The organism is Hahella ganghwensis DSM 17046 (assembly GCF_000376785.1).
In the GTDB taxonomy this organism is placed as follows: Bacteria; Pseudomonadota; Gammaproteobacteria; order Pseudomonadales; family Oleiphilaceae; genus Hahella; species Hahella ganghwensis.
The window spans coordinates 55,904-171,246 of record NZ_AQXX01000142.1 but is presented as its reverse complement, the minus strand read 5'-3'; the positions used below and the strand labels follow the sequence as shown (position 1 = coordinate 171,246).

Here is a 115,343-nt window from a genome sequence, read left to right as displayed (position 1 = left end):
ATTCGCCTGAACGATGACGAAGAGCCCTGGATCTCCGGCAAAGCGGAAGTCTATGCCGTGGTGTCCGGTGTGGATCCCAGTCGCGATGAGCCGGCGTTGGACATCGTCGATATGCCTTATCTGGATCACGACGGTAAAACCTATTACCCGAATCAGGTGATTCTCTATTGGGATCGTTATCGTTGGGGGGCTGCCAATATTATCCTGATGGAGCACGACGATAACACCAATTATCAACAACTTGCGCAAAAGTTGCTTTCCGCAGCTGCAGAAATCCTATCTGCACTGGGGCAGCCTGAAATCGGTGCGTTGGTGGCTCTGGGAAGTGGTATCGTGGCTGCCATGCCGGACCATTGGTTCAGTAATGATGATGACTATCTGGATTCGTTCTATACCCTGGAGAAAAGCGTCAATTACGCCAACTATATGGGGGCGGCCGGTAATGCCATGTCCTCAATGCGGCCGTATACGTTGAGTGATAGTCAGTAGCGAATAATGTCATTACGAATAAATCGCGAAGCCTTCGGGTACGCGATTTGAAAGGCCGGTTATCCGGCCTTTTTTTTGTATGAGAAGTGTCTCTTCTTTGACGGTTGAGCTTGCTATGATAGAAAGAGTACGTGTCTATGTGGGAAGTTTTCGCACGCCCCACTAGCCAGTCTGGCGCGCAGGATGAGAGGAGATTCAACACCATGAAGAAGCTCAAGAACGAAAAAGAGCTGGTAAAAAAGGCCATTGAAGAAGGTGTGAAATACGGTGAGAGTCGGGGGGTTGTCGAATTTGAGCCAACTGACTCTGCCAACGAAAAAATTGAGTATATCTATCGGCTGCTGGTGCACGATAAAGTAATACAGCCCTTGCCTGAGGATCAGGTCTCTCTGGTGACGATGAAGCACAAGTTGGCGATATGGGCGTCGAAAATGAAGTGAGGTGTGCTGTTGTTCTCCTGAAAATCTTTTGAAAAAAAGAGGGGTGGTACGTAGGTTGTGAAACACATCGTTCTGTTGGGTGATTCCATTTTTGATAATGCTTCCTATGTCGACGCAGGGGAGTCTGTTGCTGAGCGATTGACTGGCTTGGTGAGTCAGGTTGATCAAGTCACGCTTTTGGCTGTGGATGGTGGTGTGACGACGGATGTTTTCGGGCAGCTGAAGAAATTTCCGGCGGGCGCCACGCATGTTGTTGTCAGTTGTGGAGGGAATGACGCCTTAAGAGTCGCGGATATATTGAACAAGCCAGTATCGAGTATTGGTGAAGGGTTGGATGAATTGCGCAGGATACTTGATCAGTTTCGGTCTAACTATTGCGCAATGCTGAATGCCATTGTCAGACTCAATGCTCAGTTAACCGTTTGCACGATTTACAATCATGTCCCCGAAGTGACAGAAAGGGCCTTAACAGCTTTGGCGTTATTTAATGAGATTCTTCTGGAAGAAGCGGCTGCACTGAAATTACCGGTGATTGATCTGAGATTGGTTTGTCGTGATTTTGAAGATTACTCCTCTATTTCCCCAATCGAGCCCTCTGGGCAAGGTTCCATTAAGATTGCCAAAAAGATTCATCATGTATTGAGTGTCCATGATTTTCAGAGTGGAGAGTGTCGATTGTATGTTTAGTAAGTATGGGGAAAACAATGATCAACGCTGAGGATAACCCCGTCGAGTGGGCATTGTTGGCTTATGAGTTGGAGGAGGTGATTGAACACCTTCAGGATCTTTCGACTCAACTCTCTCAGGCTGGCAGCCTGTCTGAAGAAGAGTTTGTGGTTGAAATGGGGCACGTATACTCACATTTGAACCGCATATGGAATTCCCGGAATCATATCGGTGATATCTCTGATGAAAAGTGGAAAGCGTTTTCACAGTTTCCGAAAGATATTGATCCGGTTGGGTAGGTGGTCAGGGTGTCCGTGGTCCTGGGTAGTTTCGATATTATCTGACCTTGTGCTCTCATAATCTAATTCGCGGACAAAACCTAATCGCAAAAAGTTCATAAGCAGGTGGGATTTAAAGCTCCCTCCTGGATAGTGCAGTGATATCCACAGTGTCATTTATATTCCGCTCCACCCATTGTGGATTATCGCTGAAAGTCACCGATAGGCGATAGTTCTCTTCGTCCAGTTTTTCGTAGGTGATCAGTGTCTCCAATGCCTGGTCGGGAAGTAGCTCCGGCAGGGAGCCTGTTTGCCTGAAGTGATGAGAAACCTCTCCATCGGCTTCCAGTATCAGGTCGATAGAGGATTGGTGGATCGCCTGGTCGATTTTGCTGGCGGTGGTCTGATTCAGTTCCCATGCCAGAAACAGGCAAAGGAGCGAAACCAGTAGCATTACAATTCCCTTGTGACTTTTTCCTTCGGCAGGGAGGCTTTCTATTTCCTGTAGGCGTTTTTCCAGCGCATGATTGGCATGTTTGATGGAATTCTCTATTTCATTACCCAGATTAAGTTTGTCGTTCATTGTTTGTGTCCATGATTCTGGTGTCTGCAGCGCCCATAGGCGTGCCCGTTCCCGGGGTGGATGCATTCCGCGGGGTTGTTTACGCCACTGAAGGTTGGCGTTGTGGAACCGGTGCCCTGACTGGTTTGACTTGATCCGCTGCTGTCGGACTTGGTCGATGTGGATGAAGGTGGTGGTTGAAGTCCGCCTTGAGGCTGGGGGGGTAATGCTGATGCAGGTGGGAGAGTCGTTGAGCTTGTCTGTCCGCCAGTTGATCCTCCAGTGGCGCCTCCAGTCGAGCTTGGCGACACATTGGTGGGTTTTGGCTCTCCCCAGGCACTATTTTGCAATGAGACCATCATGCTGACTGATGTTCCCCACCAGCCCCAAATATGATGGGGGAGTATCTGACTCAGTAACGTCAGCTTCTCAGCCCCGTCTTTGTTCTGTGCGGAAAGCATCAGATACAGGCGTTTTTTTCCTCCTGTAAAGGGCTGGAAAGTCTTGTTGCTTGTGACGATCTGCATCGAGATATCCGGATAAAACATTGAATCCGAGATAAGGTATTTTTCGAGTTCAAGAGGCATGGCGCCGGGGCCCACCGGCTTGAAGTTAAGTGACACTCCATCTGCATAGAATGCTGTCGCGGCGGACGTTCTTAAGGCATCAATCCGGGTCACCAAATCAGTGAGTCGGCTTTTTTCCATGTATCGGTCGTAGCGTGGTATGGCCAGGGTCAAGAGAATGGCCAGAATGGTGATGGCGATCATCAGTTCAAGCAGGGTAAAGCCTTGGCTGGAATGCTTCGTAAGGTGTGCGCTCATATCAACTCCATTCCCTAGAATATTGAAGGCGGCGGATTCCACTATACTTCCCTGGAAGGCATAAATAGTTTAGTACATTGTTCAGGGAAGGGGCAGGCTGGTGTCAAATCAATCGTCGATGTCGTCAGAACAGGGTAATTTTAACGGTTTGCTGGGATTGATTTCTCAAGTGTATCCGGAAGTCGACAAGATCAGGAAGAGTCCTTGTCCATCGACGCTGGATGAGTTGTGGGCGTATCTCTGTAAAACATTGTCGGTGTCGGAAGCCGAGTTGGCCGAAGCGGTTGCGGGGGTTGTGCAAACTCAGTGTGTCACTAGACTCCAGCCAGCTAACCGAAACCTGCTGGAGCGATTTCCGTACAGGTTTGCCATGGGCGATTTTGTGTTGCCTCTGGATGAAACCGAAGACGGCGTGCTGGTCGCCTGTGCTGACCCTACGGATGAAGAGGCACGTAAGCGACTTGAATTCGCTTTCGGTAGTCATCTCACCATGGTTGTTGCCGCACCATCGAAGCTTCAAGAGGCAATTTCACTTGGTTATCAGGTCTCTTCAACCAAGGCAGCAGAATCTATTGGGCAATTGTTGCTGGATAAAAATGGTAATGTGGTTAGCGGAGTCTCTGTTGAGAGAAGGGAAATTCCGACATTGGCCAGAGAGCTTTTGCTTCGTGCAATTGAGATAAAAGCCTCTGATATCCATTTGCAGCCGTTGTCGGGAGGGGCGGCAGTCAGAATGAGAGTTGATGGCGTACTCAGACGCATTATTATTCTGCCTCATCTGGTGGCGCAGGAAATCATCCGATACTTTAAATCCAAATCTGGTATGGATCCCACCAACAACCTGATTGCTCAGGACGGCCAAATGTCCATTCAATTGGGTGATGATGCTTTTGATCTTCGGCTCTCGGTGTTACCCCTCAAGCATGGTCAGCGCCTGGTTATCAGAATGCTCAAGCAAACCAGCGTCTATGGGTTGTCTGGTTCAGGTATGGCGCTGGCTGATATTCAGAGCTTACGCAGGTTGTCGAATAATGTGTCAGGCGTAGTGCTGTTGACAGGTCCAACCGGTTCGGGGAAAACCACGACTCTCTACTCGATATTGTCGGAAATCAACAAAGAAGGAATCAGCATTATTACGGTTGAGAATCCGGTTGAGTATCAAATTCAGGGGGTTTCTCAGGTGGAGGTTAATGAGAAGTCTTTGTCGTTTGCCTCAGCTTTGCGTGCCATTCTCCGGCAGGATCCGGATGTGGTTTTGATTGGTGAAATCCGTGATGCGGAAACTGCACAGATTGCAATGCAGGCTTCGCTGACTGGTCATCTGGTTTTTTCCACACTGCATACGAATGATGCCATCTCTGCAGTTCCCAGATTGGTTGATCTCGGCGTTTCTCCACCTGTTGTTGCGGATGCGCTCGCAGCGGTGGTCTCGCAGAGGCTGGTAAGAAAATTATGTGAGCATTGCAGGCAAGCGGTGACAGAGCCACTGACGTTTGAGGAGACGCTTTTCAGGCAGGCAACTCATATAACCCCTCCTTATCGTGCCAATGGTTGCGAGCTTTGTAATTACTCTGGCTTTCGGGGCCGGGTGCCAGTTTTGGAAGTCCTGGAGCCAGATAGCGATATGGCGGCAGCTATTGCTGAAGGTGCGGTCAGCGTAGATCAGTTGGAGAGAGTGCAGAATACTACCAGGCTATCGCTGCCCAGTGCTGCGGCAAGGCGTATCGTGTCCGGTGAGACAACTGTGAGTGAAGCGGCCAGAGTTGTTGGGCGTAAGTTCTGGTCGTCGTGCGCCCGTGACTATGATGGTCAGATGCCCAGCGCAGGGCAGTTGAACTCCATTGGAGCTGAAGTATCCCATAGTAAGGCAGGTATATTGCTCGCTGGTCAGGCGTCGGCATTCTCCAGTCAATTCAGGCAGAGTTTGTCCTCTGCATGGTTTGATGTCTATATTGCCACAAATCCAGCGGAAGCGAAGGCTTGCCTGAAAGAGCACGACCATATTGTGGTCGTGTTACTTGATATTCCTGATGAGCAGGAGGATGACGCCATTCTGCAGTATGTTAGTGACTATCGGGTTCACATGGCTTGGTCTTTACTTCCCGCCCTTATGCTACTACCCGCCAATCGTCCTGGGATTGACGAAAAGCTGCGTGCTGCCGGGGCTACTTCAAAAAGTGTCTTCAAGCCAGTGTCGGAAGAAGATGTGATTAGTGTGATTACGACATTGATTTAGTATGATTCACGTCTTCTGCAGCTGAATAAATAGCTGTCTGCATAGACTCAAAGAAATGATTTATTTTTTAATTATTGTGGTTCTGGTGCTCTCTGCCGCGGTTGGTTTTTATTTAAAACCCTACAAACGAAAGGCAGAGGCACGCCAATGTTCCTATGGAAATGCGGAGGTTTACAAAGTACTGACTCAAGGGGATGGTTTTTCTGGCTTAAGAGACCTGATGAGCCGAAGCAAGTCGTTCGAAGACCGGTACTTTGTCAGTGTTAGTATTTCCCGGCTGTTTCCAATGAAGGCATTGGAAGACTGGGTGGATGCTGAGCCACAGTCTGCTGATGCTTTGTTGTGCTATGGGGCGCGCCTGCTCGAGTGGGCATGGGAGGCCAGAGGAGATGGGCGAGGACATGAAGTCTCTCGGAGTAGATGGGAAACGTTCTTCGAAAGGCTGGATAAAACCCGGGTTATATTGACCAGATGCGCTGAAGTATATCCAGAGGATCCTACACCCTGGGCTTATCTTATAAAGGTGTCCACCTGGTATTCAGATGAAATGGAGGTTCGCGAACACTATTTTGAGAAAGCGATAGCGAGGGATAAAAATAACTGGGCCGCTCACATGTATATGATACTTGCCTTGTCTAAAAAGTGGGGCGGGGATAATGTCAAAATGGTCGAGTTTGCTGAAAGTGTCGTTGAAGACGCAGAGGAAGGTTCTGAGTTACCTGTTATTCTCTTCAAAGCCTACTATGAGTACTGGAGATACTTTGAGCTTTTCGAAGAACAGCCAGAAGAAGCCGAGAAATTTATCCACTCAGAATACATATTATCCCATGCCGTCATGGCTTATGAGAAGTCTCTTGGATCAGAGAGGCATAAAGATTCTTCTTGTTCGGTACTTGCCCGGCATCATGCCGCTTATTGGTTTTGGTTGGTGGAAAACAAGGAGATTCTTAGAAAAGAACTGATGACCCTCGGTGACAATATTGAAGAAGTTCACTGGTATTGGAATGGTTACGGTGGCGACCTTGACGAAGCAAAAGCCTTTGCGCTGGGGGAGGCACCAAGTCTGTCAAAGAGCGACTTTTGATGCTGGTGTTTGTTCAACCGGTTTTCTGCTGCAATGGTGAGAAGCACCGGGTGATGTAATGTCTATTCTGAACAGGGCCGGATTTCTCCGGCCCTGTTTGTTTTTAAGGTGAAGCCGGCTCTACTGTAGCGTTACCGTAGCGCTGGCCTGTGGTGTGACGGGTGCTGAGCCATCATCATCTTCCACGGTTGCAGTCACCGTATTGGTGTGTGTCGCAGTGTCAACCAGTGCGTCGAAGGTGCAGGTATAACTGTCGCCTGCCTGCGTCGCCGGTTGTAGTACCTGTGGTACCGAGCAGGTGGTGGAGTAAACATCGCCCTGAATCATGGTAATGTCGCCGAACATGTCGTCCATCAAGCTGGAAACCGTCAGAGATTCCGCATCCGAGTCATTGGTGACTGTTACTTCATAAGTTACCAATGCCATGATGGCAGATTTGGTGATACTGGCCGCTGGCGGGGTGTTCTCGATATTGACCGTGGCATCGCTCATGGCAGACACAGGATCATTATCATCATCCACACCGGTGGCAGTGACCACGTTGGTGATTGACGTGTTGGCGTTACCACTGACTATCGTGGTGACTGAACAGGTATAGGTTCCCCCTGGCACAATCTCTTGCGGAACAGAGCAGTCACCCTGACCATTAAGATCACCCAGCTTGTCATCCGTTAATACATTGATGGTCACTGTATCAACCACTGAGGTGTTGGTGATGGTATAGGTATAGGTGACATTCCCACCTGGCTCGTAGACCTGAACAGGCAGAGCAGTTTTGGTCATGTTGATATCAGACGGGACATTCAGCACAATCACAGTGGCTGAATCGCTGGCGCTGACAGGATTTCCTTCATCATCGGTGCCGGAGGCGGTGACGGTATCAGTTTCCGAATCACCGGAATTCCCAGATACATTGGCTGTGAATTCACAGGAGTAGCTTTGTCCGGGAGCGATAGTGGCGCCAGACATGCAGGTTCCCTGACCATTAAGGTCGCCATGGATGTTATCTATCAGCGAGTTGATGGTGATGGGGTCGCTGCTGGCGGCACTGGTGTTGTTGATTGTGACCGAGAAAGTGACTTGGCCACCTGGTTCAGGCACCTGGGTTGGCGTTGCTGTTTTGATGAGCTCCAGGTTCGGCAGGGAGTCCAGGATGGTCACCGTGGCAGTGTCGCTACCGGACAGGTTGTAACCGTTAGTGTCAGTCCCTGTTGCAGTTACTGTATCTGTTTCAACGTCATTGGCGTTGCCGCTTAACGCAACTGTGAACTGGCAGGAATAGGTGTCTATGCCGCCTGGGTTGCGATCATCTGCCGGAATGGTCTGTGGTACCGCACAAGTGGTGCTCACAATACCGTCGTGACCGGCGAGAGTGATGTCGCCGTAAATATCGTCAGTCAATGTGTTGAGGTAGACAGAGTTGCTGGGATCAATACCAACATTGGTGACAGATACAGAGAAGGTGACGTTGCCGCCGGGTTCTGTCAGTTGAGTTGGGTTGGCGGTTTTGGATACCAATAGCTCAGCCGGCGGAACATCAATTGGCACATTGAAGCCGTCATCGCACTTACACTTGGATGGCGATCCTGGGAAGGCATCGGTAGGGGTCAGGCAAAGCTCGTTGGCCCCAGACTGACGCCAGCTTGTGCAGTAGGGAAGGTTCAGCTTGCCGTCTTCATCTGGGTCTGTACATACAGCCGTTAATGTGATCGTTGGGTGTAATGGGTTGTGGTCGGGTTTGTCAATGTCCCCGCAGGTGTCCTGTACGCCAGAAGGGCCAGAGGTTCCAGGAAACGGGTCGTTGGTACCATCCAGATCAAGCCAGGGAGGATCCGGCTGGTAGGGTAAAGTGGAGATGTTGCATGCGCCACTGATAGCGCCATCCTGCTGAGGGTCGCCGTCAGTGACAAAGTAGATGCCGATGTCATGACGTTCTTTTGCTGTGGTGACCAAGTCAAATGTTGCGGTGAATTCCACTGTGTCGCCTTGATAGGCGCAACCGTCATCAAGGATTTCCAATTGGTAAGTGCCGTCGGGATTGGTGGCGACTCCCGCTATCTGGATATCATTAGCGGAACACTGGACGCTGAAACCTGTGGTTTCCTCCATGCAGTTGGCGTCTACTTGGTCCTGGGCCAGAGTGGGGTGGGTGAAAAGTGTGGAGCTGGCAATTAAAAGCGCTCCGGTGAAAAACTTCCTTTTATGGGGTACTCCTGTTGATGCTCGTACTGAATCCATATCTAATTCCTTCTAAGCGTATGTTTACTACTCCTGACGAAGTCCGGATTCTCCTGTCGGACTTCCAGCAAAATTAAGGTTAGTTCACAAAATGGTAATGTTTTGGAAAGTTTTTAGTAGAAAAAACTGATCAACACTCATCTAAAAAGAACGGTTGTCACATTTGGTGCGGCTGGTGACCGATGGAACCGAAGTCGTTATGAGAAAACACTTGGATCGTCAGCTTTGTTAGATTGAATTGTTTGGATAAATCGTGCTGATGGGATAACTGAGGCGGTATGACAAATGGATGGATCGGAGGTGGTTGGTTCTGTCAGCTGCGATTATCCTGATGAAAATCTTTCTGGAGTCACTGGTATGTATGAGTGGAAGTATAAATCCTATAAAGAATTATCGGCCGAAGAGTTGTTTGAGATTCTGAAAGTCCGGCAGGAAGTTTTTATCGTGGAGCAAAATTGTGTTTACCCCGATATTGATGATCTGGATAAGGTCTCCGGCCATCTTTTCGCGACCCGTTGCGATGCTCAGAATGAGCATCGGATTCATGCCTATCTGCGCATTCTTTCTCCCGGATTCTCATATGATCAGGTGTCGTTCGGTCGGGTGCTGACATCGGCAGAGTCGAGAGGGAATGGCCTAGGCAAAACATTGATTGCAAAAACCTTGGAGATCCTGGCGGCGTTATACCCAGGGCTGCCGGTTAAAATTTCTGCCCAGCTCTACCTGGAAAAATTTTACTCTGGATTTGGTTTCCATGCGGTGTCTGAGCCCTATGACGAAGACGGTATTCCTCACATCGGTATGATAATGACACCTGGTCAAGTTTGACTATTGGCCCCGTTTGTTAAGGCGGTCTGTTTAATCGGAAAGAGAGCGTTTTTCCTTTTCGAAAAATTCTCGGCTGAACAGGCCCTAATCAGACAATACTTTGTTGCGTAATGACAAACATCGTCTACGTTTTCATATAGGCCCGGCTGTTCATCTTATCTCAAGGTGTCCTCAGGAAGCGTTGGATATGATCAGGAGGAACAGGGGATCACGGGCTGATAATAAGTTCCATAAGCGGCAGGAGGCGTCGCCTTGATCGCAGGTGGCACTCCCATAGCGAGGAGGATGCTATGCGCAAGGAAAATGTGAATCTCTGTTGTTCACCGACATCTGTTTTATTCAGTCTCTCTCTCATTATTACGGTGTTTTTGACCGGGTGTCGCACCAGTGATCAAACGGCAGCTTCCGGTGGCTCCGGTCACGACTCCGCTTCTTCTCCGCCTTCTGCCGGATTGCCTTTACCCAGTACCATGCCTCTCAGGGATTATGAATCTGTGCTTTATACCTGGCTGCTGGAGCAGCAGTATAAAGCGCTTGGCTGGAAGCGGGACAAGAGTGTTCGCGATACTGGTCCCTACGTTCGAAATGAGTATTTTGGTACGCATCCTGCCGTGCGAATTTTTTACTCGCCTGAAGTGATTACCTGGCTGGAGAATGGCCGTGAAGGCGACATTCCCGACGGAGCAATGATCATCAAGGAGATGTACCCCCCTCCTGCTGTTTTGTATCAGGAGCTCGAGAATGATCCCAAATATCAGGATGATCCGGCCGCTTATGAAGCGCTGTTAGGGCAGTTGGTGACGGATTGGACGGTGATGGTGAAAGATAGTGCCGGTTCGGCTGATGGCTGGTTCTGGGGTGGGCCAGGGGCCGCCAAGGAAGGGGAAAGTATTGAAGCCGCAGTCGAGCGGCAGCTGGATAATTATTCCCATGCCTTGTATTCAAGCTTTGGTGCGCCCTGCCTCAGGTGCCACGGTTCAGCGGAGAACGAACTGACCTTCAGCACTCTTCAGAACATTGAAGGTTATTATCCAGGTGACTACCCGCTCAGATTTTTTGTGGACAACTCCTGGCGCAATGCGAATCACATCAAAGACTATCCCTTGTCTTTATTAAAAGACGATACTTATGCGCAGACGCTGTTTGATATCCCTGAGCTACAACGCCCCTGGTCGGCAGAGAGTGAGTCTGGATACCAGTTCTTTCTTGATCATCACATGGGGGCGGCAGAGAAAGCCGCCAAGCCTATGAAGAACGAGGCGTTAGCGCACCCCAGCGTCAAATTTCTGAAGCAATTTCCGGAACTCGCCCGGACGGTCAACAACAAAGCCAGGGCTTTCCCTTCCCAGTGGTCTGACCATGTTGTACCTGGGCCCAATGGGGCAGAGGCGTTTATTACGTCCAGTAACTGTTTGGGGTGTCATGGTGGCTTGGGCGGATTGCCCTATGGCGTGACCATGTTCCTGCAGACCGGCCCTAAATACGGAGAGGGTTTTAACGTCTCCGAGTATGGTGAATGGCGTTGGTCGCCGATGGGGCTGGCCGGGAGAGACCCCATATTTCATGCCCAGCTGGAAAGTGAAATGAAATATATTGAGCGGGATGGTGCGGAGCAACCGACTCCTCTGCATGCCTCGGTGGCAGATACTCAGTCGGCGGTAAGGAATACCTGTCTCAGTTGTCATGGTGCGATGGGGCAGCGCCAGTTGGAAATTGATGCGGCAACAGATTCTTCGCTGAATCCAGACTTCAAGGTGGAGTATTTCTATCTGACGGAGAGGCTTTCGTCACAAGATCCGATACCACCGGATTATGCTTACCATAAGTATGGTGAATTGGGGCGCGAAGGCATTAGCTGCGCTGTGTGTCACCATATTGACAACCCCTCGGAAGAGGACGTCAAACAGTGGAATCCCAGTGAGCCGGGATGGCTGACTTCTGCCACGCCTAAAGAACTGGCGTATGGATTGTTCCATAATTCTACCGGCCGGTTTGTTCGTGGTCCGGATAATGAATATTTTGGGCCTTACGACGACGTATCAGAATTGCCGATGGAGCATGTTCTGGGAGCCAAACCGGTATTCAACGAATTTATCAAAGACTCTCAGATGTGTGGCACCTGTCATACCATCAACCTGCCGAATATCGGGAAAAAGGATCATCCTTATCCGGTGCTTGACAGTGCTGAAACCAATCCGGCGTTTGCTGATTATTCTCATTCCATCGAGCAGGCGACTTTCCTGGAATGGCAAAACAGCACCTTTGCCCAGGGTGAAGGCGCACCGGGTTCCGAGTTTGCCAGTTGCCAGGATTGTCATATGCCTTCTGGATTTAAGTCTCTGGACGGCAGTATCGACATTGATCAACTGGTCACCCAGATCGCTGCGATTCAGGATTCGAATTATCCTGCGGCGGAAGAAACGCTGCCTCTGTCGGATATTACGATTCCCCTGAGAGACGATTATAAACGCCATGAACATGTGGGATTGAATGTGTTTCTGTTGGAGATGTTTGATCAGTTTCCGGAAATTCTGGGGGTTTCCAAAACGGACTACATGACCTCTGCCGATAACGGCGTGGATCTGGCAATCGAAAATATGATCCGCCAGGCACAGGAGGACACTATTGATCTTCGGGTCAAAATGGAAGGTATCACCGATGGGCAATTGACTGCGAAAGTCACTGTGACCAACAAAACAGGGCACCGGTTACCGAGTGGTGTGGCGTTTCGCCGGGCGTTTCTGGAATTCCTGGTGCTTGAAGGCGACAAAGTTATCTGGGGCTCCGGAAGAACGAACTCGGTGGGGGTTATCGTGGATGAAAAAGGCGAGCCATTGAAAACCGAATTTCTGCCGAATGCGGAAACTTATCAGCCTCATTATCAAATAATTACCGGTCAGAATCAGGTGCAGATATACGAAGAGCTTAACCGGAATGCGAATAATGAGTTTACAACCAGCTTTGTTCATCGGGTGAACAGTCCCAAGGATAACCGGTTGTTGCCGAAAGGCTGGCGGGTTTCTTCCTTCTTCAGGCCGGAAGGTCAGGTGATGGAACAGTTTATGGCGGCGACAGATCCTCATGGTGTCGGGGATGACCCGGATTATATGGATCAGGGTCCGGATTTTCCGGGAAGTGACACGCTGGTGTACAAGGTTATGTTGCCGAAAGGAACTGACAGGGAAAACCTCAGGCTCAAGGTGAGTATGTTTTCCCAGTCAATACCGCCTTATTGGCTGAAGCAGCGTTTCACTGCAGCGCCTAACGGGGAAGCTACCAAGCGACTGTATTACATGGCCAGTCGGTTGAATCTGCAAGGAACGCCAATGGAAGACTGGAAGCTTAAGCTGCGGGAGGTGGAGGTATCTGTGCCCTGAAGCCAGATCTGAAACTTGAAGTGATGAAAGCCCCCGTCTGAACCCTTGTCCAGCATGTTAGGTTCAGGCGGGGCGTGGTACAGGCTGGGGCGACCGGGCTTCTGGTTGCTGAAAATCAGGGCCAGACTGTGCCCTCTGTGCAGTTTTCCACATAGACTTGGTCGATACGAGTATCGTTCGGTATAAATACTTGGTTTACTTCGGATTTGGCATAAGTCATATGCTGGCATTGCGCGCTTTGACCCGGGCCGACGACAAATTTGGCGCCAACTTTCAAAGTGCAGGAACTGAGTCGGTCCAGTGTGCTCCATGAGGGGCAGATACCGTTGTCTTCCCGGTATTTTGGCTTGGGGCCGTTGGGATGATCAAAGGACCACCAGCTTCCGATTTGCGTGTAACTTTTATCGCTGTTCCAGACCCGGTAAACAGTCATCGGTTGGGTCGCGACATAGACTTTTCCTTCGCATAATTTACCTTCGCCGCTTGTTCCCAGCGCCTTTTGCAGCAAGGCCGGGTCCATGACTTCTATTGCTCCTGAAGGTGGTGGTTGGATGTAGCCGACACAGGCGATGCCATCGATTCCCTGCGTCTCTGGTTTGTCGGCTGTTGGCAGGCTCTCGCAGCCACTGATTATCAGGGCCAGAAGAAAAATTACGCTGAAAATATTTTTGTTGTGCATCATGGGGCATCACATCCTTTTGCTTTGGCTTTATGAATGGCCGGAAATACCTGTCCGGCGTAAAGAATTTAGCTGTGGTCAGCCTTCTTATGCAATCTGTATTTTCGGTAAGGTGCAGGATAAATTTCCATAGAGGCATATAATATAAGTACTCAGTAACGTCGTTTTGGTGAGTCGTGAAATCAATCAGAGTTAAATTTATCGTCGCACTTTTGGCTGCATGTGTTCTGATGGCAGGGATCGTTGCCATACTGACCCCTATCATGATCGAGCATGAGTTTATTGAAAAAGCAGAAGAGGCTCATTACGGCAGATTCAGCCAGGCAATTGGGCGCTATATTGAGAGGCATGGCTCCTGGGGGACGGAACAGGATGCTATGCGTTATGTGCAGATCATGGAGCGTCAGAGGGAAATGATGCCGCAAAGGTTTCCGGGGCGGCAGCCTGGTTATTCTCCGAATATGCCGGGAAGTCTGGATGGAGGTCCTCCTCCGGAGGTTTTCGGGGTTCACGACACACAAACCTTTGAGTTTGTTTTGTTTGATCTTGAAGGAAATGTGCTTCACGGCGGGAAAGATTATCAGCCGGGTCAGAAAGTCAGTCCTGATATGTTTGATGACGCCGACCCCATCATCTATAAATCTTCCGTTGTGGCCTATGCATTGCCAAGTGGTGTTCCGCCATTAACGCCAACAGATGAAGCTCATTTGCATACTCTTCAGGAAACCTTGTTTTTCTCTACTCTCTGCGCTTTGCTGTTGATTATTCCTTTTGGTTTTTGGGAAGGGCACAAGCTGTCTGGTGCTCTGGATTATCTGATTAAAGCGGTCAATAAAATGGGGGCCGGGGAGCTGGAGCAGCAGGTGCCAATTAAATCTAAAGATGAAGTTGGGGTATTGGCAGCTGCCTTCAATTCCATGAACTCTCAGCTGGTTGAGGCCTACAAAAACCTTGAGGAGTCACGTGATATGGTGGCCCGGCAAGCGGATCAGTTGAGAGAGCTTAGTATTCGGGATGAGTTGACGGGTCTGTACAATCGTCGCTTTTTTAATGAAGAAGTGACAGTGTTGCACGCCAATGCCATGCGTTATGGTCATGCATTCAGCATTGTGTTGGGAGATATCGATTTCTTTAAGAAGATTAATGACAACTTCTCCCATGGAATTGGGGATGAAGTTCTGAAGCAGGTCGCTGAGATTCTGCAATCTTCTATCCGCAACAGCGATATTGTTGCTCGTTATGGCGGTGAGGAAATGGTGTTGGCCTTGCCGAGTACTTCGCCTCGGGCCGCTGTGGAAATGATGGAAAGAATCCGAAAAGCCATTGCTCAGTATCCCTGGCATAAAATCGCTGAAGGATTGAAGGTCACTATGAGTTTCGGTATTTGTGATGAGCTGGAAGGCGAGGATTATGAGCAGATGCTGGCGGTGGCAGACGAACAGTTGTACAAAGCCAAGCATGCTGGCCGCAACAGGGTGTGTAGTCTCAGTCACAAAGTGGCGGATTCCTGATTGGTTTTTGTGTGATTGTGCGATTGTCGGGGGTGGCCTCTGAGATTTTTCGAGGCTGGTATGGCCGCTTAATTTAAACCGTATTTTATGTCATCTTTGTCTGTAAAATAACCGACAATCACTTTATACTTTCCGACCTTAAATCCTACTACTAAAAAAACACAATTATAAAGATGCCAATTCGAGATCCCGGTGAGCGATTTTTTCGTAACACCGCGCTAGCCATGTTGTTGTTGGCGTTGTTTGCTTCAGGGTCTGCCACCATCATCCATCTCCTGGAGCCCGAGCCGATGTTGCTCGACCAGACATTGCCTCCGGTAATGACTCTGGTTTACAGCGTTTTGTTGCTGACACTGCGACTGCGTCCGAGCTGGATTATGTCTATTACACGAATCGCTTTGGGTGCCTCTATTGCAGCGCTCACTATTCCTACCTGGATATATGTGGTGGGGGCTTATGGTTCGCCAGGCCTGCGGTTGGTTGATACTTTCCCTCCAATTTCCATTGCATTGATCGTTGTTATTGTTTTGATCATGATATTTCTTCCTGCCAAACAGGCATTTGTGACTGCATCTGTGGCTTGGATAATCGTTGCCTTGCCTGTGTTGGGTTACCTTTTTGGGCACCCGGATGAACTCTGGAGCTCCCGTGGCAAGGATATGGTGATCAGTTTTGGGCCGGCATTTCTGGTGGTGTTAGTGCTGATTCCTTTCCACCGGGGGTTGCAGAATAAGGTGGAAAGGCTGCATGCAGATCATGAGCATATGCAGAGTGTGGCGGATCTTGATCCACTGACGAGACTCTATAACCGACGTGCTTGCGAAAGACATTTGCAACAGGCGCTGATTGAGGGCTGCCGAGTGGGTGTCGTTCTGTTTGATATCGATCATTTCAAAAAAATCAATGATACCTACGGGCATCCCGCAGGCGATGCGGTGTTGAAGGAAATTGCCGAACGCTTCAATCAGGCTATTCGTAAAGATGGATGCCTTTCCCGCTGGGGTGGCGAAGAATTTCTGATGATTTTGCGACGGGTGGACGAGAGCTCCCTGAAAGGAATAGGAGAGAGGTTGCGTCAGGTGATCAGTGAGGAACCGATCGACTGTGTTGGACGTGTTACAGCTTCTTTTGGTGTGACGATGGTCAGGCCGATGGATACCCTCTCCACGATTCTGGATCGGGTGGATCGGGGGCTTTATCAGGCGAAAGCCTCTGGTCGGGATTGTGTGATCTACATGTCTGCAGAGCATTGCCAACAGCAAGATGAATTGTCAGAAGTATAAAAAAAGAGAGGCGAAGGCCTCTCTTTTTAGTGCGGACAGGATTACTCCTGAGGTGGGATCTTCAGGTAAGGGCCTGGCAACAAACCGCGATGCTGATTGTCTATGGTGTTGAAATTGGCTCTGCGTGATAATCCGGGTGTTTTGTCTGAAACTGTGCTGGCAATCTGTTCCACCAAAGCGCCGATTAGTGCGACGGCCAAATCACCTCCGCCGTCGTTAGATGACTCCTCTGCATGAGCTCTGCCTTCCCAAAGAAGGTTGCCGGTGCGGGCATCTACCAGGCGCCAGCGTGATGAGACTACCGCTCTTGAGGAAATCACCTGATACTGTTGCCCCCAGTCTTCAATGGTGACGTAGAGGACGGCGTCAGGACCGATAATCTCTCTGATCTTCTCTAGCGGTACCTGATTCATTTCCACGGGGGTTGGCAGGCCGTTCTGCTTCATGAACTGATCAATGACCGCAACAGGGAAAACATAATAGCCCTTTTCCGCCAGAGGAGCCGAAATGGTGGATAGGAAGGTGTAGGGTGCGTTGACCTCGACCGTATTGTTGACCGGTGGGATAACCAGAATTGAACGCGGTTTGGCCTCCTTGAGGGCTGTGTAGTCATACGGCTGGATCGCACAGCCTGTCATGAAGGCAAACAGCACCGGAAGCAGATAGCCGGCAGACTTAAAACTCAGGCTTTTCATTGCGCGGCCTCCATACCTGCTCGTTCAAGCATGCCGTCAATAAAGGCGGTGGATTCGGGGTAGAGCTTTTTTTCCAGTTCGAATGCCTCGACAGCAAGGCTGGGGTTGCCTTCTTCGGCGTACATCATGCCCAAGTGAGCATACAGTCCTGGAGGGACTTGCATATCCTGACTTTGAGCCTGTTGGATGGTTCGGGTCAGCTTCTCAATCTGCACTGAGGGTACAGCCTCGCCAGGATTGTTATACATGTCATAAATCAGGGGTTCGTATTCTCCCCAATAGTACAGGGATTGTTGTGTCGCACAGCCGACAAGAAGCGAAAGCGCCATCAGGACGATGGCGCTTTTCAGGTTTCCAGGAGTCATTGACCGGAGGTTCCTTAATAGCAAAAGAATGAATCAGTTGGCGCTGATTTTTAGTGCGCCGGACTCCAGGTCGCTCACCATATTATTGACGACCTCGGTAATGGCGAAGTTCAAAACCTTGCCGTTGAGTGTGGCGTCGTAGCCTGCAGTACCGCCAAAACCAACGATTTCACGATTGCTGAGTGAGTATTCACCAGCCCCCTGGGTGGAGTAAATGATTTGAGAGTTGGTGACATCCACCACAGACAGAGAGACCTTGGCATAGGCGACCTGCTCTTTGCCGCGTCCAAGAATGCCGAACAGTTGACGGTCACCAACTTCTTTCCGGCCAAATTCTGTCACGCTGCCGGAAATGACATAACGGGCACCGGAAATTTTTTGCTCGACGCCTGCCAACTTCGCTTCTCTTTCCAGTTCCTGCATGTTCTCACGATCAACCAAATTAAATCGGTTGGTTTGTTGTAAGTGGGTTTTTAAAATGGTTTTGGCCTGATTGCCCAGGCGGTCATTGTTGGAAGAGAACAGGCCCTGCATATAGTTGGAGCGGTTCTGGAAGTTGCCCACCACCAGTGTCGTACGTTCGCCTGCATAGCTGGTACGGTAGGATTGAACCTTCTGTGGCTCAACGGCTCTGTGGCTTTCTGTGGCGCAAGCCGAAACCAGGGTGGCGAGTGCTATCACAGTGATAAATTGCAGTCCTTTCAACGGATTTCTTCCTCTGTCTGTAAAAGGTTAAATAAAAAGAATTAATCAATCATTTTTATATAAAAAACAGCTAGATGCTAGCACGATACTTTTCGCCACGACAAGCTGTCACAACGCACTGCTACAAACTGTCACGCACTCCTGTTAATGGGGTACATAGTGGGGTAAAAAGACCCTTCAGGTTTGTTGTGAAAGCAGGGAGTTCCCTGATTCAACGTCAAAAAAGTGAAGTCGGGAGGAATCAAAGTAGAATGTCACTTGATCTCCTTCGGAGGTATCAAATTCGGCGGGTGATTCGATGATCATCCGATCGTCGCCAAAGTCGGCTTCAATATGCACGCTGGCGCCGAGAAAGTCACAGGCGGTAACCCGCAATGGTAAAGGTAATGGTTCCCCGGAAGTGACTGAAGTGGCGTGGACGTGTATATCCGTGGGGCGGATGCCGACAATAATTTCCCCTTCCTCCTTTTTGGCGAGGTCGATTGACGTGGGCAGAGGGATATCTGTGTCTCCCAGTGTGATGACAGCCTGTCCGGATTGGTAGGACAGTTTGGCCCGAACCTGATTCATCGCCGGGCTGCCAATAAAGCTGGCTACAAATTTATTGGCAGGGTGTAGAAAAACATGCCTGGGAGAGCCAATCTGTTCGACCTTGCCGTCCCGTAAAATGATGACTTTGTCGGCCAGGGTCATGGCTTCGATTTGATCGTGGGTGACATAGAGCGTGGTTTTTCGAAATTGGCGGTGCAGTGCTTTGATCTGGGTACGCATCACACTACGCAGGGCCGCATCCAGGTTGGACAGGGGTTCGTCAAAGAGAAAAACTTCGGGATTACGCACCATGGCTCGTCCCATGGCCACCCGTTGTCGCTGGCCGCCCGAAAGTTCTTTGGGTTTGCGTGCCAAGTACTGATCCAGTTGCAGCATGATCGCGGCTTCCTGCACTTTTTGTGTGATCTCCGCCGGTTTATGACCCATGAGTTTTAGCCCGAAACCGATGTTGTCGTGCACTGTCATATGCGGGTAGAGGGCATAGGACTGGAATACCATGGCAATATCCCGTTTCTTGGGTTCCAGCTCATTCACGACTTTATCGCCGACACTGATAACACCGTCCGTCACTTCCTCCAGTCCCGCCAGCAGCCTCAGAATGGTGGATTTGCCGCAACCGGAGGGGCCCAGAAGGACAATAAACTCGCCATCCTGAATGTCGATGGAAAAATCCCTGATGACATTGACGTCACCGAAGCTTTTCGCAACGTCTTCAAATTTGACTGCGGCCATTTTAGTTTTTCCTGTAATATCAATTTCAATTAAGCGGCTTAAGGTCTGTTGTCGTTTCGGTAATTCCGAAAGGACATCTTGGGAAGACCCTGGAACTATATTTACCCGCTTTCATTGAAACACACCATGCCCTCGGCATAGGATTGTGAAATATCGACAAATGGATTGATGCAACTCAATGCGAGGGTTTCTGTCAGGCGGTACAAGGAAACCCTGGGATCAAGTAATGACAATAAGACTAACCTATCGCCATGGAATCAAACAGTCGTAAGCAAAATGTGGTACAGGAAACCTGTCGCCGATTCGGTAATGATGCCCGACGGATGATGGATATTCTGTGGGAGATTCAGGACACCCTGGGCTGCATTGATGGAGAGGCGATGGAATATGTCGCCGCTGAAACAGGCAGCTATCGAGTAGAAGTGGAAGGTGTCGTGACCTTCTATGCCTTTTTTGCCACTGAGCCTCAGGGGCAGTTTATTATCCGTCTGTGCGAAGACATTATCGATCGTCATGCTGGGATGGAAAGAGTTCGCGAGGCCTTCGAAAAAGCACTGGGAATCAAGACTGGACAAACTACATCGGATGGTCTGTTTTCCCTCCACCTGACCCCCTGTATCGGGATGTGTGATCAAGCTCCCGCCGCCCTGATTAATGATATGGTCGTTACCAGGCTGACTCCCTCCGGGGTTGCCAAAATTGTTCGTATCCTGAAGAAGACTCGTAATCTTGAAAGTCTCAAACCCTCAGCTAAAGACAGCCCTTTCAAACCTGGGGATGGTTATAACCAGCACCCGCTGATTGATTCACCTGTCGAAAACAATATTCGTCTGGCCGGTGAGGTCTTGTTAAGTGCTTATTCTGAAGAAGCAGGTTTGGCGAATGCGCTTCAGCATAAGCCTGAAGATGTCGTGCAGATGGTTCTGGATTCCGGTCTGAGGGGCAGGGGTGGTGCCGGCTTCAGTACTGGTAGAAAATGGCACTTGGCCGCGTCTACAGAGGCTGAAGAACGATATGTCATCTGCAATGCCGATGAGGGAGAGCCCGGCACTTTCAAGGATCGGGTACTGCTGACGGAAAAAGCGGATCTGCTGTTTGAAGGCATGACGATTGCGGCCCATGCTGTGGGCGCCCGGCACGGTATTCTCTATCTGCGGGGTGAGTATCGATATCTTCGGCCTTATCTGGAGCATTGTCTGGCTGAACGGCGCCGAAAAGGGTTGCTGGGCAGGAAAATTCGGAAAGCGGTTGGTGGTCAGCATGAGTGTGAGTTCGATATTCGGATTCAGCTGGGAGCCGGGGCCTATATTTGCGGTGAGGAGAGTTCCCTCATCAGTTCCTGCGAAGGACGTCGGGGAGAACCGAAAAACCGCCCGCCATTTCCGGTGCAATCAGGATATTTGGGATTTCCTACGGTTGTGAATAATGTGGAAACGTTCTGCAATATTCCGCGGATTCTTGAAAAAGGGGCCGACTGGTTCCGTGCCATTGGTACACCCGAGAGTTCCGGCACCAAGCTGCACAGCATTAGTGGTGATTGTCGCCGCCCCGGGATTTACGAGTTGCCCATGGGGTGCACGGTTCAGGAACTGTTGGACCTGGCTGGTGCGGTAGACCCGGCCTGTGTTCAGGTGGGGGGGGCCAGTGGCGATATGATCGGCCGCACGGAATTTGATCGTCGTCTATGTTTCGAAGACCTTCCTACCGCCGGCGCCTTCATGACCTTTACCCAAACCCGGAATATTCTGGAAATCGTGGACTACTACATGCACTTCTTCATTGAAGAAAGCTGTGGTTATTGCACACCTTGCCGGGTCGGGAATGTCTTTATGAAAAAGGGGTTGGAAAAAATTATCCGGGGTCAGGGTGAGCCCGGTGATCTTCAGTATCTACAGGATCTGGGGAAAACCATTATCGAGACCAGCCGCTGTGGTCTTGGGCATACATCACCCAAACCGATTCTTACCTCCATAAAGCATTTTCCATTGGTCTATGCCGCTTTGCTGAAGGAGCGGTCTGATGGGTTGCAGGCAGGCTTTGACATTCAACAGGCTCTGGATGAGTCACGCATTATCGCGAAACGCCGGTCACTTATTTACGACCCTGACTATGCCAATCCGGATAACGCTGACCAGTCATGAAAGCTGGCAGAAAGTCGGAGGTAATGGCGCAGGGAAGTGGGTGGAGTTGACCTGGATAGTGGTTCAGTTACAGGTAGGAGCCGAGAGAGCGGGTAGAGAATAACGATGCCAGACGAAGCACCGAACATCAGTCAGAAATATATCGAGTTTACGGTCGACGGAGAGGTTTACTCTGTTCGAAATGGACTGTCCATCATGGATGCCTGCGATATGGTGGGCATTTATGTTCCCCGGCTGTGCGATTCCGATGGTCTGGTTCCTCAGGGTAGTTGCCGGGTGTGCTCGGTCAAACAGAATGGTCGTACCGTGGCGGCCTGTACTCAGCCCCTGGAGAACGGGGCTGTCATTGAAAATGAGACCCTTGAGATCAAGAACTACAGACGTGACCTGGTGAGAATGCTGTTTCATGAGGGGAATCATTTGTGCCCCATTTGTGAAGCCAGCGGTCGCTGCGAATTGCAGGCAATGGCCTATCGATTGGGGATCAGTCAGGCGACCAAGTATCCCTATCTGCAACCGGTACGCCCGGTCGATGCGTCTCATCCTGATATTGCTCTGGACAATAATCGCTGCATTCTTTGTGGTCGTTGTATCAGAGCTTCCCGGGATGTGGACGGCAAGAATGTGTTCGAATATGTCGGCCGGGGAATTCATAAACGCATTGGCGTTAATGCTGACTGCCTGGCCAATACCGACGCCTCGATTGATGATTATGCCATGTCTCTGGATGTGTGCCCGGTCGGTTGCATCATTCGAAAAGGTGAAGGATTTTTTGCGCCGATTGGTGAGCGTCAGTTTGATTCGGCACCTATCGGGACGCAGGCCCAGAATCCTGACAGTCGGTTGATTCCTGTGAAGCAGTACGATCCCCAGGATGATACCTAAGGTGTCGGAAAAGATGGCACCGGATAAAGTAGAGCCGTTAGATAAGGTGGGCGGTAGATGAGGAAAAAGCGCATTGCCACAGCATCATTGGCCGGATGTTTCGGTTGTCATATGTCCCTGTTGGATATCGACGAGCGAATCATCGATCTGATGAAAGTGGCGGAGTTTGATCGTTCTCCGCTGAATGACTTTAAGAAGTTTACCCGCCGTTGCGATATTGGCCTGATCGAAGGCGGATGCTGTAACGAAGACAATGTCCATGTTCTCCGGGAGTTCCGGAAGAACTGTGATGTGCTGGTGGCGGTGGGGCAGTGTGCCATCATGGGCGGGCTGCCGGTGATGCGGAATGCCATCATGCATTCGGAGGATCCGCTGAGAGAGTGTCTTGATGAGGCTTACAAGGCCTCGCCAAAAGTGATGAATCCGGAAAACCAGATCCCCAATGATCCGGCGTTGCCGTTATTACTGGACAAGGTTTACACCCTGGTGGATGTGGTAAAGGTGGATTACCAGATTCCGGGGTGTCCTCCCTCCGGAGATGTATTGTGGACAGCTCTTTCGGCGCTTATCAAAGGTGAGCCGCCGGAGCTGGACTGGGCATTGATTAAATACGATTAAATACTGACTTATAGACATAACCAGGTTGGCAGGTTCATGGAAAGCCGTAAAGCGCGTATTGTAGAGATAGAGCCGGTTACTCGTGTGGAAGGGCATGGTAAGGTTACCGTGCACCTGGACGAACATAATAACGTCAGTGAAGCCCGGCTTCATATTGTTGAATTCCGTGGCTTCGAGCGGTTCATTCGCGGCCGTCTGCTGTGGGAAGTGCCGGTGATTGTCCAGCGGTTATGCGGGATATGTCCTGTCAGCCATCATATAGCAGCGGCCAAGGCCATGGACATGATCGTCGGCGTCGACCAACTGACCCCTACAGCGGAAAAAATGCGGCGCCTGATGCACTATGGGCAGATCATGCAGAGCAATGTCCTGCATTTTTTCCATCTGAGTTCGCCGGATCTGCTATTCGGATTTGATGCGGCCGCCAAAAAACGCAATATCTTCGAAGTTATCAAGCAGTTTCCCGATCTGGCGAAGCAGGGCGTGCTGATGCGCAAGTATGGCCAGGAAGTCATTCTTCATACGGCAGGCAAAAAAATTCACGGTACCGGAGCGATTCCCGGCGGTATCAATAAAAACCTGTCCCTCAAAGAACGGGATGCATTGCTGGTTGACGTGGATCTGATGATGTCGTGGGCACAGAACGCGGTTCAGGTGGCCAAGAACTATACCCTGGATCATCTTCCGCTGGTCGAGCAATTTGCTAATTTCAAGTCCAGTCATATGTCTCTGGTGAGAGAAGATGGGGCCTTGGATCTTTATCACGGCAATCTGCGGGCTGTGGATGCTGCGGGCAATATTATTTTTGATCAGATGGATTATCGGGATTTCAACGATTACCTGATGGAAGAAGTCCGGCCCTGGTCTTATATGAAGTTTCCTTTTATCAAAAGTCGGGGAAATGTGGATGGCTGGTACAGGGTGGGTCCCCTGGCCAGGATGAATACGGTCAGTTTCATCGATACGCCATTGGCCAATCAGGAGTTTGAAGCGTTTCGGCGCTTTGGGCAGGGTAAGCCGGTGAGTATGACGCTTGGATACCACTGGGCCAGGATGATTGAAGTGCTTCATTGTGTTGAAAAGATCAAAGAGCTTTTACACGACCCGGATCTTCAGGGAACGGATCTGCGCTTGAAAGGTGAGCGTCGTGAAGAAGGTATTGCCGTGATTGAAGCTCCCAGAGGCTCTCTGTTTCATCATTATAAGGTGGACGAAAATGATCAGGTGACATACTGCAATCTGATTGTCTCCACCACTCATAACAATACCGCCATGAACCGGGCGGTGACGGATGTCGCCAAAAAGTATCTTTCAGGTCAGAAAACCATCACGGAGAAAATGCTCAACCATATTGAGGTGGCGGTGCGGGCCTATGATCCTTGCCTGTCCTGTGCAACCCATGCTTTGGGGCAGATGCCACTGGTGGTGGAAGTGCTGGACGCGGAAGGCAAGATCGTGGACCGGGGAAGTCAGTTTGCAGAAATTGAGACGCCAGGTCTGACATGAGTTCATCAAGCGATAAGTCGGCTCAAAATGAGATGATCAGTCATGAGTCAAATGGCCAGACACAAAGAGTATTGGATGTGAACAGAGCAAAAACACTCATCATCGGTTATGGCAATCCCGGACGTCAGGATGATGGCCTGGGGCCGGAATTCGTTCGCCGGGTGGATACTGATTCGTGGTTGGATGTTGTCACCCAGGTGAACTATCAACTGACAGTTGAAGATGCTGTCGATATCGCGAATTTTGAGCGGGTAATCTTTGTTGATGCGGCCCTTGGTGCTGCGAGGAATGGGGTTGACGCCGGATCTGGATATTCCTTCTCGGCAGTGAGTTCTGCTGTTGCCCAGCCATTTGCCAGTCACAGTCTGACGCCGGAAGGGCTGATGGCATTGAGTCAAACGCTGTTCCAGGCGAGTGCGGTTGCCTATATTCTGGCCATTGATGGGTATGAGTTTGATCAGTTTGAGGAGAAGCTTTCCCCGGCAGCAGAGCGTAATCTGCACGAAGCCCTTTGTTATTGCCGGCATTGGCTGCAGGCTCACCCGTTGGAAGGTAGGGTTGAGCATGCATGAATTGTCCCTGGCAGAAAATATACGGGATCTGATTGTGGAGCGGGCTGCAACGGAGGGCTTTCGGAAAGTCGAGGCCGTCTGGCTGGAAGTGGGGGCGTTGTCCTGTGTGGAGCCGGATGCGATGACTTTCAGTTTCGCCGCTGTGATGGCGGATACGCCGGCACAGGATGCCAGATTGGAGATTATTTCCGTCCCGGGTGAGGGGCAGTGTCGACAGTGCCGTCATCGGTGGCAGGTGCGGGAGTTATATGATTGCTGCCCTGAATGTGGAAACTTTGGGATGGATGTTGTTCAAGGCAAAGATGTCAGGGTTAAATCTCTGGCGGTGATATGACAGCAATCGCCGGAAACATAACGTTTCCGGTAATCGGTTTGGAAGAGCTGGAGGCTGAAGGTCGAAAGCTCAAGTCAAGAGTCACTGATAGATAAGTGCAAACTGGGGAGGAGATGATGTGTACAACCTGTGGCTGCAATGGTGCAGTGTCTCATCAGCATGGCCACCATCCGCATGCCAGTCACGATCATGAAGATCAGGCCAGAATTCTGCAGGTAGAGCAGAATATTCTCAGTAAAAATGACCAATATGCCGCCACTAACCGGCAGATGCTGTCAGATCATAAAGTGGCGGCATTTAACTTGGTTTCCAGCCCCGGCTCCGGCAAGACCACACTTTTGGTGAAGACGATTCAGCGACTGAAAGACGCTGCCCGGATAGCGGTGATCGAAGGTGACCAGCAGACAGAACTGGACGCCCAGCGTATTCGCGAGACTGGCGTGTCTGCGCAACAGATTAATACCGGAAAAGGCTGTCACCTGGACGCTCATCAGGTCGGGCATGCCCTGGAACACTGGTCGCTGGATGAACTGGATATTATCTACATTGAGAATGTGGGGAATCTGGTCTGTCCTGCGGCGTTTGATCTGGGGGAGGCGGCCAGGGTGGTTGTGTTGTCAGTGACCGAGGGAGAAGACAAACCCCTGAAATATCCTGATATGTTCTACGCCTCGGACCTGATGCTCATCAACAAAATTGACTTGCTTCCTTATCTGGATTTCGATGTGGAAAAAAGTATCGAGTATGCAAGGCGCATCAATCCCGATATCCAAGTGTTACAGGTGTCCGCAAAAACCGGGCAGGGAATGGATGCCTGGATTCAGTGGTGTCGGCAGACAAAGGTTTCCCCGGCCAGGGCAACGGTCATACCGGGTGAATTCGTATGCAATACTGCCAGTTGATGGTGACGGGCCGGGTCCAGGGCGTTGGCTTTCGTCCTTTTGTGTATCAACTGGCTACGGAACTGGGGTTAACCGGTCAGGTACAGAATAATGATCAAGGAGTGTTGATTGACCTGCGGGGAGACTCGTCAGCACTGAAGCAGTTTCAGTCCCGGTTACGAACCGATATGCCGGCCGCGGCCAGTATAGACTCGATAGATGACTTGTCTGTGGGTGGTGCATCATCAAAAGAGCAGAGTTTTGAAGGATTCCGGATACTGAATTCGGAGGTTTCCCCAACTTACCGGTCAAATATCCTGTCATCGGCACAGATACCGGCTGATCTTCCGGTATGTCGGAAATGTCTGCAGGAACTATTTGATCCGACTGACAGGCGCTATCAATACCCGTTCATCAATTGTACCCAGTGCGGACCCCGTTACACGCTGATTCAATCACTGCCTTATGACCGCTCCAGAACCAGTATGAAAGGGTTCGAATTGTGCGATGCCTGCCATCATGAGTATCAGTCAGTGTCGTCCCGTAGGTTTCATGCACAGCCCAATGCCTGTGCGGATTGTGGGCCAACGCTTTCTTTGGTCGATAACCATGGTGTGCCGATGTCATTGGCCGCCTGTTCTGGTAGTGCCGGCAATGTCCTGAGCGAGATTGTCTCCCTGATCAATCAAGGCTACATATTGGCCATCAAAGGGCTGGGTGGTTTTCATCTGGTGTGCGATGCGCGTCAACCTGATGCCGTGAACAGGCTGCGGCAAAGAAAGCGGCGCCCTGACAAGCCTTTTGCTGTTATGGGGCTGAATACCGCGTCATTGGAGCAGGTCGTGAGAATGGATGCTCAGGTGGCCGAGTGCTTACAGACGGATGTTCGTCCGGTTGTCCTATCAGCTAAAACAGCTGTCTGTGATCTACAGCTTGAGCTGGTGGCACCGCAACTGGCCGATCTTGGGGTGATGCTGCCCTATACACCGTTACATTATCTCCTGTATCACGAGGCTGCCGGCCGGCCAGCAGGATTGGAGTGGCTGGATGCGCCTCATCCCTGGCTGTTGGTCATGACCAGTGCTAATCAATCAGGGGCTCCCCTGGTTCACACGAATGATCAGTGTGTTGAGCAACTGAGTGACATTGCTGACTATTTTGTGCTTCATGATCGGGATATTGTGACCCGCTGTGATGACTCTGTGGTTCAGGCAGGAGTAGCTCAGAAAGGAGTGGAACAGGCCTCGATAAGGCGGGCCAGAGGCTGGGTGCCACAGCCTGTCAGACTGCCTGAAGCTGGTCCATCTGTATTGGCTTGTGGTGGATATCTGAAAAACACCTTTTGCCTGACCCGGGGGAATCTGGCTTATCTTTCTCCGCATATTGGTGATCTTGATCACCCGGATACCTGTCAGTGGTTTCAGGAGGCGATCCGGCATATGTCAGAGTTAACCGGTGTAAAGCCTCAGGCAGTGGCCTGTGATGGGCATCCGGATTTTTTCAGCAGCCGGTTTGCCGAGCGTTATGCTGAAGAGCAGGGTGTTCCGTTGTTTCGGGTGTTGCACCATCACGCCCATCTGGCCGCCGTCATGGCAGAGCAGGGAGTGACAGGGGCGGTGTTGGGACTGACTCTGGACGGCGTAGGTTTGGGCGAAGATCGGCAGGTCTGGGGCGGTGAAATGTTCTATGGAGACTGCGCCCGGCTTGAACGAATAGGGCACTTTTCGGAGCTTTCATTACCTGGTGGTGATGTGGCGGCGAGGGACATCTGGCGTCTCGGGGCTGGTGTGTTATGGTCTATGGGGATGCGGGAGGTTGCCAGGAAAAAGTTTGGAAACCGGCCCATCTATTCTTCTGTGGAGGGTATGATGGAGAATTCCAGTTTCAGCCCTTTGACGTCCAGTGCCGGACGTTGGTTTGATGCGATTGCCGCAATTTTGGGGATTTGTGAGGATGTCTCCTTTGAAGGTCAGGCCCCCATGCTGCTGGAATCTGCCGCCGCGGGAATTCCCTGGCCAGAACCCCAAGGCTTGGTGGTCGTTGACTCTTCCGGCCTGCTGGACATTTACCCATTAATACGACACCTGGTGCAGTTTGCTGATTCCACGGAGGCGGCTGCGGTATTTCATGCAGAGCTGTCAGATGGATTGGTACGCTGGTGTGTAATGCAGGCGGAAATTTATCAGACCAGGAGAGTGGTGGCGGCCGGAGGATGTTTTATGAACCGACTGCTCAGAAAGGCGCTGCGGGATGGTCTGGCCCGGTATGGAATGACGTTATACCTGGCGGATAATGTGCCCTGCAATGATGGTGGTATCAGCCTGGGACAGGCATGGATAGCGCTTTCCAGATTGAATCAGGCAGAGTCGGGAATTCAGGAGTGAGTGCAGTATGTGTTTAGCAGTACCGGTCAGAGTTGAAGAATTAATCGGAGACGATCAGGCGGTCGTGGAGCTGGGCGGCGTGAAAAAGCATATTTCTGTTGCTCTGGTAGAGGATGTACAGGTCGGAGACTACGTGATCCTGCACGTGGGTTATGCCCTGAGTAAGCTCAGTGAAGAAGAAGCCCGGAAAACATTGGAGCTATTCAGGCAGATATAGCTGGTCGGGAAGAAGCAGCTATTCAGGAAGATAGAGCTAATCAGGCAACTTAAGGCGTCGCCGTTAAGTAGAGCTTCGCGGCCGGGGAGCTGAATATATCGAGCGCATAGCGTCGCTATGAGTAATAGGCGTGTGAAATGAAATATGTTGATGAGTTTCGTGATGGTAATGCCGCCAGAGTGTTGGCCGAACAGATCGGGGCAGAAGTTCGGCCTGATCGCCAGTATCGGTTGATGGAATTCTGCGGAGGGCATACCCACACTATCTTTCGGTGCGGCGTTCCGGATTTACTGCCTGACAATGTCCAGATGATGCATGGCCCCGGGTGCCCGGTCTGCGTGCTTCCCGTGAAGCGTATTGATGCGGCCGTTGAGCTGGCTTTGAAGCATCGGGTGATACTCTGCAGTTATGGCGATATGCTCAGGGTGCCGGGATCACAACGGATGAGTCTGCAGAAAGCCAAAGGTCAGGGAGCGGATGTCCGCATGTTGTATTCCCCCGCGGACGCTCTGGCAATCGCGCACCAGAATCCGGATCGACAGGTGGTGTTCTTCGCTATCGGCTTTGAGACCACTACGCCACCGACGGCTGTTATATTGCAGCAGGCCGATCAACAGGCGTTGAGGAATTTTTCCGTATTCTGCAATCATGTGCTGACCCCGCCTGCTATCAGAGGGATTCTGGAGCCAGCCAGGGAAAGCGGACGCTCTATCCTCGAAGGCCTGATCGGCCCAGGGCACGTGAGCCTGATCATTGGTTCGAATCCTTATCGGCAATTAGTTGATGATTATCATTTGCCCATTGTCGTTTCAGGCTTTGAACCGTTGGATTTACTGCAATCCATTCACAGGTTGATTGGTCTGGTCAATCAGGGGTGTTGCACGGTAGAAAACCAATATACACGCGCGGTTTCGGAGCAGGGTAACCTTCGCGCACAGGAATTAATGTCAGAATATTTTGAACTGAGAGAGAGCTTTGAATGGCGAGGCCTGGGCGAAATGCCTGCCAGTGCTCTCCGGATCAAAAAACGCTATGCCCATCTGGATGCAGAGAGTCGCTTTGATCTCACCGACAGTGCTGGGTTGGATAATAAAGCCTGCGAGTGTCCGGCTGTTCTTCGTGCCGCTCTGAAGCCGACGGACTGCAAATTATTTGGCAGGTCCTGTACGCCTGAAAACCCGATCGGTTCCTGTATGGTGTCTTCAGAAGGGGCCTGTGCCGCTTATTACACCTATCGAACAGGGGCGGCCGGATCAGTATAAGCAGACCCTTGTTAACTTTTTAGCTGGAGATCGGAACTATATGAAACCAGACCTGGCTCACGGTGTGATAGAAATGGCCCATGGTAGTGGTGGGAGAGCAATGGCGGAGCTCATCGATCAGCTGTTCCTAAAACATTTTGATAACCGCTGGCTGCAGCAGAAACAGGATCACGCCACTTTGCAGACTGAGGCTGGTCGGCTGGCGATGTCCACGGACAGTCATGTGGTGTCCCCACTGTTCTTTCCAGGCGGTGATATTGGGAGTCTGTCAATCTACGGCACGGTAAACGATGTTGCCATGTCCGGGGCTCAGCCGCTTTATCTATCAGCGGGCTTTGTGCTTGAAGAAGGCTTTCCGCTGGCGGACTTGAGTCGTATCGTGCAATCGATGGCTGCTGCAGCAAGAGAAGCAGGGGTTGTGGTGGTAACTGGTGATACCAAGGTGGTGGAAAAAGGAAAAGCGGACGGCGTTTATATCAACACGACAGGAATAGGTTTTATTCCGGAGACCTTGGAACTCAGTCCCACCCGGATCTGTCCGGGGGATAAAATCCTGATTAATGGGCCCATAGGCAATCATGGGGTGGCAATTCTGTCCCGGAGAGAGAATTTAGCCTTTGAGTCTGATATCCGCTCAGATCTTCAGCCTTTAAACCACTTGGTAGCAGCCATGACGGAAGCCGTTCCCGGTATCCATTTTCTGCGTGACCCTACCCGCGGGGGAGTGGCGGCAAGCCTGAATGAATTGGCGCATCAGGGCGGATTTGCCATGTCTCTGGAGGAGGCTGCGCTCAAAATAGATGATTCCGTCAGGGCTGTGGTCGAGTTGCTGGGGCTGGATCCTCTGTACATTGCCAATGAAGGAAAGTTACTGGCGTTCTGTGCGCCTGAAGATGCGGATAGATTGTTGCAAGTCATGCAGGCTCATCCTCAGGGTAGAAATACGACGGTTATTGGCGAAGTTCAGGTCGGCCAGGCGGGGGTGGTGAGCTTGAATACCCGATTTGGCGGAAAGCGTTTGGTGGATTGGCGGTATAGCGATCCTTTGCCTAGAATTTGTTGATCGAACCAGTATCGAAATATGACAATTTAAGAGTAACCGTTGTTTAGTTGACATATGACAAGAAGCGATAAGGATGTCTGGTTAAAAATCAAGCAAAGCAATCCTCAGGTAGTCGCAGTCGGGAACTGAAGATTTCCATGTTCCACTTTGAATAATAAAAATTGTCATAGTTAGAGGCGATACTATGGAGCACAGGTTGGATATCAGAAACCGAGTGAACTTTACCGTTAAACTGGGGGATGTTTCACAGACTCTCGGGACGTTTGAAGTCCTGGACATCAGTGAGGGGGGGATCGGACTCGAGGACCCCGAAGGCAAGTTGCCGATAGGCGACTTTGTTGAAGTGATTTTTCCGCACTCAATTTATGCGTATCTGGATGAAAATGCCGATACCAGTACGCTGATGCCCGATGATTGCTTCATGCAAGGGTTAGTGATACATACCACCAACGGCCGGGCCGGGTTGATGTGGGACAGCGGTGATGACTTTTGTCTAAGGTTGTTGCCGGAACTGATAGCTGCCTGATCAACACGTTTAGTTGCCAATCTGATCACCTTTAATCTGCGGTTCTGTCCGTCTCCGGGAAGGGCTGGTGACTGGTGATGGTCACCATTTCCGGGTAGGACCTGCATTAATTGCAGTCTGGTTTTCATTTTGGTGTCTCAGGATGACTTTGGACGAGATTGCCCGATGACTGTAAATCCCACTGAGCGGCTGGTCAGTCGCCTCACCAAGAAAACCCTTGCTCTGGTGCTGGCAGGAGGACGCGGAAGCCGGCTGAAAAATTTGACCGACTGGCGTGCCAAGCCTGCCGTACCTTTTGGCGGTAAGTACAGAATTATCGATTTTCCCCTGTCTAACTGTGTCAACTCGGGTATTCGTCGGGTTGGTGTTCTCACTCAGTACAAAGCCCACTCCCTTATTCGTCATGTGCAAAAAGGCTGGGGGTTTCTCAGGGGCGAGTTTGATGAGTTTGTCGAGTTGCTTCCTGCCCAGCAGCGCCTGGAAAGTAACTGGTATCTGGGGACTGCTAACGCGGTATATCAGAATATCGACATCATTCAGGGGCATTCTCCGGACTATGTTCTGATTCTGGCTCAGCACGTCAAAAACCGTGCTGATGTGACGGTCGGCTGTATTGAAGTCCCTCTGGAGCAGGCGCGAGCCTTTGGCGTCATGAGCATCAATGCAGATAAGCGGGTAGAGCGTTTTGTGGAAAAACCTGCCGATCCTGAAACGCTCCCGGATCAACCAGGTCTGGCGATGGCCAGTATGGGTATCTATGTGTTCAGCACCCGGTTTCTGTTGAGAATATTGAAGGAAGATGCCAATAACCGAGACACTGAGCATGATTTCGGTAAAGACATCATCCCTTCCCTGATTCATGAGCACCGGGTATTTGCCTATCCTTTTCGTGAAGCCATGGGTAAGCAGGCGTACTGGCGTGATGTCGGTACCGTGGATGCCTATTGGGCGACCAATCTTGAACTGATCGATGTGACGCCAGACTTGAATCTTTACGACAAGGAATGGCCGATCTGGACCTATCAGGAACAAACGCCTCCCGCCAAATTCATCTTCAGCGATAGTGGAAAGCGTGGCGTCGCGGCGGATTCTATGGTTGCCGGCGGCTGTATTATTTCTGGTGCTTATATCAAGCATTCGCTTTTATTCAGCAATGTTCGGGTGGAGGCGGACAGTCAGGTCGAGAACTCAGTCATTCTTCCCGAAGTGAGCATCGGGCGTTATTGTCGAATTCGGAATGCGGTCATCGATGAAAGAACGGTGGTGCCCGACGGTACTGTGATTGGGGAAAACCCTGAAGAAGACAGCAAGCGTTTTTATGTCAGTGATCAGGGCGTCGTATTGGTTACTCCTGAAATGCTGGGGCAAGAATTACATCATGCAAGATAAAAGACGATCCATCACCCATCTGATAGCTGATTTACCTGAACCTCTTGAGGGGTTGGTTGAACTGGCCGCAGATTTGCGCTGGACCTGGAGTCATGCCGGGGATGAGTTGTGGAAGGCGATGGACAGTAAAATCTGGGAAAAAACCCAGAATCCCTATGTGATACTTCAGAGTATTAGTCATCAGCGCCTTCAGGATCTGGCGCAGGAACAGGGGTTTACCCAAAAGCTTCAGGAAGTGTTGCGTGATCGCGAGCGTTACCTGGAACGGAAAGGCTGGTTCCCTGAGTATCTGCCTGAATCCAGTGTCAAGGGTGTTGCCTATTTCAGTATGGAGTTTGGTATCGGCGAAGCGCTGCCGCTTTATGCCGGCGGGCTTGGCATTCTTGCCGGTGATTATCTGAAGAGCGCCAGTGACCTGCAGGTGCCGGTTGTAGGGGTGGGGTTGTTATACCAGCAAGGGTATTTTCGGCAAATGCTGGATTCGGAAGGTTGGCAGCAGGAGTTTTATCCTTTGAGCGATCCTTCGACGCTTCCCGTTGAGCCGGTGTACAGGACTTCTGGTGAATGGTTGCAGGTATCCATCGAGCTCCCGGGGCGTTCACTATTACTGCGAATATGGCAGGCGCAAGTGGGTAAAGTGAGGCTTTACCTGCTGGACAGTAATCACCCGCTTAATTCGCCGGTTGATCGTGGTATTACCTCGCAGTTGTACGGGGGGAGTGAAGAGATACGCCTGCTGCAGGAGATTGTATTGGGGGTTGGCGGATGGAGAACCATCGACGCGCTGGGGCTTGAGATTAACCTGTGCCATATCAATGAGGGGCATGCAGCGTTTGTCGTGTTGGAGCGTGCACGGGCCTATATGAAAAAGCATAACGTTTCGGCAGAGCTTGCCTGGACGATTACTCGTGCCGGAAATGTTTTTACGACGCATACGCCTGTAGCTGCCGCTTTTGATCGATTTGATATTGGGCTGATTCGGGAGTATGGGCGACTGATCATACGCGATACCGGAATATCCATGGAAACGCTTCTGACTCTGGGGTGTTTAAAGGGGAGTGCTGAAGATGAGCCTTTCAATATGGCTTATCTGGCTATGCGCGGTTGTTTGTGGGTAAACGGAGTCAGTGCTTTGCATGGCCAGGTCAGCAGGCGATTGTTTTCTGCTCTGTACCCCCGCTGGCCGATTGATGAAATTCCAATAACCCATGTTACCAATGGTGTGCATGCTCCTTCCTGGGATTCTGTGTGGGCTGACACTCTATGGACGGAAGCGGCTGGCAAGGATCGTTGGCTGGGAGTTCAGGAATCACTCGGGGAATCTGTCAGCCTTATAGAGGATGCGGAGCTTTGGACCTTTCGTTGTCGGCAAAGATGCGATCTGGTGGGATATGCCCGGGAGCGTTTCGCGTACGAGTTATCTCGAAAGGGAGGGTCGGATGAAGAGCTGGAGCAGGCCAGATGTGTCCTGGATCCCAATGCTCTCACGCTGGGGTTTGCCCGGCGGTTTACCAACTATAAGCGCCCGAATCTTTTGCTGCGCCAGCCTGAGAGGCTGGCGCGTATTCTTAGATGTCGTAACAGGCCCGTTCAGATTGTTGTTGCAGGTAAAGCTCACCCCAGAGACTTAGAGGGCAAGAAAATGCTCCAGCAGTGGGCTGATTTTATGAAGCGAAGCGACATCAGGGGGCGAGCTGTTCTGTTGGAGGATTACGATATCTCTCTAGCCCAGGAAATGGTGCGTGGAGTGGATGTCTGGATCAATACCCCTCGGCGTCCCTGGGAAGCCTGCGGTACCAGTGGGATGAAGGTGTTGGTCAATGGTGGGCTGAATTTATCTGAAATCGATGGCTGGTGGGCGGAAGCCTATACCGATGATGTGGGGTGGGCAATCGGAGACGGGCGCGACGAGGATGTCGAACAGGAAGATGAACATGAAACAGAAATGCTCTTTAGCGTACTGGAAGAGCAGGTGATTCCGGACTTTTATACTCGAGAACGGGATGGCGTTCCGTCAAGGTGGGTGGCCAGAATGCGCAACAGTATGGCTCAGCTGGCTCCCCGATACAGTGCCAATCGCATGGTCAGAGAATACGTCGAAGAGATATATCAACCAGCCTCAGTAGCATTCGCACTGCGCGAGCAGGGGCAGTTTGGGCGCGAGATTGTTGCTTGGCAGCGGCAATTACACCGCTACTGGAGCGAGATTCACTTTGGCGAAATGGAAGTGATTGCTAAACAGGAGGGGTTTTCAGTTGAGGTTCAGGTGCATCTGGGCGAAATTTCTGCCGAATGTGTCATTGTGCAACTCTATGCTGACTCCTTTAATGGATACGCCATGACTTCCCTGGAACTGCAGCGTTGTGATCCATTGCCCGGAGAGGTTTATGGATACTGTTATCGGATTGGCGTCAACACTGAGAGGGCTAGTGAGGATTTCACCTTAAGGGTTGTGCCTCACTTTCCCTTGAACAGAGAAGAGGTCGAAAAAGCGTTTGCCGGAGAAAAGCTTGGTTGTCAGGAGGCTGCTTTGGATAGGGAGTTCACCCGTATTCTCTGGGGGCCGCAATGCCTGATATCAGAGCAATTATGAAAAATGATTGCTCTGTTCTCCGCAAAGTTGATTTCCGGCTCATCTGCTTCCTGGAGGGCTTCGGCATTTTTCGGAGCATCCGTAAATTGAGCGGAATCAAGAATATTTAGGAATCTGGGTCTATGATAATGGACAGTCTTTATGCAAAAGCGTAGAGCGTGATTGGAGCCTCTGAGACAGTAATCTGAGGAGTAGTTAGGTAGATATTTCAAGCAATGTTCTGTGCTAAATACCAAGCTGTGCCGAAAAAAATATAAGGAAGCGAGTGCCGCTATGTATCAGACCAATCTGGATATATCACTGGATCAATTGGAGAGTTATCTGCATCAGTTGGGGGAGAGGGTGGGAGTCGCTCTGTCTCCGGATAGTTTGCAGGCTGCTGTTTCTCTGGCCGAAGGGTTGGGTGACGGTGAAGAGGAAGATCTGATGTTTGAATTTGATGTCGAGGGCAAGAGAGTGCCCCTGATACTAAAGGCGTCAGTTTACCATCAGCAGGGGCCGCGATTTTGTCTGATGACCCCCTCCGAAAAGCTGTTTGAGCTAGTCCAGGAAGGCTGATGGCGGAGGTCCTGGTTCTGACTTTGAATCGGGGATGAATATGTTATGGTAGTAATGAAGCCTCCAGGGAATGGCAGGCATTGAATTTTTATCGGAGCCAAGGGAGGTTCATATGTTGAAGTGGGTGCTGTTGATTGCGATTATCGCTGTCGCTGCCGTATGGATTCGCAAAAGCAAGCTGCAGAATAAATATTCCGATCCTGATCACAAGGAAGTTGATCAGAACCGATTTTATGTCAAACCGCCGCATGAAGAAGATCGGATCCCTGACGATCATCAGAATGATCGATACTGATATCCTGACGGCTGATAGCGGCCAATTGAAATGAAATTCGCCGGGATGAGGTGACAGTTGTGTTCTCTCATGCCGGTGAGGCCGACAGGTTGTGGCTCAGATTGGGATCACTGATTTGGTCACTGCTACCCCGATAATGTACACAATGCAGCAATAAGCGCCGACCCCTGCCAGGGCTCGGGCCCTTTTGGTTTTTCCTCTCTTGAGTGACACCGTTCCAAGTACGATGTAGGCAATCAAGGCGATAATCTTGGCCGTCAGCCAGTGATTTGTCAGCGGGTATTGAGCCAGTAGCATGGACAGTCCTATGGCACTGACCAGCAATGTTGTGTCAATAATATGGGGAATGACTTTGGTCAGGCGGCCGTTCAGCAGTGCGTTATCAGTAATAGCGCAGCGAAAAGGATAGAATGGTCAGGCCTACGCATGTGAGATGGATGCTTTTCAAAACACTGTAAGACATATTCTGGAATTCCTTGCCTGCGAACGCGGATGGTCTAGGATACCAAGGTTAAGGCAAATGTGATGCCCTGGGCTCAAAAACAGATCGTGGGCAATGATATTCACTAAAAATACTCGAGAGAATTTCTCCATGAGCAAAAATATTCATATCGAGATCAGTCAGCGTGATTTTGATCTTGGAACAGAAGTCAAACGACTGGTTGGTGATGATAATGGTATTGGAGCTTCCTGCAGTTTTGTCGGATATGTCAGGGATTTCAGCGAGCGGCCTGAGGTTGTTGGTCTGGAGCTGGAGCATTATCCGGGGATGACCGAAAAGTCACTACAAAAAATTGCTGAAGAAGCCTGTGATCGATGGGAAATTGAAGGTATTACCGTTATCCACCGGATTGGACGAATGATGCTGGGAGAGCAGATTGTCCTGGTAGTGACAACCTCTGCCCATCGTGCTGAAGCCTTTGCGGCCTGTGAGTTTGTTATGGATTATCTTAAGGTTGATGCCCCTTTCTGGAAGAAGGAGTTGACCAATGATGGTGATCATTGGGTGGAGGCTCGTGATAAGGATTCGGAAAGGGCTGAAAAGTGGCAGATTGATCAATCACTTAACGGTTCCGATTAAACTTTCCGGGCGGGTATGCGTAGGCGAACCTGCTGGAGTGGTTGCCCCTGACGCTACCGTTAGGCTTTCAGAGGTCTTTCAGTTGTTCCAGTGTATTGATGTTGGTGAATATTTCAGGGCAGTCTGAAAAATCGACCAGTTCCGGATTGAGCAGATTCAGCCAGTTGCGAACATTTTTGCCGCCGTCATTCAGGTATTGTTTTAAAACCGGGTGCGCCTTTGGGCTCAGCAGACAATGAAGGTATTGCTGTCTTTCTCCATCCCAGGCAATTCGGGCAATACAGTCGGTTTGCCCTGGACACATTCGAAGCGCATATTCTCGGGTGAGTAGAGGAGTGTCGCAGGCTGATACTAAAAAGGTGGTTTCCGGAAAAAGGTGCCAGGCACTGTAAAGACCGGCTAACGGACCTTTCAGGGATGGGTTCACATCAGTAAAACAGTTTGGTGTGATCGCCTGATATTCGCGGAGGTTTCGGTTGCAACTGATCGCAATGGTGTCGCAGGTGGGCTGAAGTGCCTTGGCGATATGCTCGGCCAGGGGGATATCCTGCCACTGTAATAATCCCTTATCTTTACCTCCGGCTCGTGAACCTTCGCCGCCTGCCAGAATTAGGCCTATTAAATCAGACAAATTGTAATCTCAACGGTTGCATTAATTGGGAGACAGCTCAGCCTGCCTGAGGCTGTACGCGTTGGCCGATCTGCCCGAACAGGCCTTCAATGCGTGAAAGGGCATTATCGACATCGCGGCTGTAGTCCTTGGGAGACTGGCAATAGCTGAATTTAATACCGTAACGGTAGGTGGGATGAGAGCTGCTTCTGGCGCAGTTCTGAGCTGCTGAAGTCTCGGGTGTAGGAACTTCTGAGATGCTGGTGACCACTCCCTGTATACCGTCTTCAGTGATGTAACGACCGCGAAAACTGAACTCCAGTTTGTCGCCGGGTTTTAGTTTGTGCTCGCTGGTAATGGCCATGCCGTATCGATTGAAGTCGACACACTTGACGCTCAACGGGTGTCTGGAGCGGCTGAACAGACCGACAAAGTTGGCTGTCACCGACAAAAATGGCGCTTTATGCCTGGTTTTTATACGCCGCTCAAAGTGGCGCTGGAAAATACAATCTCGCATAGCCTAAAGAGTGCTTAGTATTGTTTTTATTCCATTTATCTGCCAACACAGAGTCCGATTAAAGGAAGGGTGTTGCTGACAGGGCCTTTCATTGTACATAAACCTTTGTGTAAGGGATACCCCTTATATGTTGCCGTTGAGGCGGCCGGAGAGATGGTTGTAATCAGGTATGAATCAAGCGACCTATCTAACCGGCGAAATAGAAATTTAATGTAAAAAATGTGAAATGTCACACAGAAGTGTTAATTAAGCGGCCTCTTCTTTGAGAAATATTTTCCGGAGAACCGTCTTTGGCATTTAAAAGTTCAGGTTTGCGTCGGTCTTTCCGGCGGCGCCTTTCTGACCCTTTATACTCGGGATCGTTACGACGACGGCGATCCGGCACCATGCGGCGGTCACTGGGTTCCCTTTCTTTGATGGGGGCCTGGGTTGGGGTGGACTCCACCTGCTTGGCCTGTCGCAGGTTAGGGGAGGAGGGTTGTACCACCGGTTTATTTCTTGAGTCGATATTAATCATGTCGGCTAGTCCTTCATAAGTACTGATTCAACCTTTCGGCCGGAAATTCTCCTGAAATTACCGGCTTCGCGTCCGGTTTCTTATCGCCTACACAGTTGCTATCGAGATCAATGGATTGTTCTTGTAATCGATGCTCGAAGTCTAAGGAGCGTCTGAATAAACACCTGCTTTGTCATAGCAGTTTAACGGCTTTTCAGAGGCTACCTGGTCTGGTATCTGCTGCGCGTTAATCAACCTTTGATTTTTCCACGCCCTGTTGTTGTACTTTATATTTTCTTGTCTATGAGTTCTCTTAAGAACCGTTTATCTAAATTCACAAGACTCTGTTCATTTTATCGGCAGGATGCATGAATTCTTTAACGGGTGGTTAAATTTTGCGCGAAAATGTCGGGAGATGCGAGTATTTGGTGAAAAATCCCCTGCAAAAACTGGTTTTTACGCCATGTCGAATTGGTTACACTTCACCGAAAGCAAGCTCCAACTTCGTTATGCTCTGGTTCCTGGATTTTCAGGGTGCTGAAGCATCTCAAATATAATGATTTCACTACCGGACGTCTGTATATCTCATGATGAAGTCTGCCAAAGCCCTACCACTGTCGAGCTTATATAAGCCTTGTCTGACCAAAGACTTTAACTTTACTTCCACTCGTAATCTGGAACCGCTGGAGGGGATTCTCGGTCAGAGCCGAGCTCAGGACGCCGTGCAGTTTGCCATTTCCATGATGGACAGTGGCTACAACATATATGCCACAGGACGCAATGGGCTGGGCAAGCGCACCATGATTATGCGGTACCTGGAGAAGAAACGCTCGGATTCGGTGGCAAGCGACTGGTGTTACGTCAATAACTTTGACGATGTGCGCTCGCCAAAGGTTCTGAGGCTCCCGGCAGGTGTCGGAATGCCGCTCAAGAAAGATATTGAGCAACTGTTGACCCGGTTACAGAAAGGGGTTCCTCAGGCTTTTGATAATGAATCTTATTATGAGCGTTCGGAGCAACTGAAGAACGAGTTGGCGCAAAAACAGGAAAAAGCGCTGGCGCGGGTGGCGAATGCCGCCAAGAAGCAGAATATCAGTCTCACCATTACCACGCCTGGGGGATACCGGCTGGTCGCAACCGACGGTGAGAATGCCTACGATGCGGAATCTTTTGCAGCGTTGCCTGAGAGCAAGCAGCAGGAATTCGAGGATGCGATCAACAAGCTGGAAAAGCGCTTGCGGAATGTATTGCGCAAGCTCAGCCAATGGGAGCAGGAATATGCCGACAAACAGCAGGGGCTGAATGAAGAGGTTGCCCTGGCGGTGTCAGAGCACTTGATTGCGGCACTGATCAAGAAATATTCGCAGTACCAGGAGGTTGTTTCTCATCTGGAAAGTGTTCAGGAGGACATTCTCAAAAATGTGGAAGTGTTCCTGGAGGATGGGGAAGAGCAGGCCGCTTTGGCGGCGGCAACAATGGATAACAAGCTGCCCAGACGTTACCAGATCAATGTTATGGTGCATCACGACTCCACCGGCCATGCTCCGATTGTGGTGGAGGATAACCCCACTTATAACAATCTGTTTGGTGCTGTCGAGAGTGTGACTTATAAGGGGACGGTATTTACAGACTTCACACTGATTCGGCCCGGGGCTCTTCATCGGGCGAATGGCGGCTATTTGTTGATGGATGCCATCAAGGTGTTGGAGCAGCCCTTTGTCTGGGATGGGATCAAGCGGGCACTGCGCTCGGGTAATGTGTCTATCAATACGCTCGAAAAAGAACTGACGCTTTCCGGCACCATCTCGCTGGAACCTGAGGCGATGCCGTTTGAAGTGAAAATCGTTCTGTTCGGCGACCGCGAAACCTATCTGCTGTTGCAGCAATACGATCCTGATTTCAGTGAGTTGTTCAAAGTCGTGGCGGATTTCGAAAGCGAGATTGAGCGTACGCCGGAATCCCAGAAGCTTTACGCCCGTTTTATCACTTCGCTGATTCGGGACAAGAATCTGCTGCATTGTGACCGTAAGGCGCTTATGCGCATTATTGAACACAGTTCCCGGGTGGCGGAAGATCAAAACCGACTCTCCCTGCATGCTGCCGATATCGCGAATCTTCTGCGAGAGAGTAATTACTGGGCTCGTCAGGCAAATGCGAAGATGTTGCATGCTGAGCACGTGGATAAGGCACTGGATAGTGCGGAGTTTCGTTCCAGTCGTATCCGGGACAAGGTTTTTGACAGTATACGTGACGGCACCACGCTGCTGGATACAGAAGGTGCAAGGGTCGGCCAGATCAATGCTCTCTCGGTGCTCCATACCGGGGATCATGAGTTTGGTGTTCCGAGTCGGGTCACTGCCACGACGGCCTATGGAAGTGGTGAGGTGATTGATATTGAAAGGGATGTGAAGCTGGCTGGTGCCATCCATTCAAAGGGAATGATGATTCTTTCGTCTTATCTGGCATCGACTTTCGGCAAGTCAGACCCGATCAAGCTCAGCGCCAGTATCACGTTTGAGCAGTCATATAATCAGGTGGACGGTGACAGTGCTTCCATGGCCGAATTCTGTGCCCTGATTTCCTCAATTGCGGATGTGCCCATCAGCCAAAGTCTGGCGATTACCGGTTCAATGAATCAGTTTGGCGAAGCTCAGCCGGTGGGCGGCGTTAATGAAAAAATTGAGGGCTTTTTCGAATCCTGCTGTATTAAAGGGCTAAGTGGGGTGCAGGGGGTGATTATCCCTGATCAGAATGTCAGTAATCTGATGCTGAACCAGAAAGTGCAGGATGCCTGCAAGAAAAAGCAGTTTTTTATCTATTCAGTGAAAACCGTGGCAGAAGCGATTGAATTGCTGACAGGGATCAAGGTGGGGTACCCGAACGAGAAAGGAACCTATTCCAAGAATACGGTGTATGGGAAAGTTCAGCACCGGCTCAAGCAGCTGGCGGCGATCGATAAGAAGCGCCATTCGTAAGACTCCCGCACCCAGGGTGGCATTTCTTCCTCCGGGACCGCAATAACCGCTAAAGATGGAACTGCGATCCCGGCTTTTCTAACTATCTGTGCTGTCATTGCGGCCTCAAAAGTTGGCTCAAAATGCCAATTTTTCTTGCGCTGGCGGCCTTGTCTGCGTTTTTCTGAGGCTCTCTAGCTTGACGCTGTCACTAGCTCCTCCCCGCATTGGCTGCAATAAACGGCCTCTTTGTCATGGAGTGCCTTCTTGCACTGGGGGCAGTCGACCTGCTTTATATCTCCCCGCAGTACATTGGATAGCTCAGCGGTAAATATGCCTGTGGGGACGGCAATAATGGCGTAACCCATGAGCATGACCATCGCAGCGATGGCTTGTCCCAGATCTGATTGGGGGGAAATGTCGCCATAGCCAACGGTTGTCAGCGTCACGATCGCCCAATAAATGCTGCGGGGGATGCTGGTATACCCGCTCTGGGGGGATTCGATCATGTACATGATGCAGCCGAAGATTGTTACGAGCACCATGACAGAAAAGAAGAATACGGTGATTTTCTGGCGGCTCTGTCGGATGGCGTGCATCAGCAGATTAGCTTGAGAAACGTACCGGGCCAGACGAAGTATCCGGAATACTCGCAATACTCTCAATATTCTGACGACCAGCCAGTATTGGCTGCCGGGAATCAGCAGGCTCAGATAGCTGGGAAGGATCGATATCAGGTCCACAATGCCGTAAAAGCTGAATATGTATCTGATGGGGCGTTCGATGCAGTAAATACGTACCAGGTATTCAATGGTAAACAGTATGGTGAACGTCCATTCCGCCACCATAAACCAGTTTCCGTATTGTTCATGCAAGGCCTTTACACTGTCCAGCATGACGGTCAGTACACTGATCAGAATGCCTGCGATAAGCGCGATATCAAACGCTTTGCCCAAAGGGGTGTTGGCATGAAAAATAATGATGTAAAGCTTTTGTCTCAGGCGGGAACGCTTGATTTCCTCAGCCACATTGGCTCCTTGTTTAGTGTTTTTTCGGATAAATTATCAAAAATTGCGGATGTATCGAAATGTCAGGTTGATACGACCGCTTACCGGTTTATCTGTTTTGGGAACCTGGTGATTCCAGTGATGCTGCATCGCGCCGCCCATAATCAAGAGTGAATTATGTGGTAATTCAATCGCGGACGCCCGGTGGTTACCTTTCTTGGGTTTGATCAGAAATCGACGGGTAGCCCCGAAAGAGTAGGAGGCAATAACCGGGTTGTTGCCTAGCTCAGGCTCGTTGTCTGAGTGCCATCCCACACTGTCCTGGCCATCCCGATACCAATTGCAAAGTACGCAGTTAAACGGCGCCCCTGCCTTGTCCTGGGCGATGTCTCTCAAGTGTTTCAGAATCGGAGGGAAAGGCTCTGGTGCCATTGTCAGTCCTGAGTAGGTGTAGACACAGTGAGGCTCTCCATACCAGGCCTGTAATCGTGGTATGTCTACCAGCTTTCCGCGAATCCTGATGCTGTCTTTACGCCAGGCCAGCGATTGCGTCAGCACTTCATAGATATCAATCTCTTCTTCAATAATTGGGGAAATAAGATTGATCTGCCCCAGTTCAATATCAATTCGGGTCTCAAGCATATGTTCACTGGCAGTAGGTATGTGCGCGCTAACAGCAGACATGCGAGAGCCCGTAGATAGTAACGTCATGTTTGTTCCGCTGAAAATGGAATCTGGCGCGCATGATAACCGGTCTGGGCGATGGGTTAAACGGAAGCGCTTAATGCCGATGTATGGCGACGGGGAGTCTTTTTGGTCCCCAGTCTCCATGACTGGCTTCGAATCGACCTGGTATCCGGGTGCCACAGTTGTTACAACATCCGTTGGCGTCCAGATTCCAGGCACCCAGCCGGTACCAGTCTCTTTCGATCAGGCAGAGGTCGCAATTGGGGCACCATGTGCTACCGCCCCGGGAGTCATGAACATTGCCTGTGTAGACATAATGAAGTCCTTGCTGCATGGCAATATTCCTGGCCCTGGTTAGGGTGGCGGCCGGAGTGGCCGGAGTGTCCATCATCTTCCAGTCCGGGTGAAACGCTGAAAAGTGAAGTGGGACATCAGGGCCGAGCTTGTCGGAGATCCATTGGCTCATTTGCTCCACTTCCTGATTTGAATCGTTGTAACCGGGGATCAGCAGGGTGGTGATTTCAAACCAGACAGAAGTCTCATGTTTGAGGTAGAGCAGCGTGTCCAGAACTTCACTTAAGCCGGCACCGCAAGTCTTGCGATAAAACTCTTCAGTGAAGGCTTTCAGGTCTATATTGGCAGCATCAATGTGTCGATAAAACTCTTCTCTGGGTGGTGGGCACATGTAGCCGGCGGTAACGGCGATGGCTGCCAGGTCATGTTTGTGGCATTGGTCCGCTACGTCCATGGCGTACTCCATAAAGATGACCGGATCATTGTAGGTGAAGGCGATGCTGCGGCAGTCGTGGGCTATTGCTGTGCGGACCAGCTCTTCCGGCATTGCCTGGTCGGCCAGGGTGTCCATTTCCCGAGATTTGCTCATATCCCAGTTCTGGCAGAATTTGCAGGCCAGGTTGCACCCTGCGGTACCAAAAGACAGCACTGGCGTGCCCGGCAGGTAATGGTTCAGCGGTTTTTTTTCGATAGGGTCAATGCAGAAGCCGCTGGAGCGGCCGTAACTGGTGAGTACGACAGCGTTGTCATGCCGCGCCCTGACAAAGCACAACCCTTGTTGTCCTTCTCTGAGTTTGCAGGCCCGGGGGCATACATCGCATTGCAGGCGTCCGTCTTCCAGCTCATGCCAGTAATGGGTCGGATAAAAATCTGGAGGATTTAGGTGAGTCATGATGACCTCCTACAGTTTGCCTTGCCGCATATATCCATTATAACCCTTGGTGCACTCATGTGAGTCTGCACTCAGCAGGAGTTTCCAGTAAAACGTCAACAGATCCTAGTAAGTTTCCCTTATTTATAGATAAATGACTCGCTAGTTGTTTGACCTGTCGGGTTCTGCCGTTATGATGCTGTGGCTAATAGAGATTATAGTGTGTCGGTAATGACCTGTGACTGGTCTGAGTCAATTTAGGGTGAGGTTTTGTTGCATTTTACTGTAAAGAAGATGCTCGTGGTGTCAGCAATGTTTATGTTGGCGCTACAGGTATGGGCGACAGATAGTGCTGGACAGGGAAGCCTTCTGGAGTTGCAGGGGGAGTTGGTTCAAGGCGGTATGGTGATCGGGCGAGCTCCACAAGGGAGTCAAGTCTGGTTGAATGATGAGGTGGTGAAGGTTACGCCGGATGGGCGTTTTGTGTTCGGGTTTGGTCGAGACTCAGAAAATACCCATCAATTGAAGATAAAGTACCCAAATGGCACTGAAGCGCTTAGGGAACTTGAGGTGAAACCCAGGGATTATGATATCCAGTATATTGAGGGTATTTCCAAAAAAATCATGTCTCCCAATGAAGAGGACCTGAAGCGAATCCGCAGGGAAAACTCCATGGTCGCCAAAGCCAGGGCTGGGGCGTCGGTAAGGGAGGACTTTCTGGAAACTTTTATTTGGCCGGCTAAAGGTCCGATCACTGGTGTCTATGGCAGTCAGAGGTTCTACAACGGAGAGCCACGGCGTCCGCATTTTGGATTGGATATTGCGGCCCCCAGGGGGGCAGAAGTGATTGCCCCGGCTTCAGGTAAGGTGGTCCTGGCCCACAATAATATGTTTTTTTCCGGCGGCACTCTGATCATGGATCATGGATATGGCATAACGTCGACTTTTATTCATCTGGATGCCATTCTGGTTGAAGAGGGGCAAGAAGTTAAACAGGGGGATGCGATCGCCAGAGTGGGGGCAACAGGCAGGGCGACAGGGCCGCATTTGGATTGGCGGATCAACTGGTTTAATACCCGGTTGGATCCCCAGTTGCTGATGTCAGAACCGCAACCCTGAAAATACAGTGCATCAGGCGGGCCGTTTATGTTGCCACAAAACGGATTATGAGGTCCTGCATTGAAAACATCCCGGAATGCCTAATGGGCAGTTCGGGGATTATGTGTTACATAGTATAGAGTCAACAGACTCTAACAGGTTGTTGAAAACAACGTACTTAGCTGGCGTTTCTCGACGCAAAAGATAAAAAATAGCCGGGGAAGTTTTAATGAGCGAACTCAACCAGACCGTATATGTAGTTGAAGATGATGAACCAGTCAGAGATTCGTTGCTGCTGCTTTTGAAAGCGGAAGGGTATGCCACCAAAGGATACGGGAACGCAGCGGCGTTTCTGGAAGAGGATGTGGTAAATCTGTCCGGGTGTCTGATTCTGGATATACGGATGCCTGGAATGACAGGAATGGAGCTGCATAAGAAGTTGCTGGAGATGGGGTGTGCCATTCCGGTGATCTTTGTTACAGGTCATGGGGATGTGGCCATGGCCGTGGAGGCGATGAAGCTGGGCGCTGTAGATTTTGTCCAGAAGCCCTATCGGGAAGAAGACTTGCTGGAAAAGGTCAAGCAGGCTTTGAGTATGGATGCTGAGCAGCAGGAGGCGTTGAAATACAAAGAGAAGCTGAAGCAGCGAATTGAGTCACTGACGCCTCGTGAGCTTGAGATTATGGATATGATGATTGAGGGTAATGCCAACAAAGTTATCGCAATCGAGCTGGATATCAGCCAGAGGACGGTAGAAATTCACCGCTCAAGAGTGATGCAGAAAATGGGAACCCATTCTCTGGCGCAATTGGTTCAAATGGTTCTGGCGGCGCGCTCTTAAGCTCTTTGGTATAGGTCTTGTGTATGGCTGTTCAAATGGGGGCGGCCATTTTGTATAGGTGTTTTCGCGTATATTTCGCCCCGGAAGCCCTGACTATAGTCGCAAGTCTAGGCAAAATTTCGGTGGTATATGGCGACAGCAGCAATTAATGTGATCAAGAAGGTTTCCCGTCAAGATCAAATACTGCTGGTCGATGACAATCCCGCTAATCTGAAGATTCTTTACGAAACATTGGATGGTCGCGGCTACAAGCTTCTTGTGGCTGACAGCGGTGAGAAAGCGGTCAGTATTGTCAAGAAATCACATCCGGATCTGATTCTGCTGGATGTTATGATGCCCGGTATGGACGGCTTTGAAGTCTGTCGGGTGCTTAAGCAGGATCCCGAAACCGCACGGTCTTCCATTATTTTCCTATCTGCTCTGGATGATACCGATAGCAAAGTGATCGGTTTCGATGCGGGCGGTGTCGATTACATTTCCAAACCGTTCCAGATAAAAGAAGTCATCGCGAGGGTGGAGACTCACCTCAAAATCCATCGTCTTGAGCAGCAGCTGGAGTGGAAAAATCTCGAACTCCAGACAGATAAGACCAGTATTCTGGAAGCGATGAGTGAAGGGATTTATGGGCTTAATCGCAAAGGTCAGATTATCTTTGCCAATCCTGCCGCCTGTCGCATGAATAGTTGTGAAGAAAGTGAGTTGCTGGGGCAGAGCTTTACTAACCTGCACTTTAATCACAGTCATATTCCAGAGGGCGATAATGAGTACGATCTGGATCGTATTACAGAGCGCTTGCAGCGAGTTTTGACCAACGGCGAGTCTCTTAAAATTGGTCATGCCATGTTCTCAAGGCTGGATGGTACGGTGTTCCCTGTCGCCTTCAGTGCGGCCTCAACCAGCTCGGGAAGCTTCTCTACTCACGCTGTGGTGGTGTTTCATGATATCAGTGAAGAGCTGGAGCAGGAGCAGGAACTGGAGCGTGCCCGTCAAAGCCTTGATGCCCAGAGAGCGCAGCTGGCTCATGTGTCCCGTCTGAGTATGATGGGGGAGATGGCTGCTGGGATTGCCCATGAGGTCAATCAACCGTTAACGGCCATCGTTAATTATGTCCGTCTTGCTGCCAGGATCTCAAAAGCGGAGGATCTGGACAGGGAGTCAATGACCAGTACGCTGGAAAAAATTGAAAGTCAGTGCTTGCGTGCCAGTCAGGTTATTCAGCATATTCGGGACTTTGTGAAGAAGCCTTTGCAGGGCAAGGAAATTGTGACTGGTGAGCAACTGGCTCACGATATCATCGAATTAGCGGAAATTGAGGCCAAGGAGCATGGCATCGAATTGGTGACCAAGGTTGCAGAAAATCTGCCTAATCTGAATGTGGAGGAGATCCAGGTTCAGCAGGTTGCGTTGAATCTTCTGAGAAACGGAATGGAAGCAATGGAGCAGGCGGGTGTCGAGGGCACCATAGATTTTTCTGTCCAGGTGTTAGAGGGGTCAAACAAAGTGCGGTTTGATGTCTCAGATGCTGGCCCTGGGGTGAAAGAGGAGTTCAGGGAGAGTCTGTTCAGTCCTTTCTTTACAACGAAAAAATCAGGCATGGGTATTGGTCTTACCCTGTGTCAGTCCATTATTCATTCGCATGGTGGTGAGATTGGCTATCAGCCTAACGAGCTGGGTGGCAGTACCTTTTATTTTCTACTGCCGATTGCTGAATAGCTCGCGCCACATAGCCAATCTGTTATTTTCCTTTCGTTCGGTGCTTGTGCTTTAGGCTATTGTGATCCCGGCCATAGGTTTTACCAGTAGGCCGGCCCGTTGTCCTGGTCCGACTTTGGAGTTGGGGAACACAATATACAGAGACTCTTCACCTATCCGGTATTCGGTATTGGCGTCGCGCCAAATAACGTATCCGGACGTCAGCTCTGTAAAGTTGGCAGTGTCTTCTTCAATGCACAATTCAAATGAAGCGCCGGTATTGGTGATTTCGTCGACAACCTGAAACTGAATCGGGAGTTTGTCCGGCAAGGTGTTGTATGAATCTCTCTGAAGCAGCCGTCGGATTGTTTCGCTAATCCCTTTAAGTCTGTCGAGGTCATTTTGTCCAAATGGGGCGACCTTGCCCAGCTCTACAGTGAAGCTCTCGGCGCCAAAAGTGGCCGCTGTCCAGCCTGAGAATGTGGTAGATGGCTTATTTTGCAAAAGAATGGCTTGGATGTCGCTGTGCCCCAGTAGATGAATGTGTGTAGGGGAGCAGGTGCGGGCAGGTAGATACGGATATATCGCGAACTTCTCGAAGAACGAGTCGCGAATTGCTGTGTGCAGATCGTAGTGGATGCTGTGTCCTGCATCGCTGAGGAACGCCTTTGTCTGAGCCATAATGAGTCTGGCTCGTGTGTGTTCGATGTCGTTTGTGGGCGTTGCGGTATCATGAGTCGTGAACAGGCGGTTCAGGTTTGAATCTACGAAGCGCTCGCCGGCATTCATCGCTTCGGGATTGCCAAGAATAAACAGGCAATCGATTTTGGGAATTAATCGTCCCGCGATGATATCGTCTACCAGTTGATTTACTAATTCTATTGGGGCTGTCTCGTTGCCATGCACGCCAGCGGAAATGACGACTTTGTTGCTGGTTCCCTCTGGAGTTCTGAAGATCAGAAAGCCTGTATCAGGAATGTTGATTGTACCGAAATCCAGCGACAAAACCGGCGTTGCCGGTTTGTCGTGGTTCAGAGTCTGGTGGAGAAAATCAGGGTGAGGGGCAAACAGTGTATTCATAAACAGGGGAGTGATACTCCGGTTATTTGGCTTCTGCAGGCTTCATATGAGCCATCATTTTGTTTTCCAGGTGTTTGAAGAGGTAAATGATACTGAAAGAAATAAGGAGATAAACAAAAGCCACAAATATAAAGGCCTCGAACGGTGCATAGTAACGGGAATAAATGTTGTAGGCTGCACCTGTCAAGTCAAGAATAGTGACGGTAGAGGCAATGGCGCTGGCGTGGAGCATGAAGATGACTTCATTGCTGTACGCCGGCAGTGCGCGGCGAAATGCGCTGGGTACGATGATTCTATGGGTTCTTTTCCACCAGCTCATACCGTAGGCTTTAGCTGCCTCGATTTCGCCTCTTGGTGTGGTGACTATAGCGCCCCTGAGAATTTCAGTGGTATAGGCCGCAGTATTTAGAACGAAGGCAATGAGGGCTGGATAGAAGGCTTCTTTAAAAACAGGCCACAGGAAAGTGTCTTGCAGTGTGAAGCTGGAGCCATAATAGATCAGGTAAAGCTGGACTATCAAAGGTGTGCCACGAAATACATAAGTGAACAGCCAAACTGGGCGTGACAGATATGGATTGTCGCTTGAGCGCATCAAGGCCAGGGGAAATGACAGTAACAGGCCAATGACAAGTGATAGAAATACCAGTTGAACCGTTTGGGTCAGTCCGCCCCAGTATTCCACGAAAGTGGACAGCTTGAATACGCTGTTGCTGGATAATATTTGTTCTAACCATTCCATGATATAAACCTCACCCCTTAACTACGCCAGTGCTGTAACGGCGTTCCATGGTCTTGATAAACCACTCTGAAACAGTGGTTAATGCCAGGTATACCAGCACTACGGGAATAAAAAACTTGAATGGTTGGTGTACAGCCTTGGAGGCCTCTGTCGCCAGACGGACCATGTCGGCAAGGCCAATAACGGATACCAGGGCAGTAGTTTTCAGCATGACCAGCCAGTTGTTGCCAAGTCCGGGGAGTGCGTGGCGCATCATCTGGGGAAACATGACCCGGGTGAAAACCTGCCATTTGGACATGCCATAGGCATAGCCTGCTTCAATCTGTCCTTTGTCTACTGCCAGAAAGGCGCCTCTGAAGGTTTCGGTCATATAGGCGCCAAATATGAATCCAATGGCAATGACACCTGCTACAAACTGGTCAATATTGATGAATATGTCGATCTCAAATTGCACAAACAACCAATCGGTAAAGTTGTTGATCAGGACTTGTCCGCCGAAATAAATCAGCATCATCAATACCAGATCGGGAACGCCGCGGATGATCGTGGTGTAGAGCGTGCCAACTCCTCTGGAGACGGGGTTATTGGATAACTTGGCTGACGCTCCCAGCAGGCCCAGTAACAGTGCCAGTATCAGGGAAAGAAAGCCGACCTCAATGGTGATGATGGCACCTTTGAAGATTGAGGGTCCGTAGCCGTGGAAATCGAACAGGTATTCAATCATGTTGTTACGCTCTTAGAAGCCCGGCCCAAAAAAACTGGGCCGGGTAATTGGACGGTTAAATCTTGATGTCGTAAGTGAAGTATTTCTTCATGATGGTGTCGTAGGTGCCATTCTTTTTCAGCTTGTCCAGAGCTGCGTTGAATTTGGCCGCCAGTTCTTTGTCACGCTTACGGAATGCCATGCCGATGCCTTCACCCAGTTGGAAGCGCTCGCCGATCTGGTCGTATTTGTCATCGTTCATGATGGTTTGTTCGCCAACTGGGAAGTCCAGTACAACAACGTCCAGGCGTCCGCCCTGTAAGTCTAAAACCAGGTCGTCTGCGGTGCTGTAGCGCTTGATGTCAGCGACAGAACCGAAGTTTTCAGTGGCGTAATTGTCTTGAACAGTGCCGCGCTGAACGCCGATGGTTTTACCGTTCAGGGCGTCTTTGGAAGTAACGTCCAGTGAGGCGTTTTCTTTTTTGCCGAACCACGCTGTCGGGGTGTTGTAGTACCCTTCAGAGAAAAGGACTTTCTCTGCGCGCTCAGCGGTAATGGACATGGAAGACATGATCGCGTCGTATTTACGTGCGAGCAAGCCTGGAATGATGCCGTCCCAGGCTTGAACGATCCATTCACACTTGGCTTTGATTTCTTCGCAGGCAGCATTACCCAGCTCAACTTCAAAACCGGTCAGGGTGCCGTCTGGCTTTTTGTACTCGAACGGCTCATATGGTACGTCAACAGCGATACGAACGGTGTCCCATTTGTCTGCCAGTGCCTGGCCGGCAACCAGTGACAGCGCACAACCTACAGAGATAAGCAGTTTTTTCATTGTATTGACTCCAACGTCTTTCATTTGGTTTGGGGTATAACCTGCGCCCGCTAATACTTGGGTGCAAGAAATTGACGGACACGTTCCGAATCAGGGTTTTCAAATACCTTGCTTGGTGGTCCTTCTTCTTCTATCCGGCCTTGATGCAGAAACATCACGTGGCCGGACACGTCTTTGGCAAAGGCCATTTCGTGGGTGACGACGATCATGGTGCGGCCTTCTTCGGCCAGGGATCGCATAACCTTCAAGACTTCGCCAACGAGTTCAGGGTCCAGTGCTGATGTGGGTTCGTCGAACAGCATGACGTCTGGCTCCATGGCAAGCGCCCGTGCAATGGCTGCACGTTGTTGCTGTCCGCCTGACATCTGGGCCGGGTAGTAGTTACGACGTTCCCAAATACCGACTTTTTGTAGATAGGATTCGGCCCGCTCCATCGCTTCTTTCTTGCTGATGCCCAGCACATTAATAGGGGCTTCTATCACATTGTCGAGCACGGTCATGTGCGACCAGAGGTTGAAACTTTGGAATACCATAGAGAGGCGGGAACGCATTTTTTCCACCTGGCGGTTGTCTGCAGGTTTGCGCTCACCTTTGCGGGTCGTCATGAATTTGATTTGTTCTCCGTGCACCTCGATTTCGCCCGAGGTCGGAATTTCGAGAAGATTGATGCAGCGTAAAAAGGTGCTTTTGCCTGATCCGGAAGATCCAATCAAAGAGATAACGTCGCCTTTTTGTGCTTGCAGAGAAACCCCTTTAAGTACTTCAAGTTCATTGAACTTTTTGTGTACATCTTTTACGACTAGTGGGGCTACTTCAGTCATATGCAGACTCCAGTAATAAAAATTTATCCACCTGAACAAGGTGTGCGAATACCTGGACACTGACGGCTGCGATGCTGGTTATCGATCCAGAATGCTCGCAACGATGCTCAGTGACGGGTTCCATGATTTGATTTGGGAGCTGGGGGTGCTACTCGTCGAGCACTTCGCTCAAAGACAAGCGCGTAGCGAGGAAATCATCCAGATAGGATAGCGAAGAGGCGAGGGCGTCAGCAATGCCAGACTTCGTGTGTTGATTAGATGTATCTATGTTCATATGAACCAGACCGCTTTACTGTTTTGTCCTAAATGCTTGCTCGCGCACAGGAACGTGTTGTTATTTTTTTCAACCTTCTTTCTGAATTTTCCTTGAACGAATGCGTACTAAGCGCAGACTATCATGTGGAACTTTCGCCTGTTAAGGCGCCCTTGTCCCATCCAAATCAGCGGTTCCAGAAAGACTCGCTTCGTTTGCGGTTCTGGGGTATTCCAGCTTAATTGAAATTTAATGTCAACAATCAGCTAATTTCGGATATCCCTTATAGACCAATTTTGATGTGGTGAAAACTTTTTCCGGAAAAAACGTGGTTTCTACTTTTTGGTTCAGCGTTTTTTGTCGTTTTCATTTGCTGGGTGAGTGGCGCCATCCTGTGATTTCTTATTTTTTTCAGAAGGGATGTAAACAATCTTTGTCATGGATGCGCGGTCAGGCCAGGTTAGCTTTTCCTTATCCCAGAGCATCCAAAGATAGCCAAGGCCCAGGCAGGCGGCGGAGGCTAATGCCGCAAAAAAACGCAGCAGACTTTGGCTCCAGTTGATTTTAAAGCCGTCTTTATTCTGCACTCGGATACGCCATACCTGCATCCCGAGAGTTTGTCCGATCCGGGTCCAGAAATAGGCGAAAAAATAGTAGGTGGATATAAACAGACAAATGGTCAGAAGCGGATCGCCAGGGCCTTTATCACTTTCCGCCAGAACTTTCATGGCATCCAGTCCGATTATCATGCCTTTTAACAACAGGTAAACCATTGTGGTGACGAACCAGATGGCGATCAGCAGAATGCCGTCGTAAAACATGGCGGCAAAGCGCCTCCATAGTGGAGCGGGTCTGAGTGAGGTTGGGGCTTCGGGGAATTGTTTGACCGATGCTGGCTTCATTGTCGAACGTCTTATGCCTGTAATCTTAAATGGAGGCGCAATATAGCATAAGTTGTTTGGTCGAGCTTGCATTGAAAGGGCGCATTTGGTCGGTTGGGTCTTGAATATTTGTCGGGTGAATTTGATAAGTCAGAGTTGTAAGAGGAGGTGTTTTCATAAGGCAACGTTTCTAAAGATTTTTGTAGGCATGCCGATATAAAGTTACAACCTTCGGGAGGACGGGCTATGTTTCAGGGTATCGGGTCGTTAAATCAATTTGTTGCCGGTTTTAGTCATGGTGGGGGGCATCCGCCGCAGCATTCCAATGGGCTGGGTAACGGAAACGCGCTCTCTATCAGTCATTTCTCCTTTTCTGCAGAATATTCATCCACTCAAATCAGTTTGTCGTCTGAAGGATTCTTTGCGGAAAGGCGGCAGTTTAGTGCTCAGGTATTCGAAGCCAGAATGTCCGGTCGTTTGTCGGATTTTCGTTCTTCTGAAGCTCCTTCCTATCAGGCCGAAGTTCCCTCGCCGCAGGATGTAGCCAACCGGATTCTGGGGTTTGTTGAGCAGCGTATTGCACGCGAAGCTGAGAGCGGTGCCTCTCAGGAGGAGTTGGAGAGTCTTTTTGCTCAGGCTGTTGAAGGTATTGATACTGGCTATGGTGAAGCGCTTGAGGAGCTGGAAGCAAGAGGGTTGGTTACTGAAGAGTTGCAAGCTGATATTGATGAAGGATATGGCCTGATACAAGTCGGGTTGGCTGATTTGCGTGAGAAATATCTCGTTGATGAATCGAATGGTAATGCCGAAGGTGATGAGGCTTCTATTCCGGATGGGGTTGACTTGGTAGACGAAGATTCAGTGGTTGCTCAAAGTTCTCAGGCTGGGCAGGCGGCTGAGGATGATGCGTCCTCGGATGATGCCGGTCAGTCGTCTGTTGATGGTTCAGGTCTGTCCAGGCTGGCCCAGGCTTTTGCGTATAACCGGACCGAGTTGGCAGCGAATGATCTTGGGTTGACGGTGACCACTCGGGATGGTGATAAAGTGACTGTTTATGTTGGGGCGGCATCGGGAAGTGAAACCTCTGCAATCTATGCCGGGCGGGGGCAGAATGAATACCTGGGGATGAGTCGCAGTTCCTTTGAAAGCAGTGGTTTTGAACTGCTGGTTGAGGGGGATCTGGATGATGAAGAGTTGGCGGCTTTGGGAGAAATGTTGGCGCAGATTGAGGAGATAGCCGGATCATTCTTTGCTGGGGATCTCGATAGCGCTTTCTCGGCAGCACTGGAGTTGGATGTGGATATGTCAGAAATTGCCAGCTATGCCGTATCCATGAGTAGTACCCGTTATGAGCAGGTGGGTGTTGCCTATCAGTCAAGTCGGTCTCCTGCGGCTGAGAGATTCCAGCCGTTGGCCGACCAAGTGCCGAAATTTGCTGGAGCGCTGGCACAGGCTGGCCAGTTCAGTGACTCTGTCAGTTTAATTGAGCAGGTGATGGACCGTCTGGTAAGCCGTGTTGAGGTAGAGAGGGCGAACAATGAGCAATTTATGGACTTTGCTCGCCAATTGTTGGGGCAACTGTCTGCTTGAGAGCTTTTTAATCTTTGGTTGCCCATTCCGTAAGTGAAGGCCCCATCAGGGGCCTTTTTTTTGTGGTGCTTTCCACATTTTCAGTGCGTTGCGCTGAAAATCTCGTCTATTTCTGCTGAAAATCCCGTTTATACTGTCGCAGATGAAGCCGAAGACTGTCGCAGATGAAGCCCAGGCCCGCCGCTTCGCCCGTCAGTGCCCGTTTTTACGTTCATGATTCTGTGTTAAAGTACGCCGCTCGGTGGGCTCTGCGCCTGGGATTAAGGCTGGCCCGTCACCCATAATAATTGAACTCCGAAGAACGGAACGATGATGAAGAGCTCTGATATACGTAATGCTTTCCTGAAGTTTTTCCAGCAGAACGGTCACGAAATCGTGTCCAGTAGCTCACTGGTGCCTGCAGATGATCCAACCCTGTTATTTACCAATGCGGGGATGAACCAGTTTAAAGATGTTTTTCTGGGGAAAGACAAGCGCTCTTATTCCCGAGCAACCACGTCACAGAAGTGTGTTCGTGCCGGCGGTAAGCATAATGACCTGGAAAATGTCGGTTACACTGCTCGTCACCACACGTTCTTCGAAATGCTGGGTAACTTCAGCTTTGGTGACTATTTCAAGAAAGAGGCAATTCACTTTGCCTGGGACTTTCTGACCTCCCCGGATTGGCTGAACATCCCCTCAGAAAAATTATGGGTCACTGTCTACGCTGAGGACGATGAGTCCTACGATCTTTGGAATAAAGATATCGGCGTGCCTGCTGATCGAATTGTTCGAATTGGCGACAACAAAGGCGCCAAATATGCCTCGGATAACTTCTGGCAGATGGGTGATACCGGTCCCTGTGGTCCCTGTACAGAGGTGTTCTTTGATCATGGTCCTGAAGTGGCTGGTGGTCCTCCCGGCAGCCCGGATGAAGATGGTGATCGTTATATCGAAATCTGGAACGTGGTTTTTATGCAGTTCAATCGCCAGGCCGATGGCGAGATGCTGCCTCTTCCAAAACCTTCCGTTGATACCGGGATGGGGCTGGAAAGGATTTCAGCTGTGCTGCAGCACGTTCATTCCAACTATGAAATCGATTTGTTTCAGGATCTGTTGAATGCTGCATCCAAGGTGTTGGGTGGTGTGGCGACAACCGAGTCTTCATTGCGCGTTATTGCGGATCACATCCGTTCCTGTTCGTTCCTGATCGCTGATGGTGTCATGCCTTCCAATGAAGGTCGTGGTTTTGTGTTGCGTCGCATTATTCGCCGTGCTGCTCGACATGGAAATAAGCTTGGTGCACAAGAGCCATTCTTTCATAAGCTGGTAGGTGCCCTGGTGGATTTAATGGGAGATGCCTTCCCGGAGTTGGCTAGAGGTCGTGAACAGATTGAAAAAGTTCTCCAGCAGGAGGAAGAGCAATTTGCCAAAACCCTGGATAAGGGGTTGCGTTTGTTGGAGCAGGATATTGCTGAACTTGAGGGAAGTGTCATTCCCGGGCAAACAGTGTTCACGCTATATGATACTTACGGTTTCCCAGTGGATCTGACTAACGATATTGCTCGTGAGCGTGGCCTGGAGCTGGATATTGATGGCTACGAAGTGGCCATGGAAGCTCAGCGTGAAAGGGCGCGTGCAGCCAGTAAGTTCGGTGTGGATTACAACGCCGGGCTGGATCTTGATGTGGCCACTGAGTTTACGGGTTATCGTGAATTAAGCGGATCTCATCAGGTTGAGGCTATGCTTGTTGATGGTCAGGGCGTTCAAGCGCTTGAGTCTGGTCAGAAGGGGATTCTTGTGCTGGATCGTACGCCGTTCTACGCAGAATCCGGTGGTCAGGTTGGTGATACTGGCTTGATCAAGGTTGGCGACAGTGAGTTTGTGGTAGAAGATACTCAAAAAGAAGGTGCGGCTATCCTTCATATCGGACGGGTGAGTAAAGGTCGTATCAGTCAGGGAGATCAGGTGTCGGTGGAAGTGGATCGACACAAGCGCCAGGCGACTGCGCTTAATCACTCTGCCACGCACCTGATGCACGAAGCTTTGCGTCGAGTTCTGGGTGAACATGTTGTACAGAAAGGTTCGCTGGTCGATGCTGAGAAATTGCGTTTTGACTTTGCTCACTATGAGGCGGTGACGCCTGAGCAATTGCGTCAGGTTGAAGAGATCGTTAATGACCAGATCCGAGCCAATGCTGATGTCTCCACTGAATTGATGGATATGGAGTCTGCCAAGAAGCGTGGCGCTATGGCGCTATTTGGCGAAAAGTATGGCGAGACCGTACGTGTGCTCGCGATGGGGGAGGACGACTTTTCCGTTGAGCTTTGTGGTGGGACTCACGTCAAGCGTACTGGTGATATCGGATCGTTTATGATTACCAGCGAATCGGGTATTTCTTCCGGTGTTCGTCGAATTGAGGCGGTAACCGGCCAGAATGCGGAGCGCTGGGTGAAGGCGGGAGAGCAGTCTCTCAAAGAGATTGCGGGTCTTGTAAAAGGTAGTCGTGAATCAGTGCTGGAGAAGGTGAAGGCATTGATGGAGCGCAATCGTGCGTTGGAAAAGGATTTGGAGCAAGCAAAGTCAAAGCTGGCAGCAGCAGCTGGTGGCGATCTGGCAGCTTCAGCCAAGGATGTTAATGGACTGAAAGTGCTTGCGGCCAGACTGGATGGTGTAGAAAGAAAGGCGCTGATGGATACTGTGGACCAGTTGAAGAACAAGCTTGGTCAGGGAGCTGTGGTGCTGGCATCTGTTGAGGATGGAAAAATCAGCATTGTGGCCGGTGTGACAAAATCAGAAACCGGTAAAGTGAAAGCTGGTGATCTGGTGAAGTTGGTTGCAGAGCAGGTTGGTGGTAAAGGTGGCGGTCGCCCTGATATGGCTCAGGGTGGCGGTACTGATGTTGCCAAGCTGGATGAAGCGCTGGCATCTGTTTATGGGTGGGTCGAAAAACAGTAACTCAATCACTCAAAATTTCTGGAATAGATAAAAGGGTAAGATAAAAGCTTATGGCCCTATTGGTTCAAAAATTTGGTGGTACCTCTGTCGGGTCAGTGGATCGCATCGAAAAGGTTGCGGAAAAAGTAAGAAAGTTCCGTGATCAGGGCGATGATATTGTGGTGGTGGTGTCGGCGATGTCCGGCGAAACCAACCGCCTGATTTCGCTGGCTAACGAGATTATGGAGGAGCCGACCGCAAGAGAAATGGATGTGCTGGTGTCGACCGGAGAGCAAGTTACAATTGCTCTCTTGTGTATGGCTCTACACAAGCGCGGTGTTGCGGCCAGGTCCTATACCGGACCTCAGGTTCGCATTCTCACTGATGATTCGCATACCAAGGCGAGGATTCTGGATATCGATAACCACAACATTCAGGCGGACCTGTCTGCCGGTCGTGTGGTGGTGGTCGCCGGATTCCAGGGTGTTGATGAAAGTGGCAATATCACCACGCTGGGCCGCGGAGGCTCAGATACGACAGCTGTTGCACTGGCGGCGGCATTGAAAGCGGATGAGTGTCAGATTTATACCGACGTTGATGGTGTTTACACTACGGATCCCCGTGTTGTTGACAGTGCTCGTCGGCTGGACACGATAACGTTTGAAGAAATGCTGGAGATGGCCAGTCTTGGTTCCAAGGTACTGCAGATTCGTTCAGTTGAATTTGCCGGTAAATACAATGTTCCCCTGCGTGTGCTGCATTCCTTTCAGGAAGGGCCGGGCACGCTGATTACCATAGAGGATGACGACAATATGGAGCAACCCATTGTTTCAGGTATCGCGTTCAACCGTGATGAAGCCAAGCTGACAATTGCAGGCGTGCCTGATATTCCTGGTGTGGCTTCCAAGATTCTGAAGCCGGTGAGCGATGCCAATATCGAAGTGGATATGATCGTTCAGAATGTTGGCGCAGATAATCACACTGATTTCACTTTTACGGTTCACCGTAATGATTTCAAGAAGGCTCAGGCAATCCTTGTGAGACTGTCTGAGGAGCTTGAGGCTAAAGAAGTGAAGGGTGACGACAAAATTGCCAAGGTCTCCATCGTTGGGGTTGGTATGCGTTCTCACGCCGGTGTTGCCAGTAAGATGTTTGAGGCTCTCTCTGTAGAGGGGATCAATATTCAGATGATTTCCACATCGGAAATTAAAGTTTCCGTTGTGATTGATGAAAAATATCTGGAGCTTGCCGTCAGAAGTCTGCATAGTGCGTTTGAGTTAAGTGAGAAGCCGGCTTAAAAGACTTTTTGTCATAACTGGAAATGCTGGGTAGAATGGCGGCGGCTTAGCTCTATTGCTGATGTGGAAGACGATGGCAGTTTGCTGATACTTGAGACGAGTCAATCGCCTTCCAATTAACCGGCCAGTCTGACTGGCCAAAAAGAAATGGAGAGTCAATTCGTTTGTCAAAAATGGCAAAATCAGAATGACTCTCTGCTTAAATAAAAAATATGCCCTTTAAAAAAACGGAATTTAGACAATACTCATAGGGAGCAGTAGTTGTCGGTGGCGATGAAAGTTATTTCGGTCCGGTCGGCGACAAAGGGTAGATTGGAATAGGTCGATCTTTAAGGAGATTCAAATGCTGATCTTGACTCGCCGTGTTGGCGAAACCTTGATGGTGGGTGACGACGTTACTGTAACCGTTCTTGGGGTAAAAGGTAACCAAGTCCGTATTGGTGTCAATGCGCCGAAAGAGGTCGCGGTACACCGGGAGGAGATTTATCAGCGCATTCAGCGCGAAAAATCACCTAATGCCGGTGAATCAGACCATCAGGACGATTAATCGAAAACTTTCTGAAATTTTTATCGATTTAGCCCTATCATTTTAGAAAAACTGTGGTATTATACGCCGCGTTTTTAGGGAGAGGTGGCCGAGTGGCTGAAGGCGCGCCCCTGCTAAGGGTGTATGGGGGAAACCTCATCGAGGGTTCGAATCCCTCCCTCTCCGCCATTTGATTTTGCCGCACCTTCTTTGAGGGTGTGGCAATCAAATAGAAAACAATTTGCGCGCTCGTAGCTCAGCTGGATAGAGTACCTGGCTACGAACCAGGCGGTCGGAGGTTCGAATCCTCCCGAGCGCGCCACTTTCAAAAACGACTTTACTCTTCGCGCCAGTAGCTCAGCTGGATAGAGTACCTGGCTACGAACCAGGCGGTCGGAGGTTCGAATCCTTCCTGGCGCGCCATCTTCCTTGTCTTTTCTCATTCTTATTTCCCTTGGCTTGATTTTTGTGACGAAAAATTACCTCTGGCCTTGGTGTGTTTGATGATACGTAAAATCACGTATTGACAAGTGTGACAAGATTGTAAACTTTTTTCTCAATTTGCCCCTCCTTTTGTTGCGATTCTCATATCATCTCTGTACATTAAGCGGGATTTGCCATTCCTAAAGGTTTTGTAAATCTCTATAACGACACTATTTCGGGAGCTCGATTCTTCCGCGTTAGTGTGCCTCAAAGAAAATAACAGGTAGTGCGAGATGAATGATTTGTTCCAAGATGCCATTACGCTGATGCTTGTGGGGATGGGGTTTGTGTTCCTCTTCCTGACCATTCTGGTCTTCGCAACATCGCTAATGTCCAAACTGGTGAATAAATATTTCCCGGAGGCTCAACCTGCGCCTGCGTCTGGGCCGGCACCTGCGGCAAAGCAGTCCGGTTCTGAAATAGATCAAGATGTTATGGCCGTTATCGCGGCCGCCGTATCTAAATACCGCTCACGCCACAAGAAGTGAGTGTCGGAACGCGAGAATAAACCTTTAACCCTAAGGCTATAGACCCATGACTGAGACTAAGAAACCCCTAGGTATAACGGATGTTGTTTTACGTGACGCTCATCAATCCATACTGGCGACCCGTATGCGTCTTGACGACATGCTTCCCATAGCAGAAAAACTGGATAAAGTTGGCTTCTGGTCACTCGAATCCTGGGGGGGGGCGACATTTGACTCCTGTATCCGCTATCTTGGCGAAGATCCTTGGGATCGTATTCGTCAATTAAAGAAAGCTATGCCCAACACACCGCAGCAAATGCTGCTGCGTGGACAGAACCTGCTGGGCTATCGTCATTACGCCGATGATGTTGTTGAGCGTTTTGTGGAGCGTGCCGCTGATAACGGTGTAGATGTATTCCGTGTTTTTGATGCGATGAATGATCCCAGGAACCTTGAAACCGCTGTCAAGGCTGTTTTGAAAGTGGGCAAGCATGCTCAAGGTACACTTTCCTACACTGTTAGCCCGGTTCACACTATCGATATGTGGATTGACCTGGCGAAGAACGTTGAAAGTATGGGGGCCGAGTCGATTGCGATTAAAGATATGGCAGGCCTGTTGAAGCCTTACGTGGCTTATGAGCTTGTCAGTCGCCTGAAGAAAGAAGTGGCTGTCCCTATTCATCTGCACTGTCATGCTACCACGGGTATGTCGACCGCTACCGCCTTGAAGGCCGCAGAAGCCGGCGTCGATAATGTGGATGCAGCTATTTCTTCTATGAGTATGACCTACGGGCACTCTCCTACGGAAGCTTTGGTAGCGATTCTGGAAGGTACTGATCGTGATACCGGTCTGGATATTAATCTGCTGGAAGAGATTGCTGCATACTTCCGGAGTGTGCGTAAGAAATATGCCAAGTTTGAAGGGGCTCTGCGAGGGGTGGATTCCCGTATTCTGGTTGCTCAGGTTCCCGGCGGCATGTTGACCAATATGGAAAACCAGCTTCGTGAGCAGGGTGCAGGAGATAAGCTGGACGCCGTGTTGGAAGAAATTCCCAAGGTGAGAGAAGATCTCGGTTACATACCTCTAGTCACTCCTACTTCCCAGATTGTGGGGACTCAGGCTGTGCTGAATGTGTTGACGGGAGAGCGTTACAAGTCAATATCCAAAGAAACAGCAGGTGTTTTGAAGGGCGAGTATGGATCAGCTCCTGCTCCGTTCAATAAAGAGCTTCAGGATAGAGTACTGGAAGGCGCAGAGCCTGTTACCTGTCGACCGGCAGATTTGCTGGAGCCGGAAATGGATAAGCTCACTGCTGAGCTTTCCAAGCTGGCTGAGGAGAAAGGGATCAAGCTGGCGGATGCTAAAGTGGATGACGTGCTGACCTATGCACTGTTCCCGCAGATCGGTCTGAAATTCCTGGAAAACCGCAATAATCCGGATGCCTTTGAACCTGTGCCGACCGGCGATGAAGTGAAACCGGCAGCGGCGGCCAAACCTGGCGAGCCTGAGGTGTATACCATTACCGTAAATGGCAAATCCTATGTGGCAGAAGTCTCTGAAGGTGGTGATATCACTGCGGTGGCACCTGTAGGCGGTGCTCCTGCTGCAGCACCGGCAGCGGCTGCACCAGCGCCTTCTGCGGGTCCTGCAGAACCAGTGGCTGCTCCTCTGGCTGGTAACATTGTTCGTATTGTGGCGCAACCGGGCCATGCTGTTCAGGAAGGCGATCTCTTGCTGATTCTTGAGGCGATGAAGATGGAAACGGAAGTGCGCTCACCTAAAGCCGGTACTGTCGCCAGTGTCGATGTGAAAGCTGGTGACGCAGTAACCGTCGGCCAGACACTGTTGAGCCTGTCGTAAGGGGACTGACTCTATGATGGAAGGTTTGTCTAAACTGGTATTCGGAAGCGGCCTGTATAACCTGCAATGGGGACAGGCGCTGATGATCGTGATTTGTCTGGGGTTGCTGTTTCTCGCGATCCGCAAAGGCTTCGAGCCTCTGCTTTTGCTGCCTATCGGTTTCGGTGGGTTAATGGCAAATATTCCCGAAGCGGGTCTGGCTATGTCGGCGGTGGAAAATGCAATCCACCTGGGCAATGCTGATCAACTTGCGAATATTGCAGCGGCATTGAATGTCCCCTTCGATAGTGCGGCAACGATCAATGAGGCGTTGAGGCATGAATTGCTGGTCGCTTATAAGAGTTCGAGTGCCGGCATGCATGAGGCCGTGACCTTTGCTGCTACTGATATGGGGTATGCTCACGGAATGCTCTATCAATTCTTCTCAGTGGCCATACTGAGTGGAATAGCGCCGCTTCTGATATTTATGGGCGTGGGAGCCATGACGGACTTCGGTCCTTTGTTGGCTAATCCCCGTACCTTGCTGTTAGGGGCTGCTGCGCAGTTCGGAATTTTTGGTACCGTGCTGGGAGCGGCGGCGCTGGATGCATCCGGGCTGATTGAGTTCTCCATCAAAGAAGCTGCGGCGATCGGTATCATTGGCGGAGCGGACGGCCCAACCTCGATCTATGTGGCTACACTGCTGTCTCCGCATCTGCTGGGAGCTATAGCGGTTGCGGCATATTCCTACATGGCATTGGTCCCCTTGATTCAGCCGCCGATCATGAAGGCGCTGACCACCGAATCAGAGCGTAAGATCAAAATGGAGCAACTGCGTCATGTGTCGCGGGTCGAGAAGATTTTCTTCCCGATTATTCTCCTGGTCCTGGTCGCGTTGTTCCTGCCTGATGCGGCGCCACTGCTGGGGATGTTCTGTCTGGGTAACCTGATGCGGGAATCCGGCGTGGTGGACCGTTTGAGCGACACTGCGCAGAATGCATTGATTAACATCGTAACCATCGTTCTGGGGCTTTCTGTCGGTAGTAAGTTGTCTGCTGATAAGTTTCTGGATGTGCAGACGCTGGGGATTTTGGTTCTTGGTCTGGCGGCGTTCTGTGTGGGTACCGCCACTGGGGTTCTGATGGCTAAGCTGATGAATGCCCTGAGTAAAAATAAGGTCAACCCACTGATTGGGTCGGCGGGCGTATCTGCTGTACCTATGGCGGCCAGGGTGTCGAACAGGGTTGGGCTTGAGGCGAATCCTCAGAACTTCTTGTTAATGCATGCTATGGGGCCAAACGTGGCCGGTGTTATCGGCTCGGCGGTTGCTGCAGGGATTATGATTAAATTCCTCGGCTAAATCGCTGTGCTTTGAAAAAGGCTCTGGTAATTCCAGGGCCTTTTTTTTATGTTAGAAGCAGATATCTCGGAGACAAGGGTAGGCGACAGCATGAGTGAGCTCAGGGTTCTGAGGCAGAAAATTGATCTTCTGGTGCAGGAGGCGCAATGGCAACAAATTGCGGCACTGGATGAAATTGTGCGGGATGTCATCAGTCAGGCGGTGCAATCGGTTACAGACGATAATCGTGATGAGATTCGGGAAGATTTGAATAACCTGCAGCAGTCCTATGCCACCGCTCTGGCTAGCATGCAGCGTAAGCAGGGAGAGTCTGCCAGTGAGCTGGCATCCATGCAGAGAAGCTATAAGGCAGCAAAGTCTTATCTGGATTCTTCCAAGTTTTAGAGAGAGTCTCGTGCGGCAGTGATCATGCTGGTCGCTTTCAGAGGTTCACCAGGGATAGGTTTCAGTATTCTGTTACAGCGTGTGGCAGTCCATCAAGGTCAGAAGTGACGGTTTTTTGAATGCGACTACCTTTTGACCACATCAGAAGGGATAAAGCGTCATTTATTTGACCCAGCCCCATTTTCATACTTTAATTCCCTGAAATAATAACAGCAGCCTTCAACGGTGTGCACAGCCGGGAAAATAGACGACATCAATGAATAAAGAAACCAAAGTTCTATTGGTAAGCAACAATAATGAACGGCGTCATGCGGTTCAGATTATTCTGGAGTTCCTGGGGGAAATATGTCTGCCTTGTGGTGAAGATAATTGGGAAGATGATATATCGGGCGAGGTTGAAGGTAGCTCGGAGGTCGGAGTCGCACTGGTCGACAGTCAATGTGGTGATTTGGATGCTCTACTGACGAGAATGCATGAGTGGGATGCAGGGTTGCCGGTACTCATGCTGGGCGAGACCGAGTTGGATCACTTGGATGATAATTGTCATCGAAAAGTGATTGCTCAGCTGGAGATGCCGCCACAATACAACAAATTTATGGATTGTCTTTATCGGGCACAGGTTTACCGTGAGCAGTATGCCGCTAACCGCGGTCGTGGGCAGCAGCGGGAAATTCTGTTATTTCGGAGTCTGGTGGGGACCAGTCGTAGTGTCCAGAAGGTCCGGGAACTGATGTCTCAGGTGGCGGATAAGGAAGTCAGTGTGCTGATTACCGGTGAGTCTGGAACCGGTAAGGAAGTGGTCGCCAGAAACCTGCACTATAACTCCCATCGACGCAATGAGCCTTTTGTGCCAGTGAACTGCGGAGCGATTCCTGCCGAATTGCTGGAAAGTGAATTGTTCGGACACGAGAAGGGGGCTTTTACAGGGGCGATTACCTCTCGTGTTGGACGTTTTGAGCTTGCTCAGGGCGGTACTTTGTTTCTGGATGAAATCGGCGATATGCCCTTGCACATGCAGGTGAAAATCCTTCGTGTATTGCAAGAACGTACATTTGAAAGAGTGGGCAGTAGTAAAACAATCGATGCTAATGTCAGAATTATTGCTGCGACTCATAAAAATCTGGATGAGATGATTGAAAAAGGGGAGTTCAGGGAAGATCTGTATTATCGACTGAATGTTTTTCCTATCGATATGCCTCCGCTAAGGGAGCGTTCAGAAGATATTCCTCTGCTGATCAATGAACTGATTTCCAGAATGGAAAAGGAAAAACGAGGTTCCATTCGTTTCAATTCCGCTGCCATATTGAGTTTGTGTCGTCATGAGTGGCAGGGGAACGTGCGGGAGCTGGCCAATCTGGTGGAGCGTCTGGCGATCATGTATCCCTACGGTGTTGTTGGGGTTCATGAGTTGCCGGCCAAATTCAGGCACATTGATGACGATGATGAAGATCTGGCGGACCTGGGCGAGATGTCTCAAGGCGAGCCTGGTCTGGTTGGGCTAAATAGTCCGGCAGTGTTGCCGGTCAACGGTCTGGACTTGAAAGATTATTTGGCCAATCTGGAAAAGGATCTGATTAGACAGGCGCTTGATGAGGCGGGTGGCGTTGTGGCCAGAGCGGCAGAGCGACTTCATATTCGCCGTACCACCCTGGTAGAAAAAGTCAGGAAATATAATCTGAATACCTCTGAGTAATTTTCATTCCTTCCGTTGCTGTGATGGAGTATTCGCTTTTCTGTCACAGCGACCAACTATTTCACTTCATTGGTTTGTCCTTCAGTTGCGCTGTGTTTAGGTGTTTCCAGCGCCCAGGTTTTCAATTCTCTGCGTCAAAAATCCGCCACAGGCCGATAATCTGTTTCTCTATCTATATGAATAAAAAGTAAAAAATGCAGGTGGCATGATCTGTGATTGGTACCCCGTAGCGCCTCTTTGTGTGTCAAAGAATCATCGTTATGAAAAGTCGGGGAAACTTATGAGTTTACCAAAAGCAGTATCTGACAGAGGGACTGAAGCGAATGTGACGATGTTGCATTCACTAACCACCGACCAGGCTCTGAACACTAAGTTCAACCAGCCTTCAAGGTCTGCCATCCCGCGCCAGCCAGACCATGAGATGGATCGGGCCGTCGCTCTCTTTGATGATATTGCCGATGAAATTTCGCACTCCTACTCCGAGCTGAATGGGCGTATCAGTGCGCTGGCCGAGGAATTGAAAATTCTGGGCCGCCGGCGTCAGGCGGAATTTGAAGAAAAAGAGAAACTGGCCGACAGGCTTTCCACTTTGCTGAAGGCGCTTCCTGCTGGTGTCGTGGTACTCGATGCCAGGGGGTCGGTTCAGGACTGCAATCCCGCCGCTGTTGATCTTCTGGGTGAGCCGCTTGAGGGAGAGCGTTGGGTGGATATTATTCAGCGCTGCTTTTCACCAAAAGCTGATGATGGGCATGAAGTTTCTCTGAAGGATGGTCGTCGCCTGAATATTCAGACGTGCTCTCTGGAAAATGGTTTCGGGCAGCTGATTCTGCTCTCGGACCTGACAGAAACTCGTAACCTGCAATCACAGTTGGCGCGTAATGAGCGCCTTTCGGCGATGGGGAAAATGGTTGCTTCACTGGCTCATCAGATCAGAACGCCATTATCTGCGGCAATGTTGTATGCCAGTCATCTGGCAGCAGAAGACATTACGCCGGCTCTGCGAATCAAGTGTGCTGGAAAGCTGCAGTCAAGGCTTGCTCATCTGGAGCAACAGGTCCGGGATATGCTGGTGTTCGCCAAAGGAGACTCACCCATTGCGGAGAGAATTTCATTGGCGGACCTCTACGAGCAGACACGAGTGGCTGCCGAAGGAGGGCGGGGTCCTGACAATCTTTCCATTAAATGGTACGCGGACAACGTTAATGTCGATCTGGTCGGGAACAAGGATGCTCTGATCGGTGCCCTTCAGAACCTGATTAATAATGCTTGCGAAGCTTTGTCCGGCGTAGAGGCGCCGGTCATTGAGGTGCATTTCAATGTTCCTGTGAAAGGGTTCGCTTCTATTGAGGTGCGAGATAACGGAGCAGGCTTTGAGCCTGAAGAGACAGTAAGGCTGATGGATGCATTTTATACCACTAAGTCCAATGGAACAGGATTGGGGTTGGCAGTGGTGAATAGTGTGGCTCAGGCCCATCATGGCAGGTTCTTTATTACCTCCAAAGGCCTTGGTAAAGGGGCTCGCGCCATCATGACGTTGCCGGTGTGTCATGGCGAATGATGGCATCACCAGCCGACGTTGATCGGCATTAGTTGAGGCCGACAGGCTGGAAACTGGTAGTAAAACGAATTTGATACCCGGGAGAGAACCCATGAATAAATCAACAGTGCTAATTGTGGAAGATGATCTGGAACTGCTGGATGCGTTAACCACGACGCTGGAAATCCATGGCTTTGAATACATTGGCGTCGACTCTGCCAAAGAGGCTCTGGCGGTGCTGGAGCAAAAGACGGTGGACATGGTGGTCAGCGATGTAAATATGCCGGGGATGAATGGGTTTGAGTTAATGGAAGAGGTCCGGCGCCAATATCCTGGCATACCAGTGCTATTGATGACTGCATATGGACAGATCAGTCAGGCGGTGGCGGCGATGCAGAAAGGGGCGGTGGATTACATGGTGAAGCCGTTCGAATCTGAAGCGCTGGTATCCATGCTGGAAAAATACCTGGGCAAAACCGCCAATGAATCCTCGAAAGATGAACCCGTAGCTGTCGATATCAATAGCAAACGGGTTTTCCAGTTAGCTTTGCGGGTGGCCAGAACAGATTCTACGGTGTTGATTTCGGGGGAAAGCGGTACCGGTAAAGAAGTGCTGGCGCGCTATATTCATCAGAAATCGTCACGCCGTAATGCGCCATTTATTGCAATCAATTGTGCCGCAATTCCGGAGAATATGCTGGAAGCCATGTTATTCGGACATGAAAAAGGCGCTTTTACCGGTGCTCATGCCAGCATGCCTGGAAAGTTTGAGCAGGCTAACGGCGGAACTCTGCTGCTGGATGAAGTCTCGGAAATGGATATGGGTTTGCAGGCTAAGCTGTTGCGTGTTCTGCAGGAGCGTGAAGTGGAGAGAATCGGGGGGCGTAAAAGCATTCAACTCGATGTCAGGGTGTTAGCGACGACCAATCGGGATTTGAAAACCTATGTTCAGGAAGGTCGCTTCCGGGAAGATTTGTACTATCGGTTGTCTGTATTTCCAATCTCCTGGCAGCCGCTGCGTGCACGGCGGGATGATATCGTGCCATTGGCGGAACACCTGCTGGCGAATCATGCACGTAAGATGAAATTGTCCTTTGTCAGGTTTGATGACAGCGCCAGAGGCGTCCTCATGTCCCATAGCTGGCCTGGTAATGTCCGTGAACTTGATAACGCTGTCCAGCGAGCCTTGATACTGCAGCAAAGTGGTGTGATTACAGCTGCGGATCTGTGTCTTGAAGGTGCCGGTCTCGATAACGTGATGATGAATCATGCTGTCTCGACGGATAGCAGTGTGTCTGGTGATGATGTGGCGACTGAGAGCCTCCGGGTGGAGGACGAAGACACCAGTGGCTTGGGGCAGGAAATGAAAATGCGTGAGTTCCAGATCATCCTGGATACTTTGAAAAGTGAGGGTGGGCGTCGCAACCGGGTGGCGGAAAAGTTGGGTATTTCTCCCCGGACGCTGCGATATAAAATTGCCCGTATGCGGGATTGTGGTATTGATGTGGATGAACAGTTGGCACGGGCAGTATAAGGCTTTTTCGCAGATGGTATGGAATCTGCTTTGTAATGGGAAAGGCTTTCAATTTACCCATTTTTCAGCCTGAAACGACGAATTATTGACGCAGAGCATGAGTGGCGTCACCTGTCATCGGGATTGGGTATCGAGACGAGGAGTGCAGCATGAATAATCGAGTGGACATTAACAATGTTTTGGCGGAAATCAGAAGCATTCGTTCGCAGATGCAGCAGCCTGTCAAAGTCCAGCCCGAAGTCAATCCCAATGAAGTTCGTGGTGTACAGCAGGCGAAAGAAGCGGCCCCAAGTTTTAATCAGATGCTGACGCAGGCGGTCGGCCAGGTGAACGATCTGCAGCAGAACGCCAATAATCTGGCGACGGCTTATCAGGCTGGCGATCCTCAGGCAGATCTGACAGAAGTGATGATTGCCTCCCAGAAATCTTCCATTGCTTTTCAGGCGTTGACTCAGGTGAGAAACAAGGTGGTCCAGGCCTACGAAGATATTATGAAAATGCCGATCTAAAACAATTTTAGACCTGTAATGATCTAAGAGCAGCAGTGATCTAAGAACAGTATGAAATGGTTGAGAAACGGTTTCTGCATGACAACAAGTTTGTAATAGAGGTTTCCCATGGCATCCGTACCGGCTGAAATTCCAGGCAACAATATGACGGCCAATGTTGGTGGCGCCGATACTGATCTGATTGAAAACAAAAGCGATATGCTGCTGGGGTTCAATCGCCTCTCGTTATTGCGACAACTGGTGTTGATGATTGGAGTGGCTGCCAGTATCGCCATGGGGATTGCCATCATCCTGTGGGCTAACGAGCCTGCCTATCAGCCTCTATTTGCGGACATGAGTCGCTACGATGCAACTGAAGTGGCCAGTATCCTGAACCAGAACGATGTCGCCTTCAAAATAGAGCCGAAGACGGGGGCTTTGTTGATCGCGGCAGAAGATCTCCATAGAGCTCGTTTGCAGTTGGCCTCAGCGGGTATTACACAAGATAAGACCATTGGTTTTGAGCTGTTGGATCAGGATACAGGTCTGGGGACAAGTCAATTCATGGAGTCCACTCGCTATCGTCGTGGACTTGAAGGAGAGCTGGCGAGAACCATTGCCAGTCTGCGTAACGTTAAAAGTGCGCGGGTGCATCTGGCCATTCCCAAACAAAGTGTCTTTGTACGTGATAATCGTAAACCTTCCGCCTCTGTCTTTCTGGAACTGATTGGTACCCGTTCCTTGCAGCCCTCTCAGGTTGAGGCCATCGTGAATCTGGTATCCAGTAGTGTGCCAGAGATGGATCAGAGCGATGTCACCGTTGTAGATCAGCGCGGTACCCTGCTTTCCATGAATAATCTGAGTGAGGATGATCGTCGCACTTCCAGAGAGTTTGAATATGCCCGCAAAATGGAAGAGGTTCTGAATCGCAGGGTCAACAGTATTCTTGAGCCGATTCTGGGGATGGGCAGATTCCGGGCGGAAGTGTCAGCTGATGTGGACTTTACCGCCATTGAACAGGCAGAAGAAGTATTCAACCCTGACCTGCAGGCGATTCGTAGCGAGCAGGAAATTGGTGAGCAAAGAGTGGCGGGTACCGGACCACAAGGGATTCCGGGAGCGCTTTCCAACCAGCCACCGGGCGAGACGAGTGTGCCGGAGCAGGCAGGCGGGGGAGCTCAGGGGCAAGGACAGAGCCAATCTACCGATATTCGCAAGCAGACCGTTAGAAACTATGAAGTGGACCGGACTGTCAGTTACATCAAGCATCATCAGGGTAAAATTAAGCGGCTGACAGTGGCTGTGGTGGTGGACGATATTCGACGCCCTGGACCTGATGGCGTGACCATGGAGCCTTGGCCCCAGGAAGAGCTGGAGCGGCTGACGGTGTTGGTGCGCGATGCAGTGGGCTATTCTGCGGCCAGAGGAGACAGTGTGAATGTGATTAACACGCCGTTCCTGGCCGAAGAGCAGGAGTTTGTCGAAGAAGAACTTTCCATAGTGCAGCAACTGTGGGAGCTTTGGGCTGGTGGGCTGTTGAAATGGGTGGCTGCCATATTGATTATCCTGATTCTCGTGTTCGGGGTAATCCGCCCCACACTTAAAAACCTGTCGACCGGTGGATCGGAAGCAAAGGATCTTGCTCTCGCAGGAGACGAAGAAGGATTGGTAGAATTACAAAAGCTTGGCGATACTGAAGGAGTGGAAGAAGGCGTAGGACTGTCAGCCAGCGGTGAGTTTATGCTCCCGGGAGCTTCCGAGAGTTATGAAAAACAGATTAACGCATTAAAAGGTCTTGTCGCCGAGGATCCTGGTCGCGTAGCTCAGGTGGTTCGGCAGTGGGTAATGGCGGATGAGTGAAGCAAAATCTGGCGAAAAAAAGCCGGTACGAAAGGTCAATCGGACTGAAGCGGCTGCCATATTGCTGATGTCTCTGGGTGAGGCAGATGCCGCACAGATCCTGAAGCATATGGGGCCGAAGGAAGTGCAGCGTGTTGGCGCTCAGATGGCGCAGCTGCAGAATGTTACCCAGGAAGTGGTTGAGCAGGTGACATCAGAGTTCCTGGAGGCTGTTGGCGGGCAAACCGGTCTGGGGATCGGGGCTGATGACTATATCCGCACCATGCTCACCCAGGCACTGGGGGAAGACAAGGCCTCCGGCTTGATTGACCGGATCTTGATGGGAGGCAATACAACTGGGCTGGATACATTAAAATGGATGGAGTCCCGAGCGGTTGCCGATATTATTCGCTATGAACATCCGCAGATTCAGGCGATTGTCATTTCTTATCTGGATGCGGACCAGGCCGCTGAAGTGCTGGCCAACTTCGATGAAAAAGTGCGGCTGGATATTATCATGCGTGTCGCCTCCCTGGAGACGATACAGCCTCAGGCGCTGCAGGAATTGAATAATATTCTTGAGCGTCAGTTTTCCGGCGGTACCTCTGCCCAGACAAGTAAAATTGGCGGTGTGAAATGTGCGGCTAACATCATGAACTTCATGGATAGCAGTATTGAAGCGCCGTTAATGGATTCCATCAAGGAGATGGATACGGATCTCGGAACCCAGATCGAAGATCTGATGTTTGTGTTCGATAATCTGAAGGATGTGGATGATCGCGGTATTCAGGCTCTGCTGCGGGAAGTCTCCTCTGACAACCTGATTTTGGCATTGAAAGGGGCTGATGACGACCTGCAGGAGAAAGTGTTCCGGAATATGTCAAAACGGGCTGCGGAATTGCTGCGAGATGATCTGGAGGCTCGCGGACCGGTCAGAATCAGTGAAGTGGAAGCGGCCCAGAAAGAAATTCTTACGATTGCCCGACGTATGGCAGATGCGGGCGAGATTATGCTTGGTGGCGCCGGCGAGGAAATGTTGTAATAGATTAGCGGTAGCCGCTTGCTGCTGACTGCCGTCAAATAGTTCATCTACCGCCTCTATCAAGCCAGGAAACACCGATGAAGAAATCCGATCCCAAGACGCCACCAGAACAGCTCACAGCCTATGAGCGCTGGGAGTTGCCGGTGATTGGGGAAGAATTTGAGAATCGGCAATCTGCGTCAAAATCCCATAAGCCTCCGACAGCGGCGGAACTTGAAGGTATTCGTGAGGCTGCCTATGAGGAAGGTCTGGAGCAGGGGAAAGCCGAAGGCCTTAAAGCTGGCCGGGATGAAGGCTACCGAAAAGGTCTGGAAGAAGGAAAGCAGGAAGGCTTGAAACTGGGCACCGCCAAAGGTGAAGCGGCGGCGCTCAAAGTGAGAAGTGCTGCTATCCAGGCCCAGATGACCCAGTTCGAACAGCTATTGCGTGCGCTGCAGCAACCGATCCAGGAATGCCAGGAAGAGGTTGAGGAAGCCATGCTCAATCTGATATTCGCTATCAGTCGCTCAGTTATCTTTCGGGAACTGACCATGGGGCCAACTCAAATTGCTACGGTGGTCAGGGAAGCATTGGCTGCGCTGCCAAATACGGAAGAACAGGTGACGGTGTATATTTCTCCAGCGGACGCAGCCTATCTGGAAGAACACTTGCCAGCCGATCATACCTATCGATACTCCAAAGATTCCAAGATGATGGCTGGCGGTTGTCGCGTGGAAACCCGGCATACCTTACTGGATTATACTGTAGAAAAGCGTTTTCAGGCCGCAATACAGCAACTGTTGTCCCGGCACAGTGATGAAACGGAGAGTTCAGACGCCCATGATTACACTGATCAGATGGGGGAAATGAGCGATTTTCATCGGGATCTGCTCGAATCTGCTGTTGAAGAGGCTGCCATTCAAAACCCCGCTGCGAAGTCTATAGATGATGCGGAAGAGATCGTCAGCAATGAGACTGAAAACAAGAGTAAGCTGAAATCGGACCCAGACTCTGAGTCTGGGGAGAATGAAGCGTCGTTGAAGCACCCGGACGATTTCCCTTCCGGGGAGAGGTCTGATCATGAACCTGGCTGATCGTCTGAAGCAATACCAGAATTATGTTCCCACACAGATTCGTCCGGAGATTAACGGTCGCTTGACTCGTGTTATTGGGCTGACGCTGGAGGCTGTAGGTTGTCCGATGACTCTGGGAGAGCGTTGCCTGATCGAGGTTCGTGGTGGGCGCATGGTGGAAGCGGAAGTTGTGGGCTTTGCAGAAGACAGAATTTATCTGATGCCCATGGCAGCTGTTGAAGGGCTGCAACCCGGTGCACGGGTGCGGCCAATGGCTGGTGTCGGACGTATCGGGGTAGGGCAAAAACTGCTGGGACGGGTGTTAAACGGGGCGGGTGAGCCGTTGGATGGTCGGGGAGCGATCGAGGCCGATCACCATGTGGATTTGTTTGGTGAGCCTATCAATCCGTTGCATCGGGCGCCGATCCGTCAAAAGCTGGATGTAGGTATCCGGGCGATCAATTCATTGTTATCGGTGGGAATTGGTCAGCGTCTGGGCTTGTTTGCCGGCAGTGGTGTCGGTAAAAGTATGCTGCTGGGCATGATGACACGATTTACCAATGCTGATATCACTGTGGTCGGACTGGTTGGTGAGCGGGGGCGTGAGGTAAAGGAGTTTATTGAGGATATTTTAGGTGAGGAAGGTCTGTCCCGGTCAGTGGTGGTTGCTTCTCCGGCAGATGACTCTCCTCTGATGCGTCTGCGGGCGGCAGTGTTAACCACCCGGATTGCAGAGTATTACCGGGATCAGGGCAAGAATGTATTACTGTTGATGGACAGTCTGACCCGCTACGCACAGGCGCAACGGGAAATCGCTCTGTCCGTCGGGGAGCCTCCAGCGACAAAAGGTTACCCGCCCTCAGTATTTGCCAAGCTGCCGCAATTGGTGGAGAGGGCTGGAAACGGAAAGCCAGGAGGCGGCTCTATTACGGCCTTTTATACGGTTCTGACTGAAGGGGATGATCAGCAGGATCCAATCGCTGATGCGGCCAGAGCGATTCTGGATGGTCACATTGTGCTTAACCGGCGTCTTGCGGAGGAAGGTCATTATCCTGCTATTGATATTGAAGCTTCTATCAGTCGAGTCATGCCTCAGGTGACCAAGCCGGATCACTTTCAGCAGGCACAACGCTTCAAACAACTCTATTCCCGTTATCAGCAAACCCGCGATCTGATCAGTGTTGGAGCTTATGTCCAAGGTTCGGATAAGGAAACAGACTATGCCATTGAGCGTTATCCGCACATGCGAAAATTTCTTCAGCAGGGGTTGAAGGAAAGTGCGTCGTTGGAAGATAGTATTGGAAGCCTGGGGCGCTTGTTCGATACGCCCAAGGCAGACAAAGGGGCACCACAGACTCCACAGTTGCAGAGAGGATAGTTCTCACAGCAGGCTTTCCACTGCTTCGTCAACATATCCGGAGGATAGGCGTTAATGCCGACGCAAAAACGCTCTCAGCGCCTGCAGATTGTGCTTGATCTGATCGCCAGGGAGGAAGATCAGGAGCGGCAGTTATTGGGGCAGATCCGTACCCAGATGCAGGCTTCTGAAGACAAGATTGAGCAACTGATTGCCTACCAGAGGCAGTACCAGGAGGACTTGAAAAGTAACAGTGCCTCTGTCAAATCCGTCAGGCATATTCAGACGTTTCATGTTTTCATCAGTCGATTGGGGACTGCCATTGAGCAGCAGCAGCAACAATCACTTTTGCTCAAGCAGAAACTGGAGGCGCAAACCGGCAAATGGCAGGCGGTCTACCAGAAAAAAAAGAACATGGAAGAACATATTGAGCGCTGTCGTCAGGAAGAAACGTTAGAGGAAGACCGTAAAGAGCAACGTCGACTTGACGATGCAGCTTATCGACGGGCTCACAAAAACATATAATTGACCTGTTTCGGATTGGACATTTTCAGAGTTTAAGCTATTGATTATTATTAGGGTCTGTTGAGTTGCCGGTTGGTTCGGAGGCGCATTTCTGACTTCCCATGCATCCCTTGCGATATCGGGGTGTATGGGAAGTTGGTTAGGAGGCTTTCTTTAACGTACGTAATGTCTTTAATGTAAGAATGTGCCAGAGAGGGTGCCAATTTGCTTCATCGTGCGCTGTCAGTTGCTTGCATTGGTTGTCGGTCGCATGAATCAATGGTCCTGAGGCACCCCTTCCACTGTTACTGAGAGCAAAACGAGACTCCAGCATGAATGTGAGATGAAACATCAACAAACTCCAGTGGTACTGCGTCAAAGACAAAGCAACAGAGTCAGAGGGAAAATGGCGAAGAATAAGTTGCTGAATTTTTCGCATGGTCCACTAGTGTAAAAGAATTAATATTTTTCGGTTTTTACAACTTGATACTATATTCAGGTTAATGGCATTCAGGAATATGGCGGCCGGGCATGCTTACGGACGATGTGTCAGGGATATGACAGTGAAAGGGGTCGTCAGGCTGGCCGCAACAATACGAATGAAATGTTAAAGAAGTTTTCTTAAACTATTTTAGGTAAGGAAACACCTGGATAAGGAGGAAACATGTCCATTACGACTAGTAGGTCGACAAATCAGGCAGAGCTGACAATCAGTATAAAAGGCCGTTTCGACTTCAGTTCCCATCAGGAATTTCGGGATGCCTATGAAAACCCGGAAGGCCCCTATGAGCACTATAAAATTGATATGGCTGAAACGACCTATCTCGACAGTTCTGCGCTGGGCATGCTGCTATTGCTGAGAGATTATGCCGGAGGTGACAGCGCCAATATCCAGATTCTCAATTGCAACAATGATGTCCGAAAAATTCTGACCATTTCCAATTTTGAACAACTGTTTGTCATTCAGTAATGCCCTTTCGGGCACGATGAGGCATTAAAAGACCGGGTGGTTTCAGTCAATACACTGCGTTTCCGTTATTACGCCATAGTTTTCATGATGTCACTATGGTTTTCGTTAACTGGTCATGGTTTTCGATAGTGAGCCATGCGTCTGATGTTGAAACGGAACAAGTGATAGGGTGGATCTGATGATGAAACCGGCCGGGTAATCCATACCATAACTGAGATTTTCAACGTGGTAACGGAGTCAGCCCCCAAACCTGAGGAAGCTTCCGCAGGCCCTCTCAAGATTCTGATTGCCGATGACAATCATTCTGACCGTCTTATCCTTCAGGCCATCGTCAAACGTCAGGGACATCATGTTGTGACTGCCGTAGACGGTGTGGATGCGGTAGAGAAATTTTCTGCAGAAGAGCCAGATATTATCTTGTTGGACGCTCTTATGCCCCGCATGGACGGTTTTGATGCTGCCAAGGAGATCAAAAAGCTCTCAGGTGAAGATCTTGTTCCTATTATTTTCCTGACCTCTTTGAGTGATGCAGAGTCATTGGCCAAGTGTTTGGAAGCCGGCGGTGATGATTTTCTTTCAAAACCCTATAACCCCATCATTCTGCAGGCCAAAATTAATGCCTTTAATCGTATGCGGGTGATGCACAGGACGCTGCAGATGCAAAGGGATCAGATCGCTGATCACAATGAGCATCTGGTCAGGGAACAGGAAGTTGCCAAAAAGGTCTTTGACAATGTCGCTCATGTCGGCTGTCTGGGGGCAAGAAACATCCGTCACTTGCTGTCACCATTGTCGGTGTTTAACGGTGATGTCCTGTTGGCATGCCAGAAGCCCTCTGGCGGGATGCATGTTCTGCTTGGGGATTTTACCGGCCATGGTCTGCCTGCGGCGATCGGGGCTATGCCTATGGCAGAGATATTCTACGGGATGACCACCAAGGGGTACGCACTGCCGGATATCCTCCGGGAAATCAATCTGAAACTGAAAACCATACTGCCGGTTGGATTTTTCTGCTGTGCCACGATGATCGATGTGGAATTCGGCGACAAGTCGATTGAAATATGGAGTGGCGGGCTGCCCAGTGGTTACCTGTTGCAGGGCGGCAAACTGATCAAAGTGCCATCGCGGCATCTGCCGTTGGGTATTCGTGGCAGTGATTCTTTCGATGCCTCAACTGAACGTTATGAAATGCATGATGGTGACCGTTTCTACCTCTGGTCAGACGGTATCATTGAGGCTGCAAATTCCCAAAATGAGTTTTATGGCGAAGAGCGCTTGCAGGCGTTAGTCGAACAATATATCGAGTCTGATGAGCTCTTCTATCGGATTCAGCGGGATGTGCTGGCGTTTGCTGGTGATTGCGGGCCAGGGGATGATCTCACCATGGCGGAAGTCACCATGATGCCAGAGCATGAGCTGGGGATACATGAAAGTGAACATGCCAGTGCCGGTGGCAGGGGGCCGGGGAAATGGGAGATGAGTTATCGCCTGACGGATGACTCTCTGGCCAGGTTTGATCCGATCCCATTATTGCTACAGATCGTCATGGAAGTTCCCGGTATGCGTAGTTTTAATGGTGAAATCTTCACCATTATCAGTGAGCTTTATTCCAATGCGCTGGATCATGGTGTGCTGAAGCTGGATTCCAGTCTGAAAAACAGTTCGGAAGGTTTTGCCGAGTACTATCGGCTACGTGAGCAGCGTTGCAATCAACTTGTGGATGCCCATGTAATGGTCCGTCTCAAGCATGATGGAACACATCAGGGAGGAGTGCTGACTATCCGGGTGGAAGACAGTGGGCAAGGGTTTAACTGGCAGAAAATCAATTCTACACAGCCTTGTGCCAGTCAGTATTCCGGGCGTGGGGTGGCGTTGTTGAAGTCCCTTTGCCGGCGGGTGGAATATTTTGAGCCAGGCAATGTGGTGGAAGTTGAATATGAATGGCGATTATAAGCCCCTTTATCAGTATAATGGTGGCAGGGGAAATCCCCGGAAAGGCTCACCGTATAACGTCTGACAAGATTATAGGCAATTGGCGGAGGCCAAACGGGTGATAGTAATTTTCGCAGTAGGCGTATAAAACAATAAAAAGATGAACTGACTGCTGTGATGTCAGTCGCACTGAATTCAAGGCTTATATAATGACTATTGAAACACATCTGAATGATGCCGTTCTGTCAGACCTGCGGGAAATGATGGAAGGTGAATTCGAGTTTCTGGTGACTACCTTCCTGGATGACTCAGCTCAGCGTCTTGAAGATATTCAGCATCAACTGGATTCTGGAGACTCCGCTGCTTTTGGCAGAGCCTGCCATAGCCTCAAAGGTAGCGCGACCAACCTTGGGTTGCCAAGGCTTTCCGAGCTGTGTCGACAGGGGGAAGAACTGGGATACAGTGATCAGATGGATGCCGCTGGAGAACTGGTAGGCGATATTAAGGAGGAATTTGAGCAGGTAACGGATCTACTGAAGGACTACGTCTGACCTATTGAGGCCATACTTCGATCTGGCCATTCGGAATGAAGTTTTATCTGTTCGCCAGAGGTGACTTTGCCCCTTGGCCCGTTCTGTGCATATAACCACTTTGAATGATTGATTGCCGCAGGCGAGATTCTTGCCTGTGGTTGGAATACATCGAAAGAGGTCGTTATGGCTGCACCTGCATCAACGTCGATTCTGGACATCGCTTCCACACCGAAAGCCGCGGCGAAAAAAACATCTTCTTCTGTGGCTGATTCCTTTAACTCTATGGCAGAAAAGAAAAAACCGTTTTCTGAAGTGTATAACGACAGTGTCGGTAGTGCCTCCGAGCGAAAAGACACTTCAAAGCCGGAGGCTTCCAGAGAGGAGGCTTCCAGTGCACGCTCAGATAATCGATCACATGAGGCTGACCGCAAGAAAGATGGTCATGAGGAAGATAGGGCTGTAGAAGAGTCTGACAATGGCGGAGATTCTTTGCCGGTCAAAGAGGCAAGCGCCGGGGAAGTCGACGATCCAAAGGCTGATGCCGGAGAAACCGCAGATGAGGGAGGCGGCGAAGCCGTTGTCGAGGCTGTCGTTGCGGAAGAGTTGTTGGCCCAGGATTTATCTGTTGCGAATACGGAAACCTCTGACGAAGTGGTTGAATTTATCACCACTCTTGCGGCGCTGGCTGGCGGTAAGGGTGGACAGGTAAAAGGCGCTGAAGTCGCTGATGCTGGCGAGGCCGGAACTGAGCTGGCGAAAGTCATTCAGTCCATTTTGAAGAACGCTAAAGGCAAGCAGGGAGTAGAGAATGCTCTGAAAGGTGTCGAGCCTGAGAAAGTGGCTGAGGTTTCGCAGCTATTGAAAGACTTTATCGGAAAAGTGTCTGCACCTTCGCTGAATCTGAAGGCCGGCGGTAGTGACCAGCAGGGGCTTGAGGCAATTCTGGCAAAGCTGGCTGACAGTGGACAGATTAAATTACCGGCCCAGAATGCTTCCATACCAGGACAACTGGCGATGCAACTGAGTCCTGCCAGAGCTGACGCGGGTATAGCATCAGGTCCCTATATCACTACTTTGCAGCAATCGTTGCAGCATCCGGAATGGAAGGATGGTATGGCGAACAAGGTGATGTGGATGGTAAACCAGAATATTCAGAGCGCGAAGATTCATTTGAATCCGGCTGAACTTGGTCCTATTGAAATGAAGATTCAGGTGCATAAAGATCAGGCTCATATCCAGGTTCACAGTCAGCATGCGGTGACCCGCGACCTGATGGAGGGTACGGTGAACCGATTACGCGACATGCTGGCGGATCAGGGAATTGAGCTCTCTCAGTTTGATGTATCAAGTCAGCAGGGCGAGCAATCCGGTGCTGAGAGCGGGGACGGTCAGGATGAATCCGGGAATCAGGACCTGGCAATGGCTGACGATCTGCAGGGTGAGGAGACCTCGCACGGCGTAGAACAGGGTCTGGCGCTGGATCAACTGGTGGATTATTACGTATAACGCTCTCAAAGCTGATGCCTTATGGTTTTTTACTGATAAATCAAAGTAATGGGCTACACTTAGCAGAAGAATATGAGGATCGGCTGCATCATGTTGGCCGATGAAAAGCCCTCCGGGGTAACGCGAGATGCTAAGGTGAGTTAGTCGAATCATGGCGAAAGAAGACGGTGCAAACAAGGCCCAGGGAGTCGGTGGTGGGTCGAATAAAAAGCTGATTATTATCGTGGTGGTTGTGCTGTTCCTGGCAGTGGCTGCCAGTGTAGGTGTTACCTGGTTTTTGGTGGCCGGCGGTAATAATGGTGGTGATAAGCCCGAAGAGGGGGCTGGAGAAGAAGTCACCAAAGCTCCAGCGGTCTATTTTGATGTGAAGCCTCCGATCATCGTGACTTTTGATGTAGGGGGCAGGCAGAGATACATGCAGGCATCGCTCACGCTGATGAGTCGGGATGAGGATGTCATTAAAACCGTGGAGCTCCATATGCCACTGATCCGCAATAAGTTGCTGAATGTTTTCGGTGGTATGTCATTCGAGCAGCTGCAAACCAATGAGGGTCGGGTACAGATGCAGGAAAGCTCCCTGTCGGTTATCAATCAGGTATTGTTGGACCAGGGGCAGGAAACCCCGGTGGATAAAGTTCTGTATACGAATCTCGTGCTGCAGTAGTGATGGAAGTCCTGCTTTTGCTCAGAATGCCGCAAAGGGATACATGGGGATGACATTCTGCCGGGATGACATAGTAGAATATGTAAAATCGCATATAGCACGGGAAATGTGATAAAGAACAAGGAAATCGCGGTAAGCAGTATCAATGTCAGAAACAGGCTGACACCTGCAAGTGTCAATCTGAGCTGATTTAAGCACAAGCCATTAATGTGGGTAAAAGGTAGTAGCGGGTGCAAGATTTATTATCACAAGACGAGATCGATGCCCTCTTACACGGTGTAGACGACGGTGACATCGATACCGAAGAGGAAGTCGATGCAACGGGGGTCAAGACCTACGATCTGACCAGTCAGGATCGTATCGTGCGCGGTCGGATGCCGACGCTCGAAATGATTAATGAACGGTTTGCACGGTACACCCGCATCAGTCTTTTCAATTTGCTCAGACGTAGCGCCGATGTGGCATCCGGCGGGGTGCAGATACTGAAGTTTGGTGAATACATTCACACACTTTACGTGCCTACCAGTCTCAATCTTGTAAAAATCCGGCCACTGCGCGGAACGGGACTGTTCATTCTCGATGCCAAGCTGGTCTTTAAGCTGGTCGACAACTTTTTCGGTGGCGATGGCCGTCACGCGAAGATCGAAGGGCGTGAATTTACGCCGACAGAAATCCGCATTGTACAGATGGTGCTTGAGCAGGTCTTCGTCGACATGAAAGAAGCCTGGAACGCCGTCATGAAAGTCGAATTTGAATATACCGGTTCAGAAGTGAATCCGGCTATGGCCAACATCGTCAGTCCAAGCGAAGTGGTTGTGGTCAGTACTTTCCATATTGAATTGGATGGCGGTGGTGGTGATATGCATGTTGCCTTGCCGTACTCCATGATCGAGCCGATCAGGGAAGTGCTGGATGCGGGCGTTCAGAGTGATGTGGATGATGTGGATGAGCGTTGGATCAACGCCTTGCAGCAGGACATTCTGGATGCACAGGTACCCATCAATGCGTCTGTGGTGAAGCAGAAAATTTCACTGCGGCAATTATCCAGGCTGAAAGCAGGAGATATTATTCCGGTGGAATTGCCTGAGACTGTGACGGTCACAGCCAATGGCGTTCCCGTTTATACCGCGAAGGTTGGACAGTGTAACGAAAATCTGGCGTTGAAAATTGTAGACAAGATCAAACGTTCCACCGGTAGTGGTATGTTGAAGGAGGCAGAATGGCTGAAGACAAACGAGACGAAGAAGAAGAGTTGAGTGGTGCTGATTCTGCTGACGATGAAGCGTTGGCGGATGAGTGGGCTGCAGCTCTGGAACAACAGCAGGATGATGAATCTGGCGGGGGAGACGAGGCAAGCGTGGAAGATGAATGGGCGGCTGCCATGGCAGAAGCTGAAGCTGCAGAGCAAACATCAGAAAAACCTGAAGAGGATGTTCGTCAGGCCCCTATGGAATCATTTTCTGAGACCACGACGACTGCCGTTGGCGCACCGGATCTGGATGTTATTCTGGATATCCCGGTCACCATTTCCATGGAAGTCGGGAACACTCAGATCGCTATCCGTAATCTGTTGCAGCTTAACCAGGGCTCCGTCATCGAGCTTGACCGGCTGGCGGGCGAACCTTTGGATGTGCTGGTGAACGGAACGCTGATCGCCCATGGGGAAGTGGTTATGGTCAATGAAAAATTCGGTATCCGGCTGACAGACGTGATCAGTCCTACCGAGCGCATCAAAAAACTGAGAGGCTGATTTGCTCCTGAAACCTGTTAAATTGCTGTCCCACGGTCTGGTCTGGTTGGGAGTCAGTGTCACTGCCCTGGCGGCGGAGAAGGCTGAAAAGGCACCGGTGCCGGTCACAGGTGTAGAGGGCGGCCAGATTATGCAGATCTTTGGTGCTCTCATTCTGGTGGTTCTGATGATTCTGGGGATTGCCTGGTTCAGTAAGAGATTTACCGGTCTGACACCTCAGAATAATCAGAATCTGAAAACCGTTGCGGTTCTGCCTGTCGGGAGCCGGGAGCGTATCGCCCTGGTTCAGGTGGGGGACCGTCAAATTCTTGTCGGTATTACTCCTCAACAAATTTCAACCCTCTATGTATTGGATGAACCCCTAGATCTTTCGCAGCCTGGCGGTGAGTTTGCACGGAAGTTGCAGTCCCTTTTGCGTCGTAATGAAAACGAGGCAGAAGGCGAAGCGAATGGTACGCAATAGGTGGTTTAGAGCTGCATTACCTTTCATACTTTTATCAGTTCCCTCCCTGGCATCAGCTGCCATCGAGGGGCTGCCTGCTGTCAAGCTGATCACCAACCCCGATGGCACCCAGGAATATAGCGTAACCCTGCAGATCCTGGCGCTGATGACGGCGCTGACGTTTATTCCGGCTTTCATGATGATGGTGACGTCTTTTACCCGCATCGTGATTGTGTTTGCCATTCTTCGACAGGCGCTGGGGTTGCAGCAAACACCCTCTAACCAGATATTGGTGGGGCTGTCACTGTTTCTGACTTTTTTTATCATGTCCCCGGTATTCGAGAAGGCGAACGAAGCTGGTCTTCAGCCGTACCTGGCGGAAGAAATGGTGATGCAGGACGCAGTGGCCGCCGCCAGTGGACCTTTCCGAGAATTCATGCTGGCACAGACGCGTGAAGATGATCTCAATCTGTTTGTTCGTATCGCCCGGGAAGAAGGACAGTACAGCAACCCAGAGGATGTGCCCTTCCGAATACTGCTGCCCGCGTTTGTCACCAGTGAGCTTAAAACCGCCTTCCAGATAGGGTTTATGGTATTTATACCTTTTTTGATTATCGACATGGTCGTGGCCAGCGTTCTGATGGCTATGGGGATGATGATGCTGTCACCGATCATTATCTCTTTACCCTTCAAGATCATGCTATTTGTTCTGGTTGATGGTTGGGCGCTGATTATGGGAACCCTGGCGGCAAGCTTTGGGGTGTGATCAGAGACGTTCAAGTATGCGGCTGAGGCTGTTTAACTCATGCCAGTTGGGAAAAGTGAAATGAAGCTTTCGCTGAAAAAAGCTCAAATATAGAAGGGGATAACGATGACTCCCGAAGTTGTACTCGATATTTTTCGTGAAGCTCTGTGGCTGATTGTCTCGCTGGTAACGCTCATTGTTGCGCCAAGTCTGGTGGTGGGGCTGATTGTCAGTATTTTTCAGGCGGCGACACAGATCAACGAACAAACCCTGAGCTTCCTTCCCCGGTTGTTGGTGACATTGCTGGTCATCATTATTGCCGGGCCTTATATGCTGACCAAAATTATGGATTACACCAATATGCTGATCACCAATATTCCGATGGTGATCGGATAGAGCCTGTCCATGTTTGAGTTTTCTGAGCAACAGATCGGAGCACTAATCGGCAGCCATCTCTGGCCACTGTTTCGCATCTCCAGTTTTATGATGACAGCCCCCATCCTTGGGACGCAGATTGTCCCCGCCCGGGTTCGATTGCTGTTGGCGTTGCTGATGACGGTTGTAGTCGTTCCCGCATTGCCCGCGGTACCTGAGATCGATCCACTGAGTTTGTCGGCGGTGACCCTGATTTTTCATCAGGTCTTTATCGGCCTGGCGATGGGGTTTGCTGTTCTGATGTTGTTTCAGTTGTTTGTTGTGGCGGGGCAGATGCTTGCGATGCAGATGGGGTTGGGGTTCGCTGCCATGGTTGACCCCACCAACGGGATATCGGTGACGGCGCTCAGTCAGTTTTATCTGATGCTGGTGACATTGCTGTTTCTGGCAATGAATGGTCATCTGGTGATGTTTGAAACCCTGATTGAGAGTTTTACCATTCTGCCGATTTCCCAGGGGGGGATGGACAATTTGAGTTGGTGGTATCTGGCCTCGCGGATCAGTTGGATGTTTGCTGGTGCGCTGGTGGTGGCGCTGCCGGCGGTGACTTCTGTGTTTATTGTGAATATTTCTTTTGGCGTAATGACCCGAGCGGCGCCGCAGATGAATATTTTCTCTATCGGCTTTCCGTTAACGGTCCTGTTCGGATTGTTGGTCTTCTGGATCAATGTGGGCAACGTGATTCCACAGTTTACCGGATTCAGCGAAAACACTTTTGAGTTCATGCGTGGGATGCTGCTAGCTCCACAACCTTAATTTGTCCTGGTAACCGACAATGGCAGAGAACGACAGCAGTCAGGAAAAAACCGAAGAACCCACCGGGCGAAAGATCCAGAAAGCCCGGGAGGAAGGGCAGATTCCGCGTTCCAAGGAACTCGGCACCATGACAATACTGATGTCTGCAGCTGTTGCTTTTCTGGTCTTCGGCCCTGCACTGGGAGGCTCGCTGGAGAATATTCTTAAGTACAGTTTTTCTATGACCAGAGATGAAATCTTTGATCCTGCCATGCCGGTCCTTCATCTGGGGGCCATGGCCATGGAGGCGGCTGTTGCGCTGATTCCGTTTATGCTGATTTTGCTGGTGGCTTCGATTCTCGGCAATATTGCCCTGGGAGGGATGCTGATCAGCGGCAAAAGCGTTATGCCCAAATTCAGTCGTATCAATCCACTTGAGGGGCTCAAGCGGATGTTCTCGCTGAAGTCTCTAATGGAGCTTTTCAAGGCTATTGCCAAAACACTGGTTGTTGGTGGTGTTGGCTGGCTGATTCTGACCAATGCCGTTCCGAACTTGCAGGATATGACCAAGCAGGACGCGATGGTCAGTATTTGGCATGCACTGGAGATCATGGCCTGGAGCTTTCTGTTTCTGGCCAGTTCCCTGATCCTGATTGCCATGGTGGATATTCCGTTTCAGATTTATGACCACACCAAGAATCTGAAAATGACCAAACAGGAAGTGAAAGACGAGTTTAAAGACACGGAAGGTAAACCGGAGGTCAAGCGCCGGGTAAGAGAACTGCAATATCAGATGACCCAGCGTCGGATGTTGCAGGAAGTGCCCAAGGCGGATGTCGTGATTACCAACCCCACGCATTACTCGGTCGCATTGAAATATGATGCGAAAACCATGGATGCACCGGTGGTTGTCGCCAAAGGGGTGGATCATATGGCCATGAAGATCCGGGAAATTGCACGAGCCCATGATGTTGAACTCGTGGAAACGCCACCATTGACCCGGGCGATTTATTATCACGCGGATATTGACGAAGAAATACCTTCAGGCCTTTATCTGGCGGTGGCACAGGTGCTGGCTTATGTCTTCCAGCTGCGTCGATTCCGTCGAGGTTTCGGCAAGCGCCCAGGAAAAATTCCGGATTTCGATATCCCCAGTCATTTGCGGCGGGAAAGCTGAATATAAACTTCTGGTGCTTTAATTCTGGGGCCCGATACGTTTAGGTATGATTCCTGCAGCACACCTTAAAAACCGGTAGTTGATGTCAAAGATTTGGCGTCATGTGTTGAACAAAGGTGTGATATGGATCGAGCCGCTGCGCTGACAAGTTTCCGCTCCCATACCCAGGGAAATTTTGGTATCCCGCTGCTACTCATGGTTCTGCTTGCCATGATGACGCTGCCGATGCCGCCATTTGTGCTGGACGTCACCTTTACCTTTAATATTGCCCTTTCCATCGTCATTCTCATGGTGTGTGTGTATGCCATGCGCCCGATGGACTTCGCCATTTTTCCGACGGTGTTGCTGGTGGCGACGCTGTTGCGTCTTGCCTTGAACGTTGCGTCCACCCGTGTCGTCCTGCTGGAAGGGCATGAGGGGGGAGATGCGGCCGGTAAGGTGATTGAAGCCTTTGGCGCTGTGTTGATCGGTGGTAACTATGCGGTCGGGATTGTGGTCTTCGCGATTCTGATGATTATCAACTTCGTGGTGGTCACCAAAGGCGCCGGCCGGGTGTCTGAAGTCAGCGCGAGATTTACTCTGGATGCTATGCCCGGTAAGCAGATGGCGATTGATGCGGATCTGAATGCGGGCTTGATTGACCAGGAAGATGCCAAGTCCAGGCGACAAGAAATTGCTCAGGAAGCTGACTTTTACGGTTCCATGGATGGTGCCAGCAAATTTGTTCGCGGGGATGCGATTGCTGGATTGCTGATATTGGCGATCAACCTGATCGGTGGGATCAGTATCGGTATGATGCAGCATGACCTGGAGTTCAGCGATGCCATGCAGAAATATGCACTGCTGACCATCGGTGATGGTCTGGTTGCCCAGATTCCTTCCCTGTTACTGTCTTCTGCTGCCGCCATCATGGTCACCCGGGTCAGCAGTGAACAGGATATGGGAACCCAGGTTATTCGACAGATGTTCAGTTCCTCCAGAACATTGGCGATTCCAGCGGTCATTCTTTTTATTATGGGGGTTATTCCCGGAATGCCGCACGTGGCTTTTCTGGGGTTGTCTACCATCGCAGCCACGATTGCTTATTTTATCTGGAAGAAGAAGCAGGAAGCTGAGGTGGTGGATGAGGGGGCTGCGCCGTCGGCTCGCCGTGCCGGTGGTCCGGCACCCGCGGGAGGTCCTGCTCTGGGGGACGGTGAAGCGCCACCAGCGGTTAAAGCGCCGGAAACCAAAGAATTGGGTTGGGATGATGTGGTAAATGTCGATATCGTCGGGCTTGAAGTCGGGTATCGGTTGATTCCGCTGGTAGATAAATCCCAGGGCGGACAGCTACTGGCCCGGATTAAGGGAGTGAGAAAAAAACTTTCTCAGGAGTTGGGTTTTCTGATGCCATCAGTGCATATCCGGGACAACCTTGACTTGATGCCAAACTTCTACCGCATCACTCTGATGGGAGTGACTATCGCAGAGGCAGAAATTCACCCGGATCGGGAAATGGCGATTAATCCCGGTCAGGTATTCGGCAAGCTGGAAGGCATTGATACCAAAGATCCCGCATTCGGCCTCGAAGCGATCTGGATCGATCCCAATCAAAAAGAGCAGGCGCAGACTCTGGGATACACGGTCGTTGATGCCAGTACTGTTGTTGCGACTCATTTAAACCAGGTGCTGAACAAGCACGCCTACGAACTGCTTGGTCATGAAGAGGTTCAGCAGTGGCTTGAGCAGCTGGGTAAATCCGCTTCCAAACTGGCAGAAGAGCTGGTGCCCAACACAGTTTCCGTCAGTCTGCTGTTGAAGATCTTGCAAAACCTTCTGCAGGAAGATGTTCCCATTCGGGATATGCGCAGCATAGCTGAAGCCATCGTCAATACATCTCCCAAAACCCAGGATGCCGGAATTTTGACTGCGTCAGTACGTGCTTCGTTGCGTCGGCTGATTGTGCAGAACATTATCGGCAATGAAGCTGAGCTGCCAGTGGTGACACTGGATCCCGGGCTTGAGCAACTGTTGTTGAAGTCCATGCAGCAGGCCCAGCAGGCTGGTGGCATGGATGATGTAGGACTGATTCTGGAGCCGAGCATGATGGAAAAACTGCATCGTTCTTTATCAGATGCGGCCCAGCGTCAGGAAATGTTAGGAAAGCCGGCCATTCTCCTGGTGTCCAATACCCTGAGGTCGGTGTTGTCCCGTTTTGTCAGGCTGGGCGTAGAACGTATGCATGTGCTGGCATACCAGGAAGTGCCGGACAACAAACAGATTACCATTGTAGCAACCATCAGCGGTTAACCCTGATCGAGGCATAGAAAATGAAGATGAAGCGATTTTTTGCGGCAAATATGCAACATGCACTGCGCGACATTCGTGAAGAGCTGGGTGCTGATGCAGTGATACTGTCCAGTAAAAAAATTGCCGGCGGTGTCGAAGTGGTATGCGCGCTGAATTATGACGAAGCCGAAGCTCGGGAGCGAATTTCGGAGCCAAGTCTGGAAAGTGCAACAGCATCTTCCATTGCCAGAGAGGCCGCGTCCCGCCATGCGCAACTGGAAGATGAAATGGCCAGGATTCGTACCAGACTGGATCAAATGCGTGAGCCTCGGCCAGAACCAAGATCTGAGCCCAGAAGAGAGAGTGCATTTTCCGAATCAATGTACAGGCAATCCGAACCGGCTGCGGCACATCAGGCTTCTTCTGTTGCAGGAGAGACAGGTCAGATCATTGCTGAAATGCGCGAAGAAATCATGCAGCTGCGCAATATGATTCAACTGAAGAATTCCCACGAGGGGACGGCAGCGGCTTCGGTGGCTGAAGCCTCGAAACCCCAGGCACCAACATCCCGTCCTGATAGTCATTCGGTTACAGTTAAAAATAGCACGATGGATAATGTTAACGTGGCTGATAAAGCGTTGACGCAACGCATGCAGGCTATGGGTATATTTCCGGAACTGCAGGACCCGCTGACCGCCAAGCTGAATGAAAGCAAAGGGTTGGAGGAGCAGTGGCGCAACCTCATGGCGCGTCTGGCGCACAGTTTGCGGGCTGAAGAGGAAGAATTGATCGACCAGCAGGGCAATGTGGTTCTGGTTGGCCCTACAGGGGCAGGTAAAACCACCACTATCGCTAAAATGGCTGCCCGATTTGTTCAGAAATATGGCAATAACAAGCTGGCTCTGGTCACCACGGACCGTTTCCGGGTGGCTGGTACACAGCAGCTACAGTCATTTGGCCGTTTGCTCAACGTGCCCGTTATCGTGGTGGATGAGCGTCGTAAACTGGATGATGTTCTGGATGAACTGGCGGATAAACGTCTGGTTCTGATTGATACGGCCGGTTTGAATCCCCAGGACCCTAACTGGGAGGTTCAGCGCTGTGACCTTAAGGTTGAGCGGCATGAGTTAAGGAACTATCTTGTATTATCCGCGGTCAATCAACCGCAGGTTATGAAGTCCACTTATCATTACTATAAGATGCTGGGGCTTTCAGGATGCGTCATTACCAAGGTGGATGAAGCGTTCAGCCTTGGAGAAGTCATCAGTATGTCCATTGTAAATCGACTTCCCGTAGCCTATTTTACTGACGGCCAGCAAATCCCCCGGGATATTCATCATGCCAGGGCTCATGCTCTGGTGGTTCGCGCTGTGTCCTTGTGGCAGGCTTCATCCGAGTGGGAAAAGCAAACCAGGAATCAGGCCAGCAATCTACAGAATCTGGTTGTCTGATGGCTGTAAAAGGTGGGTGGTCATCGTGTCAGATGAAAAAATGGAAATCCAGGCGTGAGGTGTTTTACTTAACAATAGGTTATGGGCAGTAGATTATAGGGATCGGCAGGTTTGGTGAAGACGAGGGCCTGCGGGAGAATTTCCGATATGCCATGGCTTGGTTTAAAGCAGTTGTTGATGTAATGGCCGATGAGCGATTGGAGCTGAAGTATAAACTATTAAAAGATTTCCATCCGTCGATTAGGCGGCTTTCGGGTAAACCGGACAGGCCGGTTTGGGGGAGGAGTATGTTGAGGAGAAGTATACCGGTATGAGCAGACTACATCCGGTTCAGGTCATTGCAGTCACCGGCGGTAAAGGTGGTGTTGGAAAAAGTAATGTGTCCATTAATCTGGCAATGGCGCTTTCAGAAATGGGGCGCAGGGTTGTCGTTCTTGATGCTGACCTGGGGTTGGCCAATATTGATGTCCTTCTGGGGATTACCGCGTCCCGTAACATCGGCGATGTATTGTCGGGAGAATGCAGTCTGAGGGAGGTAATGGTTGATGGCCCCGGTAGTATTAAAATTGTTCCCGCATCGTCCGGCACCCAGCATCTGACGCATCTGTCTCCTCTTGAGCATGCCGGGTTAATCAATGCTTTCAGCGAAATCAGCGATGATCTTGATGTGCTGATTATTGATACTGCTGCCGGTATCTCGGAGCAGGTATTGTCATTTGCCAGAGCTGCCCAGGAAATCCTGATGGTGGTCTGTGATGAGCCCACATCCATCACGGATTGCTATGCTGTGATCAAGCTTCTCAATAAGAATCACGATCTGTTCCGGTTCCGGGTGCTGGCGAACATGGTTCGTTCCAATGATGAGGGGCGCAATCTCTTTAATAAACTTTCCAAAGTCACCGAACGCTTCCTTGAAGTTGCGCTACAATATGAAGGCAGTATCCCGTTTGATGAGACGGTTCGGAAGGCGGTACAAAGACAGCGTCCGGTATACGAAGCTTATCCCAGGTCAAAGGCATCTCTGGCCTTCAGGCAACTGGCTCAACGCGTGGATAATTGGCCGCTTCCTACAGGCCCTCGTGGCAATCTGGAATTTTTTGTGGAGCGGTTGGTACAGCATTGATCGGTATCCGCAGTCGTTTCGGCTTCGTCATTTATGCCGGGCGTGGGCCATCGGGAGCGGACTGTCGTAAGCTCCATTAATACAAGTAAATGCATGTGGCGAATTCATATATGATCTACAGTGATGCCGGTGGTAAACGCGCAGACCTGTTAGTCCAGCAATATGCACCTCTGGTCAAGCGTATTGCGCATCATCTGATAGCAAGATTACCTGCCAGTGTGCAGGTAGAGGATTTGATACAGTCCGGTATGATCGGTCTGTTGGAAGCTGCCCATAAATACGATGCTGGCAAGGGCGCTTCATTTGAAACCTATGCGGGCATCCGCATTCGCGGATCGATGATGGATGAGATACGCAAAGGGGATTGGATTCCCCGTTCAGTGCACAGGAATGCGCGTAGTATTGCCAAGGCAATTCATGAGATTGAAGCCCGTACCGGACGAGATGCCCAGGACCATGAAGTGGCAGAGGCACTGGGAATAACGCTGGAACAGTATCATGGCACGGTCAGAGACGCGTCTGCGGGCCGCCTGTTTAGTCTGGATGAGATGGGGTTTGACGGTGATCAGGATCCGCTCGGAGAAGACCCTCATAATCGTAATCCTCTGGCTGGCATCGAACACGAGGCGTTTCTGAAAAAACTCACAGCGGCTATCGACGCTTTACCTGAAAGGGAAAAGCTGGTGCTGTCACTTTACTATGACGAAGAGCTTAATCTGAAAGAAATTGGCCAGGTACTGTCGGTCAGTGAGTCCAGGGTCAGTCAGATTCATTCTCAGGCAACGATAAGGTTGCGATCTCGTCTCACGGATTGGACTGAAAGCTGATCCGGGTATATATTCTGCCGCGCCGAACCGGAAGGCGAAAAGTCTGCCCGGAAGTGCGTGTCATTTTCCTATCAAGAGAAGATGGTAAATATTTTAATTGGAGTGCCCTAAAAACTGGATAGTACTCGAACTACGTCTAGACTTATCCAGTAGGGCAATGAAATCAAAGAGTTTCCAACGTCGCCATTGTGGAGGTTACATTGGACAAGAATATGAAAATTCTCGTAGTCGATGACTTTTCGACCATGAGGCGAATTATTAAAAACCTGCTCCGGGATCTTGGTTTTACCAATACCGAAGAAGCGGATGACGGGCAAACGGCTCTGCCCATGCTGAAGACCGGTAAGTTTGATTTTTTGGTGACTGACTGGAATATGCCCGGCATGACTGGTATTGAACTTTTACAAGCCGTTCGTGCAGATGAGAGTCTGAAGAACCTGCCCGTGTTAATGGTAACCGCCGAAGCAAAACGGGATCAGATTGTCGCCGCCGCCCAGGCTGGTGTAAATGGATACGTGGTTAAACCATTCACCGCCGCTGTGTTGAAGGAAAAAATAGAAAAAATATTTGAGCGGATTGACTGAACAGCTCCCTAAGAGAATTACCGATGGATAAGAAACCCGATTACGGTGAGCAGGAAGAACGCCTGAGTGAGCAGGCATCCACATTGATGGAGCATGTGTCCAAGGGCAATTATGCCGAAGCGATGAAGGTCATTTCCGAGCTGAACGAGACCCGTGACAGGACGCTTTATCAGGAGGTTGGAAAACTTACCCGCTCATTGCACGAAGCGATTCGAAAATTCGAGATTGATATTGGTACTGCCGAGCAGCGGGAGGAAATGTCGAAAATTGCCGATGCGTCTGATCGCCTGGGGTATGTGGTCGACATGACCAACAAAGCTGCCAACCGGACCATGGACCTGGTTGAGGAAAGTATGCCTCTTGCTGTAGAAATCAGAAATGAGGCGACTGAGCTGAAAGAGGCATGGGGACGTCTGCGTCGCCGTGAAATGGACCCATCTGAGTTCAGGGAGCTTTATAAACGTATCGACAAGTTCTTTCTGGAGCTGTCCAAGAACAGCGACACCGTATACGGGAACCTTTCTGAAATCCTGCTGGCGCAGGATTTCCAGGATCTTACGGGCCAGGTTATCCAGAAAGTCACGACCCTGGTACGGGAGGTTGAGGAAAACCTGGTCAATCTGGTTTCCATGGCCGGTAAAGTGGATCGAATGACCGGGATTCAGCATGAGCTGAAGGCAGAACAAGAAGATATTTTAAAAGGGCAAGGCCCGCAGATACAAACAGAAGGGCGCTCAGATGTCGTTTCCAGCCAGGATGATGTAGACGACCTGTTATCAAGCCTTGGTTTCTGAGGAGCAGGTGAATGGGGTTCGAAGCTGACGAAGAAATCCTGCAGGACTTTTTGGTTGAGGCAGGGGAAATACTGGAACAACTCTCTGAGCAATTGGTGGAGTTGGAGCAAAATCCTGAAGATAAGGATCTGCTCAATGCCATATTCCGGGGATTTCATACCGTTAAGGGTGGAGCCGGCTTTCTTCAGCTGGACCCCTTGGTTGACTGTTGCCATGTTGCTGAAAACGTATTCGACCTGCTTCGAAACGGGCAGCTGTCGGTCAATTCCGAATTGATGGATGTCGTATTGCAGGCTCTGGATGCGGTCAATGCGATGTTCGATGAAGTGAAGAGTCGCGAAGAACTCACTCCGGCAGACCCGGCTCTGATCCATGCTCTTGAGTGTCTTGTAAAAGGCGAACCTATCGGGGATGCCGGCGAGGAAGAGGCGGCAGAGGAAGAGGTTGCTGAAGACATTGTTGAGGCTGAGGAAGAGGATGTCAGTGAGCCGGTAAACGAAGGCGATATAACTGATGACGAGTTTGAAAACCTGCTGAATGCTTTGGACGACGGAGAGGCCGAAGCTGGAGCTGTTGAAGCAGAGGCTGGGTCTGTTGCCGCTGAGTCAGACAGTGATGAAATTTCCGAAGATGAGTTTGAGGCCTTGCTGGATCAGCTCCATGGCCCCGGCAAGTTTAGTGGTGCCGCATCCTCAGAAGCACCCGCGGAACCAGCCGCGGAACCAGCGAAGCCCAAAGAATCGAAGACAGCGGAAACAGCTTCTTCATCCAGTGACAGTGACGAAATTACGGATGATGAGTTTGAGAGTTTGCTGGATGAGCTGCATGGTAAAGGAAAATTTGACGGCGGTGTCGTTGAGAAGGGTGAAGCGCCCAAGGCTGACACAGCTAAAAAGCCGGCCAGCAAAGAGAAAGCGCCGGCAGAATCCTCTGATGGGGATTCTGATCTGATTACAGACGATGAGTTTGAGAAACTGCTGGATGATTTGCATGGCAAAGGCAAAGGGCCAGCAGTAGTGCCTAAAGCGAAAGGGGATGATAAGGCTAAACCAGCAGCCGCCGCGAAATCTGCGGCTAAGCCCACTCCCGCTAAAGCGACTCCCGCCAAGGCTGCGCCCGGCAAGGAAGCTAAACCTGCCGCGGCCTCAGCGCCAGCGAAAGAGCCTCAGGCCAACATTGCCACCGAAACCACTGTCAGGGTAGACACTAAGCGTCTCGATGACATCATGAATATGGTGGGTGAGCTGGTGCTGGTGCGGAACAGGCTCAAGCGATTGGGTGAGGAATTTGCAGACGAGAACATGAGTAAAGCCGTATCCAATCTGGATGTGGTTACCACGGATCTTCAGTCGGCAGTCATGCAGACGCGGATGCAACCGATCAAGAAAGTGTTTGGCCGATTCCCCAGGGTCGTTCGGGATCTTGCTCGTAACCTCAAGAAAGAGGTGAACCTGGTGCTGAAAGGGGAAGATACGGATCTGGATAAAAACTTGGTGGAAGCTCTCTCTGATCCTCTGGTTCACTTGGTTCGAAATGCGGTTGATCACGGTATTGAATCCCCTGAAAAGCGCGAACAGAACGGCAAACCCAGAGTCGGACGGGTGGTTTTGGCGGCAGAACAGGAAGGAGATCATATACTGCTCTCCATCGAAGATGATGGGGCAGGGATGGATCCGACGGTTCTGCGCCAAAAAGCCGTGGAAAAAGGTATTTTTGATGCCGATGCCGCAGAGCGTTTGACAGATTCAGAAGCCTATAACCTGATTTTTGCGCCGGGCTTTTCGACCAAGACCGAGATATCAGACGTGTCAGGTCGTGGTGTGGGTATGGATGTGGTGAAAACCAAAATTACCCAACTCAACGGTACGATTCATATCGATTCTGTGCTTGGCAAAGGTTCGCGTCTCATTATTAAAGTGCCTTTGACTCTTGCCATTATGCCGACCTTGATGGTCACTCTGGGCAGTCAGGCCTTTGCATTCCCTCTGGTAAGTGTGGTGGAAATTTTCCATCTGGATTTGACCAAAACCAATATCGTGGATGGACAGGAATGTATTGTTGTACGAGAGAATGTGTATCCTCTGTTCCATATCAAGCGTTGGTTGGTGAGAGGGGCTCAGTTTGAAAAATCCAGTAAAGCCGGTCATGTGGTGATTGTTTCAGTGGGAACCAAACGTGTCGGTCTGGTAGTGGATCAATTGGTCGGCCAGGAAGAAGTTGTGATTAAGCCTCTGGGCAAAATGCTCCATGGTACTCCGGGGATGGCCGGGGCCACGATCACCGGTGACGGTCGGATTGCTCTAATTCTGGACATTCCGAGTTTGCTCGGACGCTACGCTAAAACCAGTAAGGTTTTCAGTCGGCCGTCTTTCAAAGATGAGGATGATATCGCACTTTCCAGTGATTCCCCTACCGCGCTTTCGGCAGGCTGAACAGGGTGATAAACATGACCGCTGGAATGAGAACATCCGGAGAAAATACAGGCGGGCGTTTGTAATCCAGCACCATAATGGGGTATGCCTGATGAAGCCGGGTGTATTGAATAAAGTAGGTTTACCTGAAAAAGAACAGGTATGAGGAAGCAGGGGGCGTAGTTTGAATGGCCGTTAAGGTCCTCATTGTAGATGATTCCGGGTTTTTCAGGCGTCGCCTGAGTGAGATCCTGCAACCTATGACGGACATTGAAGTCGTCGGCGCCGCCACCAACGGAAGAGAGGCAATTGATCTGGTATCCAAGTTGAAGCCAGATGTCATCACCATGGATTATGAAATGCCGGTGATGGACGGAATTACTGCCGTTAAGGAAATCATGCGCACAAATCCCACTCCGGTGTTGATGTTTTCCTCTCTCACCTACGAAGGGGCTCGGGTAACCTTTGATGCACTTGAAGCCGGAGCGGTGGATTTTCTGCCCAAAAGCTTTGAGGCTATGTCAGGGGATGCGACCAGGATCAAGGCATTATTGCACGACCGGATTATGGCTGTATCAGGTAGCCGACAAGGTCGTTCCGGGGGAGTCGCTGCACCTGTATCTCCCAAGCCCGCAGAGAGGTCCTCCAGGCCGGGGATTACGCCGGTAAAGCCTTCTCCTGCTGCCAAAGCGACAGCGCAGGCCGCTTCTCTTAAAAAGAGTGCGCCAGCAGCTGCACCGGCAAAGCCCGAGATCAAAAGACCCCCTTCACGCAAAGGTGAAAAGGTCAATGCCAGTATTGTATTGATCGGTACCTCTACAGGGGGGCCTGTGGCATTGCAGAAAATTTTAACTCAGTTGCCAGCCAATTTTCCGAAACCTCTGGTGTTGGTGCAACACATGCCTGCGACCTTCACTCCCGCCTTTGCGGAACGTCTGAATCGTCTGTCGGCCATCGGCGTGAAACAGGTGGAAAACGGTGAAGTGCTTAAGCCTGGTGTGGCCTATATTGCCCCGGGAGGTAAGCAGACTCTGATTGAGCGCTCTGGTGGTTCTGCCAGGATTAAAATTCTGGATGGCGATGAAAGATTGCATTACAAGCCCTGTGTGGATGTAACATTTGGATCTGCCGCCAAAACTTTTCCGGGTAAGGTGCTTGGTATTATTCTCACCGGAATGGGAGCTGATGGGCGTGAGGGGTGTCGTATGCTGAAGGACTCCGGGGCAACGGTGTGGGCTCAGGACGAGGAAACCAGCGTCATATACGGGATGCCGATGGCGGTGGCAACGGCCGGGCTGGCAGATGATATTCTGTCGCTGGATGAGTTTGCGGGCCGGATGGTGGAAAGCGTCTCTTAAAGACTATGGATATTCTTAGTATTGTAGGCGTTATCATCGCCTTCGTCGCTATTATCGGTGGTAACCTTATTGAGGGTGGGGAAGTCTCCGCTCTGTTGAATCTTCCGGCGGCCCTGATTGTGTTGGGTGGCACCGTCGGTGCGATTATCCTGCAGCACTCCGGTGCGGTTCTAAAACGCTCGCTTATTCAGTTCGGGTGGGTGTTCTTACCTCCTTATATTAACTTCCAGGCAGGTATCGAAAAGATCGTTGGCTGGAGTATGGTGGCGAGAAAGGAAGGGTTGCTCGGTCTTGAGGAAGTGGCCGAGAATGAAATGGACCCGTTTTCTCAGAAAGGTTTGCAGTTACTGGTGGACGGCGCCGAGCCAGAGTCTATCCGAAATGTGATGGAGTTGGAGCTGGGAAGTCGTGAGCAGCGTGAACTGAACAGTACCAAAGTTTATGAGGCCATGGGCGGGTATGCGCCAACGCTGGGTATTCTCGGTGCGGTGCTGGGATTGATTCAGGTGATGCGTCACCTGGAAGACCCTTCCATGCTCGGGCCCGGAATCGCGACAGCTTTTGTTGCAACAATCTACGGCGTTGCTCTGGCAAACTTGTTTTATTTCCCTATCGCCAATAAGCTCAAGGGTATTGTTCACGAGCAATCCCTGTTTCGTGAAATGATGATCGAAGGCGTTGTGGCGATCGCGGAAGGGGAGAATCCCAAAGCGATTGAGTTGAAGCTCAAAGGCTTTGTTGATTCCTGATGCGCGCTTTTCCCCGCAGGCCCTGGGATGATCGAGGTGGCCAATCATGAGACGTAGGCGTCGTGAAGAAGAATCTCACAACAATGAACGCTGGTTGGTGTCCTACGCGGATTTCATAACGCTCCTGTTCGCCTTTTTCGTGGTGATGTATTCCGTATCCTCTGTGAATGAAGGGAAGTACAAAGTGCTTTCTGAAACTCTGGAGGGGGTATTCAATGCGACACAAAAAAGCCTGACGCCAATACAGGTCGGACAACAATCCTCGTCCCCTCCAAAGAGTGACTCTCCTATTGTGCAGCCTTTTGAAAATCCTGACAGAAAGCCTGTTGGGGGAACCGGGAATGCTGATGTGGAAGGGACCATGAGGCAAATTGCCGACCGCTTCAGCACCAGTCTTAAAAAGTTGATCAGTGACGGTCTGGTGTCTGTGAATGCGAATGACGACTGGATTGAGCTTTCTTTGCGCAATAATCTCTTGTTTAGCAGTGGTGATGCGGTGCCGGTGGATGCGGCTTTCCCGCTGCTCGACACCATTGCCGAAATACTTAGAGACTACCCCAATGCCATTCTTGTGGAAGGGTTTACAGACAATGTACCGATCCGGAGTCCGGTTTATCCTTCCAACTGGGAGTTGTCTGCGGCCAGATCATCGGCTGTCGTAAGGTTGCTGGCCTTTGGTGGTGTGGACCCGAAACGCATGGCGGCCGTCGGCTATGGCGAATTTCAGCCTCTTGCCCGCAACGATACTTCTGAGGGGCGCCAGCGTAATCGCCGAGTGGTCCTGTTAATTGCCAAAGATGAAAGAGTTCGCTTGACCGTGCGCAAGTAGCGGAGGTGTTTTACTTCATCGTTCAAAGCTGCTGATAAGGTCAACTGGGTCTAAAGTCTTTCCGCTATCTGCCGATAATTATAAACATCTACAGCAGGTGGCACGCATTCTGCTGTATTCACTTCAGCCAACATTTAACACGAATTTTGAGCGAATAAGACAATATTTTGTCCGTAAACCGGAAGCTTATTGCCGCTGTGGGAATCAAAACCGGGGAAGCGTGAAAGTGTGGCTGGCACTATAATTAAATGCACGGCGCTGAAATTTAACCTACAGCCTTGGAACGATACATATGGCAATGCATGCGGCGATGGCATGAAGTGCAGACAGGGAACAATGAATCGGAAAGGGAACAAAGCAGGACGATAGCGGTTGCGAATCGCTGATCGTTACCAGTTGAGTCGACATCACTAAGTTTGGGGGATATCCCTGGTGCGTATTTGGACAGTTGCAAACCAGAAAGGTGGTGTGGGTAAAACCACGACCACGGTATCATTGGCGGGATTGCTGGCAGAGCAGGGCAAGCGTGTGCTGATGCTGGATCTGGATCCGCATGGCTCTTTGTCTTCTTATTTTGGCTTTGATCCGGATACTCAACGCGGTAGCGTCTACGATTTGTTCATGCACAATGGCAAAGTTCCGGCCGATCTGCCAAGACAGTTAATTCAGGATACCACACATCCCAATCTGAAAATGATTCCGGCTTCTACGGCTCAGGCAACATTGGAGCGGAAGATGGTCGGCGTGGAAGGTATGGGGCTGATTATTTCAAAGGCGCTCGCCCATCTATGGGATGAATTTGATTACGCGTTTCTGGACAACACGCCGGTGCTAGGCGTGTTGCTGATCAACTCCCTGGCTGCCAGTCAGCACATATTGATTCCTGTGCAGACAGAGTTTCTCGCGCTTAAGGGGCTGGAGAGAATGCTGCATACTCTTGGGATGGTAATGAAGAGTCAAGGCAGTCAATTGACTTACACTATTATTCCCACCATGTTTGATCGTCGTACACAGGCATCTGTGCATACTTTCAGAACGCTTCGCAAACAATACGCTGATGAGGTGTGGCGTTACGCGATCCCTATCGATACTAAATTTCGGGATGCCAGTAAAGCCGGCCTGATTCCTTCGGCTTTTGATCCAATGACTCATGGAGTCAGAGGGTATCGAAAGTTGTTGGAGGATCTCATCGACGCGAATGTTGGTGTCAGTTCCGGTACAAGGGAACCGTCTACCTCACAGGCATGACTGGTCCGGATGGCGAGATTTCATGTCTGATAAACGTTTTGCAGACCCTAATGAATCCGATCAGGCAATCATGGATTACCTGTCGGATTTACTGCGACCAGTCCCTCTGCAGGTTGATGAAGAGGCGCGTGAGCAGGGTGCACCTCCCCGAGAGAAGGTCAAAGCTGAGGCAAAAGCGCCTGAGTTCGTTCCTGAGCCAAAATCGTCCCCTGAATCCGGGGCAGGTCCTGGATCAGCAGCAAAGCCCTTAAGCAAGCCGGCAGCCAAACCAGAGTTCTCTTTGTCTGATCGGAAGCCTTCTTTTGGATCCGCCATGACGGGACGCCGAAAAAGTGAGGAGCCTGCTGACCATGCTGATTCGATTTTAAAAAGAGCCAGGGAGGATTGGTTGGCTCACCGAGAGGATGCTCGGGTTGAGAAGAGGCGACCGTTGCAGGAGCTGGAACCTCCTAAGCTCAGCTTTAAACCGAAATTCAAGATTCAGTCAGCAGTTGAAGAGGCGAAGCCTGCACCGGTTTCCACGAAAAGCGCTGCGCTGAAAACGGCTACAGAAACAGTGGCCAGGCAGGCTGTCAAAACGCAAGATTCTCTGAAGGAAGGCATAGCGAAAGCTAAAACAGAGGTCAAAGCTGAACCGAAACAAGTTGAGGAAGCGAAACAAGAGTCCCCTGATATTGCGTCCCGTCATAAAATTGACGTACCGCAGGCCAAAGTCGACATCGAGCGTCAAAAGGTTGTTGAAGAAGTGGTGGTGCAGGAGCAGGAGGTTGCAGAGGACGCTTCGCTGGATAATGGAACGCCTGACGGAGCCTGGCCGAATGAAAGGCCATCCTGGGCCCAGGAAAGGTTTGAGTGTCTCCTGTTTCATGTGGCCGGGTTGAAGTTGGCCGTTCCTTTGGTGTCTTTGGGTGGTGTGTATGCGCTGGATCGCGAACTGACTCCGCTATTTGGAATGCCCAAGTGGTTTCTGGGTCTGTTTCCTCACGGAGACCTGAATCTGAACGTGGTTGACACAGCGCTTTGGGTGATGCCTGAACGGTATTCGGAGAAGTGGCTTGAGCAGTTGAAATATATTGTCAGACTGCAGGATTCCGAGTGGGGGATTGGCTGTGATACCGTTGCTGAAGCCTTTACTCTTGACCCTGAGCAGGTGAAGTGGCGTACTGAGCGCTCCAGGCGTCCTTGGCTGGCTGGAACTGTTGTTACCCACATGTGTGCCTTGATTGATGTCGCAGGATTTGAGAAGCTACTTGGCGATGCTCATTCTTCATCAGAAAATTGAGCATCAGGATAAGGGACTTTGAGCTCATCTGGAAGGGATTCACCAAGACATCTTCCTTTCCCGCTGTTGTTAATTTCACTTCAATTAGGCTGGCATAGATCCTGCGTTGTTCTATATTAGATAATTAGAAGTGTTAAATAATTGACGCTAATTGTCTGATGCCAGAAGAGATTGCCCGGATAGGCGGTTTCCTTGGGTATTGGAGACACGATATCGAGCGCACAGGTTTGCTAAAAAGAGGTTGATAGATATGGCATCCCAAACCGGACAAGGCCAAAGCTCTGACGATCCTATTCTGCAGTACGTGACATTCCAGCTGGATCATGAAACCTACGGCATTAATGTAATGCAGATTCAGGAAGTACTTCGGTACACCGAGATTGCTCCGGTTCCAGGGGCTCCGGACTACGTGCTGGGAATTATCAATCTGCGTGGCAATGTTGTAACCGTCATTGACACCCGTAAACGTTTCGGGCTGTCTGAGTCGGAAGTCACGGATCAAACCCGCATTGTGGTGATTGAAGTGGATAACCAGGTCGTCGGGATTCTTGTGGATTCCGTTGCTGAAGTGGTTTATCTGAGGCAATCAGAAATGGAAACAGCACCGAATGTCGGCAACGAGGAAAGTGCCAAATTCATTCAAGGTGTTTGCAATAAAAATGGTGAACTCATCATTTTGGTTGAATTTGAGAAAATGATGTCGGAAGAAGAATGGTCGGAACTGGCATCGATCTGATTTAAGTCAGTTAATAAGAGGTTGGGGATATGTTTGAGTCCATCCCAGGCTGGGTCACACTTGTCGGGCTTGCCGCCAATTTTACTGTCGGTGGAGCTTTAATGTTGTATATCCGTCAGCAACGTCATTATATCCAGGATCTGGAAAAGAGATTGGAAACTTTTGATGAGCAATTGTTGATGGTGTCTGACAGCGGCAAAGGTGTCGGTCGCAAAGTGGTCGCTCTGGATAAGCGCATGAAAGCTGCGGAAAGAAAGCAAAAGGAACTTGAGTCGAATGACGTCCAACAGGTCTCTTACAACGAAGCCGTAAGGCTGCTCTCTCTCGGTGCTGATGTTGATGATGTCATGACAACCTGTGGGTTGTCCCGGGCAGAAGCGGACTTAATCAAAGTTCTGCACAACAGCCAAATGTCCAGTCAGGCAAGATACCGATAGTCGATCTTTTGGTTCTTGTCTAAATCAGGGTTAGCTGATATTGGGTTGATTCTGTCAAAAGTCTACACAAACAAAAAAGCCTGGTTTTAACCAGGCTTTTTTGTTGCCTTCACCCTGTTCAGGACGAAGTGGACTCACTGCTGCTGGTGGCAGAAGAGGTCTCAGTAGTAGTCGCTGCAGGTGTCGCAGTACTTGGAGTGTCTGTCTTTTTCGCTGCGGTACGGCGACGGGGGGCTGGTTTTTTTGCTGCGGTAGCAGTCTTTGCAGTTGTTGTGGTAGCTGTGGATTTGCTGGCAGTAGCAGGTTTCTTGGCCGTAGTAGTTTTTGCTGCAGGCTTACGGGTAGTTGCTGCCTTGGTGGCTGCGGTTTTGGGGCCGGCTGCTTTTGCGGCTGAGCCTGAAGTGGTTTTGGCCTTGGATGCTGCTGTCGTTTTCTTCGCAGGAGCTTTGCGGGTCGTTGCCGGCTTGCTTGCTGTTGTCTTTGAAGCGGCAGATTTGGTCGCACCTGTCGTTTTTCTGGTCGTTGTACCTGCTTTCTTGGCCGTGGTGCCGGTTTTCTTAGCGGCAGTGCTGGTCCCTGTTTTTTTCGCAGTAGTGCCAGTTCCTGTTTTCTTCGTAGTAGTACTGGTTTTCTTTGCCGCAGCAGCGCCAGTTTTCTTTGCGGTGGTGCCTGCGGTCTTTGCAGTTGTGCCGGTTTTCTTGGCAGCAGTTGATGTTTTCTTGGCGGTTGTTGCCGTTTTTCTGGTGGTGGTCCCGGTCTTCTTAGCCGTTGTGGTGCTGCCACGAGTTGTGGTCGATTTGCGAGTGGTTTTCTTGGCTGTGCCGGCAGAAGTGTTTTTGGGGGGAGCAATGCCCAATTTATCCAGGAATTGTTCCTGAAGAGTATTGATTTCCTTGACGACCTTTTGGTATTCGTCCTGTACCCGCTTGAGTTCTTTTTCGCGCAGATCTTCCAGGTCTTTAACGAGCTTTACAACTGGCTCTCTAATTTGCTTTTGAATGTCTTCAGCCTGTTTGTAGAAATCGGATACAACCGACTGTACCTGATCGGTGGCTTTCAGCAGTTCTTTACTGAGTGTGTCGCTCAGTTTTTTGACATTCTTTTTTAATACGCCTTTTTCTTTTTTGGCCATTACAAAACTCCAAATGGTTGCTGGGAAATTGCATTGCAGTTGATCTCAAGTTGCAGTTTAGTCCAACCGCTGATCAAAGAGCACACTATTGCGATTTTTAATTGAATATTCAACCTAATAATATACTTAATCGGCCGTAAGGATTAATAATCTGGTGAATTATTCAGGTAATGTGAAAAATACGAAGAGTTTCCGTTAAGGTTATACGTATCAGACTAATGCATTTGGTTGAAAGTCAGTGATTGGCAGCGCCTCTGATGGCTGTAAATATATCCCGTATCTTTTCAATTTCCATTGGGTAATAAAATAAAAAACCCTGCATATAATCGCATTTTTTCTCAGTAAGAAAGTTTACCTGATCCTGGTTTTCTACACCTTCAGCTATCACTTTGATTTTTAATTCATGGGCCAGGTTTATGACTGACGTGGTAATTGCTTTACTTTCTTCATTGGCGGGAAGTTCGTGGATAAAAGCGCGGTCCAGTTTCAGATAGTCTACTGGCAGGTTTTTAAGATAAGTCAGTGAGGAAAATCCGGATCCAAAATCGTCCAGTGAAATGGAGACGCCCAGTTTGCGCAGATCTTTCAGTAAGGCCACCACGACGTCCATTTCTTCCATGACCGTGGTCTCGGTGATTTCCAGTTCGAGGTGTTGCGGAGGCAGGCTGGTTTTGGTGAGTACTGTCTTGACGAGGTCTTTGAAATTCTCCTGGCGCACTTGTTTGGCGGAGACGTTAACGGCCATGATGACATTGAAGCCTTCGTTGAGAAGATTTATCGCTTGCTTACATGCATGCTCCAACACCCATAAACCGATATCCAGAATCATGCCGTTTTCTTCTGCGATTGGAATAAAGCGCCCTGGGGAGATGCTGCCTTTTTCTGGGTGTTGCCATCTGATCAATGCCTCCAGGCGTAGGTGGTGATCCTGTCCCGAACACACCTGGGGTTGATAAACGAGATTGAACTGTTGTTGTTCTATTGCCTTCTGCAAATCGATTTCCAGTTGCAGCATTTGTAGGAATTCATAATTCATATTGGGTGTGAAGGTCTGGTACTTTCCTCTGCCCATTTTCTTGGCATGAAACATGGCAAGGTCGGCATGTCGCATGAGCGAGGTGGCGTCGCGACCATCGCGGGGATATAGCGCAATGCCGATACTGGCGGTCATCTTCAGTGTTGAGTTTTCAATTGTAATGCTCTTGCTGACGGCGGATTGAACCCGCTGTGCAATGTTCTCAATATTGATGTTGGGGTAGGGTAACTCCAAAATAATAGCGAACTCATCACCACCCAAATGCGCAATAAAGTCTCCCCGTTTAATGCATCTTGCCAGACGTGTACCGATGGTGCTTAGCAGAAAGTCACCGGCGTGGTGTCCAAGGCTGTCATTGACTCGTTTGAAATGATCGAGATCGACATAGATCAGCGCCAGACTGGTACTCTTTTGAGCCCCCTTGTCCAGGCAGCGGGTCAGTTGTTTCCAGAAATGACGACGATTGGGAAGGTGTGTGGTGAAGTCGTAGTCAGCCAGCTTTTCAATTTCGGCACTGCTTTTCTTCAGCATGCTGATGTCATTGGCGATGCAGACATAATGGGTCAGTTTATGGGAGGTATCCAATACTGGGCCAATGGCCAGTCTGATCCATCTCGATTCTCCAGACTCGTTATGGCTTTCAAACTCACCTTCCCAGTACGATCCTGAAGCTACAATGCGGTGAATCTCCGGATAGATTTTCTCAGCCTCTTTCAGCCACTTATCAAGGAGAGATTCGTTGGTATCCTCTGGGGCCTTTACCCGATAGATGTCGATCAAAGCCTGATTCATGATTTCCACACCACCGTCAGGTTTGCAGATAAGTACAGCGGAGGCATTATTGCGCACACTGTTTTCGATATCCCGCAATGCCTGATTATCCTGCAGGCGTTTTTCCAGGCTATTCTGCAATTCCCGTTGACGATGATTTAGCTGAACAATGAGTTTTTCGTTGGCCAGAGCTATTTCGCGAGCGCGTTGATAAAGGTGGTGACGTTCGTCGAAATTGCGGGTGAGATTCAACAGTACCAGAATAGGAGCGCCGGAAATGCGCAATGCAAGGGCTTCCAGCTGTTGGTTGTTGCCTTCGTCGTCGACTTCTGTCCATACCCCGGAGTTGGCCCGGCTGTTATTCGTAGATGTCCACGACTCACGTGCTTCGGGAAGAAAGGCCTCCAGATAGGGGAAAACTTCGGTCAGGGCGAGAGGTTGATTGCGGGCAATATCCTGAAACACGGAAGTCCACGAAGGTGGTTCGTTCAGGAGTTGAAAGTTCGGTAATTCATCGTCTGGAGATTCACATTGAAACAGTGCAATATCCAGTTCACTCAGTAACGATTCCAACAAATTCTGGCTATCCATCGGAGATGCCTCCTAGCGTCCTCGCCTCGGATTCCAACAGGCCTTATCCTATCAAGGCCAATATCCCTGGGGAACGAATGTTCAAGATTTATCCCTGGCTATCCATCTGTTGTCGCCACCGTAAGGAAATATTTTTCGCCACTTTCTTGAATATAGGGCTTCATCACGGAGCGTACACTTGTTGGGCGTCCGATTGCCTGCTTTCCATCATACTCCAGCTTCATGCTGGGATTAACTCTTTTCAAGCAGCCGTGTTGTCAAGCGTTCAAACGCTTTGTCCACATTGTCACCTGTTTTGGCGCTGGTAAGGATGATCTCCCAGCCCATGGTGGTGAGTTCGGCAAGGTTTTCCTCCTTGAGTCTTTGTTCATAGAACAGGTCTGATTTGTTTACCAGCAGAACGAAAGGAAGCGACAGGCTCTGCTCATTAACCAGTGTGTGCCATTCTTTTGCCACCTCAACGCTTTCCGGGCGGGTTCCGTCCACAACCAGAAAGTAGCCTGCAGCACCGCGCAGGTAACTCTGCCGATAGACGCTGAATTCATCCTTGCCTTCAATATCCCAGATCATCAGTTGCACATCCTGCCCTTGGCAGTGGACGATCTTTTTGTCGATCTTGACGCCAATTGTTGTGTGGTATTTCTCACTGAAAATACTTTCCACATAGCGGCGGATCAGGCTGGTTTTGCCAACCGCGAAGGAGCCCAATAAGCAGATTTTCTTGGCGATCATGGGTACTCCGTTCCCGGTATGAAAGGTGAGTGGATCAGTTGCAGGGAAACCATACGCTGTTGATGCTCTGGCAGCCGGCTGTTCGGCAGATTGCCAGCCCCCCAGGCCAATAGCAGTTCGGCGTCCAGATGGTTGGTTATCAATAACTCATTGATCAGTTTGGCCCGTTCTTCACTGATTCTCAAGTTGGCAGTATCCGTTCCGGCGCTATTGGCATGTCCTACGATGTACAGTTGCCAGTGATAAACCGGAATTTTTTCGGCCAGAGAGCGAATGCTTTCAATATTGGCGACCAATGCTGGTATCTTTTGCTCCTCTCCGGAGACCAGTTCGGCGGTATTAGGTTGGAACTGGAAGCGTATATTTTCAATGGTTGCCTTGAGTTGTCGCCACTCGTTTTTCTGCTGCTCTTCCGGTGTCTGGTCCGCGTAAACCTCAACTGAGGAAAAATCGATATGGGAATAAACCGATTTCAAAAGAGGGTTCTGTTCCAGGTTGTTGCGCTGAGTTTCTTTCAGTGAGCCTGTAACCACTAGCGCCTGTCCGTCACGGGTGAAATTGGTATCCCGGCCAAGATGAAACATGCTGGGAATCATGGGTAGTAGATATTCCTGCATATCCAGAGGGGCAATATGCTCTGTTACCGCGACATCCCAATTGCCAGTGTCGAGTCGATTCAATATTTCTCTCGATGGTTCCGAAGTGGGCGCCCGCAATACTTCAATATTGAGCCGGGGCATGTTCCTGCTTTCGCCGACGACCACATAACCCGGGGAGGTCTGTAGTGCATCCAGGATATGTAGGTACATGATTTCATTCTGAACCTTCAGATATCCTGCCCAGAAACCGTATCCAATGAAAAATGCAAGCATGGTCAACGCCCGCCAGGGGATGCCGGGTCTGGTGTGTTCTTTGTGTTTTATCAGCAGGCAAGGGCGCATCAGGTCAGCGGCGGAGGCAAAAATGGTGCGGTCGCCGTCGAATCGGTCAAACTCTCTGGAAAATACCAGGTGAAGACGTTCCAGAGTTGTTTTCAGGGTTTGGCTGACTTGCTTGCTCGGAGTTCCTCTTATAGCCGCTACGAGAATGGCTGAAGGGCCGGTTTCAATTTCCAGGATAAAATCACCAACCCGAATATTGTCCAGAGAGCTGTCTGGATGGCGGCTGAAAGAATCAGAGATGAAATCACTGACAGCCGTCAGCATGGAGGAGACCAGTTCGGGATCCTCGACCTGAAATCCGGCCGCATTCTCCGCATGCAGGAGAATACCGGTTTCCCGATGAATCAGCAGCACCTGTTCCACGCGAAAATCGAGAGTTTTCAGCAGGACGTATTCGCCGTATTTCATGCCTGCCCGCCACGCCTGATAACGCCATCCCCATGATCTGATGCTCAGACTGCTTTCCAGAATCTGATTAAGGTTCTGCACCATGTCTGCCAAGGCTCTGGCAACAGACTTTCGTATCGAGGGGCCAATAATCGGGTAGATAACTCGGGTAATTCTCTGAGGGCGATGCCGGATGGCATTATCAATGGCATCGTCAATGATTGGTGCCAAAGCCTGGGCCACGCTCTTGTCTGAAAGGTTGCGCTGAATGATCGCTTCTGAAATGGTTGTGGCGATACGTTCCGTATCGCTTTGAGACAGCATTGTGCTCAGGGCCTGTTCGTAATCAGGTCCCAGAACCAACTGCCGCAGACGGTGAAGCTCTTCCTTTGAGCTGTTTGGCTTGTCGGAGGATGTAGGGGGAGTGCAAGTGGACACTATTAACCCATTTCGTCAGCCGTCAGGTTATTCGCCATACTGGCCAGAAGATTCGCCAAAGTCTTACGATCTGCTTTGTTGCTTGAGAGTTCCTGCGAGGATTTCTTCAGTTCAGCCATGGCCTGATTATGCTGGTGCACCATTTCTCTGGTCAGGCGCTCGGCTTCTGTTTGCAGCTCATTATGCAGTGCCCGGTCAGCCTGTTCGGATTCCTTGTGGGCTTCATCCAGCTTGTTCCGCAGGTCGTCAATGTCGGCGGAAAGATCGTCTTCCCTCTGGCACCTTTGCCTATTTAGTGATTCGAGGTGTTGGCTCAATTCGCTGAGTCTGGCACTGAAATGGTTGTCCATTTCTTCAAAGGTGCGTTCCATTTTGTCAGACAGTTGTTGAATTCTTTCATCAATCCTGTCTGCCAGGCTTTCCATATCCAGATTGATCTGTCGGACCTGTTCTCCGTAGAGCAGCTTGCGAATGGCCTCCAGCTCACTGAAGGCCTGAACTTCTTCCGGAGGTTCCAGAGCGTCGGGTGGGTTTTCCGGTGTGTCCGGACTGATGTCGGACTCTGAGGTTTTGGCTTGACTTGTCCGCGAAGGTTTGGCGTTTTTTTTTGAACTGGACTTATTGGATTTTGTATTCATTTCTCCTCCTGATCCTGTGGAGCAAAATGATGAGATAAGTTGTACAGCTCTGATTATTCAAGCATGACACAATTTCACAAATTGGCAATTTCCTTACCAAAAGAGTATTGGGGCTGGCGTGGGAATCTGTCTATACTCCAATGATAACGATATCAAAGCGCGCCAGATCCCGCTGCCTGTAACAGGGGATATTGGCGCAGGGATACTCATGTTCCTTGTACGACTTGCCACGACAACAGTGCTTATCCTGATATTATCAGGGCAGGGAGTATATGCTGCCGGTCAGCCTGTTCTGGGGGCCGTCATTGGAGGGCACTCCGTACCTGAGATTCGTTTAAAAATAGAAGAGTCCTCTACCGTCGGCCAGAATGTCGGGCCGAGGATGCTGCTGCGGGTCGACGAGAATAATGAGCTCTCCCTGGAAGATATTCTGGGTCAGTCATCCGGTTGGCGTGAGATAGATAAAGAATCGCCCAATTTCGGCTTTACAGATCAAGCACACTGGTTCCGGTTTGATATCTATCATTCTGGTTCAACGGCGACAAATCAGTTGATTGAACTTCCTATCCCGTTTCTCGATGACGTCCGTCTGTATCATTTTGTTGATGAAGCTCAGGAGCGCGCATACGAATTGGGAGATCTGCGGCCGTTTGCCGAGCGACCCGTCAGACATCAGAACTTTGTCATGCCGGTCACTCTTGTGCCGGGGCGAAATGCGATACTGCTCAGAGTGCAGTCTGCCGGTACCGTAGAAGCTCCGTTAACCATTTGGAGTCCACAAAGTTTTTATGAGCGGACCTGGGATGCGCGTCTGTTGCAGGGTGTATTTGCCGGTGTGATGGGCATAATGGTGCTCTACAACCTGTTTCTGTATTTTTCTGTTCGGGACAACAGTTATCTCTATTATGTGGGATTTGTTGTGAGTTTCCTGCTTTTTCAGGTTGGCCTCAAAGGTTATGGGTATGCTTATCTGTGGCAGAACTCCATTAAGTTCAATAGCTATGCGATCGCCACATTTGTTGGCTTTTCGGAAATATTCTTTGCTCTTTTCAGTCACCACTTTCTGCGTTTGCGACAGTTGTTTCCTGCGGGGCACTATTTGCTGTCGGTTTTAGTGGCGGTTAGTGTCGTGGTGACCATTGCGACATTTTTCGCTCCTTATTCGCTGACTATTCGGGTAACAACGGGTTTGGTGTTGCCGGTGTGTGCAGTTGCCATGTTCTCCGGTTATTGGGTGTGGTTGAAAGGGGGCGTGCATGCCCGGTATTTCTGTCTGGCATCAACCGCGATTATTTTAGGGATATCTATCCTGGTGCTGGGTAAATTTGGTTTGCTTCCACTGAACTTCTGGACAGAAAATGCGGCACAGATGGCTGCTCTGATGCAGGTCTCACTGCTGTCATTTGCTCTGGCAGACCGGATTAATCGGGAAAAACTACTGCGTATCAATGCGCAGGCAGAAGTGCTCATACAGGAAAAAATGCTGTTACGATCACAGGAAAAGCTGATATCTGCCCAGGAAGAGGCAAACCGAAATCTGGAGCAGAAAGTCACAGAGCGCACCCTGGAGCTCAGGACGACATTGGAGCAGTTAGAGGATGCGAACCTGAAGCTGCATTCTCTTTCCATTACGGATTCCCTTACCGGGATACACAACCGGGCCTATTTCTCGGAACAGTTCTCCCGAGAGTACTCCCGAGCTCATCGGCAGCAGATTCCCATTTCTCTGGTTATCTGTGATATCGACTACTTTAAAAGTATTAATGATAATTTTGGTCATCTGGCAGGTGATATCTGTCTTAAAAATTTTGCAGATGTGTTGAAGAAGAATATTTCCCGTACCGGCGATATCCTGGCCCGTTATGGAGGTGAGGAGTTTGTGGTGTTGCTGGTGAACACGCCACTGGATGCTGCTGTAGCGATTGCTGAAGGATTGCGGAAGAAGGTGATGGGGGCTGATATGAGGCTGGATCACACTCAGACAAAGATTACTGCCAGTTTTGGTGTGGCCAGTTGCATACCTGATGATCCCGGCAGGGAAGAAGAATTGTTGAAGCAGGCCGATGATGCCCTTTATCAGGCAAAAACAGATGGAAGAAATTGTGTCAGGAGCGGGGTTCTGTCTGGTGCGGATATACTCTGAGTGCCAGGAATATCAAGCCTTTAAGGGATATTAAAAGAAAATTAATGTTGGTTAAAAAACTTGAACTGGCAGGATATTTCTGTAAGTTTCTCTCTTGCCGAAATTCCCGCTAAACCAAGAAGATAAAAAGGGAACTCGACTGCATCTGTTGGCAGTTGAAAATCAAATGACATGGGCAGGTTAATTCTTAGAATGAAAAGTCGTATACAGGAGCGTCGTCTCTGATGAGTCTTATATGGATTCCACTGTTCCCCTTACTGGGAACCTTGGTCCCTTTGCTGACTTCCCGTTTTGGTCGAAATCTCTGTGCGTTCTCCGTCGCTGTTCTGCCTGCAGCCTCCCTCTTGCTGACATTGTTGGCGGCACCTGATGTTCTGAACGGGGAGACGCTTCGTTATCATGCCCAGTGGATATCGTCACTGGGATTGGACATCTCTTTCCGAATGGACGGGTTGAGCTTCCTGTTCTGTTGCCTGATTCTCGGTATCGGGCTACTGATCATACTGTATGCCCGCTATTATTTATCTTCCCAGGATTCCATTGGGCGGTTTTACGCTTATCTGATTTTGTTTATGACCGCCATGTTGGGGATTGTGCTTTCCAACAACGTGATCCAGCTATGGATGTTCTGGGAGTTGACCAGTATCAGTTCATTTCTTTTGATCAGTTTCTGGTCTCATAAATCGGAAGCCCGCAAAGGGGCAAGAATGGCATTGACGGTCACCGGGGCCGGAGGGTTGGCATTGCTGGCCGGTCTGTTGCTGATTGGCCATCTGGTCGGAAGTTATCAATTGGACGACATACTCAATAGTGGCGATCTGATTCGGGAGCATCAGGCCTATCCGGTGATTCTGCTACTGGTGCTACTCGGTGCATTTACCAAATCTGCACAGTTTCCGTTCCAGTTCTGGCTGCCTCATGCCATGGCGGCCCCCACGCCGGTCAGCGCGTATCTGCACTCTGCTACCATGGTGAAAGCCGGGATATTCCTGATGGCCCGGTTTTATCCGGTGCTGGCCGGTACGGAGTTATGGTTTCTGATTGTTAGCATGACCGGCCTGGCGACACTCCTCTTCGGTGCCTACATGGCATTGTTCAAGCATGACCTGAAAGGCTTGCTGGCATTTTCGACCATCAGTCACCTCGGGCTGATTACGTTATTGTTCGGGATGAATACCAAACTGGCTGCGGTTGCTGCTGTCTTCCATATTATCAATCATGCGATATTTAAAGCGTCATTGTTCATGGCAGCCGGAATCATCGATCATGAATCCGGTTCCAGGGATATGCGAAAACTGAACGGACTCTGGAAATATATGCCGCACACCGCCTTGCTTGCCATGGTGGCGGCGGCCTCTATGGCCGGAGTTCCGTTGCTGAATGGTTTCTTATCCAAAGAAATGTTTTTCGCTGAAACACTGGATCAGGACACGCTGGGATCTTTGTCCTGGATGATCCCGGTTCTGGCGACTATTGGTGGAGTATTCTCCGTAGCATACTCCATGCGTTTTATTCATGATGTGTTTTTCAATGGCGAACCCATAGATCTGCCCAAGACACCGAAAGAGCCTCCCCGGTATATGAAGTTGCCGGTGGAAGTGCTGGTTTTTCTTTGTCTGCTGGTCGGGATTTTCCCTTCGTTTGCCGTCTCCGGTATTCTGGCCGCCGCTTCTTCTTCTGTGCTTAACGGTAGTCTGCCGGAGTATAGTCTGGCGATCTGGCATGGCCTGAACCTTCCTCTGATCATGAGTTCGCTGGCAATGGTGGGTGGGTTGATTGTTTACTACAACCGGCGTCATCTGTTTCAGTTTCAGGCTCAGTTTGAAGATCAGGATGCAAAATATATTTTTGAACGCTGGATACAGAAACTGGTCAACCGCTGTGAACAGTTTATGGAGTGGATTGATAACGGTTCGCTGCAGCGTTATATCGTCACAATGATGATCATGGCGCTGATATTCATGGCTGGGCCGTTGCTGGACCTGAAAACAACAGAAGGCCCCAGGGTTCTACTGGACCTTAATGGTGTGGTTCTGACCGGTGCTCTGCTTTTGTGTGTGGGGGCGGTTGCTACGGTTATCTGGCATCGTGAGAGGCTGGTGGCACTGCTCATGTTGTCCGTGGTGGGGCTGATTGTCGCCATCGCCTTCGCTTATTTCTCTGCGCCGGATTTGGCGTTAACCCAGCTCGCGGTGGAAATTGTCACCATCATTCTATTGTTGCTGGCGCTGTTTTTCCTGCCCCAGAAGCTGCCTAAAGAATCCAGTCCCAGACGAATTACCCGGGACATCGCGATTGCGCTGCTGATTGGTGGCGTGGTCGGCACCATCAATTTCGCCATTATGACCCGGGCCCCGGATACCATCTCAGATTATTACCTGGAGAACAGTAAGACCGGCGGCGGGGGCGATAATGTGGTCAACGTGATTCTGGTGGATTTCCGCGGCTTTGACACCTTAGGTGAAATTACAGTGCTCGGGATAGCTGCTTTGGGAATCTTCAAGCTCATTGCGGCAATGCGTCTTTATATGCCTTCCAGTGATGAGCGGGGACGTACCTGGAGCACTGATCAGCGACCGCTGATACTGTCGGTGATTTCCCAAAGTCTGTTACCGCTGGCCATTCTGGTGTCGGCCTACATATTCCTGCGAGGTCATAACTCGCCCGGGGGTGGATTCATTGCCGGACTCATTACGTCGGTGGCGATTATTCAGCAGTACATCGCCAATGGCGTGGATTGGGTGAAGCCTCGGATATCCCTGAGCTATCAATGGCTGATTGCCGGTGGAATATTGGTCGCGGCGCTGACGGGGGCGGGTAGCTGGTTGTTCGAGCGGCCATTCCTGACCTCCTGGTTTGACCACTTCCATCTTCCCTGGGTTGGGGATTTTGAACTGGCCAGTGCCATTCTGTTTGATCTGGGGGTTTACCTGACGGTCATCGGCGCGACTATGTCGATATTGGCAAATCTGGGGCAGCTCACGACCAGTGAGCGGATTTCTCCAGAGCAACACTGACTTTGAGCGAGGCGAGATAATGGAAGCCGTATATGCATTTTGTGTTGGACTGTTGACCGCCTGCGGCATCTTTCTGACATTGCGGGCAAGAACGTTTTCTGTCGTTATAGGTATCACATTGTTGTCCTACGCGGTTAATTTGTTTCTGTTTTCCAGTGGGCGTCTGAAGCTGGAGTCGGCTGCAGTTCTCAACGAAAGTGGTGTATATACTGATCCGCTGCCTCAAGCACTTGTGCTCACTGCCATTGTGATCGGGTTTGCCATGACGGCGTTCGTTGTGATTCTGGCCATGCGGGGCAGGGCGGATCTGGGTAACGATCATGTTGATGGGCGAATCCCTGCCAAAGAATCAGCTATGCAGAGACACCGAGGATATAAGTCTTGATTTCTCAC

The 115,343-nt window shown here is 50.3% G+C and carries 104 protein-coding genes and 3 tRNA genes (2 of these 107 running past the window's edge); 81 read left to right on the top strand and 26 right to left on the bottom strand.

Annotated features, from left to right (window positions below; genetic code table 11):
• The 4 genes from F566_RS0128910 to F566_RS0128895 form a co-directional block, all read left to right on the top strand.
• Positions 1-489, top strand: the final stretch of a protein-coding gene (locus F566_RS0128910; RefSeq protein ID WP_020410545.1) for a DUF3103 family protein. It extends 678 nt beyond the left edge of the window; 489 of the gene's 1,167 nt are visible here — the last part of the coding sequence; the start codon falls outside the window, past its left edge; its stop codon occupies positions 487-489.
• A 203-nt stretch (positions 490-692) separates the two neighbouring features.
• Positions 693-929: a DUF5062 family protein gene (locus F566_RS0128905; RefSeq protein ID WP_020410544.1), complete on the top strand. Its 237-nt coding sequence runs from the start codon at positions 693-695 to the stop codon at positions 927-929.
• A 57-nt stretch (positions 930-986) separates the two neighbouring features.
• The gene (locus F566_RS0128900; RefSeq protein WP_020410543.1) at positions 987-1,616 is read left to right on the top strand and encodes an SGNH/GDSL hydrolase family protein; all 630 of its coding nucleotides are present in this window, start codon (positions 987-989) and stop codon (positions 1,614-1,616) included.
• A gap of 17 nt (positions 1,617-1,633) precedes the next feature.
• On the top strand, positions 1,634-1,894 hold the full coding sequence (locus F566_RS0128895) for a hypothetical protein (protein ID WP_020410542.1): 261 nt from the start codon (positions 1,634-1,636) through the stop codon (positions 1,892-1,894).
• 112 nt (positions 1,895-2,006) lie between these two features.
• Here the strand turns inward: F566_RS0128895 and F566_RS0128890 are convergent, their stop codons facing one another.
• Together F566_RS0128890 and F566_RS34435 are read right to left on the bottom strand one after the other, a co-directional pair.
• Entirely contained in the window at positions 2,007-2,456 is a 450-nt protein-coding gene (locus F566_RS0128890) for a hypothetical protein (RefSeq protein ID WP_020410541.1), read from the bottom strand.
• Positions 2,453-3,259, bottom strand: a complete 807-nt coding sequence (locus F566_RS34435) for a pilin (RefSeq protein WP_157497173.1) — start codon at positions 3,257-3,259, stop codon at positions 2,453-2,455. The genes F566_RS0128890 and F566_RS34435 overlap by 4 nt, the downstream gene beginning before the upstream one ends.
• A gap of 100 nt (positions 3,260-3,359) precedes the next feature.
• On the opposite strand from F566_RS34435, the gene F566_RS35910 reads away from it, so the two are divergent.
• Both F566_RS35910 and F566_RS0128875 read left to right on the top strand, forming a co-directional pair.
• Entirely contained in the window at positions 3,360-5,495 is a 2,136-nt protein-coding gene (locus tag F566_RS35910) for a GspE/PulE family protein (protein WP_157497171.1), read from the top strand.
• Positions 5,496-5,550: 55 nt separating this feature from the next.
• A complete protein-coding gene (locus F566_RS0128875) occupies positions 5,551-6,579 on the top strand; it encodes a DUF4034 domain-containing protein (protein ID WP_020410538.1) in 1,029 nt (342 codons plus the stop codon).
• A 120-nt stretch (positions 6,580-6,699) separates the two neighbouring features.
• Here the strand turns inward: F566_RS0128875 and F566_RS0128870 are convergent, their stop codons facing one another.
• The gene (locus F566_RS0128870) at positions 6,700-8,817 is read right to left on the bottom strand and encodes a DUF7507 domain-containing protein (protein WP_020410537.1); all 2,118 of its coding nucleotides are present in this window, start codon (positions 8,815-8,817) and stop codon (positions 6,700-6,702) included.
• A 285-nt stretch (positions 8,818-9,102) separates the two neighbouring features.
• Here F566_RS0128870 and F566_RS0128865 point away from each other — a divergent pair, with 285 nt between their 5' ends.
• On the top strand, positions 9,103-9,645 hold the full coding sequence (locus F566_RS0128865) for a GNAT family N-acetyltransferase (RefSeq protein ID WP_020410536.1): 543 nt from the start codon (positions 9,103-9,105) through the stop codon (positions 9,643-9,645).
• A gap of 290 nt (positions 9,646-9,935) precedes the next feature.
• The gene (locus F566_RS0128860) at positions 9,936-13,022 is read left to right on the top strand and encodes a hypothetical protein (RefSeq protein ID WP_020410535.1); all 3,087 of its coding nucleotides are present in this window, start codon (positions 9,936-9,938) and stop codon (positions 13,020-13,022) included.
• Between the two features lie 115 nt (positions 13,023-13,137).
• On the opposite strand, the gene F566_RS0128855 is transcribed toward F566_RS0128860, so the two are convergent.
• Positions 13,138-13,704, bottom strand: coding sequence for a hypothetical protein (locus tag F566_RS0128855; RefSeq protein WP_020410534.1), 567 nt, complete (start codon positions 13,702-13,704; stop codon positions 13,138-13,140).
• A gap of 173 nt (positions 13,705-13,877) precedes the next feature.
• On the opposite strand from F566_RS0128855, the gene F566_RS0128845 reads away from it, so the two are divergent.
• Positions 13,878-15,212: a diguanylate cyclase gene (locus tag F566_RS0128845; RefSeq protein ID WP_020410532.1), complete on the top strand. Its 1,335-nt coding sequence runs from the start codon at positions 13,878-13,880 to the stop codon at positions 15,210-15,212.
• A gap of 173 nt (positions 15,213-15,385) precedes the next feature.
• Entirely contained in the window at positions 15,386-16,495 is a 1,110-nt protein-coding gene (locus F566_RS35905; protein ID WP_083921201.1) for a GGDEF domain-containing protein, read from the top strand.
• Positions 16,496-16,536: 41 nt separating this feature from the next.
• On the opposite strand, the gene F566_RS0128835 is transcribed toward F566_RS35905, so the two are convergent.
• The 4 genes from F566_RS0128835 to F566_RS0128820 all read right to left on the bottom strand — a co-directional run bounded on the left by F566_RS0128835 (position 16,537) and on the right by F566_RS0128820 (position 19,544).
• Positions 16,537-17,190 (bottom strand): DUF799 domain-containing protein, encoded by a 654-nt coding sequence (locus tag F566_RS0128835; protein WP_020410530.1) that lies wholly within the window; start codon positions 17,188-17,190, stop codon positions 16,537-16,539.
• Entirely contained in the window at positions 17,187-17,555 is a 369-nt protein-coding gene (locus tag F566_RS0128830) for a DUF4810 domain-containing protein (RefSeq protein ID WP_020410529.1), read from the bottom strand. The genes F566_RS0128835 and F566_RS0128830 overlap by 4 nt, the downstream gene beginning before the upstream one ends.
• A gap of 33 nt (positions 17,556-17,588) precedes the next feature.
• A complete protein-coding gene (locus F566_RS0128825; protein ID WP_020410528.1) occupies positions 17,589-18,260 on the bottom strand; it encodes a CsgG/HfaB family protein in 672 nt (223 codons plus the stop codon).
• A gap of 177 nt (positions 18,261-18,437) precedes the next feature.
• Positions 18,438-19,544, bottom strand: coding sequence for an ABC transporter ATP-binding protein (locus tag F566_RS0128820; protein WP_020410527.1), 1,107 nt, complete (start codon positions 19,542-19,544; stop codon positions 18,438-18,440).
• Positions 19,545-19,795: 251 nt separating this feature from the next.
• Here F566_RS0128820 and F566_RS0128815 point away from each other — a divergent pair, with 251 nt between their 5' ends.
• The 16 genes from F566_RS0128815 (at position 19,796) to F566_RS0128740 (ending at position 36,768) form a co-directional block, all read left to right on the top strand.
• On the top strand, positions 19,796-21,685 hold the full coding sequence (locus F566_RS0128815) for an NAD(P)H-dependent oxidoreductase subunit E (protein WP_020410526.1): 1,890 nt from the start codon (positions 19,796-19,798) through the stop codon (positions 21,683-21,685).
• Positions 21,686-21,790: 105 nt separating this feature from the next.
• On the top strand, positions 21,791-22,570 hold the full coding sequence (locus F566_RS0128810) for a 2Fe-2S iron-sulfur cluster-binding protein (protein WP_020410525.1): 780 nt from the start codon (positions 21,791-21,793) through the stop codon (positions 22,568-22,570).
• A 57-nt stretch (positions 22,571-22,627) separates the two neighbouring features.
• The gene (locus F566_RS0128805) at positions 22,628-23,188 is read left to right on the top strand and encodes an NADH-quinone oxidoreductase subunit B family protein (protein WP_020410524.1); all 561 of its coding nucleotides are present in this window, start codon (positions 22,628-22,630) and stop codon (positions 23,186-23,188) included.
• 36 nt (positions 23,189-23,224) lie between these two features.
• Positions 23,225-24,694: a Ni/Fe hydrogenase subunit alpha gene (locus F566_RS0128800; protein WP_020410523.1), complete on the top strand. Its 1,470-nt coding sequence runs from the start codon at positions 23,225-23,227 to the stop codon at positions 24,692-24,694.
• Entirely contained in the window at positions 24,691-25,266 is a 576-nt protein-coding gene (locus F566_RS34420; protein ID WP_020410522.1) for a hydrogenase maturation protease, read from the top strand. The genes F566_RS0128800 and F566_RS34420 overlap by 4 nt, the downstream gene beginning before the upstream one ends.
• Positions 25,259-25,600, top strand: a complete 342-nt coding sequence (gene hypA, locus F566_RS0128790) for a hydrogenase maturation nickel metallochaperone HypA (RefSeq protein WP_020410521.1) — start codon at positions 25,259-25,261, stop codon at positions 25,598-25,600. Before F566_RS34420 ends, hypA begins: the two co-directional genes overlap by 8 nt.
• Positions 25,601-25,713: 113 nt before the next feature.
• On the top strand, positions 25,714-26,502 hold the full coding sequence (gene hypB / locus F566_RS34415) for a hydrogenase nickel incorporation protein HypB (RefSeq protein ID WP_211210720.1): 789 nt from the start codon (positions 25,714-25,716) through the stop codon (positions 26,500-26,502).
• Positions 26,484-28,865 (top strand): carbamoyltransferase HypF, encoded by a 2,382-nt coding sequence (gene hypF, locus F566_RS0128780; RefSeq protein ID WP_020410518.1) that lies wholly within the window; start codon positions 26,484-26,486, stop codon positions 28,863-28,865. The genes hypB and hypF overlap by 19 nt, the downstream gene beginning before the upstream one ends.
• Positions 28,866-28,872: 7 nt before the next feature.
• Positions 28,873-29,082 (top strand): HypC/HybG/HupF family hydrogenase formation chaperone, encoded by a 210-nt coding sequence (locus tag F566_RS0128775; RefSeq protein WP_020410517.1) that lies wholly within the window; start codon positions 28,873-28,875, stop codon positions 29,080-29,082.
• A gap of 137 nt (positions 29,083-29,219) precedes the next feature.
• Entirely contained in the window at positions 29,220-30,344 is a 1,125-nt protein-coding gene (gene hypD, locus F566_RS0128770) for a hydrogenase formation protein HypD (protein ID WP_020410516.1), read from the top strand.
• A gap of 40 nt (positions 30,345-30,384) precedes the next feature.
• On the top strand, positions 30,385-31,407 hold the full coding sequence (gene hypE / locus F566_RS0128765) for a hydrogenase expression/formation protein HypE (protein ID WP_020410515.1): 1,023 nt from the start codon (positions 30,385-30,387) through the stop codon (positions 31,405-31,407).
• 184 nt (positions 31,408-31,591) lie between these two features.
• Entirely contained in the window at positions 31,592-31,933 is a 342-nt protein-coding gene (locus tag F566_RS0128760) for a PilZ domain-containing protein (protein ID WP_020410514.1), read from the top strand.
• A gap of 165 nt (positions 31,934-32,098) precedes the next feature.
• The gene (glgC, locus tag F566_RS0128755) at positions 32,099-33,322 is read left to right on the top strand and encodes a glucose-1-phosphate adenylyltransferase (protein WP_020410513.1); all 1,224 of its coding nucleotides are present in this window, start codon (positions 32,099-32,101) and stop codon (positions 33,320-33,322) included.
• The gene (gene glgP, locus F566_RS0128750) at positions 33,312-35,915 is read left to right on the top strand and encodes an alpha-glucan family phosphorylase (protein WP_020410512.1); all 2,604 of its coding nucleotides are present in this window, start codon (positions 33,312-33,314) and stop codon (positions 35,913-35,915) included. Before glgC ends, glgP begins: the two co-directional genes overlap by 11 nt.
• Before the next feature lie 273 nt (positions 35,916-36,188).
• Positions 36,189-36,473 carry a hypothetical protein gene (locus F566_RS0128745; protein WP_020410510.1) on the top strand — a complete coding sequence of 95 codons (285 nt, stop codon included), beginning with the start codon at positions 36,189-36,191 and terminating at the stop codon, positions 36,471-36,473.
• 112 nt (positions 36,474-36,585) lie between these two features.
• Entirely contained in the window at positions 36,586-36,768 is a 183-nt protein-coding gene (locus tag F566_RS0128740; protein WP_157497169.1) for a hypothetical protein, read from the top strand.
• A 96-nt stretch (positions 36,769-36,864) separates the two neighbouring features.
• Here F566_RS0128740 and F566_RS35035 read toward each other — a convergent pair whose 3' ends face one another.
• A complete protein-coding gene (locus F566_RS35035) occupies positions 36,865-37,104 on the bottom strand; it encodes a SirB2 family protein (protein ID WP_245555327.1) in 240 nt (79 codons plus the stop codon).
• Positions 37,105-37,360: 256 nt separating this feature from the next.
• Here F566_RS35035 and F566_RS0128730 point away from each other — a divergent pair, with 256 nt between their 5' ends.
• Complete coding sequence (locus F566_RS0128730) at positions 37,361-37,849, top strand: molybdenum cofactor biosynthesis protein MoaE (protein ID WP_020410507.1); 489 nt, start codon at positions 37,361-37,363, stop codon at positions 37,847-37,849.
• A 67-nt stretch (positions 37,850-37,916) separates the two neighbouring features.
• Here F566_RS0128730 and mobA read toward each other — a convergent pair whose 3' ends face one another.
• The 3 genes from mobA to F566_RS0128715 all read right to left on the bottom strand — a co-directional run bounded on the left by mobA (position 37,917) and on the right by F566_RS0128715 (position 39,493).
• Positions 37,917-38,480, bottom strand: coding sequence for a molybdenum cofactor guanylyltransferase MobA (gene mobA, locus F566_RS0128725; RefSeq protein ID WP_020410506.1), 564 nt, complete (start codon positions 38,478-38,480; stop codon positions 37,917-37,919).
• 37 nt (positions 38,481-38,517) lie between these two features.
• Positions 38,518-38,976 (bottom strand): hypothetical protein, encoded by a 459-nt coding sequence (locus tag F566_RS0128720; RefSeq protein WP_020410505.1) that lies wholly within the window; start codon positions 38,974-38,976, stop codon positions 38,518-38,520.
• Between the two features lie 229 nt (positions 38,977-39,205).
• Complete coding sequence (locus F566_RS0128715; RefSeq protein ID WP_020410504.1) at positions 39,206-39,493, bottom strand: hypothetical protein; 288 nt, start codon at positions 39,491-39,493, stop codon at positions 39,206-39,208.
• 566 nt (positions 39,494-40,059) lie between these two features.
• On the opposite strand from F566_RS0128715, the gene F566_RS0128710 reads away from it, so the two are divergent.
• On the top strand, positions 40,060-42,447 hold the full coding sequence (locus tag F566_RS0128710) for a Lon protease family protein (protein ID WP_020410503.1): 2,388 nt from the start codon (positions 40,060-40,062) through the stop codon (positions 42,445-42,447).
• A 173-nt stretch (positions 42,448-42,620) separates the two neighbouring features.
• Here the strand turns inward: F566_RS0128710 and F566_RS0128705 are convergent, their stop codons facing one another.
• From F566_RS0128705 to amrS, 3 genes are all read right to left on the bottom strand, one after another.
• A complete protein-coding gene (locus tag F566_RS0128705) occupies positions 42,621-43,454 on the bottom strand; it encodes an ion transporter (protein WP_020410502.1) in 834 nt (277 codons plus the stop codon).
• A 36-nt stretch (positions 43,455-43,490) separates the two neighbouring features.
• Positions 43,491-44,144, bottom strand: a complete 654-nt coding sequence (locus F566_RS0128700) for an alpha-ketoglutarate-dependent dioxygenase AlkB family protein (RefSeq protein WP_245555325.1) — start codon at positions 44,142-44,144, stop codon at positions 43,491-43,493.
• Between the two features lie 70 nt (positions 44,145-44,214).
• Positions 44,215-45,306 (bottom strand): AmmeMemoRadiSam system radical SAM enzyme, encoded by a 1,092-nt coding sequence (amrS, locus tag F566_RS0128695; RefSeq protein WP_020410500.1) that lies wholly within the window; start codon positions 45,304-45,306, stop codon positions 44,215-44,217.
• Between the two features lie 273 nt (positions 45,307-45,579).
• On the opposite strand from amrS, the gene F566_RS0128690 reads away from it, so the two are divergent.
• The 3 genes from F566_RS0128690 to F566_RS0128680 all read left to right on the top strand — a co-directional run bounded on the left by F566_RS0128690 (position 45,580) and on the right by F566_RS0128680 (position 48,937).
• Positions 45,580-46,404, top strand: coding sequence for a M23 family metallopeptidase (locus tag F566_RS0128690; protein WP_211210723.1), 825 nt, complete (start codon positions 45,580-45,582; stop codon positions 46,402-46,404).
• Between the two features lie 208 nt (positions 46,405-46,612).
• Positions 46,613-47,224: a response regulator transcription factor gene (locus tag F566_RS0128685; RefSeq protein ID WP_020410498.1), complete on the top strand. Its 612-nt coding sequence runs from the start codon at positions 46,613-46,615 to the stop codon at positions 47,222-47,224.
• Positions 47,225-47,353: 129 nt separating this feature from the next.
• Entirely contained in the window at positions 47,354-48,937 is a 1,584-nt protein-coding gene (locus F566_RS0128680; RefSeq protein ID WP_020410497.1) for an ATP-binding response regulator, read from the top strand.
• Between the two features lie 51 nt (positions 48,938-48,988).
• On the opposite strand, the gene astE is transcribed toward F566_RS0128680, so the two are convergent.
• The 6 genes from astE to F566_RS34405 form a co-directional block, all read right to left on the bottom strand.
• Complete coding sequence (gene astE / locus F566_RS0128675; protein ID WP_020410496.1) at positions 48,989-49,996, bottom strand: succinylglutamate desuccinylase; 1,008 nt, start codon at positions 49,994-49,996, stop codon at positions 48,989-48,991.
• Between the two features lie 22 nt (positions 49,997-50,018).
• Complete coding sequence (locus F566_RS0128670; RefSeq protein WP_020410495.1) at positions 50,019-50,735, bottom strand: ABC transporter permease; 717 nt, start codon at positions 50,733-50,735, stop codon at positions 50,019-50,021.
• Positions 50,736-50,745: 10 nt separating this feature from the next.
• On the bottom strand, positions 50,746-51,447 hold the full coding sequence (locus tag F566_RS0128665) for an ABC transporter permease (RefSeq protein ID WP_026180392.1): 702 nt from the start codon (positions 51,445-51,447) through the stop codon (positions 50,746-50,748).
• Between the two features lie 67 nt (positions 51,448-51,514).
• Complete coding sequence (locus F566_RS0128660) at positions 51,515-52,273, bottom strand: transporter substrate-binding domain-containing protein (RefSeq protein ID WP_020410493.1); 759 nt, start codon at positions 52,271-52,273, stop codon at positions 51,515-51,517.
• A 50-nt stretch (positions 52,274-52,323) separates the two neighbouring features.
• Positions 52,324-53,094 carry an ABC transporter ATP-binding protein gene (locus tag F566_RS0128655; RefSeq protein WP_020410492.1) on the bottom strand — a complete coding sequence of 257 codons (771 nt, stop codon included), beginning with the start codon at positions 53,092-53,094 and terminating at the stop codon, positions 52,324-52,326.
• A 600-nt stretch (positions 53,095-53,694) separates the two neighbouring features.
• The gene (locus F566_RS34405; protein ID WP_051085448.1) at positions 53,695-54,249 is read right to left on the bottom strand and encodes an RDD family protein; all 555 of its coding nucleotides are present in this window, start codon (positions 54,247-54,249) and stop codon (positions 53,695-53,697) included.
• 225 nt (positions 54,250-54,474) lie between these two features.
• On the opposite strand from F566_RS34405, the gene F566_RS0128640 reads away from it, so the two are divergent.
• The 46 genes from F566_RS0128640 (at position 54,475) to F566_RS0128415 (ending at position 103,124) form a co-directional block, all read left to right on the top strand.
• The gene (locus tag F566_RS0128640; protein ID WP_020410489.1) at positions 54,475-55,818 is read left to right on the top strand and encodes a DUF5610 domain-containing protein; all 1,344 of its coding nucleotides are present in this window, start codon (positions 54,475-54,477) and stop codon (positions 55,816-55,818) included.
• 312 nt (positions 55,819-56,130) lie between these two features.
• A complete protein-coding gene (gene alaS, locus F566_RS0128635) occupies positions 56,131-58,755 on the top strand; it encodes an alanine--tRNA ligase (protein ID WP_020410488.1) in 2,625 nt (874 codons plus the stop codon).
• Between the two features lie 50 nt (positions 58,756-58,805).
• Positions 58,806-60,032 carry an aspartate kinase gene (locus F566_RS0128630; RefSeq protein ID WP_020410487.1) on the top strand — a complete coding sequence of 409 codons (1,227 nt, stop codon included), beginning with the start codon at positions 58,806-58,808 and terminating at the stop codon, positions 60,030-60,032.
• A 343-nt stretch (positions 60,033-60,375) separates the two neighbouring features.
• On the top strand, positions 60,376-60,579 hold the full coding sequence (gene csrA, locus F566_RS0128625; protein ID WP_020410486.1) for a carbon storage regulator CsrA: 204 nt from the start codon (positions 60,376-60,378) through the stop codon (positions 60,577-60,579).
• Positions 60,580-60,657: 78 nt separating this feature from the next.
• Positions 60,658-60,747: transfer RNA gene (locus F566_RS0128620), tRNA-Ser, on the top strand.
• Between the two features lie 56 nt (positions 60,748-60,803).
• Positions 60,804-60,880 (top strand) — tRNA-Arg (locus tag F566_RS0128615).
• A gap of 24 nt (positions 60,881-60,904) precedes the next feature.
• Positions 60,905-60,981 (top strand) — tRNA-Arg (locus F566_RS0128610).
• Positions 60,982-61,274: 293 nt separating this feature from the next.
• Positions 61,275-61,529 carry an OadG family protein gene (locus F566_RS0128605; RefSeq protein WP_020410485.1) on the top strand — a complete coding sequence of 85 codons (255 nt, stop codon included), beginning with the start codon at positions 61,275-61,277 and terminating at the stop codon, positions 61,527-61,529.
• A gap of 46 nt (positions 61,530-61,575) precedes the next feature.
• Positions 61,576-63,369: a sodium-extruding oxaloacetate decarboxylase subunit alpha gene (gene oadA / locus F566_RS0128600; protein ID WP_026180391.1), complete on the top strand. Its 1,794-nt coding sequence runs from the start codon at positions 61,576-61,578 to the stop codon at positions 63,367-63,369.
• Positions 63,370-63,385: 16 nt separating this feature from the next.
• Positions 63,386-64,708: a sodium ion-translocating decarboxylase subunit beta gene (locus tag F566_RS0128595; RefSeq protein WP_026180390.1), complete on the top strand. Its 1,323-nt coding sequence runs from the start codon at positions 63,386-63,388 to the stop codon at positions 64,706-64,708.
• 90 nt (positions 64,709-64,798) lie between these two features.
• Positions 64,799-65,092 (top strand): hypothetical protein, encoded by a 294-nt coding sequence (locus tag F566_RS0128590; protein WP_020410482.1) that lies wholly within the window; start codon positions 64,799-64,801, stop codon positions 65,090-65,092.
• Between the two features lie 256 nt (positions 65,093-65,348).
• Positions 65,349-66,785, top strand: a complete 1,437-nt coding sequence (locus tag F566_RS0128585; protein WP_020410480.1) for a sigma-54 dependent transcriptional regulator — start codon at positions 65,349-65,351, stop codon at positions 66,783-66,785.
• A gap of 280 nt (positions 66,786-67,065) precedes the next feature.
• Complete coding sequence (locus F566_RS0128580) at positions 67,066-68,343, top strand: sensor histidine kinase (protein WP_020410479.1); 1,278 nt, start codon at positions 67,066-67,068, stop codon at positions 68,341-68,343.
• Positions 68,344-68,434: 91 nt separating this feature from the next.
• Positions 68,435-69,856: a sigma-54-dependent transcriptional regulator gene (locus F566_RS0128575; protein WP_020410478.1), complete on the top strand. Its 1,422-nt coding sequence runs from the start codon at positions 68,435-68,437 to the stop codon at positions 69,854-69,856.
• A 149-nt stretch (positions 69,857-70,005) separates the two neighbouring features.
• Positions 70,006-70,365: a flagellar hook-basal body complex protein FliE gene (gene fliE, locus F566_RS0128570; RefSeq protein WP_020410477.1), complete on the top strand. Its 360-nt coding sequence runs from the start codon at positions 70,006-70,008 to the stop codon at positions 70,363-70,365.
• A 108-nt stretch (positions 70,366-70,473) separates the two neighbouring features.
• The gene (fliF, locus tag F566_RS0128565; RefSeq protein ID WP_020410476.1) at positions 70,474-72,204 is read left to right on the top strand and encodes a flagellar basal-body MS-ring/collar protein FliF; all 1,731 of its coding nucleotides are present in this window, start codon (positions 70,474-70,476) and stop codon (positions 72,202-72,204) included.
• Entirely contained in the window at positions 72,197-73,225 is a 1,029-nt protein-coding gene (fliG, locus tag F566_RS0128560; protein ID WP_020410475.1) for a flagellar motor switch protein FliG, read from the top strand. The genes fliF and fliG overlap by 8 nt, the downstream gene beginning before the upstream one ends.
• A 77-nt stretch (positions 73,226-73,302) precedes the next feature.
• On the top strand, positions 73,303-74,298 hold the full coding sequence (locus F566_RS0128555) for a flagellar assembly protein FliH (protein ID WP_020410474.1): 996 nt from the start codon (positions 73,303-73,305) through the stop codon (positions 74,296-74,298).
• Complete coding sequence (gene fliI, locus F566_RS0128550; RefSeq protein WP_020410473.1) at positions 74,285-75,655, top strand: flagellar protein export ATPase FliI; 1,371 nt, start codon at positions 74,285-74,287, stop codon at positions 75,653-75,655. The genes F566_RS0128555 and fliI overlap by 14 nt, the downstream gene beginning before the upstream one ends.
• Positions 75,656-75,709: 54 nt before the next feature.
• Positions 75,710-76,159, top strand: coding sequence for a flagellar export protein FliJ (gene fliJ, locus F566_RS0128545; RefSeq protein WP_020410472.1), 450 nt, complete (start codon positions 75,710-75,712; stop codon positions 76,157-76,159).
• A gap of 643 nt (positions 76,160-76,802) precedes the next feature.
• Entirely contained in the window at positions 76,803-77,108 is a 306-nt protein-coding gene (locus F566_RS0128540; protein WP_020410470.1) for an STAS domain-containing protein, read from the top strand.
• Between the two features lie 225 nt (positions 77,109-77,333).
• Positions 77,334-79,061, top strand: coding sequence for an ATP-binding SpoIIE family protein phosphatase (locus F566_RS0128535; RefSeq protein WP_020410469.1), 1,728 nt, complete (start codon positions 77,334-77,336; stop codon positions 79,059-79,061).
• A gap of 188 nt (positions 79,062-79,249) precedes the next feature.
• A complete protein-coding gene (locus tag F566_RS0128530) occupies positions 79,250-79,591 on the top strand; it encodes an Hpt domain-containing protein (RefSeq protein WP_020410468.1) in 342 nt (113 codons plus the stop codon).
• 165 nt (positions 79,592-79,756) lie between these two features.
• A complete protein-coding gene (locus tag F566_RS0128525) occupies positions 79,757-81,079 on the top strand; it encodes a flagellar hook-length control protein FliK (protein WP_020410467.1) in 1,323 nt (440 codons plus the stop codon).
• A gap of 151 nt (positions 81,080-81,230) precedes the next feature.
• Positions 81,231-81,743, top strand: a complete 513-nt coding sequence (locus tag F566_RS0128520) for a flagellar basal body-associated FliL family protein (protein ID WP_020410466.1) — start codon at positions 81,231-81,233, stop codon at positions 81,741-81,743.
• Positions 81,744-81,973: 230 nt separating this feature from the next.
• Complete coding sequence (gene fliM / locus F566_RS0128515) at positions 81,974-82,999, top strand: flagellar motor switch protein FliM (RefSeq protein WP_020410465.1); 1,026 nt, start codon at positions 81,974-81,976, stop codon at positions 82,997-82,999.
• Positions 82,963-83,493 (top strand): flagellar motor switch protein FliN, encoded by a 531-nt coding sequence (gene fliN, locus F566_RS0128510; RefSeq protein ID WP_020410464.1) that lies wholly within the window; start codon positions 82,963-82,965, stop codon positions 83,491-83,493. Before fliM ends, fliN begins: the two co-directional genes overlap by 37 nt.
• A 1-nt stretch (position 83,494) precedes the next feature.
• Positions 83,495-83,956 (top strand): flagellar biosynthetic protein FliO, encoded by a 462-nt coding sequence (gene fliO, locus F566_RS0128505; protein ID WP_020410463.1) that lies wholly within the window; start codon positions 83,495-83,497, stop codon positions 83,954-83,956.
• A complete protein-coding gene (gene fliP, locus F566_RS0128500) occupies positions 83,943-84,701 on the top strand; it encodes a flagellar type III secretion system pore protein FliP (protein ID WP_020410462.1) in 759 nt (252 codons plus the stop codon). Before fliO ends, fliP begins: the two co-directional genes overlap by 14 nt.
• A gap of 105 nt (positions 84,702-84,806) precedes the next feature.
• Positions 84,807-85,076 carry a flagellar biosynthesis protein FliQ gene (fliQ, locus tag F566_RS0128495; RefSeq protein ID WP_020410461.1) on the top strand — a complete coding sequence of 90 codons (270 nt, stop codon included), beginning with the start codon at positions 84,807-84,809 and terminating at the stop codon, positions 85,074-85,076.
• A gap of 9 nt (positions 85,077-85,085) precedes the next feature.
• Positions 85,086-85,871: a flagellar biosynthetic protein FliR gene (fliR, locus tag F566_RS0128490; protein WP_020410460.1), complete on the top strand. Its 786-nt coding sequence runs from the start codon at positions 85,086-85,088 to the stop codon at positions 85,869-85,871.
• Between the two features lie 19 nt (positions 85,872-85,890).
• Positions 85,891-87,027, top strand: coding sequence for a flagellar biosynthesis protein FlhB (flhB, locus tag F566_RS0128485; protein ID WP_020410459.1), 1,137 nt, complete (start codon positions 85,891-85,893; stop codon positions 87,025-87,027).
• A 123-nt stretch (positions 87,028-87,150) separates the two neighbouring features.
• The gene (gene flhA, locus F566_RS0128480) at positions 87,151-89,316 is read left to right on the top strand and encodes a flagellar biosynthesis protein FlhA (RefSeq protein ID WP_020410458.1); all 2,166 of its coding nucleotides are present in this window, start codon (positions 87,151-87,153) and stop codon (positions 89,314-89,316) included.
• A gap of 26 nt (positions 89,317-89,342) precedes the next feature.
• Complete coding sequence (gene flhF / locus F566_RS0128475; protein ID WP_245555324.1) at positions 89,343-90,746, top strand: flagellar biosynthesis GTPase FlhF; 1,404 nt, start codon at positions 89,343-89,345, stop codon at positions 90,744-90,746.
• Between the two features lie 310 nt (positions 90,747-91,056).
• Positions 91,057-91,869: a MinD/ParA family protein gene (locus F566_RS0128470; protein WP_020410456.1), complete on the top strand. Its 813-nt coding sequence runs from the start codon at positions 91,057-91,059 to the stop codon at positions 91,867-91,869.
• A 110-nt stretch (positions 91,870-91,979) separates the two neighbouring features.
• Positions 91,980-92,696, top strand: a complete 717-nt coding sequence (locus F566_RS0128465) for an RNA polymerase sigma factor FliA (protein ID WP_020410455.1) — start codon at positions 91,980-91,982, stop codon at positions 92,694-92,696.
• 212 nt (positions 92,697-92,908) lie between these two features.
• Positions 92,909-93,280 (top strand): chemotaxis response regulator CheY, encoded by a 372-nt coding sequence (gene cheY / locus F566_RS0128460; protein ID WP_020410454.1) that lies wholly within the window; start codon positions 92,909-92,911, stop codon positions 93,278-93,280.
• A 23-nt stretch (positions 93,281-93,303) separates the two neighbouring features.
• A complete protein-coding gene (locus F566_RS0128455) occupies positions 93,304-94,074 on the top strand; it encodes a protein phosphatase CheZ (protein ID WP_020410453.1) in 771 nt (256 codons plus the stop codon).
• A gap of 11 nt (positions 94,075-94,085) precedes the next feature.
• Positions 94,086-96,506, top strand: coding sequence for a chemotaxis protein CheA (locus F566_RS0128450; RefSeq protein ID WP_020410452.1), 2,421 nt, complete (start codon positions 94,086-94,088; stop codon positions 96,504-96,506).
• A gap of 167 nt (positions 96,507-96,673) precedes the next feature.
• Positions 96,674-97,843 (top strand): protein-glutamate methylesterase/protein-glutamine glutaminase, encoded by a 1,170-nt coding sequence (locus tag F566_RS0128445; RefSeq protein WP_020410451.1) that lies wholly within the window; start codon positions 96,674-96,676, stop codon positions 97,841-97,843.
• Between the two features lie 5 nt (positions 97,844-97,848).
• Positions 97,849-98,592 carry a flagellar motor protein gene (locus tag F566_RS0128440; RefSeq protein ID WP_020410450.1) on the top strand — a complete coding sequence of 248 codons (744 nt, stop codon included), beginning with the start codon at positions 97,849-97,851 and terminating at the stop codon, positions 98,590-98,592.
• A gap of 46 nt (positions 98,593-98,638) precedes the next feature.
• Positions 98,639-99,421, top strand: a complete 783-nt coding sequence (gene motD, locus F566_RS0128435; RefSeq protein WP_020410449.1) for a flagellar motor protein MotD — start codon at positions 98,639-98,641, stop codon at positions 99,419-99,421.
• A gap of 432 nt (positions 99,422-99,853) precedes the next feature.
• The gene (locus F566_RS0128430) at positions 99,854-100,669 is read left to right on the top strand and encodes a ParA family protein (protein ID WP_026180388.1); all 816 of its coding nucleotides are present in this window, start codon (positions 99,854-99,856) and stop codon (positions 100,667-100,669) included.
• 22 nt (positions 100,670-100,691) lie between these two features.
• Positions 100,692-101,951: a chemotaxis protein CheW gene (locus F566_RS35900; protein WP_020410447.1), complete on the top strand. Its 1,260-nt coding sequence runs from the start codon at positions 100,692-100,694 to the stop codon at positions 101,949-101,951.
• Positions 101,952-102,201: 250 nt separating this feature from the next.
• Positions 102,202-102,687 (top strand): chemotaxis protein CheW, encoded by a 486-nt coding sequence (locus F566_RS0128420; protein ID WP_020410446.1) that lies wholly within the window; start codon positions 102,202-102,204, stop codon positions 102,685-102,687.
• Positions 102,688-102,716: 29 nt separating this feature from the next.
• Entirely contained in the window at positions 102,717-103,124 is a 408-nt protein-coding gene (locus tag F566_RS0128415) for a DUF2802 domain-containing protein (RefSeq protein WP_020410445.1), read from the top strand.
• A 118-nt stretch (positions 103,125-103,242) separates the two neighbouring features.
• Here F566_RS0128415 and F566_RS35895 read toward each other — a convergent pair whose 3' ends face one another.
• From F566_RS35895 to F566_RS0128385, 5 genes are all read right to left on the bottom strand, one after another.
• Positions 103,243-104,256 carry a hypothetical protein gene (locus F566_RS35895; RefSeq protein WP_020410444.1) on the bottom strand — a complete coding sequence of 338 codons (1,014 nt, stop codon included), beginning with the start codon at positions 104,254-104,256 and terminating at the stop codon, positions 103,243-103,245.
• A gap of 235 nt (positions 104,257-104,491) precedes the next feature.
• Complete coding sequence (locus F566_RS34395; RefSeq protein ID WP_020410443.1) at positions 104,492-106,654, bottom strand: putative bifunctional diguanylate cyclase/phosphodiesterase; 2,163 nt, start codon at positions 106,652-106,654, stop codon at positions 104,492-104,494.
• A 231-nt stretch (positions 106,655-106,885) separates the two neighbouring features.
• On the bottom strand, positions 106,886-107,386 hold the full coding sequence (locus F566_RS0128395; RefSeq protein ID WP_020410442.1) for a Rab family GTPase: 501 nt from the start codon (positions 107,384-107,386) through the stop codon (positions 106,886-106,888).
• Positions 107,383-109,152, bottom strand: coding sequence for an OmpA family protein (locus F566_RS0128390; protein WP_020410441.1), 1,770 nt, complete (start codon positions 109,150-109,152; stop codon positions 107,383-107,385). The genes F566_RS0128395 and F566_RS0128390 overlap by 4 nt, the downstream gene beginning before the upstream one ends.
• 2 nt (positions 109,153-109,154) lie before the next feature.
• Positions 109,155-109,790 (bottom strand): hypothetical protein, encoded by a 636-nt coding sequence (locus F566_RS0128385; protein WP_020410440.1) that lies wholly within the window; start codon positions 109,788-109,790, stop codon positions 109,155-109,157.
• A gap of 118 nt (positions 109,791-109,908) precedes the next feature.
• On the opposite strand from F566_RS0128385, the gene F566_RS0128380 reads away from it, so the two are divergent.
• The 4 genes from F566_RS0128380 to F566_RS0128365 form a co-directional block, all read left to right on the top strand.
• On the top strand, positions 109,909-111,933 hold the full coding sequence (locus F566_RS0128380; RefSeq protein ID WP_020410439.1) for a sensor domain-containing diguanylate cyclase: 2,025 nt from the start codon (positions 109,909-109,911) through the stop codon (positions 111,931-111,933).
• A gap of 224 nt (positions 111,934-112,157) precedes the next feature.
• A complete protein-coding gene (locus F566_RS0128375) occupies positions 112,158-114,950 on the top strand; it encodes a monovalent cation/H+ antiporter subunit A (RefSeq protein WP_020410438.1) in 2,793 nt (930 codons plus the stop codon).
• A gap of 19 nt (positions 114,951-114,969) precedes the next feature.
• The gene (locus tag F566_RS0128370) at positions 114,970-115,335 is read left to right on the top strand and encodes a Na+/H+ antiporter subunit C (RefSeq protein ID WP_020410437.1); all 366 of its coding nucleotides are present in this window, start codon (positions 114,970-114,972) and stop codon (positions 115,333-115,335) included.
• Positions 115,335-115,343, top strand: partial view of a monovalent cation/H+ antiporter subunit D gene (locus tag F566_RS0128365; RefSeq protein ID WP_033417022.1) — the start only. 1,503 nt of this gene lie beyond the right edge of the window; the window shows 9 of its 1,512 coding nt (coding positions 1-9); it begins with the start codon at positions 115,335-115,337; its stop codon lies off the right edge, out of view. Before F566_RS0128370 ends, F566_RS0128365 begins: the two co-directional genes overlap by 1 nt.

What these genes read in the sequence shown, in the direction of transcription:
- F566_RS0128905 (WP_020410544.1), top strand. Translation starts at nt 693, where the DNA reads ATGAAGAAGCTCAAGAACGAAAAAGAGCTGGTAAAAAAGGCCATTGAA.
- F566_RS0128895 (WP_020410542.1), top strand. Translation starts at nt 1,634, where the DNA reads ATGATCAACGCTGAGGATAACCCCGTCGAGTGGGCATTGTTGGCTTAT.
- F566_RS0128890 (WP_020410541.1), bottom strand. Translation starts at nt 2,456, where the DNA reads ATGAACGACAAACTTAATCTGGGTAATGAAATAGAGAATTCCATCAAA.
- F566_RS34435 (WP_157497173.1), bottom strand. Translation starts at nt 3,259, where the DNA reads ATGAGCGCACACCTTACGAAGCATTCCAGCCAAGGCTTTACCCTGCTT.
- F566_RS0128875 (WP_020410538.1), top strand. Translation starts at nt 5,551, where the DNA reads ATGATTTATTTTTTAATTATTGTGGTTCTGGTGCTCTCTGCCGCGGTT.
- F566_RS0128870 (WP_020410537.1), bottom strand. Translation starts at nt 8,817, where the DNA reads ATGGATTCAGTACGAGCATCAACAGGAGTACCCCATAAAAGGAAGTTT.
- F566_RS0128865 (WP_020410536.1), top strand. Translation starts at nt 9,103, where the DNA reads ATGGATGGATCGGAGGTGGTTGGTTCTGTCAGCTGCGATTATCCTGAT.
- F566_RS0128860 (WP_020410535.1), top strand. Translation starts at nt 9,936, where the DNA reads ATGCGCAAGGAAAATGTGAATCTCTGTTGTTCACCGACATCTGTTTTA.
- F566_RS0128855 (WP_020410534.1), bottom strand. Translation starts at nt 13,704, where the DNA reads ATGATGCACAACAAAAATATTTTCAGCGTAATTTTTCTTCTGGCCCTG.
- F566_RS35905 (WP_083921201.1), top strand. Translation starts at nt 15,386, where the DNA reads ATGCCAATTCGAGATCCCGGTGAGCGATTTTTTCGTAACACCGCGCTA.
- F566_RS0128835 (WP_020410530.1), bottom strand. Translation starts at nt 17,190, where the DNA reads ATGAAAAGCCTGAGTTTTAAGTCTGCCGGCTATCTGCTTCCGGTGCTG.
- F566_RS0128830 (WP_020410529.1), bottom strand. Translation starts at nt 17,555, where the DNA reads ATGACTCCTGGAAACCTGAAAAGCGCCATCGTCCTGATGGCGCTTTCG.
- F566_RS0128820 (WP_020410527.1), bottom strand. Translation starts at nt 19,544, where the DNA reads ATGGCCGCAGTCAAATTTGAAGACGTTGCGAAAAGCTTCGGTGACGTC.
- F566_RS0128815 (WP_020410526.1), top strand. Translation starts at nt 19,796, where the DNA reads ATGGAATCAAACAGTCGTAAGCAAAATGTGGTACAGGAAACCTGTCGC.
- F566_RS0128810 (WP_020410525.1), top strand. Translation starts at nt 21,791, where the DNA reads ATGCCAGACGAAGCACCGAACATCAGTCAGAAATATATCGAGTTTACG.
- F566_RS0128805 (WP_020410524.1), top strand. Translation starts at nt 22,628, where the DNA reads ATGAGGAAAAAGCGCATTGCCACAGCATCATTGGCCGGATGTTTCGGT.
- F566_RS0128800 (WP_020410523.1), top strand. Translation starts at nt 23,225, where the DNA reads ATGGAAAGCCGTAAAGCGCGTATTGTAGAGATAGAGCCGGTTACTCGT.
- F566_RS34420 (WP_020410522.1), top strand. Translation starts at nt 24,691, where the DNA reads ATGAGTTCATCAAGCGATAAGTCGGCTCAAAATGAGATGATCAGTCAT.
- hypA (WP_020410521.1), top strand. Translation starts at nt 25,259, where the DNA reads ATGCATGAATTGTCCCTGGCAGAAAATATACGGGATCTGATTGTGGAG.
- hypB (WP_211210720.1), top strand. Translation starts at nt 25,714, where the DNA reads ATGATGTGTACAACCTGTGGCTGCAATGGTGCAGTGTCTCATCAGCAT.
- hypF (WP_020410518.1), top strand. Translation starts at nt 26,484, where the DNA reads ATGCAATACTGCCAGTTGATGGTGACGGGCCGGGTCCAGGGCGTTGGC.
- F566_RS0128775 (WP_020410517.1), top strand. Translation starts at nt 28,873, where the DNA reads ATGTGTTTAGCAGTACCGGTCAGAGTTGAAGAATTAATCGGAGACGAT.
- hypD (WP_020410516.1), top strand. Translation starts at nt 29,220, where the DNA reads ATGAAATATGTTGATGAGTTTCGTGATGGTAATGCCGCCAGAGTGTTG.
- hypE (WP_020410515.1), top strand. Translation starts at nt 30,385, where the DNA reads ATGAAACCAGACCTGGCTCACGGTGTGATAGAAATGGCCCATGGTAGT.
- F566_RS0128760 (WP_020410514.1), top strand. Translation starts at nt 31,592, where the DNA reads ATGGAGCACAGGTTGGATATCAGAAACCGAGTGAACTTTACCGTTAAA.
- glgC (WP_020410513.1), top strand. Translation starts at nt 32,099, where the DNA reads ATGACTGTAAATCCCACTGAGCGGCTGGTCAGTCGCCTCACCAAGAAA.
- glgP (WP_020410512.1), top strand. Translation starts at nt 33,312, where the DNA reads ATGCAAGATAAAAGACGATCCATCACCCATCTGATAGCTGATTTACCT.
- F566_RS0128745 (WP_020410510.1), top strand. Translation starts at nt 36,189, where the DNA reads ATGTATCAGACCAATCTGGATATATCACTGGATCAATTGGAGAGTTAT.
- F566_RS0128740 (WP_157497169.1), top strand. Translation starts at nt 36,586, where the DNA reads ATGTTGAAGTGGGTGCTGTTGATTGCGATTATCGCTGTCGCTGCCGTA.
- F566_RS0128730 (WP_020410507.1), top strand. Translation starts at nt 37,361, where the DNA reads ATGAGCAAAAATATTCATATCGAGATCAGTCAGCGTGATTTTGATCTT.
- F566_RS0128720 (WP_020410505.1), bottom strand. Translation starts at nt 38,976, where the DNA reads ATGCGAGATTGTATTTTCCAGCGCCACTTTGAGCGGCGTATAAAAACC.
- F566_RS0128715 (WP_020410504.1), bottom strand. Translation starts at nt 39,493, where the DNA reads ATGATTAATATCGACTCAAGAAATAAACCGGTGGTACAACCCTCCTCC.
- F566_RS0128710 (WP_020410503.1), top strand. Translation starts at nt 40,060, where the DNA reads ATGATGAAGTCTGCCAAAGCCCTACCACTGTCGAGCTTATATAAGCCT.
- F566_RS0128700 (WP_245555325.1), bottom strand. Translation starts at nt 44,144, where the DNA reads ATGACGTTACTATCTACGGGCTCTCGCATGTCTGCTGTTAGCGCGCAC.
- amrS (WP_020410500.1), bottom strand. Translation starts at nt 45,306, where the DNA reads ATGACTCACCTAAATCCTCCAGATTTTTATCCGACCCATTACTGGCAT.
- F566_RS0128690 (WP_211210723.1), top strand. Translation starts at nt 45,580, where the DNA reads ATGCTCGTGGTGTCAGCAATGTTTATGTTGGCGCTACAGGTATGGGCG.
- F566_RS0128685 (WP_020410498.1), top strand. Translation starts at nt 46,613, where the DNA reads ATGAGCGAACTCAACCAGACCGTATATGTAGTTGAAGATGATGAACCA.
- F566_RS0128680 (WP_020410497.1), top strand. Translation starts at nt 47,354, where the DNA reads ATGGCGACAGCAGCAATTAATGTGATCAAGAAGGTTTCCCGTCAAGAT.
- astE (WP_020410496.1), bottom strand. Translation starts at nt 49,996, where the DNA reads ATGAATACACTGTTTGCCCCTCACCCTGATTTTCTCCACCAGACTCTG.
- F566_RS0128670 (WP_020410495.1), bottom strand. Translation starts at nt 50,735, where the DNA reads ATGGAATGGTTAGAACAAATATTATCCAGCAACAGCGTATTCAAGCTG.
- F566_RS0128660 (WP_020410493.1), bottom strand. Translation starts at nt 52,273, where the DNA reads ATGAAAAAACTGCTTATCTCTGTAGGTTGTGCGCTGTCACTGGTTGCC.
- F566_RS0128655 (WP_020410492.1), bottom strand. Translation starts at nt 53,094, where the DNA reads ATGACTGAAGTAGCCCCACTAGTCGTAAAAGATGTACACAAAAAGTTC.
- F566_RS34405 (WP_051085448.1), bottom strand. Translation starts at nt 54,249, where the DNA reads ATGAAGCCAGCATCGGTCAAACAATTCCCCGAAGCCCCAACCTCACTC.
- F566_RS0128640 (WP_020410489.1), top strand. Translation starts at nt 54,475, where the DNA reads ATGTTTCAGGGTATCGGGTCGTTAAATCAATTTGTTGCCGGTTTTAGT.
- alaS (WP_020410488.1), top strand. Translation starts at nt 56,131, where the DNA reads ATGAAGAGCTCTGATATACGTAATGCTTTCCTGAAGTTTTTCCAGCAG.
- F566_RS0128630 (WP_020410487.1), top strand. Translation starts at nt 58,806, where the DNA reads ATGGCCCTATTGGTTCAAAAATTTGGTGGTACCTCTGTCGGGTCAGTG.
- csrA (WP_020410486.1), top strand. Translation starts at nt 60,376, where the DNA reads ATGCTGATCTTGACTCGCCGTGTTGGCGAAACCTTGATGGTGGGTGAC.
- F566_RS0128605 (WP_020410485.1), top strand. Translation starts at nt 61,275, where the DNA reads ATGAATGATTTGTTCCAAGATGCCATTACGCTGATGCTTGTGGGGATG.
- oadA (WP_026180391.1), top strand. Translation starts at nt 61,576, where the DNA reads ATGACTGAGACTAAGAAACCCCTAGGTATAACGGATGTTGTTTTACGT.
- F566_RS0128595 (WP_026180390.1), top strand. Translation starts at nt 63,386, where the DNA reads ATGGAAGGTTTGTCTAAACTGGTATTCGGAAGCGGCCTGTATAACCTG.
- F566_RS0128590 (WP_020410482.1), top strand. Translation starts at nt 64,799, where the DNA reads ATGAGTGAGCTCAGGGTTCTGAGGCAGAAAATTGATCTTCTGGTGCAG.
- F566_RS0128585 (WP_020410480.1), top strand. Translation starts at nt 65,349, where the DNA reads ATGAATAAAGAAACCAAAGTTCTATTGGTAAGCAACAATAATGAACGG.
- F566_RS0128580 (WP_020410479.1), top strand. Translation starts at nt 67,066, where the DNA reads ATGAGTTTACCAAAAGCAGTATCTGACAGAGGGACTGAAGCGAATGTG.
- F566_RS0128575 (WP_020410478.1), top strand. Translation starts at nt 68,435, where the DNA reads ATGAATAAATCAACAGTGCTAATTGTGGAAGATGATCTGGAACTGCTG.
- fliE (WP_020410477.1), top strand. Translation starts at nt 70,006, where the DNA reads ATGAATAATCGAGTGGACATTAACAATGTTTTGGCGGAAATCAGAAGC.
- fliF (WP_020410476.1), top strand. Translation starts at nt 70,474, where the DNA reads ATGGCATCCGTACCGGCTGAAATTCCAGGCAACAATATGACGGCCAAT.
- fliG (WP_020410475.1), top strand. Translation starts at nt 72,197, where the DNA reads ATGAGTGAAGCAAAATCTGGCGAAAAAAAGCCGGTACGAAAGGTCAAT.
- F566_RS0128555 (WP_020410474.1), top strand. Translation starts at nt 73,303, where the DNA reads ATGAAGAAATCCGATCCCAAGACGCCACCAGAACAGCTCACAGCCTAT.
- fliI (WP_020410473.1), top strand. Translation starts at nt 74,285, where the DNA reads ATGAACCTGGCTGATCGTCTGAAGCAATACCAGAATTATGTTCCCACA.
- fliJ (WP_020410472.1), top strand. Translation starts at nt 75,710, where the DNA reads ATGCCGACGCAAAAACGCTCTCAGCGCCTGCAGATTGTGCTTGATCTG.
- F566_RS0128540 (WP_020410470.1), top strand. Translation starts at nt 76,803, where the DNA reads ATGTCCATTACGACTAGTAGGTCGACAAATCAGGCAGAGCTGACAATC.
- F566_RS0128530 (WP_020410468.1), top strand. Translation starts at nt 79,250, where the DNA reads ATGACTATTGAAACACATCTGAATGATGCCGTTCTGTCAGACCTGCGG.
- F566_RS0128525 (WP_020410467.1), top strand. Translation starts at nt 79,757, where the DNA reads ATGGCTGCACCTGCATCAACGTCGATTCTGGACATCGCTTCCACACCG.
- F566_RS0128520 (WP_020410466.1), top strand. Translation starts at nt 81,231, where the DNA reads ATGGCGAAAGAAGACGGTGCAAACAAGGCCCAGGGAGTCGGTGGTGGG.
- fliN (WP_020410464.1), top strand. Translation starts at nt 82,963, where the DNA reads ATGGCTGAAGACAAACGAGACGAAGAAGAAGAGTTGAGTGGTGCTGAT.
- fliP (WP_020410462.1), top strand. Translation starts at nt 83,943, where the DNA reads ATGGTACGCAATAGGTGGTTTAGAGCTGCATTACCTTTCATACTTTTA.
- fliQ (WP_020410461.1), top strand. Translation starts at nt 84,807, where the DNA reads ATGACTCCCGAAGTTGTACTCGATATTTTTCGTGAAGCTCTGTGGCTG.
- fliR (WP_020410460.1), top strand. Translation starts at nt 85,086, where the DNA reads ATGTTTGAGTTTTCTGAGCAACAGATCGGAGCACTAATCGGCAGCCAT.
- flhB (WP_020410459.1), top strand. Translation starts at nt 85,891, where the DNA reads ATGGCAGAGAACGACAGCAGTCAGGAAAAAACCGAAGAACCCACCGGG.
- flhA (WP_020410458.1), top strand. Translation starts at nt 87,151, where the DNA reads ATGGATCGAGCCGCTGCGCTGACAAGTTTCCGCTCCCATACCCAGGGA.
- flhF (WP_245555324.1), top strand. Translation starts at nt 89,343, where the DNA reads ATGAAGCGATTTTTTGCGGCAAATATGCAACATGCACTGCGCGACATT.
- F566_RS0128470 (WP_020410456.1), top strand. Translation starts at nt 91,057, where the DNA reads ATGAGCAGACTACATCCGGTTCAGGTCATTGCAGTCACCGGCGGTAAA.
- F566_RS0128465 (WP_020410455.1), top strand. Translation starts at nt 91,980, where the DNA reads ATGATCTACAGTGATGCCGGTGGTAAACGCGCAGACCTGTTAGTCCAG.
- cheY (WP_020410454.1), top strand. Translation starts at nt 92,909, where the DNA reads ATGAAAATTCTCGTAGTCGATGACTTTTCGACCATGAGGCGAATTATT.
- F566_RS0128455 (WP_020410453.1), top strand. Translation starts at nt 93,304, where the DNA reads ATGGATAAGAAACCCGATTACGGTGAGCAGGAAGAACGCCTGAGTGAG.
- F566_RS0128450 (WP_020410452.1), top strand. Translation starts at nt 94,086, where the DNA reads ATGGGGTTCGAAGCTGACGAAGAAATCCTGCAGGACTTTTTGGTTGAG.
- F566_RS0128445 (WP_020410451.1), top strand. Translation starts at nt 96,674, where the DNA reads ATGGCCGTTAAGGTCCTCATTGTAGATGATTCCGGGTTTTTCAGGCGT.
- F566_RS0128440 (WP_020410450.1), top strand. Translation starts at nt 97,849, where the DNA reads ATGGATATTCTTAGTATTGTAGGCGTTATCATCGCCTTCGTCGCTATT.
- motD (WP_020410449.1), top strand. Translation starts at nt 98,639, where the DNA reads ATGAGACGTAGGCGTCGTGAAGAAGAATCTCACAACAATGAACGCTGG.
- F566_RS35900 (WP_020410447.1), top strand. Translation starts at nt 100,692, where the DNA reads ATGTCTGATAAACGTTTTGCAGACCCTAATGAATCCGATCAGGCAATC.
- F566_RS0128420 (WP_020410446.1), top strand. Translation starts at nt 102,202, where the DNA reads ATGGCATCCCAAACCGGACAAGGCCAAAGCTCTGACGATCCTATTCTG.
- F566_RS0128415 (WP_020410445.1), top strand. Translation starts at nt 102,717, where the DNA reads ATGTTTGAGTCCATCCCAGGCTGGGTCACACTTGTCGGGCTTGCCGCC.
- F566_RS35895 (WP_020410444.1), bottom strand. Translation starts at nt 104,256, where the DNA reads ATGGCCAAAAAAGAAAAAGGCGTATTAAAAAAGAATGTCAAAAAACTG.
- F566_RS34395 (WP_020410443.1), bottom strand. Translation starts at nt 106,654, where the DNA reads ATGGATAGCCAGAATTTGTTGGAATCGTTACTGAGTGAACTGGATATT.
- F566_RS0128395 (WP_020410442.1), bottom strand. Translation starts at nt 107,386, where the DNA reads ATGATCGCCAAGAAAATCTGCTTATTGGGCTCCTTCGCGGTTGGCAAA.
- F566_RS0128385 (WP_020410440.1), bottom strand. Translation starts at nt 109,790, where the DNA reads ATGAATACAAAATCCAATAAGTCCAGTTCAAAAAAAAACGCCAAACCT.
- F566_RS0128375 (WP_020410438.1), top strand. Translation starts at nt 112,158, where the DNA reads ATGAGTCTTATATGGATTCCACTGTTCCCCTTACTGGGAACCTTGGTC.
- F566_RS0128370 (WP_020410437.1), top strand. Translation starts at nt 114,970, where the DNA reads ATGGAAGCCGTATATGCATTTTGTGTTGGACTGTTGACCGCCTGCGGC.